General features: G+C 69.6%; 107 protein-coding genes and 3 tRNA genes (1 of these 110 cut by a window edge). 64 read left to right on the top strand and 46 right to left on the bottom strand.

Translation table 11 applies throughout. The features are described 5' to 3' along the window. Positions 1–474, top strand: partial view of a hypothetical protein gene (locus tag WBG79_RS26280; protein ID WP_337360213.1) — the end only. 564 nt of this gene lie to the left of the window's left edge; the window shows 474 of its 1,038 coding nt (coding positions 565–1,038); the start codon falls outside the window, past its left edge; it ends in the stop codon at positions 472–474. 72 nt (positions 475–546) lie between these two features. Here WBG79_RS26280 and WBG79_RS26275 read toward each other — a convergent pair whose 3' ends face one another. The 6 genes from WBG79_RS26275 to WBG79_RS26250 form a co-directional block, all read right to left on the bottom strand. Then, on the bottom strand, positions 547–1,152 hold the full coding sequence (locus tag WBG79_RS26275; RefSeq protein ID WP_337360212.1) for an NUDIX domain-containing protein: 606 nt from the start codon (positions 1,150–1,152) through the stop codon (positions 547–549). Between the two features lie 70 nt (positions 1,153–1,222). After that, positions 1,223–1,540 (bottom strand): 2Fe-2S iron-sulfur cluster-binding protein, encoded by a 318-nt coding sequence (locus WBG79_RS26270; RefSeq protein WP_337360352.1) that lies wholly within the window; start codon positions 1,538–1,540, stop codon positions 1,223–1,225. 151 nt (positions 1,541–1,691) lie between these two features. After that, the gene (locus tag WBG79_RS26265) at positions 1,692–2,210 is read right to left on the bottom strand and encodes a DUF934 domain-containing protein (protein WP_337360211.1); all 519 of its coding nucleotides are present in this window, start codon (positions 2,208–2,210) and stop codon (positions 1,692–1,694) included. A 10-nt stretch (positions 2,211–2,220) separates the two neighbouring features. Then, positions 2,221–2,967, bottom strand: coding sequence for a phosphoadenylyl-sulfate reductase (locus WBG79_RS26260; protein ID WP_337360210.1), 747 nt, complete (start codon positions 2,965–2,967; stop codon positions 2,221–2,223). Next, positions 2,954–4,612 (bottom strand): nitrite/sulfite reductase, encoded by a 1,659-nt coding sequence (locus WBG79_RS26255; RefSeq protein ID WP_337360209.1) that lies wholly within the window; start codon positions 4,610–4,612, stop codon positions 2,954–2,956. The genes WBG79_RS26260 and WBG79_RS26255 overlap by 14 nt, the downstream gene beginning before the upstream one ends. A gap of 24 nt (positions 4,613–4,636) precedes the next feature. Further along, complete coding sequence (locus WBG79_RS26250; RefSeq protein WP_337360208.1) at positions 4,637–4,936, bottom strand: DUF2849 domain-containing protein; 300 nt, start codon at positions 4,934–4,936, stop codon at positions 4,637–4,639. A 246-nt stretch (positions 4,937–5,182) separates the two neighbouring features. On the opposite strand from WBG79_RS26250, the gene WBG79_RS26245 reads away from it, so the two are divergent. Beyond that, a complete protein-coding gene (locus WBG79_RS26245; RefSeq protein WP_337360207.1) occupies positions 5,183–5,437 on the top strand; it encodes a hypothetical protein in 255 nt (84 codons plus the stop codon). Positions 5,438–5,566: 129 nt separating this feature from the next. Here WBG79_RS26245 and WBG79_RS26240 read toward each other — a convergent pair whose 3' ends face one another. From WBG79_RS26240 to WBG79_RS26220, 5 genes are all read right to left on the bottom strand, one after another. Continuing rightward, on the bottom strand, positions 5,567–5,758 hold the full coding sequence (locus WBG79_RS26240; RefSeq protein WP_337360206.1) for a hypothetical protein: 192 nt from the start codon (positions 5,756–5,758) through the stop codon (positions 5,567–5,569). 281 nt (positions 5,759–6,039) lie between these two features. Further along, positions 6,040–6,621 (bottom strand): acyltransferase, encoded by a 582-nt coding sequence (locus tag WBG79_RS26235; RefSeq protein WP_337360205.1) that lies wholly within the window; start codon positions 6,619–6,621, stop codon positions 6,040–6,042. Beyond that, on the bottom strand, positions 6,609–7,568 hold the full coding sequence (locus WBG79_RS26230) for a hypothetical protein (protein ID WP_337360204.1): 960 nt from the start codon (positions 7,566–7,568) through the stop codon (positions 6,609–6,611). The genes WBG79_RS26235 and WBG79_RS26230 overlap by 13 nt, the downstream gene beginning before the upstream one ends. An 11-nt stretch (positions 7,569–7,579) precedes the next feature. After that, positions 7,580–8,695, bottom strand: a complete 1,116-nt coding sequence (locus WBG79_RS26225) for a DegT/DnrJ/EryC1/StrS family aminotransferase (protein ID WP_337360203.1) — start codon at positions 8,693–8,695, stop codon at positions 7,580–7,582. Positions 8,696–8,854: 159 nt separating this feature from the next. After that, the gene (locus WBG79_RS26220; protein ID WP_443147525.1) at positions 8,855–10,762 is read right to left on the bottom strand and encodes a bifunctional 2',3'-cyclic-nucleotide 2'-phosphodiesterase/3'-nucleotidase; all 1,908 of its coding nucleotides are present in this window, start codon (positions 10,760–10,762) and stop codon (positions 8,855–8,857) included. Positions 10,763–11,082: 320 nt separating this feature from the next. On the opposite strand from WBG79_RS26220, the gene WBG79_RS26215 reads away from it, so the two are divergent. Continuing rightward, positions 11,083–11,307, top strand: coding sequence for a hypothetical protein (locus tag WBG79_RS26215; RefSeq protein ID WP_337360201.1), 225 nt, complete (start codon positions 11,083–11,085; stop codon positions 11,305–11,307). A 304-nt stretch (positions 11,308–11,611) separates the two neighbouring features. Then, positions 11,612–12,112 carry a hypothetical protein gene (locus tag WBG79_RS26210; protein WP_337360200.1) on the top strand — a complete coding sequence of 167 codons (501 nt, stop codon included), beginning with the start codon at positions 11,612–11,614 and terminating at the stop codon, positions 12,110–12,112. Positions 12,113–12,340: 228 nt separating this feature from the next. On the opposite strand, the gene WBG79_RS26205 is transcribed toward WBG79_RS26210, so the two are convergent. The 6 genes from WBG79_RS26205 to WBG79_RS26180 all read right to left on the bottom strand — a co-directional run bounded on the left by WBG79_RS26205 (position 12,341) and on the right by WBG79_RS26180 (position 18,088). Then, the gene (locus tag WBG79_RS26205; protein WP_337360199.1) at positions 12,341–13,390 is read right to left on the bottom strand and encodes a tyrosine-type recombinase/integrase; all 1,050 of its coding nucleotides are present in this window, start codon (positions 13,388–13,390) and stop codon (positions 12,341–12,343) included. A gap of 378 nt (positions 13,391–13,768) precedes the next feature. Continuing rightward, positions 13,769–14,104, bottom strand: coding sequence for a DUF2190 family protein (locus WBG79_RS26200; protein WP_337360198.1), 336 nt, complete (start codon positions 14,102–14,104; stop codon positions 13,769–13,771). Between the two features lie 2 nt (positions 14,105–14,106). Continuing rightward, positions 14,107–14,331: a phage head-tail joining protein gene (locus WBG79_RS26195; protein ID WP_337360197.1), complete on the bottom strand. Its 225-nt coding sequence runs from the start codon at positions 14,329–14,331 to the stop codon at positions 14,107–14,109. Positions 14,332–14,334: 3 nt separating this feature from the next. Continuing rightward, positions 14,335–16,107, bottom strand: a complete 1,773-nt coding sequence (locus WBG79_RS26190; RefSeq protein ID WP_337360196.1) for a prohead protease/major capsid protein fusion protein — start codon at positions 16,105–16,107, stop codon at positions 14,335–14,337. Further along, entirely contained in the window at positions 16,104–17,507 is a 1,404-nt protein-coding gene (locus WBG79_RS26185; RefSeq protein WP_337360195.1) for a phage portal protein, read from the bottom strand. The genes WBG79_RS26190 and WBG79_RS26185 overlap by 4 nt, the downstream gene beginning before the upstream one ends. Further along, positions 17,507–18,088, bottom strand: coding sequence for a hypothetical protein (locus WBG79_RS26180; protein WP_337360194.1), 582 nt, complete (start codon positions 18,086–18,088; stop codon positions 17,507–17,509). Before WBG79_RS26180 ends, WBG79_RS26185 begins: the two co-directional genes overlap by 1 nt. A gap of 376 nt (positions 18,089–18,464) precedes the next feature. Here WBG79_RS26180 and WBG79_RS26175 point away from each other — a divergent pair, with 376 nt between their 5' ends. Continuing rightward, positions 18,465–18,779 (top strand): hypothetical protein, encoded by a 315-nt coding sequence (locus WBG79_RS26175; protein WP_337360193.1) that lies wholly within the window; start codon positions 18,465–18,467, stop codon positions 18,777–18,779. Here WBG79_RS26175 and WBG79_RS26170 read toward each other — a convergent pair whose 3' ends face one another. From WBG79_RS26170 to WBG79_RS26140, 7 genes are all read right to left on the bottom strand, one after another. After that, positions 18,780–20,618: a phage terminase large subunit family protein gene (locus WBG79_RS26170; RefSeq protein ID WP_337360192.1), complete on the bottom strand. Its 1,839-nt coding sequence runs from the start codon at positions 20,616–20,618 to the stop codon at positions 18,780–18,782. It abuts the gene before it with no gap. Then, complete coding sequence (locus WBG79_RS26165; RefSeq protein WP_337360191.1) at positions 20,605–21,096, bottom strand: hypothetical protein; 492 nt, start codon at positions 21,094–21,096, stop codon at positions 20,605–20,607. Before WBG79_RS26165 ends, WBG79_RS26170 begins: the two co-directional genes overlap by 14 nt. Beyond that, the gene (locus WBG79_RS26160) at positions 21,086–21,607 is read right to left on the bottom strand and encodes a hypothetical protein (protein ID WP_337360190.1); all 522 of its coding nucleotides are present in this window, start codon (positions 21,605–21,607) and stop codon (positions 21,086–21,088) included. Before WBG79_RS26160 ends, WBG79_RS26165 begins: the two co-directional genes overlap by 11 nt. Before the next feature lie 67 nt (positions 21,608–21,674). Further along, the gene (locus WBG79_RS26155; RefSeq protein WP_337360189.1) at positions 21,675–22,172 is read right to left on the bottom strand and encodes a hypothetical protein; all 498 of its coding nucleotides are present in this window, start codon (positions 22,170–22,172) and stop codon (positions 21,675–21,677) included. After that, positions 22,160–23,257 carry a hypothetical protein gene (locus WBG79_RS26150; protein WP_337360188.1) on the bottom strand — a complete coding sequence of 366 codons (1,098 nt, stop codon included), beginning with the start codon at positions 23,255–23,257 and terminating at the stop codon, positions 22,160–22,162. Before WBG79_RS26150 ends, WBG79_RS26155 begins: the two co-directional genes overlap by 13 nt. Beyond that, positions 23,247–24,155 (bottom strand): DUF7146 domain-containing protein, encoded by a 909-nt coding sequence (locus tag WBG79_RS26145; protein WP_337360187.1) that lies wholly within the window; start codon positions 24,153–24,155, stop codon positions 23,247–23,249. The genes WBG79_RS26150 and WBG79_RS26145 overlap by 11 nt, the downstream gene beginning before the upstream one ends. A 204-nt stretch (positions 24,156–24,359) precedes the next feature. Beyond that, positions 24,360–24,434, bottom strand: a tRNA-Thr gene (locus tag WBG79_RS26140). 797 nt (positions 24,435–25,231) lie between these two features. On the opposite strand from WBG79_RS26140, the gene murA reads away from it, so the two are divergent. The 3 genes from murA (at position 25,232) to WBG79_RS26125 (ending at position 27,491) form a co-directional block, all read left to right on the top strand. Continuing rightward, complete coding sequence (gene murA / locus WBG79_RS26135) at positions 25,232–26,536, top strand: UDP-N-acetylglucosamine 1-carboxyvinyltransferase (protein ID WP_337360186.1); 1,305 nt, start codon at positions 25,232–25,234, stop codon at positions 26,534–26,536. A 109-nt stretch (positions 26,537–26,645) separates the two neighbouring features. Beyond that, positions 26,646–26,906 carry a hypothetical protein gene (locus WBG79_RS26130; protein ID WP_337360185.1) on the top strand — a complete coding sequence of 87 codons (261 nt, stop codon included), beginning with the start codon at positions 26,646–26,648 and terminating at the stop codon, positions 26,904–26,906. Between the two features lie 159 nt (positions 26,907–27,065). Further along, on the top strand, positions 27,066–27,491 hold the full coding sequence (locus WBG79_RS26125) for a DUF2948 family protein (protein WP_337360184.1): 426 nt from the start codon (positions 27,066–27,068) through the stop codon (positions 27,489–27,491). A gap of 2 nt (positions 27,492–27,493) precedes the next feature. Here the strand turns inward: WBG79_RS26125 and WBG79_RS26120 are convergent, their stop codons facing one another. Then, a complete protein-coding gene (locus WBG79_RS26120) occupies positions 27,494–27,733 on the bottom strand; it encodes a hypothetical protein (protein ID WP_337360183.1) in 240 nt (79 codons plus the stop codon). Between the two features lie 187 nt (positions 27,734–27,920). Here WBG79_RS26120 and hisD (WBG79_RS26115) point away from each other — a divergent pair, with 187 nt between their 5' ends. From hisD (WBG79_RS26115) to WBG79_RS26095, 5 genes are all read left to right on the top strand, one after another. Next, complete coding sequence (hisD, locus tag WBG79_RS26115) at positions 27,921–29,210, top strand: histidinol dehydrogenase (RefSeq protein WP_337360182.1); 1,290 nt, start codon at positions 27,921–27,923, stop codon at positions 29,208–29,210. A 33-nt stretch (positions 29,211–29,243) separates the two neighbouring features. Beyond that, positions 29,244–29,732 carry a UPF0262 family protein gene (locus WBG79_RS26110; protein ID WP_337360181.1) on the top strand — a complete coding sequence of 163 codons (489 nt, stop codon included), beginning with the start codon at positions 29,244–29,246 and terminating at the stop codon, positions 29,730–29,732. A gap of 5 nt (positions 29,733–29,737) precedes the next feature. Beyond that, a complete protein-coding gene (locus WBG79_RS26105) occupies positions 29,738–30,184 on the top strand; it encodes an arsenate-mycothiol transferase ArsC (protein WP_443147518.1) in 447 nt (148 codons plus the stop codon). Between the two features lie 136 nt (positions 30,185–30,320). Continuing rightward, complete coding sequence (gene infA / locus WBG79_RS26100) at positions 30,321–30,539, top strand: translation initiation factor IF-1 (RefSeq protein WP_337360180.1); 219 nt, start codon at positions 30,321–30,323, stop codon at positions 30,537–30,539. A 79-nt stretch (positions 30,540–30,618) separates the two neighbouring features. Continuing rightward, entirely contained in the window at positions 30,619–31,257 is a 639-nt protein-coding gene (locus tag WBG79_RS26095; RefSeq protein WP_337360179.1) for a Maf-like protein, read from the top strand. Between the two features lie 13 nt (positions 31,258–31,270). Here WBG79_RS26095 and WBG79_RS26090 read toward each other — a convergent pair whose 3' ends face one another. Then, the gene (locus tag WBG79_RS26090; RefSeq protein ID WP_337360178.1) at positions 31,271–31,915 is read right to left on the bottom strand and encodes a hypothetical protein; all 645 of its coding nucleotides are present in this window, start codon (positions 31,913–31,915) and stop codon (positions 31,271–31,273) included. 143 nt (positions 31,916–32,058) lie between these two features. Here WBG79_RS26090 and yacG point away from each other — a divergent pair, with 143 nt between their 5' ends. From yacG to WBG79_RS26065, 5 genes are all read left to right on the top strand, one after another. Further along, positions 32,059–32,253, top strand: a complete 195-nt coding sequence (yacG, locus tag WBG79_RS26085) for a DNA gyrase inhibitor YacG (RefSeq protein ID WP_443147517.1) — start codon at positions 32,059–32,061, stop codon at positions 32,251–32,253. Between the two features lie 215 nt (positions 32,254–32,468). Continuing rightward, positions 32,469–32,544 (top strand) — tRNA-Phe (locus tag WBG79_RS26080). Positions 32,545–32,682: 138 nt separating this feature from the next. After that, entirely contained in the window at positions 32,683–33,534 is an 852-nt protein-coding gene (locus WBG79_RS26075) for an SDR family oxidoreductase (protein ID WP_337360176.1), read from the top strand. Beyond that, entirely contained in the window at positions 33,534–35,267 is a 1,734-nt protein-coding gene (locus WBG79_RS26070) for an adenylate/guanylate cyclase domain-containing protein (RefSeq protein ID WP_337360175.1), read from the top strand. The genes WBG79_RS26075 and WBG79_RS26070 overlap by 1 nt, the downstream gene beginning before the upstream one ends. 379 nt (positions 35,268–35,646) lie before the next feature. After that, complete coding sequence (locus tag WBG79_RS26065; protein ID WP_337360174.1) at positions 35,647–36,549, top strand: ABC transporter substrate-binding protein; 903 nt, start codon at positions 35,647–35,649, stop codon at positions 36,547–36,549. Between the two features lie 168 nt (positions 36,550–36,717). On the opposite strand, the gene WBG79_RS26060 is transcribed toward WBG79_RS26065, so the two are convergent. Next, complete coding sequence (locus tag WBG79_RS26060) at positions 36,718–37,809, bottom strand: hypothetical protein (RefSeq protein ID WP_337360173.1); 1,092 nt, start codon at positions 37,807–37,809, stop codon at positions 36,718–36,720. Positions 37,810–37,974: 165 nt separating this feature from the next. Here WBG79_RS26060 and WBG79_RS26055 point away from each other — a divergent pair, with 165 nt between their 5' ends. The 12 genes from WBG79_RS26055 to WBG79_RS26000 all read left to right on the top strand — a co-directional run bounded on the left by WBG79_RS26055 (position 37,975) and on the right by WBG79_RS26000 (position 50,268). Continuing rightward, positions 37,975–39,216 carry an ABC transporter substrate-binding protein gene (locus WBG79_RS26055; RefSeq protein WP_337360172.1) on the top strand — a complete coding sequence of 414 codons (1,242 nt, stop codon included), beginning with the start codon at positions 37,975–37,977 and terminating at the stop codon, positions 39,214–39,216. A gap of 112 nt (positions 39,217–39,328) precedes the next feature. Next, complete coding sequence (locus WBG79_RS26050) at positions 39,329–40,351, top strand: carbohydrate ABC transporter permease (protein WP_337360171.1); 1,023 nt, start codon at positions 39,329–39,331, stop codon at positions 40,349–40,351. Positions 40,352–40,393: 42 nt separating this feature from the next. Further along, positions 40,394–41,242 carry a carbohydrate ABC transporter permease gene (locus tag WBG79_RS26045; RefSeq protein ID WP_337360170.1) on the top strand — a complete coding sequence of 283 codons (849 nt, stop codon included), beginning with the start codon at positions 40,394–40,396 and terminating at the stop codon, positions 41,240–41,242. Between the two features lie 3 nt (positions 41,243–41,245). Beyond that, positions 41,246–42,307 (top strand): ABC transporter ATP-binding protein, encoded by a 1,062-nt coding sequence (locus tag WBG79_RS26040; protein WP_337360169.1) that lies wholly within the window; start codon positions 41,246–41,248, stop codon positions 42,305–42,307. 39 nt (positions 42,308–42,346) lie between these two features. Further along, positions 42,347–43,657 carry a histidinol dehydrogenase gene (hisD, locus tag WBG79_RS26035; protein WP_337360168.1) on the top strand — a complete coding sequence of 437 codons (1,311 nt, stop codon included), beginning with the start codon at positions 42,347–42,349 and terminating at the stop codon, positions 43,655–43,657. Beyond that, the gene (locus tag WBG79_RS26030) at positions 43,654–44,685 is read left to right on the top strand and encodes an ester cyclase (RefSeq protein ID WP_337360167.1); all 1,032 of its coding nucleotides are present in this window, start codon (positions 43,654–43,656) and stop codon (positions 44,683–44,685) included. Before hisD (WBG79_RS26035) ends, WBG79_RS26030 begins: the two co-directional genes overlap by 4 nt. After that, positions 44,682–45,449 (top strand): SDR family NAD(P)-dependent oxidoreductase, encoded by a 768-nt coding sequence (locus WBG79_RS26025; protein WP_337360166.1) that lies wholly within the window; start codon positions 44,682–44,684, stop codon positions 45,447–45,449. The genes WBG79_RS26030 and WBG79_RS26025 overlap by 4 nt, the downstream gene beginning before the upstream one ends. After that, positions 45,446–46,477 carry a LacI family DNA-binding transcriptional regulator gene (locus WBG79_RS26020; RefSeq protein ID WP_337360165.1) on the top strand — a complete coding sequence of 344 codons (1,032 nt, stop codon included), beginning with the start codon at positions 45,446–45,448 and terminating at the stop codon, positions 46,475–46,477. The genes WBG79_RS26025 and WBG79_RS26020 overlap by 4 nt, the downstream gene beginning before the upstream one ends. Then, positions 46,474–47,466, top strand: coding sequence for a nuclear transport factor 2 family protein (locus WBG79_RS26015; RefSeq protein ID WP_337360164.1), 993 nt, complete (start codon positions 46,474–46,476; stop codon positions 47,464–47,466). Before WBG79_RS26020 ends, WBG79_RS26015 begins: the two co-directional genes overlap by 4 nt. Continuing rightward, positions 47,463–48,428, top strand: a complete 966-nt coding sequence (locus WBG79_RS26010) for a cupin domain-containing protein (RefSeq protein ID WP_337360163.1) — start codon at positions 47,463–47,465, stop codon at positions 48,426–48,428. Before WBG79_RS26015 ends, WBG79_RS26010 begins: the two co-directional genes overlap by 4 nt. A gap of 29 nt (positions 48,429–48,457) precedes the next feature. After that, complete coding sequence (locus tag WBG79_RS26005; protein ID WP_337360162.1) at positions 48,458–49,579, top strand: cobalamin-independent methionine synthase II family protein; 1,122 nt, start codon at positions 48,458–48,460, stop codon at positions 49,577–49,579. Then, positions 49,576–50,268, top strand: a complete 693-nt coding sequence (locus WBG79_RS26000) for an alpha/beta fold hydrolase (protein ID WP_337360161.1) — start codon at positions 49,576–49,578, stop codon at positions 50,266–50,268. Before WBG79_RS26005 ends, WBG79_RS26000 begins: the two co-directional genes overlap by 4 nt. 229 nt (positions 50,269–50,497) lie before the next feature. Here WBG79_RS26000 and WBG79_RS25995 read toward each other — a convergent pair whose 3' ends face one another. After that, positions 50,498–50,980 carry a hypothetical protein gene (locus tag WBG79_RS25995; RefSeq protein WP_337360160.1) on the bottom strand — a complete coding sequence of 161 codons (483 nt, stop codon included), beginning with the start codon at positions 50,978–50,980 and terminating at the stop codon, positions 50,498–50,500. 121 nt (positions 50,981–51,101) lie between these two features. Between WBG79_RS25995 and WBG79_RS25990 the strand changes: the two genes are divergently transcribed. After that, on the top strand, positions 51,102–51,797 hold the full coding sequence (locus WBG79_RS25990; RefSeq protein WP_337360159.1) for a Crp/Fnr family transcriptional regulator: 696 nt from the start codon (positions 51,102–51,104) through the stop codon (positions 51,795–51,797). A 55-nt stretch (positions 51,798–51,852) separates the two neighbouring features. On the opposite strand, the gene WBG79_RS25985 is transcribed toward WBG79_RS25990, so the two are convergent. Then, on the bottom strand, positions 51,853–52,272 hold the full coding sequence (locus WBG79_RS25985; RefSeq protein WP_337360158.1) for a hypothetical protein: 420 nt from the start codon (positions 52,270–52,272) through the stop codon (positions 51,853–51,855). Positions 52,273–52,645: 373 nt separating this feature from the next. On the opposite strand from WBG79_RS25985, the gene WBG79_RS25980 reads away from it, so the two are divergent. The 7 genes from WBG79_RS25980 to WBG79_RS25950 are packed head-to-tail and all read left to right on the top strand — an operon-like array spanning position 52,646 to position 59,236. Continuing rightward, the gene (locus tag WBG79_RS25980; protein WP_337360157.1) at positions 52,646–53,239 is read left to right on the top strand and encodes a hypothetical protein; all 594 of its coding nucleotides are present in this window, start codon (positions 52,646–52,648) and stop codon (positions 53,237–53,239) included. A gap of 3 nt (positions 53,240–53,242) precedes the next feature. Further along, a complete protein-coding gene (locus WBG79_RS25975) occupies positions 53,243–54,964 on the top strand; it encodes a cbb3-type cytochrome c oxidase subunit I (RefSeq protein WP_337360156.1) in 1,722 nt (573 codons plus the stop codon). A gap of 35 nt (positions 54,965–54,999) precedes the next feature. Further along, the gene (gene cyoE / locus WBG79_RS25970) at positions 55,000–55,866 is read left to right on the top strand and encodes a heme o synthase (protein WP_337360155.1); all 867 of its coding nucleotides are present in this window, start codon (positions 55,000–55,002) and stop codon (positions 55,864–55,866) included. Position 55,867: 1 nt separating this feature from the next. Next, positions 55,868–56,734 carry an SCO family protein gene (locus WBG79_RS25965; protein WP_337360154.1) on the top strand — a complete coding sequence of 289 codons (867 nt, stop codon included), beginning with the start codon at positions 55,868–55,870 and terminating at the stop codon, positions 56,732–56,734. After that, positions 56,734–58,299, top strand: a complete 1,566-nt coding sequence (locus tag WBG79_RS25960) for a cytochrome b N-terminal domain-containing protein (RefSeq protein WP_337360153.1) — start codon at positions 56,734–56,736, stop codon at positions 58,297–58,299. The genes WBG79_RS25965 and WBG79_RS25960 overlap by 1 nt, the downstream gene beginning before the upstream one ends. After that, positions 58,296–58,808, top strand: a complete 513-nt coding sequence (locus tag WBG79_RS25955; protein WP_337360152.1) for a carboxypeptidase-like regulatory domain-containing protein — start codon at positions 58,296–58,298, stop codon at positions 58,806–58,808. Before WBG79_RS25960 ends, WBG79_RS25955 begins: the two co-directional genes overlap by 4 nt. Before the next feature lie 23 nt (positions 58,809–58,831). Continuing rightward, positions 58,832–59,236, top strand: a complete 405-nt coding sequence (locus WBG79_RS25950; RefSeq protein ID WP_337360151.1) for a bacteriohemerythrin — start codon at positions 58,832–58,834, stop codon at positions 59,234–59,236. Between the two features lie 165 nt (positions 59,237–59,401). On the opposite strand, the gene WBG79_RS25945 is transcribed toward WBG79_RS25950, so the two are convergent. The 5 genes from WBG79_RS25945 to WBG79_RS25925 all read right to left on the bottom strand — a co-directional run bounded on the left by WBG79_RS25945 (position 59,402) and on the right by WBG79_RS25925 (position 62,688). After that, on the bottom strand, positions 59,402–59,584 hold the full coding sequence (locus tag WBG79_RS25945; protein WP_337360150.1) for a CsbD family protein: 183 nt from the start codon (positions 59,582–59,584) through the stop codon (positions 59,402–59,404). Positions 59,585–59,731: 147 nt separating this feature from the next. Further along, complete coding sequence (locus WBG79_RS25940) at positions 59,732–59,896, bottom strand: DUF3309 family protein (RefSeq protein ID WP_337360149.1); 165 nt, start codon at positions 59,894–59,896, stop codon at positions 59,732–59,734. Between the two features lie 473 nt (positions 59,897–60,369). Then, positions 60,370–61,065, bottom strand: coding sequence for a VIT1/CCC1 transporter family protein (locus WBG79_RS25935; RefSeq protein ID WP_337360148.1), 696 nt, complete (start codon positions 61,063–61,065; stop codon positions 60,370–60,372). A 248-nt stretch (positions 61,066–61,313) separates the two neighbouring features. Further along, complete coding sequence (locus WBG79_RS25930) at positions 61,314–62,444, bottom strand: fatty acid desaturase (RefSeq protein WP_337360147.1); 1,131 nt, start codon at positions 62,442–62,444, stop codon at positions 61,314–61,316. Then, the gene (locus WBG79_RS25925) at positions 62,431–62,688 is read right to left on the bottom strand and encodes a hypothetical protein (protein WP_337360146.1); all 258 of its coding nucleotides are present in this window, start codon (positions 62,686–62,688) and stop codon (positions 62,431–62,433) included. Before WBG79_RS25925 ends, WBG79_RS25930 begins: the two co-directional genes overlap by 14 nt. A 743-nt stretch (positions 62,689–63,431) precedes the next feature. Here WBG79_RS25925 and WBG79_RS25920 point away from each other — a divergent pair. Continuing rightward, positions 63,432–64,619, top strand: coding sequence for an alpha/beta fold hydrolase (locus WBG79_RS25920; protein WP_337360145.1), 1,188 nt, complete (start codon positions 63,432–63,434; stop codon positions 64,617–64,619). 112 nt (positions 64,620–64,731) lie between these two features. Here the strand turns inward: WBG79_RS25920 and WBG79_RS25915 are convergent, their stop codons facing one another. From WBG79_RS25915 to WBG79_RS25885, 7 genes are all read right to left on the bottom strand, one after another. Next, positions 64,732–65,274: a hypothetical protein gene (locus WBG79_RS25915; protein WP_337360144.1), complete on the bottom strand. Its 543-nt coding sequence runs from the start codon at positions 65,272–65,274 to the stop codon at positions 64,732–64,734. A 26-nt stretch (positions 65,275–65,300) separates the two neighbouring features. Further along, complete coding sequence (locus WBG79_RS25910) at positions 65,301–66,233, bottom strand: nucleoside hydrolase (protein WP_337360143.1); 933 nt, start codon at positions 66,231–66,233, stop codon at positions 65,301–65,303. A gap of 24 nt (positions 66,234–66,257) precedes the next feature. Next, positions 66,258–67,034, bottom strand: coding sequence for an ATP-binding cassette domain-containing protein (locus tag WBG79_RS25905; RefSeq protein ID WP_337360142.1), 777 nt, complete (start codon positions 67,032–67,034; stop codon positions 66,258–66,260). A 79-nt stretch (positions 67,035–67,113) separates the two neighbouring features. Beyond that, positions 67,114–68,055: a sugar ABC transporter substrate-binding protein gene (locus WBG79_RS25900; protein ID WP_337360141.1), complete on the bottom strand. Its 942-nt coding sequence runs from the start codon at positions 68,053–68,055 to the stop codon at positions 67,114–67,116. Positions 68,056–68,079: 24 nt separating this feature from the next. After that, positions 68,080–69,021, bottom strand: a complete 942-nt coding sequence (locus WBG79_RS25895; protein ID WP_337360140.1) for an ABC transporter permease — start codon at positions 69,019–69,021, stop codon at positions 68,080–68,082. After that, complete coding sequence (locus WBG79_RS25890) at positions 69,014–70,555, bottom strand: xylulokinase (protein ID WP_337360139.1); 1,542 nt, start codon at positions 70,553–70,555, stop codon at positions 69,014–69,016. The genes WBG79_RS25895 and WBG79_RS25890 overlap by 8 nt, the downstream gene beginning before the upstream one ends. Further along, the gene (locus WBG79_RS25885) at positions 70,552–70,686 is read right to left on the bottom strand and encodes a hypothetical protein (protein WP_337360138.1); all 135 of its coding nucleotides are present in this window, start codon (positions 70,684–70,686) and stop codon (positions 70,552–70,554) included. The genes WBG79_RS25890 and WBG79_RS25885 overlap by 4 nt, the downstream gene beginning before the upstream one ends. Positions 70,687–70,894: 208 nt before the next feature. Here WBG79_RS25885 and WBG79_RS25880 point away from each other — a divergent pair, with 208 nt between their 5' ends. The 4 genes from WBG79_RS25880 (at position 70,895) to WBG79_RS25865 (ending at position 77,288) form a co-directional block, all read left to right on the top strand. Beyond that, positions 70,895–72,352: a DUF1254 domain-containing protein gene (locus tag WBG79_RS25880; protein ID WP_337360137.1), complete on the top strand. Its 1,458-nt coding sequence runs from the start codon at positions 70,895–70,897 to the stop codon at positions 72,350–72,352. 547 nt (positions 72,353–72,899) lie between these two features. Next, a complete protein-coding gene (locus WBG79_RS25875) occupies positions 72,900–75,224 on the top strand; it encodes a copper-transporting P-type ATPase (RefSeq protein ID WP_443147524.1) in 2,325 nt (774 codons plus the stop codon). A 273-nt stretch (positions 75,225–75,497) separates the two neighbouring features. Beyond that, the gene (locus WBG79_RS25870; protein ID WP_337360136.1) at positions 75,498–76,028 is read left to right on the top strand and encodes a peroxiredoxin; all 531 of its coding nucleotides are present in this window, start codon (positions 75,498–75,500) and stop codon (positions 76,026–76,028) included. Positions 76,029–76,136: 108 nt separating this feature from the next. Then, positions 76,137–77,288: an epoxide hydrolase family protein gene (locus WBG79_RS25865; protein ID WP_337360135.1), complete on the top strand. Its 1,152-nt coding sequence runs from the start codon at positions 76,137–76,139 to the stop codon at positions 77,286–77,288. Positions 77,289–77,339: 51 nt separating this feature from the next. Here the strand turns inward: WBG79_RS25865 and WBG79_RS25860 are convergent, their stop codons facing one another. Beyond that, complete coding sequence (locus tag WBG79_RS25860) at positions 77,340–78,059, bottom strand: GntR family transcriptional regulator (protein ID WP_337360134.1); 720 nt, start codon at positions 78,057–78,059, stop codon at positions 77,340–77,342. 121 nt (positions 78,060–78,180) lie between these two features. Then, positions 78,181–79,614: an aldehyde dehydrogenase gene (aldA, locus tag WBG79_RS25855; protein ID WP_337360133.1), complete on the bottom strand. Its 1,434-nt coding sequence runs from the start codon at positions 79,612–79,614 to the stop codon at positions 78,181–78,183. Positions 79,615–79,851: 237 nt separating this feature from the next. Between aldA and WBG79_RS25850 the strand changes: the two genes are divergently transcribed. The 16 genes from WBG79_RS25850 to WBG79_RS25775 all read left to right on the top strand — a co-directional run bounded on the left by WBG79_RS25850 (position 79,852) and on the right by WBG79_RS25775 (position 97,490). After that, positions 79,852–80,325 carry a c-type cytochrome gene (locus WBG79_RS25850; protein ID WP_337360132.1) on the top strand — a complete coding sequence of 158 codons (474 nt, stop codon included), beginning with the start codon at positions 79,852–79,854 and terminating at the stop codon, positions 80,323–80,325. A 62-nt stretch (positions 80,326–80,387) separates the two neighbouring features. Then, positions 80,388–82,130, top strand: a complete 1,743-nt coding sequence (locus WBG79_RS25845; RefSeq protein WP_337360131.1) for a PQQ-dependent dehydrogenase, methanol/ethanol family — start codon at positions 80,388–80,390, stop codon at positions 82,128–82,130. A 70-nt stretch (positions 82,131–82,200) separates the two neighbouring features. Continuing rightward, positions 82,201–83,043: a transporter substrate-binding domain-containing protein gene (locus tag WBG79_RS25840; protein WP_337360130.1), complete on the top strand. Its 843-nt coding sequence runs from the start codon at positions 82,201–82,203 to the stop codon at positions 83,041–83,043. Beyond that, positions 83,043–84,365: an ABC transporter substrate-binding protein gene (locus WBG79_RS25835; protein WP_337360129.1), complete on the top strand. Its 1,323-nt coding sequence runs from the start codon at positions 83,043–83,045 to the stop codon at positions 84,363–84,365. The genes WBG79_RS25840 and WBG79_RS25835 overlap by 1 nt, the downstream gene beginning before the upstream one ends. Before the next feature lies 1 nt (position 84,366). Further along, complete coding sequence (locus WBG79_RS25830) at positions 84,367–85,386, top strand: beta-propeller fold lactonase family protein (protein ID WP_337360128.1); 1,020 nt, start codon at positions 84,367–84,369, stop codon at positions 85,384–85,386. After that, complete coding sequence (locus WBG79_RS25825) at positions 85,373–86,434, top strand: hypothetical protein (RefSeq protein WP_337360127.1); 1,062 nt, start codon at positions 85,373–85,375, stop codon at positions 86,432–86,434. Before WBG79_RS25830 ends, WBG79_RS25825 begins: the two co-directional genes overlap by 14 nt. After that, positions 86,431–87,234, top strand: a complete 804-nt coding sequence (locus WBG79_RS25820; RefSeq protein ID WP_337360126.1) for an ABC transporter ATP-binding protein — start codon at positions 86,431–86,433, stop codon at positions 87,232–87,234. The genes WBG79_RS25825 and WBG79_RS25820 overlap by 4 nt, the downstream gene beginning before the upstream one ends. Beyond that, positions 87,231–88,121, top strand: a complete 891-nt coding sequence (locus WBG79_RS25815) for an ABC transporter permease (RefSeq protein WP_337360125.1) — start codon at positions 87,231–87,233, stop codon at positions 88,119–88,121. The genes WBG79_RS25820 and WBG79_RS25815 overlap by 4 nt, the downstream gene beginning before the upstream one ends. Positions 88,122–88,226: 105 nt before the next feature. After that, positions 88,227–89,816: a class I adenylate-forming enzyme family protein gene (locus tag WBG79_RS25810; RefSeq protein ID WP_337360124.1), complete on the top strand. Its 1,590-nt coding sequence runs from the start codon at positions 88,227–88,229 to the stop codon at positions 89,814–89,816. Beyond that, positions 89,813–91,576, top strand: a complete 1,764-nt coding sequence (locus WBG79_RS25805) for a thiamine pyrophosphate-binding protein (RefSeq protein WP_337360123.1) — start codon at positions 89,813–89,815, stop codon at positions 91,574–91,576. The genes WBG79_RS25810 and WBG79_RS25805 overlap by 4 nt, the downstream gene beginning before the upstream one ends. Continuing rightward, positions 91,573–92,817: an acyl-CoA dehydrogenase family protein gene (locus WBG79_RS25800; protein WP_337360122.1), complete on the top strand. Its 1,245-nt coding sequence runs from the start codon at positions 91,573–91,575 to the stop codon at positions 92,815–92,817. Before WBG79_RS25805 ends, WBG79_RS25800 begins: the two co-directional genes overlap by 4 nt. Beyond that, positions 92,814–93,827, top strand: coding sequence for a phosphotransferase family protein (locus tag WBG79_RS25795; protein ID WP_337360121.1), 1,014 nt, complete (start codon positions 92,814–92,816; stop codon positions 93,825–93,827). Before WBG79_RS25800 ends, WBG79_RS25795 begins: the two co-directional genes overlap by 4 nt. Beyond that, the gene (locus WBG79_RS25790) at positions 93,824–94,153 is read left to right on the top strand and encodes a hypothetical protein (RefSeq protein ID WP_337360120.1); all 330 of its coding nucleotides are present in this window, start codon (positions 93,824–93,826) and stop codon (positions 94,151–94,153) included. The genes WBG79_RS25795 and WBG79_RS25790 overlap by 4 nt, the downstream gene beginning before the upstream one ends. Further along, entirely contained in the window at positions 94,150–94,929 is a 780-nt protein-coding gene (locus WBG79_RS25785) for an SDR family NAD(P)-dependent oxidoreductase (protein WP_337360119.1), read from the top strand. The genes WBG79_RS25790 and WBG79_RS25785 overlap by 4 nt, the downstream gene beginning before the upstream one ends. 184 nt (positions 94,930–95,113) lie before the next feature. After that, entirely contained in the window at positions 95,114–95,752 is a 639-nt protein-coding gene (locus WBG79_RS25780; RefSeq protein ID WP_337360118.1) for a response regulator transcription factor, read from the top strand. A 10-nt stretch (positions 95,753–95,762) separates the two neighbouring features. Then, positions 95,763–97,490 (top strand): sensor histidine kinase, encoded by a 1,728-nt coding sequence (locus WBG79_RS25775; protein ID WP_337360117.1) that lies wholly within the window; start codon positions 95,763–95,765, stop codon positions 97,488–97,490. A gap of 46 nt (positions 97,491–97,536) precedes the next feature. Here the strand turns inward: WBG79_RS25775 and WBG79_RS25770 are convergent, their stop codons facing one another. Beyond that, positions 97,537–97,728, bottom strand: coding sequence for a hypothetical protein (locus tag WBG79_RS25770; RefSeq protein ID WP_337360116.1), 192 nt, complete (start codon positions 97,726–97,728; stop codon positions 97,537–97,539). A gap of 72 nt (positions 97,729–97,800) precedes the next feature. Here WBG79_RS25770 and WBG79_RS25765 point away from each other — a divergent pair, with 72 nt between their 5' ends. Both WBG79_RS25765 and WBG79_RS25760 read left to right on the top strand, forming a co-directional pair. Further along, entirely contained in the window at positions 97,801–101,340 is a 3,540-nt protein-coding gene (locus WBG79_RS25765; RefSeq protein ID WP_337360115.1) for a beta strand repeat-containing protein, read from the top strand. A gap of 531 nt (positions 101,341–101,871) precedes the next feature. After that, positions 101,872–103,050 (top strand): MFS transporter, encoded by a 1,179-nt coding sequence (locus WBG79_RS25760; RefSeq protein ID WP_337360114.1) that lies wholly within the window; start codon positions 101,872–101,874, stop codon positions 103,048–103,050. A gap of 20 nt (positions 103,051–103,070) precedes the next feature. On the opposite strand, the gene WBG79_RS25755 is transcribed toward WBG79_RS25760, so the two are convergent. Next, positions 103,071–104,039, bottom strand: coding sequence for a threonine dehydratase (locus WBG79_RS25755; RefSeq protein ID WP_337360113.1), 969 nt, complete (start codon positions 104,037–104,039; stop codon positions 103,071–103,073). Positions 104,040–104,146: 107 nt separating this feature from the next. Then, the gene (locus WBG79_RS25750; RefSeq protein ID WP_337360112.1) at positions 104,147–108,376 is read right to left on the bottom strand and encodes an ATP-binding protein; all 4,230 of its coding nucleotides are present in this window, start codon (positions 108,374–108,376) and stop codon (positions 104,147–104,149) included. 285 nt (positions 108,377–108,661) lie between these two features. Between WBG79_RS25750 and WBG79_RS25745 the strand changes: the two genes are divergently transcribed. The 3 genes from WBG79_RS25745 (at position 108,662) to WBG79_RS25735 (ending at position 110,109) form a co-directional block, all read left to right on the top strand. After that, the gene (locus WBG79_RS25745; protein ID WP_337360111.1) at positions 108,662–109,042 is read left to right on the top strand and encodes a phasin family protein; all 381 of its coding nucleotides are present in this window, start codon (positions 108,662–108,664) and stop codon (positions 109,040–109,042) included. Positions 109,043–109,256: 214 nt separating this feature from the next. Further along, entirely contained in the window at positions 109,257–109,805 is a 549-nt protein-coding gene (locus WBG79_RS25740) for a phasin (RefSeq protein ID WP_337360110.1), read from the top strand. Positions 109,806–110,032: 227 nt separating this feature from the next. Next, positions 110,033–110,109 (top strand) — tRNA-His (locus WBG79_RS25735). The last annotated feature ends 1,282 nt before the right edge of the window (positions 110,110–111,391 follow it).

Genomic DNA, 111,391 nt, shown 5'->3' with positions numbered 1-111,391 from the left:
CGGCCGCAGGGTGACGTAGCGGCCCGAGACCGGGCGGACGGCGACGTCGTGGTGCGGGGGCGCGACGGACGCGTCGTCGTCATCCCGGGCGGGCGGTCCGGTTCGGCGGAGCCCTACGGCGGCGACGAAGGTGACCCGGGGTATCGGGTCGGACGGCCCTACGAGCCGCGGTCGGACCGCGACTATGTCGACCGCCGCCGCGGCCCCGCGGCCGAGGAGGACGCGTATCTCCCCTATCCGTCGCGGCGCTGGAGCGAGCGCTTCGTTTACACCTACCCCTACTACCGGCCGGGCACGCCGGTGCTGCGCCCCTACGCGGCGCAGCCCTACGCCTACTACCGGCAGGCGCCCCGGGTGGGGGGCAACTGCCACTACCATGCCTATCCGGCCGAAGGGGCCGGCCCGTTCCACCGGGAGATCCGCTGCCACTGGCACGAGGAACCCGACGATCCGAGCCTTCGCTACGCCCGCTGAAGCGTCTCACCCGGCCCGATCTTCCCAGATCGGGCCGGTCTCGTTTTCGGGCGACGGCCGGGCCTGGCGGAGTCAGCCGGCGAAGAGTTCGGGGCGCTTCAGGCGGAGGGACTGGACCAGAGTCACAGTCTTGAGGTCCCGGATCTCGTGGCGGTCGACGCGCGCCGCGAGATCGGCGAGGGGCAGGACCATGACCTCGATGTCCTCGCCCTCGTGGTCGGCGCCGCCGCCCTCGTCCTGGCGGGCCTCGTCGAGGGCGATCTCGGCCAGGAAGAGGTGGACGCGCTCGGTGGAGAGGCCGGGGGTCGCGTAGGCGATCGCCACGAGATCGAGCGCGCCGAGCGCGAGGCCGGCTTCCTCGCGTGCCTCGCGGCGGGCGGTCTCCTCGGGCCCCTCGCCGTCGACGTCCATCAGGCCCGCGATGGTCTCCAGCGGGTAGGCGTCGTCCTCGCCCTTGAAGGCGATGGGGACGCGGAGCTGGCGCACCAGCACCGCCTCCCGGCGGGCCGGGTCGTAGGGAAGGACCGTGACGGCGCGGCCGTGGTCCTCGATCTCGCGGGCGATGTGCTTGGTCTCGCCCGCGCGGGTGACGACCTCGAAGTCGACCATGTCGAACTTCGTGAAGCCCCGGTAGAGCGGGCGCGAACCCAGGATGCGGAAGGTGAAGGGCTTGGGCACGGCCTCGGCTCCGGGATCGGTGAGGGGCCGTCCTTGTGTCAGAGAGGCCCCGGCCGCGCAAGCCGGCCGCTCAGGGCTCCGAGCCAGGCGCGAGCGTCACGGCGAGCCCGTCGAGCTCCGGGCGGAGCAGGATCTGGCAGGACAGGCGGCTGTTGGGCTCGCTCTCGTAGATGAGGTCGAGCTGCTCGACCTCCTCGTCGGAGGGCGGGACGAGCTGGTCGGTCCAGGCCGGGTCGACATAGACGTGGCAGGACCCGCAGGCGCAGGCGCCGCCGCACTCGGCCTTGATGCCGACGCCCCAGTCGCGGATGACCTCCATGACACGCCAGCCGTCCAGGCCCTCCAGGACGTGCTCGACCCCCGCGTGGTCGACGACCTTCAGGCGGATGGCCGCCTGGTCCGTGTCATCGCGGGTCTCGGGATTGCGGTCGACGATCTGGTCCATGGCTTCCGCTTTCGACTGCGGCGCGAGGTCCGGCATCCTGTCCGGCCGCGCCGGGCACGGTGCGTCAGGCGCGGCTGACATTCATTGCTGTAGATCAAGCCGCCGACGAGGTCGCGGGGCGGCGGAGCCAAGGGCGGCCCGCCGTCGAAGGCCGGGCGGCGCCGTCCGCGGCGGGTTGGTAGAAGAAGGGCACCAGCGGCAGCCGGCCCTCCGCGAGTGCCCGGCGGGTCGGCTCGTGGGTGACCACCAGGGCGTCGATGCCGACCCGGCCCATGAAGGGCACGAGGTCGATCAGCACGTCCCCGACGGCGCGGATCTCGCCGCGATAGCCGTGGCGTTCGCGCAGGAGCCGGGCCAACGAGAAGGCGCGTCCGTCACCGAACTTCGGGAACTTGACGGTCACAAGCGCGGCCCGGTCGAGGTGCCCCTCGAGGTCGTCCAGGGAGTCGCTCGGTTCCAGCGCGAGGCCGAAGGGGGCATTCGTGGCCGAGACTTCGGCGATGAAGCGCGCCTTCGGCAGGAGGACGCCGCCCTCCGGGGGCACGGGCTCGCCGTCGGCGAGGAGGCGCCAGGTGTCCGCTTCGAAGCGGCCGTTGCGATAGACGTCGGTCATGGTCCTGTCCTCAGATGCCGCTGCCGTCGGCTTCCAGGCCGAGGTGGATGCCGCACTCGATCTTCTCCTGGCCGCGCCAGCGTCCGGCCCGGTCGTCCTCGCCCTCGACGACGCGGGTCGTGCAGGGCATGCAGCCGATGGACCGGTAGCCTTGCTCGACCAGCGGGTGGGGGGGCAGGTCGTGCCGGGCCGCATAGGCGGCGAGGTCGGCGGGCATCCAGCCGGCGAGCGGGTTCACCTTGATGCGGGTGCCCTCGGCCTCGAAGACAGGGATCGTGGCCCGGGTCGCGGCCTGGAACCGCTTGCGACCGGAGATCCAGGCGTCGAAGCCGGAGAGGCCGGCGGCCAGGGGCTCCACCTTGCGGATGCGGCAGCAGAGGTTCGCGTCGCGCAGCCAGAGCGCGCCGTCGCGGTCGTGCTCGGCGACGCGGGCGGCGTCGGGCGCGAGCGTGCGCACGTCCGTGAGGCCCAGCCGTTCGGTCAGGCGGTCGCGGTAGCGCAGGGTCTCGCCGAAGAGCCGGTCGGTGTCGACGAAGACCACCGGAGTGGCCCGGTCCACCTGGGCGACCAGGTGGAGCAGGACGGCCGCTTCGGCGCCGAAGGAGGAGACCAGGGCGAGGCGCCCGGGGAAGAGGTCGTGGATCGCCACGTCCAGGAGGGCGGTCGTGGGGAGCGCCCCGTAGAGCGCCTCCAGGACGGCCACGTCCCGGAGCGGGGCGGCGCCGATCGGGTCGGCGGCGCGCTCAGGCCTGCCCATAGAGGGCCTCCTTGAAGGGCTTGAGGCCTAGGCGCCTGTAGGCGGCGAGGAAGGTCTCCTCGGGGCCGGTCCGCTCGGCCAGATAGGTGTCGACGATGGTCTCGACGGCGCCGACCACCTCGTGGGTCGAGAAGCCGCGGCCGGTGATGTCGCCGAGGGACGCGGTCTCGTCGGCCGAGCCGCCGATGGTGATCTGGTAGAATTCCTCGCCCTTCTTGTCGACGCCGAGGATGCCGATGTGGCCGACGTGGTGGTGGCCACAGGCGTTGATGCAGCCCGAGATCTTGATGGCGAGCGGGCCGATCTCGGCCTGGCGGGCGGCAGAGCCGAAGCGCTCGGAGATCGCCTGCGCGACCGGGATCGACCGGGCGTTGGCGAGCGCGCAGTAGTCGAGCCCCGGGCAGGCGATGATGTCGGTGACGAGGCCCGCGTTCGGGGTGGCGAGCCCGGCGGCGAGCAGCTTCGCGTGCAGCGCCGGAAGATCGTCGCGCTTCACATGCGCGAGGATCAGGTTCTGCATGTGGCTCACGCGGATCTCACCGAACCCGTAGGCGTCGGCGAGGTCGGCGACGAGGTCCATCTGGTCGGAGGTGGCGTCGCCCGGGATGCCGCCGACGGGCTTCAGCGAGATCGTCACCGAGGCGTAGCCGGGCACCCGGTGGGGGTGCGTGTTGGCGTCCGCCCAGGCGGCGAAGACCGGGTCGGCCGCGCGGGCCGACCGCTCCGCGGCACTCTCGGCCGGCAGATCGGCGAAGGCCGGCGGGGCGAAATAGGCGGCGATGCGCTCGATGTCTCCATGCGGCAGCTTCAGCACGCCGTCGCGGATGCGCTCGAACTCCTCCTCGACCTGAGCGCGGACCGTGTCGAGCCCCGCCTCGTGCATGAGGATCTTGATGCGCGCCTTGTACTTGTTGTCGCGCCGGCCGTAGAGGTTGTAGACGCGCAGGATAGCCTCGCAATAGGCGAGCAGGTCCTCCTCGGGGAGGAAGTCGCGCAGGTGCCAGGCCGTGAAGGGCGTGCGGCCGAGGCCGCCCCCGACGAACACCTCGAAGCCGAGTTCGCCGGCGGCGTTGCGGACGATCTGCAGGCCGATGTCGTGGACCCGGATGGCGGCGCGGTCGTGCCGCGCGCCCGAGATGGCGACCTTGAACTTGCGCGGCAGGAACGAGAATTCGGGGTGCAGGCTCGACCACTGCCGAAGGATCTCGGCGTAGGGCCGCGGGTCGGCGATCTCGTCGGCGGCGGCACCGGCGAAGTGATCGGCCGTCACGTTGCGGATGCAGTTGCCGGAGGTCTGGATGGCGTGCATCTCGACCGCGGCGAGCTCGGTCAGGATGTCGGGCACGTCCTTCAGGGCCGGCCAGTTGAACTGCAGGTTCTGGCGCGTGGTGAAGTGGCCGTAGCCCTTGTCGTAGACCCGGCCGATGCGGGCCAGGGTGCGGAGCTGGCGGGCGTTGAGGGTGCCGTAGGGAATTGCGATGCGCAGCATGTAGGCGTGCAGCTGCAGGTAGACGCCGTTCATGAGGCGCAGGGGGCGGAACTGCTCCTCGGTCAGCTCGCCGGCGAGGCGGCGGCGGACCTGGTCGCGGAACTGCTCGACGCGGGCCTGGACGAACTGCTGGTCGAACTCGTCGTAGCGGTACATGGGTGTCGTCTCGCGGAAGGGGCGTCAGGCGGGGCGGCGCTCGGAGGGAAAGTCGGAGGGGACCGTGGGCCCCTTGGCCCGGATCCGCTCGCGCAACGACTTCGGAACGATGCCGGCGCCGCCGACGTCGACGTCGGTGGCGTAGGGGTCGACCACGATGCGGGCCGCGACGGCGGCCGCGGCGGCGGCCAGGGCGGCCTCGAGCGTGACCTTGTCGGCGACGACCGCGGCGGCGGACACGTCGGTCGACCAGGCGCGGTCGGCGGTCAGCCAGACGACCCGGCCGTCTGCGAGGCGGTTGGCGGTGATGACGGCATCGGGCACGGGCGGCCTCGCGATCGGCAATGGACGGATCCGGGGACGGTCCTCCCCCGGTGTGCCAGGAGATATAGGCCCGAGCGTCGCCAGCCGCGCCGTCTCAGGTTCCAAAGTCCGGAGGCGAGGCGGAATAGAAATCCGCCCGGCGGGCGCCTCGGGAAAAGCGGGCCGCGAGGGGCGGGCGGTGGGGCGGAACCATCGGTGTGCCCACCGGTTCCCCCGCCATCAGGCAACCCGAGCGGAGGAACCGAGATGGCCAATGCCAGCAAGCACGGGATGGGAGTCAAGGGCGGCGTCGAGCACGTCGGGCCGACGCCGGCCGACGAGGCCTTCGACATCGACGACCTGGCGGACGAGATCCACGGCCGCAACAAGCTGCAGGGCAACGACCAGGGCAACGTCCACAACGAGCGTGTCCGGATGGCGGGAGAGACCGCCAAGACCGAGGGCGTGGTCGAGAGCTTCGAGAAGATGGACAAGGAGACGCGTTCGGGCGGCGGGGCGTGAGGCACCGCGTCCGCGGCGAGCCGCGCCGCAGCCAGAGGCGGGACGCCGGCACGGGACCGGCGTCCCCTGTCGTTCGGGCGCCCGGGGTGGCCGAACGCCTCTCCCCACCGGAACCGGCCGACAGGAGGATCACTCGGCGGGGATATGGCGCTGGTAGCGCGCCGCCGTCGCCCGGAGATCCTCGAGGAGGCCTGCCGACCGCGGTGCGCCGATCCCGGACTCCCGCAGGAGGCGCCTCGTCTCCTCGACGAGGATCTCCCCTGCCACCGCCGCCGAAGCAAGGACGGCCACCGACAAGGCAACGCCTTCGATGAAGTCCATCTGAAATACTCCCCTGCGAAGAATACGAGGGGATGATGATCTTCTTCGACCTCGGGGAAAAGCCGGAATCCGCAGGTCACTAGGCTGGCATACTTGATGCCGGCTGGTCGCCGTCCAAGTCTCGGCCAAAAACCGTCACGGCGGACGAGCGTTGCCCGCCGCCGGCTCCCGCGGCGGGAGGGCGGGGCCGTCGGGCGACCCGGATCACAGCTTCGTGATGATCCCGGCCCGGGTCAAGCGCCCTGCCGGCCCGCGGCCTTGAACCGTGACCGGGTGCGCGCTCACTCCCGCTCTCGGGCGAGGTAGGCGGCCTCGAGGGCGATCGGCTTGCGCTGCCGGTCCCGCAGGCGGCGCACGGGCACGCCCGCATAGAGGGTCCAGGGGTCGAGCACGGAGGCCACGAGCGACAGGGCGCCCACCCCGGTTCCCTCGGCCAGCACGGCCCCGGGCAGCAGGACCGAGCCGGCCCCCACGATGGCGTGCCGGCCTATCCGCACAGGCGCCGTGCGGGCGGCACGGAATTCCTCGGGGACCGTCGGGTTCGTCAGGCCCAGGCCCTCGAAGTCGTCCGAGGAGGAGAAGACCCGCACCCCGTGAGAGACGGCCGAGAAGTCCTCCATGACGATGCGGGCCCGCCCGGTCAGGCTCGTGTGTGCGCCCACATGGACGTTTCGGCCGATCTCGACGCCCTCGCGCGCGGACAGGACCACGAAGGGGTCGATGCGGGTATGGTCCCCGATCGATATGGTCTCCGGCCGCACCAGTACGGCGAGGCGGTGGATCAGCGCGTCCTTGCCGACATGCGCCAGCCCGAGCTCCCGGACTTCGTCGGCCGACAGGAACGCGGCGTTCAGTCCGGGCATGGACCATACTCCGTCGGGGCAAGGTTCCTGCGGAAGTCGCGCACGACCGACTGCAGGAGGCGGTTCAGGGGATTGTCGAGCCGGCGCGCCAGGAAGTCGTCGATCCGGCCGGGCAGGAGGAATTCCGAACGGACGAATTCCGCCTCGCGCAGGTAGTGCAGCACGCGCAAGGACGATGGTTCGATCCCGTGGCGGGCGATATGGATGTCGTCGTTGGCCGCGTTGTATTCGGCCGGCAGCAGGGTCGCGTGCATCAGGTGGCGCGAGGCGAGCACCGGGACGGCGATCTGGCACCACATGTCGCTCTTCAGCAGCGTCTTGAGGCGGCCATGGAGATCGAACGCCGACCGCCGGAAGACGTCCAGGGCCGGCCGGTTCAAGGCGACGAAGCCGAGGTTCAGGTAGACCGGGGCGAGCGGCCCGCCATCGTCGTCGTTGCAGGAATAGGGATGCAGCCGGGCCGGCAGCGGCGCGCCGCAGAGGTCGAACAGCTTCGGCCAGAAGTCGGGGGACCGGCCCGGGGGCAGGATGTCGGAGACGATCGGCGGCCAGTAGTGGGCCATATGGCCGGCGAGAGCGGGGCGCGTCGTGGCGAGCGGGGCCAGCGCCTGGTGGACCGGGCCGAGCAGCACCGTGTCGGCGTCGCTCAGCACGACGATGTCGGCGTCCGCCTCCGGCACGTAGCGCCAGTTCGCGGTGCCCCAATAGCCGTCGCGCTCGAAGACCGTGTCGGGGACGCGCGTCCAGTCGATCGGGCGGCCCTCGGCCCAGGGGTTGCGGCGACGCACGTCCTCGAGGTCGCAGCCGTCGCCGACGACGACCAGGATCCGTGCCGTGCGGTAGGGCCCGCCGAGCCGCCGCAGGGCGAAGTCGAAGAGCCGGACCTGGGCGAAGAAGCCGGGAGTCGGGGAAATCGGGATCCGGAACTCGATCGTCGGGTCGGGCATGAGGGTGTGGGTCAGGGGAGGCTCCGGGCGAGGATGGCCGTGGTGGTGCGGACGATGTCGCGGGATAGGTCCGCGGAGGTCTGTGACCGGACCGGCAGGACGCACATGCGGTCCGCGAGGTCTTCGGCGACAGGGCAGGGGGTTGCACCGTCCGCCTCGACGAGGCGCGAGAGGCTCGGGCGGTAATAGCGCCGGATCTCCACGCCGCCGTCCGCGGCCGCCGCGACGAAACGCTCGGCGGTCGCCGCGTCAGGAAGGAGGACCGGAAAGAACTGCCAAGGGGAGGACGCGGGATCCGTTGGATGGACGAGCGGCAGGCCGGCGAGGGCCTCGACGTAAAGGGACGCGAAGGCCTGCCGACGGGCCAGGATGTCCTTGCGGCGCGCAAACTGGGCCACGCCGACAGCGGCCTGGAGTTCGCTCATCTTGCCGTTGAAGCCCCAGCCCTCGTAGCCGAGCGGCGTGGACTCGGACTTGCCGAAGTTGAGCGCCGAACGGAGGGCGGCCTCGTGGCTCCGCGGACCGAAGACGAGCCCGCCCTCGCCGATCCCGAGCGGCTTCGTGGCGTGCAGCGAGAAGACCTCGAAGGCGCCGGGGTGCCGCTCCGCGGCCCGGCGCGGCGTGCCGAAGCCCGCGGCGTTGTCGATGACCACCGTCGCGCCCCTGTCCCGGCAGAGCCGGAAGGCTTCGGAGACGTCGCGCTCGAGGCCGAACGGCGCGACGAGCATGACCGCGTCGGCGCCGGTCCCGTCCAGCGCAGAGCGCAGCCGTTCCGCCCCGAGCGCCCAGGTGTCCGGCTCGACGTCGACCACGATCGCCTGCAGTCCCGCGGCCCTGACCGCCCCGAGCGAAGCCGGGAACGTGAAGGCCGGCACGAGGACGGGGCCGGCGACCCGCGCGGCCAGGAGGGCGGCGGACAGGCCGGCGGTCGCGTTGGCGGCTGAAACGCAGCATTCGCCGGGGACGCCGAGGGCATCGAGGACGTCGTCCTCGAAGGCCCGCACGATCGGGCCGAAGTTGGTGAACCAGGAGGCCGCATGGGCGCGCTCGAGGAGCGGCAGGTAGGCGGACGGCGGCGGCAGGTCCGGGACCACCGAAAGATGTCTGAAGGACCTCGGGGCGGGCATGGACGTCGCACTCCCTCGACCGGGTGGTCCCCGGGGGGCGTCCCGATTCTGCCGGTCGGGGCCGCCTCGCCGGGGCCCTCCTAGCATGTCGTCGGGGAAGACGACACGGGCGGCCCGGCGGAATTCCACCGCCGGCGGGGTCGGACGGACGAGACCGGGTCAGAAGGCGATCCGGTACCGGGCGAAGCCGTTCTGGCCGTCGCCGGCCTCCGTGATGGTTACGCCCTTCACGGAGGCCGCGTAGGCGCGGCCCTTGGGGCCGGTCTCGAACACGACCGAGGCGCCGGGCACGGGGACGAAGGACCAGTTGGCGTCGGCGCTCGGGTTGATGGTGCCGACCGAGACGATGTAGCGGACGAGGACGTCGCGGTTGGTGTCCGGGCCGACGAAGATCACCGCCTTCTCGGTCACGCCGGGGAAGTTGCCGCCGCCGCCGGCGCGGTAGTTGTTGGTGGCCACGACGAAGCGGGCGTCCGGGTCGATCGGCCGGCCCGCATGGGCGAGGTCGACGATGCGGTGGGCGTCCGGCGCGACGAGCTTGCCGTCCTTGTCGTAGCGAGCCGGCTGTGTGAGGTCGATCCGGTAGGTGACGCCGTCGATCACGTCGAAGTTGTAGCTCGGGAAGGTCGGGTCGACGAGCGGCTGGTCGGCCTTGCCGGGCTCGATGCGGTTGAACTGGCCGGCCGAGCGCTCGAGCCATTCCCTCACGGTCGCCCCGGTCACCTCCACCGCGCGCACGGTGTTCGGATAGAGATAGAGGTCGGCCACGTTCTTGATGGCGATCGGCCCGGCGGGCACGTCGGTGTAGTAGTCGGGGCCGCCGCGGCCGCCGGCCTTGAAGGGGGCGGCGGCGGAAAGGACCGGCAGGCCCTCCCACTTCGAGCCCTTCAGCATCTCGGTGACGTACCAGGTCTGTGCGATCGAGACGATCTGCACGGAGGGGTCGTCGGCGACGAGGGCGAAATAGGAGTGGAGCGGCGCGGCCGAGGTCCCGACGGGGCGGCGGACATACGCGAGGGTCGCCTCGTGGTCGGCCTTGACGCTTTCCGAGACCGCCGGCTGGGACTCGACCAGGGCCTGGATCTTGCCGTCGGCGCGCCGGTAGATCGGACGGGCCTCGCTGGTGTGGGAGAGGATGCGCCAGGTGCCGCCGTCCTCTTCCAGGAGGAGGTCGACGAGGCCGAGATGGGAGCCCCAAAAGCCGGCCATCACGGCGGGCTTGCCCTGCAGCGTGCCTTTGGCGACGTCCGCGCCGGGGACGTCCTTGAAGTCGGGGCCGGGGAAGACGAGGTGCTGGTGGCCGGAGAGGACGACGTCGATGCCGGGCACCCCGGCGAGGTGCAGGGCGGCATTCTCCATGCCGTCCGACGCCGGTGACCCGTCGATGCCGGAATGGCAGAGCGCCACCACGAGGTCGGCGCCCGCCTCCCTCATGACCGGGACATGGGCGCGCGCGGCGGCGACGATGTCTCGCGTCTGTACGTTTCCGGAGAGGTTCTTGGCATCCCAGACCATGATCTGGGGCGGCACGAAGCCGATGAAGCCGAGCCTGATCCTGCGCTCCGCACCGGCCCCGTCCCGGAGGGTCCGCTCGACGATGCGCCAGGGCGGCACGAAGGTGCGGTCCTTCGCCGGGTCGGCGGCGAGCGTCGTGCCATTCACCAGGTTGGCCGAGACGAACGGAAAGGCCGCGCCCGCCAGGGCGTTCGACAGGAACTCCAGGCCGTAGTTGAACTCGTGGTTCCCGAGCGTGGAGGCCTCGTAGCCGAGGGTGTTCATGGCCCGGATGACGGGATGGACGTCGCCGCGCTTCAGGCCGCGCTCGTAGGCGACGAAGTCGCCGAGCGGGTTGCCCTGAATGATGTCGCCGTTGTCGACGAGCACGGAATTGGTGGCCTCGGCGCGGATCGCCCTGATGATCGAGGCGGTGCGGGCGAGCCCGAAGGTGTCGTTCGGGCGGTCGGCGTAATAGTCATAGGGCTCCACGTTCACGTGGATGTCGGTCGTCTCCATGATGCGCAGGTGGGCCTGCCCGGCGGCGGCGCGCGCCGCGAAGGGGTGCATCATGACGAGGGCTGCCGATCCGGCGGCCAGGAACGAGCGGCGGTCGATCAGGGGGCGTCTTGACACGGGGCAGGCCTCCGGCACGCGGCATGCGGGCCCTGGCCCGCGACAGGGTGGCGATTGTCGCCGCCGCGCGTCCGGGTGGCAAACGAATTCAAGCGGCCTTCGGCTGGGCCGGCGCCGGTTCGGGCCGGTGGCCGTCCCTGCCGCAGAACTTCGCTTACACGAGGCTTACGGGGCGGCTCAGGTTCGCGCATGGGCCGGGATCCTATGGTGCCCCTCACGCCGGCGGGTCCCGCGGGCGAACGAGGGAGACAGCACTCATGAAGATCATGGTCGCGATCGCCGCCGCCGCCCTGGTGGCCACCAGCTTCACCGCCTCGCCGAGCTTTGCGGGCAAGGGCCAGGGCCTGGAGGCCGCCAAGGAACAGCTCGTCCTGCGCGGCGGCAAGGGCGGCGGCGGTGGCAAGACGGGCGGCAAGGGCCGCGGCGGCGCCGACGACACGGGCACCGACGACCATGGCGTGCACGGGCCGGGACATCCGTGAGCGCCTCTGGGAGCGGGCTGCGGCGCCGAAGTCGATAGCACGGACCACCGAGGCGGATGCCGGGGGCGAGGGTCACTCCCTCCCGGCGTCCCTGACCCCGGGGCGCGCGGAACCCGCCGGACCGGCAACAACGGAAAGGCGGGACCCGGGTCTCGATCCGGAAGCCTGGGGTCGCCGTACATGGAGAACTAGTTCTGCAGCGGGTTTCTCAGAGACAGAGATACGGCTTGAAGAGATCCCGGACGCCGCTAAGCTACTGCTTGCCTTAACCGCCAGGGTGGTAGCAATGTCAAGAACACTCACCATGAGTTCTGCGGCAATAGTAACTCTCTTTGCTTTCGATTTGAGTGCAGCGGCGGAAACTCCAGAATACATGATGGCAGTCTGTCGCAGCAGGGCTCATGACGAATTGCGCGTCCGTATGCCTGACATCGAAACGAAATATGAAGGTCAGCGGGTCGACGGAACACATGCTGTAAACGGAATTATTTCGAATAATTCCGGAACCAAAACATTTCAATGTTCGTTCAATAAAAACGGTAAGAAGATAGTTAAATTTCTTGTCAACCAGGATAAACCTGCTGCAAATAATACTGCAATGCCCTCGAAAGATGAGCAGGCCTGCTTGCAGGCTGTCTCACTCAAGACAAACAACGGCGATGTTGTCTTGATTAGTACGGAGACATCTGAGGCGAACACCGTCGTCTTGGTTGGAGTGGGTCCTGCGAAGGCCCCATGGCGATGCCTTGTCTCCAGGGGGATCGTCGGTGAGGTCACGTCTCTGACCAATGAAGGTAAACTCTGAGGCGGATCTTAAGCCCCCCGTCAGTCGAGCTCGGTCAACGGAAGCCCGGCTAGCACCCAAGCTTCCGACTTCGCGCGAGCGACCTGCCGTGCTGTCCGGCTCTTCACGGCAAACGGCACCCCATCCCGAGAAGACGCCGTCTTGTAAGGACTTACAAGAGATTAGATGGTGCTGCCAGAGAGGATTGAACTCTCGACCTCTCCCTTACCAAGGTGTCAGACGGCATTCTTAACTCCCTGTTCCGATGCGCTTTTCGGCTTCAATATTATCACGGTTCCCGAAATTGTCCCAGGGGAGGGCCTCGATCGAGGGCGCGTGGTGCTCGGAATTGGTGTGCGCGTAGCGCATCACCATCGCCTCGGACTTCCAGCCGCCGAGCGCCATCAGGGCGGTCAGGTCCCGGTTGCGCTGGTAGTGCCACGTCGCCCAGGTGTGCCGCAGATCATGCGGCCGAAGGTTCTTGATCCCGGCTCGACGGCACGCCGCCGTGAAGCCGGTCTTGATCTGCCCGCCGCCTTGCCCGTCCTCGGTCTTCTCGGCGAACGGCTGACCCCGATTGTTGAGGAAGACCCGGTCGGTCCATTCGAAGCGGGGGAGGTTCGCAAGCTCGGCGACGACGCGCGGGTGGAGCGGGACGCCCCGGCTCTCGCCGTTCTTGGTGTCCAGGAACTCGACATGCCGACGCGAAAGGTCGACGTGCCGCCAGTCGAGATAGAGGGCTTCGCTGACCCGTGCGCCCGTGTAGAGCAGGAAGACGACGATCGGCCGTAGATGCGGGGCACAGGCCGCGATGAGCCTCTCGGCCCCGTCCGGCGTGAGCCAGCGGATCACACCCTTCGGCTGGCGGGGTCTCTTGATCGGCCGGTAGTCCGCCATCCCGCGCTCGGCCGCGTTCTTTAGGATCGCGGACATCGGCGTGTAGACCTGTCGGTTGACCGTCGCCGGGGCAGCGCCCGGGTAGAGCTTCCGGGCTGCCTTGTCGATCGCGGCCTGATCGATCCGAGCGAGCTTGGTGCCAGTGAAATGGTCGAGGAGAGGCGCGAGGAACCGCCTCTCCCCACCGTGTTCGAGGTAGCTCACGACGGCGTCGGTGAACGTCGCAACGGAACGACGACCGTAGATGGTCTCGTCGAGGATCTCTTTCTCGCGCTGGATCCGGATCGCGTCTGCGGCTTCGCGGTCAGCAGTTCCCGTGCTCTCATCAATGCTTTTGCCTCTGACGGAGCCACGGAGGTACCAGTACGGCGACTTCTTTCGACGGACGAGGCGGAGGGACATGCGGCTGCCTCCAAGAGCGAATTGATATCGACTTCGGTGAACACATAGGTCCGTCCGATCTTCCGATAATACGGATGCTCACGAAGGAAATCTTTCAATTTCCTCGGCGTGACATGAAGAAGCACGGCAGCTTCTTCGAGCGAGTATGTCTTCGGCGGCATAAGGCTTCTCGCATGACGGGCCAATTCTCCATTTCAGATCTCCAGCGTTCGACTTGCGTCAGGCCCGCATGGCCTCTCAAGGGTGGTCGGCCGCGCGTACGCGACCGACCGTGCTGATCCCATCACCCAATCGGGTCCCGCCGCCCCCTGTGACTGCTCGTTGGGGGCAGGGCGACGGGTTCAGGCCTCCCGACGGCCTTGGAGTATCGCCCCCGGATTACGAGACGGTGCCGTTGAGGCGGACGCGGACGGTCGCGTCCGGACCGGCGGCAGCCCGGACGGCCGCGCCGATCAGCGTGTTGCTCGTGGACGTCGTCGTGACGTACCCATTGGCGGCGTCCCAGTAGACCTTGGTCCTGACGGCGGGGGTGTCGCCCGACTTCTTGGGGAGGTCGTAGACGCCGGTGAGGCCGATCTCGACGTCGGCAGCCTCGGCCGCCGTGGTGGCCGCGACGCCGAAGATGGAGCCGACGAGGACGCCGTCGCCGGACGAGACGCCGCCGGTCGGGGCGGCAACGGCCACGAACGTGCCGCTCTGGATGTAGTTCTTCATGGTCAGAACCCTTTCGAGGTCGCAATCGTGATGGTGTGGACGCGTCCGGAGAGCCCGGCGATCTGGCGCTCGATGTCCGCGATCGCCGCCGCAAGCTCCGCATCGGACCGATAGGTGACGCGTCGCCGGGACCCGTTCCCGGCGTCGAACTCGACCGTCGCGACCCCGGAGGCGCGGGCCTTCCGGAGCGCGGCTAGCTGGGCCTCAAGGGTCACGCGGTCGGTCATGGATTAGGCCCCCGGGTTCCGGTACCAGCCGCGCCAGTCGAGGAAGGCGCAGCCGAAGTCGAGGCGGATCCGGGTCTCGACGCCGTCGATGTCGAAGCCCGAGCGGGTCTCGATCTGCGGTCCGCTCTCGCCTTCGAGGTTGGCGTACACGAGGCCGTCGATCTCGGCCGGATCGGCGACGATGTACCAGTCGTTACCCGAGACCCGGGGTTCGACGACGAGCGTGAGCTTGCCGGAGAACGGGTTCACGTCGTCGGTCGTCGCCGGGGCGATGCTGGCGAGGAACTTCTCGGCCGTGGTTTCAAGCTCAGCGCCGACGACGAGGTACTTCGGCGTCACCGAGATGAGTTGCCCGCTCGCGTCTTTCTGCGACCGCATGGCGAGGCGCGCGGCCGAGACGGGCGTCTCGCCGATCGCGCCGCCGGAGGCCGCGAGGTTGCCGTGGTCGGCGTGGAAGAGCCGCTTGCTGTCGCTCATGACAGGACCGAGGCCGGAGCCCGAGACGAGGAGGGCCGCGAGTTGATTGGCCTCGAACTGCGCCGCCGCGATCCCGAGCTTGCGGGGGACGTCCGCGAAGGCCCCGAGGTCGTCGTTGACGATCGCCTGACGGGTGACCCCGAAGACCCGGCCGAAGGTCCCGAGGCGGATGGCCTCGCCGCTCTCCTCGATCGTGCCGCGCTTGAACTCGCCGTGCTCGTTGACCTTTTCGAGGGTCGAGAACTGCGACATCTGAAGCTGCTTGCGCTCGCGGAAGTCCAGCAGCGTCATCATGCGGGCCACGGTCTTGAGGCCGGAGGGCGCGGCCGCATACGCGGCTCGGACGCCCCGGCCGACCGTGTCGCCGAGGATGAGCGCGAAGTCGGAGGTCGAGTGCAGGGCGCGGGTGATGACCGTCGCCGCCGAGAGGCCGGTGGTGCTCATCCCGGACCGCTTGAGGGTCTCGATCGCGAGGTCGCGAAAGTTCATCCCGACGAACTGCCGGGCGGGTTCGCTGACCTGATGGTTCGGGGCGACCCGGGCGAAGACGGCTTCGCCCGCCGCCCGGATGAACGCTTCCGGATTGTCGAGGCTCTGCCGGTTGTGGTCGGTGGTCCGGATCTCCGCGACCGGCCTGGACCGGGTCCGCATGGCCTCGAACGCGGCGTCGCGAGCCGCCTCGGCGGTCGCGCCCGCGTCGATCTGGGCATCGGCCCATGCGCGGGACAAACCCGCGACCTCGGCGATGCTCCGGATCTCGGCGTTGACGGCCGCGCGGGTCTCCGGGGCCGTCTGTTCGATGACGTCTTCTTCCATAGTCTGGCTCCTGGTCCGCGCCGTCTGATCGGCCGCGATGGAAACGAAGGACGCCTCGACGAGCGTCCAGTTGGCCGCGACCCGCTCTCTGCGGTCGCCGGTCGTCCTCTCGGTCCAGCGCCCGACGTGGTAGCCGACGCTGATCCCGAAGCTCATGCCGTCCCCGAGGTCGGCGGCGATCCTCTGGGCCTTCGGACTGTTGCGGGAGAGGTGCGCCATCCCGACGATGCGGTCGCCCTCCCGGCGGATGCCGGTCACGTAGCCGAGGACGTCGTCGACGGATCCGCGCGAATGGCTGTCGAGGAGCGGGATCCGTTCGGGCCAGCGTGCGCCGCCGAGGTCGAGGATCTCGACGAACGGTCCGCGCGGATCCATCCGCTCGACGGGCGCGCCGGAGGAGAGGATGACCTCGACGGTCATCGCATCCGGATCGAAGGTCGAGGCCGCGCCCGGGGCACGGCGGGTCAGGAGCGCGTGGGTCACGAGGCTGTTTCCTCTTTCGGCGCAGGGGCCGACCCGAGACGGAGCCCAAGCGCGTCGGCGCGGGCCTGATCGGCGGCGATCTCCTCGTCCAGATCCTCGACGGCGAGGCCGCGCGCCTCGACGGCGGCGCGGCGGCTCATGAGGCCGTTCTGGATGGCGAGGACTTCGGCCTGGGCGTCTTTCATGGGGTCGACCCATTCCTGTCGCGGCGTGATCCAGCGAGCGCCGACATACGCCTCAGGGTCGCGTTCGAAGCCGATAGCCGAGAGACGACCGGCGAGGATCTCGGTCGCGAGCACGCGCCGCCAGAGTGGGCGGAGCATCTGGAAGACGATGACGTTGTGCTGGATCGCCTCGACCCGACGGCGGAACTCGACGATCGAGGCCCGGAGCGAGGAGTAGTTCGCGTCGGAGTAGTCACCCGTCAGGACCGAGGCCGGGACGCCGAGACCGGCAGCGATCTCGCGGGCCGTGATCTTGAGGAAGTCGATCGCCTCCTGTCCGATCTTGGCGGGATCCGAGAACCGGATGTCTTCGCCGGGCCGCAGGATCTTGATCGTCCCCGGCTCCATGCCGCCATCGAGGACCCCGGCCGCGACCTCGCCGTCGAACGGGACCTGCCCGTCGGGCGAGACGATGAACCCGGCGAGCATGGCGGCGAGCTTCTGCCGAACGACCTGGGCGTCGTGCGCCTCGTCAAGTTCGCGAAGGCGGAGGAGGATCGGCGCGAACCACGAGACGCCCCGGATCTGGCCGGGGACGTCGATGCGGAGGAGATGGACCATGTCCTCGGCCGGGACCCGGACGTGATCGATCCGAAGACCGAAGCCGGGACGGTCACGGAGGACGTGGTAGGCGACCCGGCGACCCGTCGCGTCGAGTTCGACGCCCTGGACGATCCGAGCGCCGCCGTCGAGTTCGCGGGTCACGGTCGCGTCGACCTGCTCGGCATCGAGAACCCGGACGGTTGCGCCGTGATCGGTGAGGCCGACGACCGCGAACGCCTCCCCGTCGACGATCATGCGGCGGACCATGAGGGCCTGGATGCCGTAGCCGTCGACGAGCCCGTCCGCGTCCGCGCGATCGGTCCAGGCGTCCCAGGCGCGCGCCGCAGCGGCGCGCCATGACGCGTCCGGGTGCGTCGACGTCGGCCGGATCCCGGTCCCGATGAGCGACGAGACCCACGCTTCGACCCCGGCGGCGGCCATCGCATTGTTGGCGACGAGATATCGCGCCCGGCTCGCCATGGTCCCACGGGCGGCGAGCGCGGCGGTGTTCTGGTTCGGCATCGTGCCGCCGCCACGCCAGCGACGACCGCCCGCGCCGCCGTCATACGAGCGGCGCGCGGGCACAAGGCCGACGCGAGCGAGAAGGCGATCGAGACCGAACGGGAAGGCCATCAGGCAGCCTCCTCGGCGGTCTCAGCGAGGGCGCGATCGGCGTGGACGAGAGCCCAGGTCAGGTTGAGGACGTGACCGGCACGGGCGAAGAGCGCGGCGGGCTCGATCTGGTCGCCCGCGTTCTCGACCCCGAAGGTCAGGAGGGCGTGCATTCCGCTCTGGACGAGCCAGGGGTCGACGAAGACGAAGATCGGCCGGGTCATATCCCGGTGCCGCAGGGGCGCGGGCGCGGTCGACCAGTCGCAGACGAGCCGATGGGCATTCGCCTGGAAGACCCTCCGCTCGTGCTCCGCGTCGAGGATGCCGCCTTGCGCGAGCGCCAGATCACGGACGTAGGCGACGTCGGAGAAGACGAAGTCGGCGATCGCCTTCGCGGTCCAGCGCGGATCTCCGGTCAGCGGCGCAAGGCGCGCCAGGAGTGCGATCGAAAGGACGTCCGGATAGGTGAAGTCCCACCCGTGCCGTCCACGGCCCGGGGGCAGTGCGATGAGGCGAGGCTCCGCGCTCCGGATCAGGTCCGAGACGTTGCGGGTCGAGATTTCGGCAGCGGCGGCAACCTGGGCGGTCGAATAGGTCTTCATCGCGACGTCGGGCTCCGTGGCTCCGATTATTTAGCGCGATCGGCGTGTAAATTTCAATATGTCCGTGAAATCGGAGCAATAGCGCGGGCCGATCCGCAACTATGATAGACAACATTGCGGACGGAACCGCATTATATCTGCGTCGTGAGTGCGGATGCGTCCGCAATTACGCTGTGTCACTTACGGACGGAGCCGCAACTCGTCTGCTGCTTCATCTGGAGACAGAGGTCGGGGCCGCCACGGCCGCGAAGGGCAAGGCGCTCGGCCCCGACGCCCTCAAGGCCGACGGAACTGTCGTGGATAAGCTTCGCGGACAGCTTCACTATGGATCGCGGAAAAACTACACGTTGGATGCTAACCGAGGTTGGAGGTCTCGATGACGGAGACATCGTACGAGCGCGATAAGCGACTTGCAGGATTGTCGGAGGATGAGAAACACAGGATTTGGGATAGGTGTCTCAAGGCGCGAGGTGTTTACGCCGTGATAGAAAAACTGTCGTCAACAGGAATTGGAGACGATGCTAAAGTAAAATATATTATCTTTGACGCAAATAAAGAGCCTGATCCACCACGAAAATACGTTGAAACATGGCTTGGGAAGCAAGAAAGCAAGAAAAAGAAATACGATTGGGGCATCTTTGTACTGATCGTTCTTACACTGATTGCAACAGTGCTATCACTTGTGAAGTGATCACCAATCCAGCCACGACGATCGGATGACCCGGGGAGCCATGGCCGTCTTCGGCTCCGCGACGGCGCGCGGGAGCGCCGCCGCGATCCGGGCGGCAGCGTCGTCGAGCGAGAACCCGGAGGCGTAGAGCCCGTGCAAGGCCGCGATCGCGTAGACGCGGGCGTCGAGCGGCTCGTTCCGCACATTTCGGTCTGCGAGCCAGACGACCCGGGCGACCCGGCCGCGCCATTCCCGGATCGGGCGTTCGGCGAGGATCCCGGCGTGCCACCACTCCTCACGATCACCCGGGATATGGATCGCTCCGGGACCGTGCGGATCCGCGCTGCGGAGCCTTCCGAATAGCTGATGCTTCAATCCGTCGACCCCGACCACATGGACGGCCGCGAGCGCCCCACGGCGGGCCTTGGGCGGGCGTCTAGGCCATGGCGGTATTCCGTCCCCGCCTCGCCCCTTCACGGCCCACACGCGGCGCTGTAGCCGCTCGGCGCTGAACCGGGAGACCTCGGCCGACCGGTGCCCGCCGTGGTCGATCGCGACCGCCGCAACCGGGAGATCCGGGACCGCTCTCGGGTGCCGGAAGCGCCGGAGGAGGAGCCGATCGAGCGCGTGCCAAACTTCCGGGCGGGTCGTGTCGCCCGCGAGGACCGCGTAGTCGAGCGACCAGCTTTCCTCACCCCGCCCCCAGCCGATGAACTCGCATTCGAGGCGATCATCCTGCACGTCCACCCCTGCCGTGATGACGGCCGCTCTCTCGGGGAGGAGTTCGATCCACGGCGGATCCGCGTCGACCGCGCGCCGGAGGAGGGCGTCGACCGTGAGCGGACCGGTCTCGGCGTCGAGCCAGGGGAGGCCGAGGCCCGTGTTCGTGAAGACCTGCAACCGGGTCGGATCCTTCCCGGCCGCGATTTGATCGGCGGCAAGCTCGGCCCAGGTCTTGAACGGCGAGAGGACGCCGGGGACGTGGAAGCTCGCCGTCCGGCCGTCGCCGGGGGCGGTCGCGCGCCATTCGCCGAGGGCGAGAAGGCGCGGCTTCTCCCGCTCCTCGATCACGCCGCCGCAGTGCGGGCAGACCATGTGCGCGGCCTCCGGTCGGCCCTCGGGCCAACGGACCATGTCCCAGGACCACGCCGTGGTCTCGTCGCAGGAGGGGCACGGGATGTAGAACCGGCGCTGGTCGCCCTCCTCGAACGCTGCCTGGATCCGGGATGCGCCGTCGACCGTCGGGGTCGAGGTCAGGAGGATCTTGCGCCGCCCCCGGAAGGTGACGGTCCGGGCGACCGCGAGGTCGATCGCGTCGCCCTCGCCGCCGACGTCCGCCGGGTAGGCGTCGACCTCGTCCAAGAGGACGAACCGGGCCGGGAGCGAGCGGAGGTTGACTGGCGAGTTCGCGCCGCAGATGACGAGCGCGCCGCCCGGGAAGGTCTTGAGGCTGTCCGTGTTGCCCGCGTTCCGGCCCCGGCGCTTGGCGACCCGTTCGCGGAGGTCCGGGGTCGCCTCGATCATCGGATCGATGCGCGTCCGGGTTGCCCGCTTTGCCGCGCTGTCGGTCGGCTGCACGAACAACGTGGTCCCCGGCGTGAGGTGGATGATGCTGCCGATAAAGTTGAGCGCCGCCTCGGTCTTCGCGGTCTGAGCCGCAGCCATGACGACGACCCGCTCGAACGGCGATCCGACCGAGAGGGCGTCCATGACGCCGACCATGTACGGGGTCCGGGCGTTGCGCCACGGACCGGGCTCACCCGCCGTTCCGGGGAGGATACGGTATCGCTCGGCCCACTCGGCGACCGACATCTGTGGATCGGGCGCGAGGCCGAGGCGCCACACATCATCTATCCTCATCGTCCCAGCCACTCGAAGCAAAAACGCTTTCGAAACCTACTATCGCTAGTAGCTCATCATTTTCCTGAGCGTCCCAGTTCCCATCGTTTAGCGTTCTTCCTAAGACACCTATGTTAAATACAATACTGTGCCCCTTTTCGGCATGACAAACTATGAAGTCAAATGCTTCGTTGTCAACCCATATAAAAAAATTCACATCATTTTCTTCGAAAATGGCCACAACACTACCGAAACTAAGCGGTCTTTCTACTATTCTTCCTCTATAAACCATGTCGTCTACGCGTTCTGGATCGCCTACTCTAAAACAAACTTCTGTCGTGGTTGGAAACGGGCTCCCGCCTATGCTGATGCCGCCATCCTGAACTACGTTGGTCTTGAAGCTGATTTCCTTTGAAACTCCTTCTGATTTGTACGGCAGTCGATAGATAAATTGATAAGCGGATGAAACTAATTTGATGTTGTATGCGTCATCGAACATAACGACCTCGCCTATTTTCGTTGCAACAGTATTCTAGTGGCGTGCGGGCAAGCTCGTCGAGGTGATCGCGGACGAGCCGGTCGAGGACCGCGAAGGTCCGGGCCGGATCCGATCCGGTCTCGGCCGAGACGGCGACGGCCGCTCGGTTCGCCCATCCCGTCCACGCGTCTCGCTCGAACCGGGCACGGCCGAAGACCTGGCGCTCGACCTCCTCGCGGGAGATGAGCTCTCCCTCGCGGCGCTTGAGTTCGAGATCGAGGAGCTTCGCCTCGCGAAACATCTTCGCCATACGGACCTGGCTGGCGGTCCCGCCCAGGTCGGCGGGCGCGCCGGGCTTCGCCGCCGCCCGCCGATGGCCGTCGAGGTTCTCCCGGACCCACCGCTCGCCCTTGTCCGGGTCGACCCGGCCGTCGGGCTCGATCGGGAGCCCCTCGGCGACAAGTTGCGTCATCCGGGTCGGGGAGACCCCGATCCGCTTTCCGAAATCGCGCTTGGTGAGGGTTCCAGGCATTCGAGATCCGAGAGACTAGCGAAATCGGGGGCTGCGGCCGCACTGCGGTCAGCGCCCCGGGAAGTACCTACTGCACCGCTCCGAGGGTCGGCCCGATGGTGTCGACCACGCTCCTCCGCGCCGAGCCACGGCCACGGGCGCACGCCATCCAGAAGGTCCAGACCGCGTGATCCGGATCGATCTCTCGCGCGGAAATTCCGACCTCGTGCACATCGATGATCGCCATCACCTGGGCGACGGTCGGCACGACGCTCCGATCCGCGAGGCCGCCGAGCGCGGAGAGGAGCGCGTCGGGCGCATACGGATCGACCTCGGCCCGAAAGGCGAGGGCGCTCGCGTACGCGTCGGCCGTTGACGCAAGGGCCTCCGGGGGGAGCGAGGCGAACCGACCGAGCCAGAGCAGGACGATGATGCGGATCGTCGCTCGGGACGGCCAGTCCTTGACCATCGTCTCGCGGATGCGCTCGGCCAGTTCTATGACCTCTGGCTGCAGGAGGACGACGACGTGCCCGTCGCTGACGATCTCCTCGAACGGGCAGAGGGGCTGGGGGGTCAGTTCATCCATTTGTGGCCTCCGAAGGTGTTGTTCCGGGGTTGATCTGGACCGCGAGGGATCGGATCGGGGGCCGGATCGGGACGGATCGGGACGCTCTTTCCCTCGCGGATCTCGATCGCGTTCCCCGTCGAGGAACGGTTGGTCGTGAACGGGGACTTCAAAGGGTATTGTTCGCGACGTACCGTTCCACGGGGCTCATGCCGGTCCTTGCGCTCCGGCTTCGGGCTGCCGAAGAGGCGCTCGTACGCCTCGGCGACCTCGCGGTCCCGGACGTCCTTCGGCCGCTTGTACCACTTGCTTTGCGAGACCCCGGACGCCCGGACGGCCTCGCGCCGGGCCTCGCCCTGGCGCAGGAACTCGTCACGCGGGATCGCGCCGTTGCGCTCGCGGCGGGCCTCCCTCTGCTCGGCCTTCTGCCGATCGGCGACCTCGGCGGGGGTGAGGTCGTAGCAGCGGATCGCCTTGATCTTGAGCCGCTTCCGGTCGTCGTACGTCAGGTTGAGGTGCCTTCCAATCGACGTCGCGGTCCACTGGTAGGGCTTTGTCATGATCCGATCGACCTGGGCGACGCGGCGACGCGGGTCCATGTCGGGGATCATCGCCTCGGACATCGCCATGAGTTCCCGCCGGTCAAGCGGCCGGACGCGCCGGATGAGCGAGAGGATGATGAAGAGGTCGGTCGTCCCCGCGTCGTCGTTCGGCAGGACGAGGTCCGATCCCCAGCGATCGCGGAGGAGACGGAGGGCCTCGGCGAGTTGGATCGAGACGGTCGGCGGGGCCTTCCTGCGGCGCGCGTGGCGCTCGGCGATCTCGCGGAGGGCGTCGGCCTTCTCGGCGTCCGTGGTCGGCGTCGTGAACCCGATGAGCCGCCGGAGCGTCTCATCCCGTCGCCGATCGTCCTCGGGGATGACCTCGTCGAGGGCAGCCGCGAACGCCTCGAACTCCTCGCGGCGGCGGGCCTCGTCCTCGTCCTTCTGCCTCTGCCGACGGCGCTCCTCGTCCTTGCGGAGGTTCTCCTCGATGATCGGGGCGAAGTGCTCGTCGTACGGGATGCCGTTGACGAGGATCTCAAGCGGGGGGAGGTCAGCGCGCATAGGCGACCTCCTGATCCCGATCGTTGAGGTCGCCGCCGGGCTGGCGGATCGTGAATGTCTCCCGACCGGCATCCGACCAGCGGCGGGCGCTCTCCGCCGCCGCCGCGTGTCCGGCCGGATCGTCGTCGACGGCGAGCCAGAGGCTCTCGATCGCGGGAAGGACCGGGAAGGAGCGGAGCCCGTTCGCGGAGATCGTCGCCCAGACCGGGCCGGGTCCGAACTCGGGCGTATTCCGGAGGCTGAGGACCGTCTCGATCCCTTCGCCCAGGCCGAGGGAATAGGTTACGTCAGCGTCGGGCGTGAGCTTGATCGCGCCGCCGCCGATCGGGCCGAGGGCCTTCCTGTCCGCCTTGCGGCCGTCGGGGGTCAGGAACGTCCGGTGGATGGCCTTCGGGGCATCGGTCTCGATGTCGCGGACGAGCGCGACCATGTAGCCGCGACGGTGGTAGCGGATCGCCTCCCCGGCCGCACCGGGCGGGAGCCGGACGCCACGGCGGGCGAGGTAGGTCTCGACCCGCGTCCCGACGATGCTGCCCGCCTCGCCCCAGATCCGGAGCGCGGTTGCGGTCCGCTCCTCATCGGACGGGTCGGACCTGGGGATAAAATTGGCCCCGAGGTCGACCGGTGCCGATCCCAATTTGGGATTGGCGACCCCGAGCATCGCCTTGACGTGGTCCCGGCAGACGAGCGGGTCGTCGCCCGCGAAGGAATGGACGACGAAGCCCCCGGGGGCATTCGGGTCGATCAGGATCGAGAGGGACCGGTCCGCAGGATGGTGGCCGGGTCCGGGCGCGAGGACGCGCCGCCCCTGGACCTCGCCGCCGAGACGATCGGCGACCGCGCGAGGATCGAGGACAGTTGCGGACGGACCCGTGGTGCGGTACTTTTCGGTCCGCAAGAGTTTCGTCGACTGCTTGCCGCATTTGCCGCCGTTCCGGGTACCAGCCGGAGCGGCGGTTTGCTTTTGTGGATCTGGCGGTCCGCTGGGGAGTTCCCGGAAATTCCCCGCATTGTGGCGTGATTTTGGGTCATTTCCGGTCGCATTCGGCGCTTTCGCACCAAACCGGCGTTCCGAAAATCCCTTATTTTTCAAGAAGGTAGATGGTGCTGCCAGAGAGGATTGAACTCTCGACCTCTCCCTTACCAAGGGAGTGCTCTACCACTGAGCTACGGCAGCGGGTCGCGGCGGGGGCGGGCGGCCTGGGCGGCCCGTCCGGCGGACCGGGGGTATCTGCCACAGGGCGGCGGGCCATGCAAGCCTCGTGGTCGAGGGAAATGCCGGGCCGGCTGTCCGGGGGCCCCTTTTCGGGCATAGACTCGGCCGGATTCGGAGGGGATCGGCGGTCATGGGGCGGAAAGGCGGCGGCGGGGCGGAGGCGGAGCGTGCAGCCCGGGAACGGCGGCTCGCCGAAGCGCTCAGGGCGAATCTGCGCCGGCGCAAGGAAGCTCTCGAGGGCGATCCCGGGGCGGGTGGCGGCGCCGGGCCGGCCGGGCCGGGCGAGGTTTCCGGCGCCGCCGTCGGCGGCACGGGGCCGGCCGGGCCGGGCGGGGCGGATCGCGGCCCCGGCTCCCCGGAGGCTGATGGAAGCCGCGGGTCGGCCGCGAGGGACTGATTTCCGCAGCCGGACAGGGCGGATCGCAAAGCCCGAACGGACGGGGCGGATCGAAGCGCGGGCCTGACGCGTCAGGCCGAACCCGCTGGAAGAGCGTTGCGGCGGTCGGTCGGAGTCCGCCGCGCGGGCGCGGGTCGGCGACGAGGCAAGACCCGGCCGGCCTCGATCGTCCTTCGGCGAGGCGGCGGGCAAGTGCCGGACCGGCACGGCCCGGGCCCGGCGGCGGTGGACGAGGCGGGCGCAGGACCCAGGGGCGCGGAACCAAGGCCACACCCTCCGGCGACGCTTGTCCGGTCCGGGGCGGCGGGCTATGGCTTCGGGCGAGGGTAGGGGTGAGCGGGCCTGAGGGAAGACCTGATCCATGGACAAGATCCGCATCGTCGGCGGCAACGCGCTTTCCGGCACGATCCCGATCTCGGGGGCGAAGAACGCGGCGTTGCCGCTCATGATCGCGGGTCTCCTGACCCCCGACCGGCTGACGCTCGAGAACGTGCCGCGCCTGCGCGACGTGGCGCTCCTGCAGCGGATCTTGACCAACCACGGCGTCGACTACTCGCTCGACGGCAAGCGCCCGGGGCAGGACCCGCTCGCCGGGCAGACCATCCACTTCCAGGCCCGCGACATCGTCGACACCACCGCTCCCTATGAACTCGTCAGCCAGATGCGGGCGAGCTTCTGGGTGATCGGGCCGCTGCTCGCCCGCATGGGCGAGGCGCGCGTGTCGCTGCCGGGCGGCTGCGCGATCGGCACGCGGCCGGTGGACTTCTTCATCTCGGGCCTCAAGGCGCTCGGGGCGGACATCGACATCGACCGCGGCTACGTGGTGGCGCGGGCGCCCGGCGGGCGGCTCCTCGGCGGGCGCGTGACGTTCCCCAAAGTGTCGGTCGGCGCGACCCATACGGTCATGATGGCCGCCACGCTGGCGAAGGGCGAAACCGTCATCGAGAACGCCGCGCGCGAGCCGGAGGTGGTCGACCTGGCCGCCTGTCTGGTCGCCATGGGGGCGGAGATCGAGGGGGCCGGCACGGAGACGATCCGCATCCAGGGCAAGCGCGACCTGCACGGCGCCTGGCACAGCGTCCTGCCGGACCGGATCGAGACGGGCACCTACGCGATGGCCGTCGCCATGACGGGCGGCAGCCTGGACTTGGTCAACACCGCGCCGGAGCTCCTGTCGAGCGCGCTGGGGGTGCTCGCGGACGCGGGCGTCTCGATCGAGCCGCTCAAGACCGGCATCCGGGTCCGGCGCGACGGCGGCGGCATCCGGCCCGTCGACGTCACCACCGAGCCGTTCCCCGGCTTCCCGACGGACCTGCAGGCGCAGTTCATGGCGCTGATGACGCGGGCCGAGGGCACGACGCGAATCACCGAGACCATCTTCGAGAACCGCTTCATGCACGTCGCCGAGCTCGTCCGGCTCGGGGCGCGGATCCATCTCGACGGCCAGGTCGCGACCGTGGAGGGCGTCGACCGCCTGATCGGCGCGCCCGTCATGGCGACGGACCTGCGCGCGTCGGTCTCGCTCGTCATCGCCGGGCTCGCAGCGGAGGGCGATACGACGGTGTCCCGCGTCTACCACCTCGATCGGGGCTTCGAGCGGCTGGAGGAGAAGCTTTCGCGCTGCGGCGCCGCCATCGAGCGGCTGAGCGGCGAGGGGTCCCGCTAGAAATTTATTCGGGCTTGAAATCGATTGGAAACGTGATGCTGCTAGACCCTTGTCAGGACGCGATTTCCGGACTGTAGTGTCAGGGGGGCGTCAGGTTCGGAGGATATTCATGATTCGTGGTTTCGTGCTCGCCGCGGCCGCCGCCGCCGCCCTCTCGCTCGGCTCGGCCGGCTCGGCCGCCGCCGGCACCGTCGGCCTCGACGAAGTGCAGGGCCTGTCGAAGGATTTCGGCCATACCTACCAGGCAGGCGCCAAGATCTACGTGGCCCCGGCCTACCGGGTCTATCGCCCGCGTGTGGTCGTGCGGCCGTACTACTACCCGGTCGTCCCGGTCTACAAGGTCAAGCGTCCGAAGGTCTACGTCTACTGATCGTGCCTTAACGGCTCCCTCGCAACGGCCCGGACCTCTGTTCCGGGCCGTTTCGTTTTCCTACCCTTTGCGTCCGCTACGCCGTGGAGATGTTGCGCCGGGACGTCGGCTTTCCTATCTCAGCCGCACGAAACTGCGCTGCGGATCGGGGTAGGCGTGATGAAGACTCTCAAGCTGATGGCGCTCGACGCGGAGGACCTGAAAGTCGTCTCCGCCTGCATCCAGGACGCTGTCCTCAAGGTCGGCGACCTTCGCTGGCAGGCGCGCGATAAGCGCTTCGTGGTCGCCATGAACCGGCTCGCCTGGGAGGAGCAGCCCGAAACGGGCACGTGCCAGCGCCGGCGGGCCTGCCTGCATTTCGACCGCGTGCTGTCGGTCAAGAGTTCCGGCGTGCCGAAGGACCGCCCGGGGGAGGTGCTGTGCCTGCTGGCGGTGACCTTCTCGGAGACCGATGCGCCGGCCGGCATGGTGGACCTGGTCTTTGCCGGCGGCGGCGCGATCCGGCTGACCGTGGAGTGCCTGGAGGCGCAGCTCGCCGACCTCGGGGCGGCTTGGGCGGCCCGGCTGCCCGCCCACGAGGTCTGACCTCAGTCGCTCGCCTCCGGCTTGCCGGCCAGGCCACAGTAGCCATGGGCGTCGAGGATGTCGCCGCCCTTCATGTGCGAATAGGAGAAGACCCGCCAGGCCATGCAGGCCGAGCCGATGCAATGATGGAAGAGGTGCTCCTTGTCGAAGCCGTCCGTCAGCATGTTGTGGATGCGGTTGTCGCCCTCGATCCGGACGAAGGGGCACCATTTCCTCTGGGCTTCCCGCTCGGTCACGCGCATCGACTGCCTCCCTGTCCGGTTCCGGGCCGCTCCGATCCTCGTCCTTCTTCCCTTGCGTCGGCGTTAAGGGCGGCATCCGTCGAAACCCGGACCGGGTCGCGCCAGGGCTGGCGGGCCGCATGGACTCCCGCGCGGCGTTTCCGCTAGAGGTGGAGCCCCTTCGCGATCCCTCCCCCGGAGCAGACCCTTGGCCATCCGCCTGTCGACCCGCGACGCCGATTTCGAGAGCCGGTTCTCCGCCTTCCTCGCCACCAAGCGCGAGGTCTCCGAGGAGGTGGACGAAGCGGTCCGCCGCATCATCGAGGACGTGCGGAGCCGCGGCGACGCGGCGCTCGTGGACGCGTCGCGCCGGTTCGACCGGGTCGAGATCGCCGGCCGCATCCGGATCACGGCGGATGAGGTCGACGCGGCGGCGGCGACGGTGGACGCGGACACGCTGGCGGCGCTGACCCTCGCGCGCGACCGGATCCGGGCGCATCACGAGCGGCAGATGCCGCGCGACGACCACTATGTGGATCCGCTCGGGGTCGAGCTCGGGTCGCGCTGGACGGCGATCGAGGCGGTCGGGCTCTACGTGCCGGGGGGCACCGCCAGCTATCCGTCGAGCGTGCTGATGAACGCCGTGCCGGCGGCGGTGGCGGGCGTGGACCGCATCGTCATGGTCGTGCCGACGCCCGACGACCGGCTGAACCCGCTGGTGCTCGCTGCGGCGAAGCTCGGCGGGGTGCACGAGATCTACCGGGTCGGCGGCGCGCAGGCGGTGGCGGCGCTCGCCTACGGGACGGAGACGATCCGGCCGGTGGCCAAGATCGTCGGGCCAGGCAACGCCTACGTGGCGGCGGCGAAGCGGCGGGTGTTCGGGACGGTCGGCATCGACATGATCGCCGGGCCCTCCGAGGTGCTGGTGGTCGCCGATGCGGCGAACGACCCGGACTGGCTGGCCGCGGACCTGCTCGCCCAGGCCGAACACGACACCGCGGCGCAGTCGATCCTGGTGACGGACTCGGCCGAGCTCGCCGCGGCCGTCGAAGCGGCCGTGGAGCGGCAGCTGAAGCTCCTGCCGCGCGGGGAGACCGCGGGGGCGAGTTGGCGGGACTACGGGGCGGTCATCCTGGTGGAGACCCTCGACCAGGCGGTGCCGCTCGCCGACCGGATCGCGGCGGAGCACCTCGAGATCGCGACCGACGATCCGGAGGCGCTCATGCGGCGGATCCGCAACGCCGGGGCCGTGTTCCTCGGCCGGCACACGCCGGAGGTGATCGGCGACTATGTGGGCGGCTCCAACCACGTGCTGCCGACCGCAAGGTCGGCGCGCTTCTCCTCCGGGCTCGGGGTCCTCGACTTCGTCAAGCGCACCTCGATCCTGAAGCTCGGTCCCGAATCGCTCCGGGCGCTCGGGCCGGCCGCCATCACGCTCGCGCGCGCCGAGGGACTGGACGCGCACGGGCGGTCGGTCGCCATCCGCCTCAATCTGTGACAGGCTTCGCGGGGACTCGGGGGGATGGTGGCCATGGAGGAGGGTGAGACGAGACCGGGCGCCCGCCTCGTCGAGGTGGTGCTCGACGAGAATTCGATCGCGCGCTCGACGCCGGACGTCGAGCACGAGCGGGCCGTCGCGATCTACGACCTGATCGAGGAGAACGTGTTCGCGCCGCACGGACACGACGGAGGGCCGTACCGGCTGAGGCTCAGCCTGGTCGAGAGCAAGATGATGCTGGAGATCTCGGACACGGCCTCCGACGGCCGCTTCACCCACATCCTCTCGCTGACGCCCTTCCGCAAGATCGTCAAGGACTACTTCCTCGTCTGCGAGAGCTACTACGCGGCCATCCGCACGGCGAGCCCGGGGCAAATCGAGGCCATCGACATGGGGCGCCGGGGACTCCACAACGAGGGCTCGCGCGTCCTGATGGAACGCCTCGCCGACAAGGTGGCGATGGATTTCGACACCGCCCGGCGGCTGTTCACGCTCGTCTGCGCGCTGCACTGGAAAGGCTGACCCCGGTGGAGCGCCCGCGCCCCAGCGCCGTGCTTTTCGCCTGTTCGCTCAATGCGGTCCGCTCGCCGATGGCGGAGGCCATCGCCAAGCACCTGTTCAACCGGCGCATCTACTTCCAGTCGGCGGGGGTGCGTCAGGGGGAGCTCGACCCGTTCGCCGTCAAGGTGCTGGACGAGATCGGCATCGACATCTCCCGGCATAAGCCGAAGACCTTCGACGACCTGGAGGACTCCAACTTCGACCTCGTCATCACGCTGGCGCCGGAGGCCCACCACAAGGCGCTCGACATGACCCGCACGATGGCGATGGACGTGGAATACTGGCCGACGGCCGATCCCCAGCTCGCCTCCGGCTCGCGCGAGCAGATCCTGGACGCCTACAGGGCGGTGCGCGACGGGCTCACGAAGCGGATCAAGGAGCGGCTCGGCTGGAACCCGAAGGCGCACGACTGAGGCCGGGCGGCCGGTGCGCGGCCTCTTCCGCGGCGGGCGGGAGCGCCCGACGGCGCCGCCAATCCAGAGGTTTCCTTTTCGCCGCCGATCCGTTAGGTTCCGCGAACCTTTTCGAACCCCTTCACCCGGACATCCGATGACCAAGGAAGAGATCCTGGAATTTCCCGGCATCGTGATCGAGCTCCTGCCCAACGCGACGTTCCGCGTGAAGCTCGAGAACGACCACGAAATTATCGCGCACACCGCCGGACGCATGCGCAAGAACCGGATCCGCGTTCTCGCCGGCGACAAGGTGCTGGTCGAGATGACGCCTTACGACCTCACCAAGGGTCGGATCACCTACCGCTTCAAGTGACCGCCGGGTCCCTTGCGGACGCGCCCGGACAAGGGCGTTTCCGCGACGGTCCCGGCCGAGGTCCCGACCGGATCCGCCCATGCCCGACACCCGCCCGAAGCTCGTCCTCGCCTCCGCGTCTCCCCGCCGGCTCGGCCTCCTGCAGCAGGTCGGCGTCGAACCCGACGCGCTGAAGCCGGCGGACCTGGACGAGACTCCGAAAAAGGGCGAGCAGCCGCGCAGCCTCGCCACCCGCCTCGCCGCCGAGAAGGCGGCGGCCATCCACGAATGGTGCAGGACGTCCGAGTGGGCGGGCGCCGCCGTGCTGGCGGCCGACACGGTGGTCAGCGTCGGGCGGCGCATCCTGCCCAAGGCGGAGGGAATCGACGAGGCCTACGCGTGCCTCCGCCTGCTGTCGGGCCGGTCGCATCGGGTGTGGACCGGCGTTACGGTGGTGTCGGGCAAGGGCAGCGTGCGCTCGCGCCTCGTCGATGCGCGCGTGCGTTTCAAGCGGCTCTCGGGCGACGAGATCGACGCCTACGTGGCCTCCGGCGAATGGCGCGGCAAGGCGGGGGCCTATGCGATCCAGGGCATCGCGGGCGGCTTCGTCGTCAAGATCGTCGGCTCCTACACGGCGATCGTCGGGCTTCCGCTCACCGAGACGCTCGGGCTCCTGGAGGGCGCCGGCTATCCGGTCCGGGCCGGCTGGAGTTCGCCGCTGCTCACCCCCGGGATCTGAGACGGGGGCCGGGTCAGCCCGCCTTGTCGCAATAGGTGAGCCGGGCGATCTTCAGGGTGTGCTTCAGTTGCGGCAGCATCTGGTTGACGTCGAGCATCACGAAGGTGCCGGTCTCGCCGGGGAGCACGACCGTCTTCGCCTCGTAGCCCAGTTCGTTGAGCGTCGGCCCGTAGTGGCGGATCTCCATGCTGCGCAGGACCCGGTCGGGGAACGGGTTGCGGATCGCCCAGACGAAGTTGGTCAGCATCAGGAAATAGGGGCCGCTCGCCTGCCGGACCGCGAGGATATCCTGGTCCGACAGGTCCTTTTCCCGGCAGGTCTCGTAGGCGGCGAGCGTCGTGCCGAGCCGCTCGCGCAAGGCCACCTCGCAGAGATCCCGGCAGGTCTTCACCGCGTCGCGAACCACCGGATCGAGCGGCGTCCGGTCGGCGAGGCGCTCGGGGACGCATTGGCTGAAGCACTCCGCCTCGGCGGCGGCCGCGCGGTTGGGCGCCGGCCAGGCGAGCAGGAGAAGGGCGGCCAGGGCCAGCAAAGCGGCGGCGTGCCAGGGTGCCGGCGCGGGCAGGGTCGCGGCCACGGCCCGGCTGCGCAGATGGCGCGGATGGACCGGGGGCTGCCGGCAAGGGCGCACGGCCGGCCGGATTCGTCTCGCCTGCATGCTGGTCCTCCCGCCGCCCTTCTTTCCGGCCCGGCTGGGGCGGCCGTCGACGGCCGGGCGGTCGTTGCATCCTACGCCCGGATCGCCATCTTGGACCTGAGACACGACGCCCGGCGAAAAGCCGGCTCCCTTCCGGAGAGATGATGACCGACCCCGTCGTCCCGAAAACCCGCAAGGCGCGCCCCTGCCCGATCTGCTCGCGCATGTCGCTCGCCGCCACCTATCCGTTCTGCTCTGACCGCTGCCGCAAGGTCGACCTGCACCGCTGGCTGAGCGGCGCCTACGCGATCCCGGCGGTGGAGAGCGACGATCCGGACGAGGAGGATACGCGGTCCTGACGCGTCGAGCCCGGCGCCCGCCGTCGGCGTTCGCCATCGGCGTCGACCGCCTCGCCCGTGCCCGAAACGACGCTCCCGCGGAGCCGAATCGCGAGGTGCGGGAGCCCCTTGGGCCCGGTCCTGCACCTCCTTCGAAATCCGCCGCGGAGGTGCTGGACAGACCCGCCCCGACCCACTATAACCCCCCGCACTCCCGCCGGGCCTCCCGGCGCGGCGCCCAGGTAGCTCAGCTGGTAGAGCAGCGGATTGAAAATCCGCGTGTCGGCGGTTCGACTCCGTCCCTGGGCACCACAATCTCATTCGTACTCTTCCATTGCTGTAAAAGAATACTGATTCAAGCAGGAACTTAACCTTCCTGGGTGTCCAGACCCGTCCGTGGAAGTTCGCCAGCCGACCCCTTGTGGCCACTGACCTGCGCGACCTGGCCGGGTGCTGGACGCGACCGAGGCGGCGTGCCTTGATGCGTTCCCGGCGATCCGCACGCATCGGGAGGCATGGGTGGGACGGTATCTCGTAACGGGGGCGACCGGCGGCATGGGCGTTGTGCTTTGCCGCCAGCTGGCGAGCGCAGGCCACGACTTGGTAATGGTCGGCCGGCGACCGGCCGTGATGGAGGCCCTGATCGCCGATCTAAAGTCCTGCGGTCAGGGCAGCCACTCCGCCTTGGAGGTCGACATGGCGGACCGAGGGTCGGTCGCAAGGTTCGCGGCTGCATTGGCCGGATCCGACATTGCCCTCGACGGCGCTGTCATCATGCCGCCGCAGCCGGCCCGAACGGCCGATCCAATGCCTGCCCCCGAAGCCTGGGATGCGCTGTTCGACGGCAGCTTCCTCGGCCCGCTTGGGGTGCTCAAGGCCGCGATCGGAAAGATGAGCCCCCGGCCTGCTGCCGGCGTGCGGGCCAAAGTGGTCATCGTCTCGGGCATCTCGTCTGTCCAGGTGCTCAGCCACTATGCGACCGCCAACGTCTTGCGGACGGCGTGGCTCGCCCAGGCGAAGACCCTTGCGTTCGCGCTCGGTCCGCAGGGCATACACGTCAACACCGTCTCGTTCGGGGGAACCTTGACGCCGCATTACCTGAGCCTGCTCCAAGGCCGCGCGGATGCCGCCGGCGTGGCGCTGGACGAGCTCCTCGCGCAAGACACAGAGAACGTGCCGCTCCGAAAGTACGGGTCGGCCGAGGAGGCGGCGCGCACGATCGCCATGCTTCTTTCCGAGGTCTCAGACCACATGACCGGACTCAACCTGCTGCAGGACGGCGGTTTCACGCGGGCCTACTGATGGTGGCGTGGAGGGATGACTTGCGCTCGCTCTTCACCAAGTACCTGATCGCCCTGTTCCTCGCTGTTGCGGTGCCCCTGACGGCCAACGGGATCGTCGAAGCGTGGTTCGCTTATCAAGACCAGCGGGCCCGGCTTGACGCCCTCCTGGGGGTCGAGGCCCGTGGAGCCGCAAACCGTATCGGCAACTTCGTGCAAGGGATCTCGGATCAGCTCGGCTGGCTGGTCCAGCTGCCCTGGACCGAAGAAATCGACGAGCGCAGGCAAATCGACGCTCTGCGGCTCCTTCGCCAGGTGCCCGCCGTCGTCAACCTGATGCTGGTCGACGGACTCGGGCGAGAGCGGGTCTATGTTTCGCGCGTCGGACTCAACCGAACGGAGGGCCGTACGGACCACCGCCGCGATGCAGCCGTGGAAGGCGCGCGCAGCCGTCGCCTTTGGTACGGCCAAGTGACCTACAACCGTGGATCCGAACCCTACATGACGGTTGCGATGGCGGGTAACCGGCCTTCCGTTGGCATCGCGGTCGCGGACGTGAACCTGAAGCTGATTTGGGACGTCATATCCGTCATCCGGGTCGGCAACACCGGCTACGCTTTCGTGCTCGATGAGCTCGGCCGCCTGATCGCCCATCCCGACCTCGGCCTCGTGCTCAAGGGAGACGACGAGGACAGCCACAGGCCTTTCCGGGCGATCCGGGAAGCGCTCGGCACAGCCAGTTTCGCGACGGCGGTCGATGCGCAAGGGCTCGCGGTCGCGGCCGCATCGGCGTCTGTCGCTGGACCGGGCTGGACGGTTGTCGTCGTGCAGCCCTTGGCAGAAGCCTACGGTCCCATCTACGCCGCGATCTGGCGCACCGCGGTCCTGCTCATCTCCGGTCTGGCGCTTGCCGCGCTGCTTGCGTGGTGGCTCGCCAACCGCCTTTCCGGCCCTATCCGCTTGCTTGAAAAGGGCACTAAGCGGATCGGCGCAGGCGAGTTCGGCCACAGGGTCGAGATCGACTCGGGTGATGAACTCCAGCGGTTGGCGGAGAGCTTCAATGCCATGGCGGAAGGTCTCGCGCTCTCGCTGGAACGACAGGAGCGCATAGACCGGCTGAAGCGGTTTCTGGCGCCGCAAGTGGCTGAACTCGTCGACCGAAGCGGCGACGGATCCTTGCTGGAGGCGCGGCGCACGCTGGTTGTGGCGCTCTTCTGCGACCTGCGCGGTTTCACCGCCTTCTCAGCCAAGGCGCCGCCCGAGGAGGTGATGAAGGTGCTTTCGGATTACTACGAGGCGCTCGGCCGCGTCATAGCAGCCCACGAAGCAACTCTGGCGAGCTTCACGGGCGACGGCGTCATGGTTCTCGTCAACGCCCCCGTCTCGGCGGACGATCCCGGCAGACGGGCCCTCGATCTCGCAGCCGACATGCAGACGAACGTCCAGGCGCTCGTCGCGCTATGGCGGATGCAGGGGCATCGCATCGGCTTCGGTGTGGGCCTCGCCATGGGTGAGGCAACCGTGGGACGTGTCGGCAACGAGAGCCGGTCCGACTACACGGCGATTGGCAGCGTGGTCAACCTCGCGTCCCGGCTCTGCTCAGCGGCGGCGGATGGAGAGATCCTCGTCGACCGAACCCTCGCCGACGTCGAGGCCTGGCGCGACCGGATCGTCGACAAGGGCTCGTTCACGATCAAGGGGTTCGACGATCCGATTGCCGTCTTCGCCTTGACGACGGGCCAAGCCGCGTCCTGATGCGACGTGTTCGGTCAGGCCTGGATGGTGGGTCGCCGGCAGGACCGGTCCGCTTGGCACCGGATCGTCGTTCCCCGGGATGTCGGGCAGGCCAGAATGCGACGGCCGACAATCCCTGTGCACGTATTCAATGGGGTGCATCGTTCCCATGTCTCAGTCCTGGGACTATGCTCGGGCGCGACCCTGTCCGGATCAGGCGGAACTTGCAGGTGCGGCGATGGATGATCGTCTGATCGGGCCACCGGGCAACAAGCGGAGTGTCCCGCGGGGCTCAAGGCCGCGCCGTTACGGCACACCGAGCCGGCGCGGAGCCATTCTGGGCATGGTTGCGGCTGTCTTGGGGTCTGGCTCTCGCTCCCCGGCGGGGCAGACGCCCGGAATGCCCGTCATCGTACTCTTTCGCAGTACGCCTGCTGGGCCGTTCACCGCCCTGACCGAGGCCTTTCGTGCCGGCATCGCAGACGAGGGACTTGTTGAAAACGAGACGGTCAGGATCGATTATCGCTGGGGAAACAACAATCCGGATCTCCTGCCGGGGATTGCCCGCGAGCTGGTCGATTCGGCAGTGTCGGTCATCGTCGGCAACAGCGTCGCGGTGGAGGCCGCACGGGCTGCCACGTCTACGATCCCGATCGTTTTCGTCGCTGCCGACGATCCGGTGAAGTCCGGCCTCGTCGACAATCTCGCCCGGCCGAGCGGCAACCTGACCGGACTGACCTTCTTCGGAGGTGGCGAGCTTGCTGCCAAACGGACAGAGTTACTGCTAGAGATTGTGCCGCAAGCGCATCTGGTCGGCTTGCTGCTGGATCCCAATTATCCGGCGGTCGAATCCGCCCGGCGCGAGCTCGAAGCTGCCGTCAACAAGCTGGGACGGCGGTTCGTCGTTGCGGAATCCGCGACCAGCGACGCTTTCGAGGCCGCGTTTGCAAAGATCAGTGAAGCCGGGGCCGAGGCGCTCGTCGTTGCGGGCAGCCCCTTCCAGACGAGTCAGCGAAAGAAGATAGTCGAGCTTTCAGCTGCGCGCAGGTTGCCCGCCATCTACGATCAATCCTCATACGTCGCCGACGGCGGGCTCGTCAGCTACGCGACAAGCTTTACGGCGGCGTATCGTCAGGCCGGCGCGTATGCCGCGCGTCTCGCCAAAGGTGCCAAGCCGGCGGACCTGCCCGTCCTGCGCCCAACGATCTTCGAGCTGGCAGTGAATCTCGGAACCGCGAAGGCTCTCGGCATCACCATTCCGAATTCGATCCTGCTCCAGGCCGACGAGGTTATCGAGCCCTGAGGGCAAACCGGCCGGCCACTGGGCTGGCCAACATGCAGGCATTCGGCCCTCGTCATCGGCACGCTGGTTGCCTTTGGACCCTGGCCGTGGAGGCATCGAGCATGAAAGTACAAGTCCGGGGCGGGGCCTGACGCCGGGCAATGCCAGCACACGCGAAAACGCGACCTCTCAGACCCGACTTGCCCGAGTGCGCCGGCTCAGCAGCTCGGCCATGCGGCCCATGGCGTCGAACCCCATTTGGGCCAAGAGGTCCAGCATGTCGAGCGGCACCCAATTCTCGCGGATCAACCCTTCATCGTGCAGGTAGAAGTCCATCACCCGCATAAACACGGGCTTGTTGGTCGGTGGCAGGCCGCAGAAGCCCCCGCCCGCGTGGAAGGCGTAGACGGAGGGCCAGCCGCCCGTCACCGAGTAAGGGCCGTCGCCGATCCGGATATAGTGGCCGGCACCGTGGCGGCGGCGCTCGGCGGTCACGTCCTCGAAGCTTCCTTGCGGCCGGTGGAAGGCGATCCGGAACGGGAGCTGATGGCCTGCGACGAAGCCGTCGAGCCCCCGGGTCGTGCCGATGCCGGCGGGGCCGTACCACATCATCTTCGGATGCCAGTGCTCGCGCTGGGGCATCGCCATCAGGTTGTCGAAGGACAGCCGGCTGCGGTCGTCGAACTCCGCCAGGGTCCGGTGCATCGCGAGGGTCTGGGCGATGCTGGCGGCCGAGGCGCCGGGATCGCTCGGCTCCAGCCGGACGCCGTCCGCGGTGATCGGCCCGGACCAGGCCTCGGGCGAGCCGAGCGGCTCGGCGAGCGGCCACACGCCCGCTTGCCGCATCAGGTCCAGCACGTCCCACAGCAGGTTCGCCTGCAAGATCGTGCCGTCCGGCGTGACCTCGTAGACCTCGCCATAGCGCAGGTAGACGGGGGTTCCGGTCGCCGGGATCCCCAGCCAGTCGCCCCGCATGGTGCCGCAGTAGTGGCCGACCGCGGCGAGGTACATCCGTCCTTCGTAGCTGCCCCCGACGAAAACCACGTCCCGCCGTTCAAGGTCGGGCAACGCGTGCTTCAGGGGCAGGTAGGCCAGCGCGAGCGCCGCCTCGGTGCCGGCGAGCCGATTGATCGGGTGGGCGACGCGCCATTCCGAGGCGGGGGCCGCCATGGCCGCCAGGACGTCCGCCGTGGCGTCCGCGGGGGAGCCGGCGAGCCGGAGAAGCCGGTCGCGGAAGCGGCTGCGCAGGGTGCCGGACGGGGAAGGCGGGTGCTCGGACATGGCGGTCGATCTCCAACTGAGGCCCAGGAGGTCATGCGGCACGAATAATTTGCAATCGTATTCAAACCGGTCTTGCAAACGAATGCAACGGGGCATAGGCTGTCTTCGACCGCCGGAAATCCGGGCCGCAGAAGCCCGGGCCGGGCCAATGGGACGGAGCGCCACATGCACAAGGTTCTGAAAGCCGCCATACCGGTCGCAGCATTCCTCGCCTCGGCGTCCATCGCCTCCGCCGACTGCGGCGCGACCAGCGGGCGGGTGAACATCGTCGGTAACGAATTCCCGGCCATCAAGACGGTGGCAGCCAACGCCGCGAAGTGCGCGACCGGCAGCCTGACCGTCTCGTCGAACCTGACGGCCAACCACCAGAAGATCAACCTGCCCGGGATGCAGGGAAACCCTGCCGAATACACGTCGGCGATCATCGCCACGTCGTCGATCGTCGCCCTGATGAACGACAACGTCATCCGACCGCTCGATGCGCTGGTCGCCGCGCACGGCGCGGATATCCCGAAGAACCAGCTCATCACGATCAACGGCAAGGTGATGGCGGTGGCCTTCATGGCCAACTCGCAGCATCTGGTCTACCGCAAGGACGTCCTGGAGAAGATCGGCGTCCAGCCGCCGAAGACCTACGAGGAGCTCCTCGCCGCCGCAAAGATCATCCGTGAAAAGGGCCTGATGAAGAATCCAGTCGGCGGCGCCTACCAGGCCGGCTGGAATCTGGCCCAGGAATTCGTCAACATGTACATCGGCTACGGCGGCGAGTTCTTCAAACCGGGCTCGGCGGAGCCGGCAATCAACAACCCGCAAGGCGTCGCCGCGCTCGAGATGATGAAGGCGCTCAGCGCTTACATGAACCCGGACTTCCTCACGCACGACTCCAATGCCACCAGCGCAGAATGGAAGGCCGGGAACGTCGCCCTGATGAGCATGTGGGGCTCCCGCACCGGCGTCCTGACCGTCAAGGAGGGCAACGATCCGGTCGTCGCGGCCAACACGGCCGTGGGCGCGCCCCTCACGGTCGGCGGCGGCAAGATCCCGGCGACCACCCTGTGGTGGGACGGCTGGACGGTCGCCAAGAACATCTCCGAGGACGACGCCAAGGCGACGTTCCTGGCCATGAAGAACGGCATTTCGCCCAGCATCCTGAACGACGAGACGATGGGTCAGGCGGTCTGGATGATCAAGGGCTACAAGCCCGCCCCGGTCAACGAGGGCGTCATGCAGACCATGGCGATGGGTGCCAAGCCCTACCCCATGCTGCCCTACATGGGCCTCCTCCACACCGCCATCGGCGACGGCCTCGCGCCGTTCCTGGCCGGCAAGAAGGACGCGGCGACGACGCTCGCGGACATCCAGGCCGCCTACGTCACCGCCGCGAAGGAAAAAGGGTTCCTGAAGTGAACCCGTCCCGCGTCCGCTAGACCCGGCTCCGGCAACCACCGTCAACCGTCGACAGGGGGACGGCGCCGCCGTGCGCCGTCGCCGACCGGCTTCGCGTCGCGAGGAACGACCGATGAGGCACAAGACCTTCCTGGCGTTCTTTCTTCCCACCGCCACGGCGATGTTTCTCTTCATCGCCCTGCCCATCGTGTCGGTGCTGGTCCAGTCGGTCCACGCGCCCCACGAGCAGGTGATCCGGGAAGTCGAGAACTGCACGCCTTTCGGCTGCACCAAGTCGACGACCGTGGACCAGGACGCCACCGCGGCCCTGCGCGCCGATCAGCCCCTCGGGCGCTTCGTCGGCCTCGGCATCTACGGCGACAGGTCCCACCTGGCCTTCTCCGAACTGGCCGCCGCCTGGGCCGGCTCGGCGCGGCTCGGCGACTTCTTCGACCGCATCCTGCACCTGCCCTTCTACCGGGCACTCGCCTTCACGCTCACCTACATGGCGACGGTCACCCCCCTGTCGATCGCGCTCGGCTTCTTCGTGGCCCTGGCGGTCAACGCCATACCGCGCCTCTTCCGCGGGCCCGTGATCTTCGTCTCGCTCCTGCCGATGATCGTCACGCCCCTGGTCGGCGCCCTGATCCTGTTCTGGATGGTCGACTCGCGCGGCATCATCGGCGCCGCCGTGCAGTGGGCCGCCGGCGACCCGAACCTCTCCCTGAAGGCCTCGACGACGCTGACCTGGATCATGCTGATCGTCTACGGCATCTGGTCGACGGCGCCCTTCGCCTTCGTGGTCTACTACGCCGGCCTGCAGACCGTGCCGCAGGACACGCTGGAGAGCGCGATGATCGACGGCGCCAGCCGCTGGGAGCGCGTCCGCTACATCGTGATCCCGCACCTCCTGCCGCTGACGACCTTCATGGCGCTCATCAAGATCATGGACAACTTCCGTGTCTTCGAACCGATCGTCAGCTTCAACGCGGGCGCTCATGCCCAGTCGCTGTCCTACTTCATCTATTCCGATCTCGGAGGGGAGACCCGGCTCCTGTCGTCGGCCGCCGCCACCTCGGTGCTGACGATCGGCGGCGTGCTCGTGCTGCTGTCGCCCGTCCTGGTGAGGACCTGGCGTTCGTTCGGAAGGGCCTAGGAGGCACCGATGGCTCGTTCGGCACGCCGAGGTTCGACGCTCATGACCGCGCTGACGCTCGCGGCCCTGGCGCTGTGGCTCGTCATCGCCATGTTCCCTTTCGTCTGGACGGCCTGGGGCAGCTTCAAGATCGAGAACGACTTCTTCTCCAAGGCCGACTGGACCCAGGCCCTGACGGGTCCGCTGACGCGGGCGACCTACGGCAGCGCCTTCACGGGCGCGGGCTACTACGGCGCCTGGATCCGGGAGGAGTTCTGGCGGGCGGCGCTCAACACCGGCATCGTGGTCGTCTGCGTCGTCGCGATCTCGCTCACCCTCGGAACACTCGGCGGCTATGCGCTCAGCCGGTCGACCTACCGGTACGCGTTCTGGCTCCTCATCGTCGCGCTCGTGTTCCGCGCGATGCCGCCGATCACGCTGGTGTCGGGCTACCTGCTGCCCTTCTACCAGTGGAACCTCTGGGGCCACCTGCCGACGGCCATCATCGTCCTGGTCGCCATCAACCAGCCCTTCACGCTCTGGATGTTGACGGCCTTCTTCCGGAACATCCCGAGGGACCTGGACGAGAGCGCCCGCGTCGACGGCTGTACCCCGTTCCAGGCCTTCCGGCACGTGATCATCCCGGTGATGTGGCCGGGGGTCATCACCACGGGGCTCTTCTCCTTTCTGCTCGCCTACAACGACTTCGTCGTCACGGCCATGCTCCTCTCCAAGGACAACCAGACCATGATCCCGAAGATCGCAAGCTTCCTCGGCACGACCCAGACGGAGGGCAACATCATGTTCGCCGTTTCGTCGGTGGTGTCCGTCACCGCACCGCTCTTCGTCCTGGTGATGGTCTTCCAGCGTCAGATCGTCTCCGGCCTGACGGCGGGTGCGGTGAAAGGGTAAGCCATGGCCGAGATCCGCCTGAAGGGCCTTTCGAAGCGCTGGGGCGCGGTCACCGGCGTCAAGGCCATGACCCTCACCATCGCGGACGGCGAGTTCCTCGTTCTGCTGGGGCCGTCCGGCTGCGGCAAGACGACGACCATGCGCATGATCGCCGGCCTCGAGGACGTCAGCGACGGGGAGATCTGGATCGGAGACCGGCTCGTCAACGAGATCGATCCCAAGGATCGAGACATCGCGATGGTGTTCCAGTCCTACGGCCTCTACCCGACGATGACCGTCTACGAAAACATCCGCTTCCCGCTCAAGGTCAGGAAGGTCCCACCGGCGGATCATCACGACCGGGTCATGCGCGCCGCCGAGACCGTCGAGCTCTCGGACCTTCTGGACCGGAAGCCGGCGGCGCTTTCCGGCGGCCAGCGCCAGCGCGTCGCGCTCGCCCGGGCTATCGTCCGCAAGCCCAAGGTCTTCCTGATGGACGAGCCGCTGTCGAATCTGGACGCCAAGCTCCGGGTCTCGACGCGCGCGCAGATCAAGAACCTGCATCACGAGCTCAAGACGACGACCATCTACGTGACCCACGACCAGATCGAGGCCATGACGCTCGCCGACCGCGTCGTGGTCATGAGCAAGGGCGAGGTCCAGCAGGTCGGTACGCCGCTCCAGATCTACGACCGGCCCGCCAACACTTTCGTGGCCGCCTTCATCGGCAACCCGGCCATGAATCTGGTCCCCGGCCGGCTCGAGGCCGGCACCTTCACGGCCCCTGGCGTCCGCATCCCCGGCTTCGGGCGGGTGCCGGACGGCCCGGTCACGCTGGGCTTCCGCGCCGAGGACGTGGTGGTGGCCCCGAGCGGGGAGGTCGAGGCGCCCGTCTACACCATGGAACTGCTCGGCGACGCCTCGATGGCGACGCTCCACGTCGGCTCGGGCTACGTCGCCGTCAAGGCCGCCAAGGACTTCAAGGCGGCCATCGGGGACCGGCTCGCCGTGCGGGTTCCCGCCCGCATCTGCCACCTGTTCGACCCCGAGACGGGTGCGCGCATCGATCATGCCGCGGGCGCCTGACCGCACACACGAGATACCAGACTCGAGGAATTCTTCGCGATGACGATCCAGCACCTGAAGCGCGGCAAGCCGGAGGCCGAGCGGGCCGAGGATGAAGCCCGCGTGCGCGGCACCGTCGAGGCCATCCTGAAGGACATCGAACTTCGCGGAGACGCCGCGGTCCGGGAGCTGTCGCAGAAGTTCGACGGCTATGCACCGGCGTCCTTCCGGCTGACGCCGTCCGAGATCGAAGCCGCGGTGTCCAAGGTCTCGATGCGCGACATGGAGGACATCCGCTTCGCCCAGGCCCAGATCCGGCGCTTCGCGGAAGCGCAGCGGGCGAGCATGACCGACATCGAGATCGAGACGATGCCGGGCGTCGTGCTCGGCCATCGCAACATCCCGGTCCAGTCGGTCGGTTGCTACGTGCCGGGCGGCAAGTTCCCGATGGTCGCCTCCGCCCACATGTCGGTGCTGACCGCCTCGGTCGCCGGCGTGCCGCGCATCGCCGCCTCGGCGCCGCCCGTGAAGGGCGAACCCCATCCGGCCATCGTCGCGGCGATGCATCTCGGCGGCGCGCACGAGATCTACGTGCTGGGCGGCATCCAGGCGGTCGGCGCCATGGCGCTCGGGACCGAGAGCCTGCGCCCCGTCGACATGCTGGTCGGCCCCGGCAACGCCTTTGTGGCGGAGGCCAAGCGCCAGCTGTTCGGGCGTGTCGGCATCGACCTCTTCGCCGGCCCGACCGAGACGATGGTGATCGCCGACGAGACGGTCGACGCGGAGCTGTGCGCGACCGATCTCCTCGGTCAGGCCGAGCATGGCTACAACTCGCCAGCGTGCCTGATCACCAATTCGCGCCGCCTCGCCGAGGGCACGCTCGCCGAGATCGCCCGGCTGCTCGCGATCCTGCCGACGGCCGACACCGCCTCGGTGAGCTGGCGCGACTACGGCGAGGTCGTCCTCTGCGACACCCACGAGGAGATGCTGCAGGTCGCCAACGCGATGGCGTACGAGCACGTCCAGGTCATGACCGACCGCGACGACTGGTACCTCGCCCACATGCACAGCTACGGCGCCCTGTTCCTGGGCCCGCGCACCAACGTCGCCAACGGCGACAAGGTCATCGGCACCAACCACACCCTGCCGACCCGCCGGGCCGGCCGCTACACGGGCGGCCTGTGGGTCGGCAAGTTCCTGAAGACCCACAGCTACCAGCGGGTGACGACCGACGCCGCCGCAGCGCTGATCGGGGAATACGGCTCGCGCCTCTGCATGCTGGAAGGCTTCGTCGGACACGCCGAGCAGTGCAACGTCCGGGTTCGCCGCTACGGGCGCCGGAACGTCGCCTACGGGACGGCGGCCGAATGACCGTCCGCACCCCCAAAGACGCGATCCGCCCGTTCCGCAAGGCCGCCGCGACCTACGAGCCGGCGTCCTTCGGCGCGGCGGCGCGCGCGCTGGTCGCCGAGGATGCGGTCGTGCGTCTCGGGCATCCCCTCGGCGAGGGCCGGGGTCCCGGCGCCCTCGTCGACGCCTATGGGGCGCTCGCGGCGGCGATGCCGGATCTCGAGCGGCGGGACATGATCCTGCTTGCGGGCGTCTCCCCCGCGGGCGAGGCCTGGGTCGCGACGTGCGGCAATGTCTTCGGCACCTTCCTGAGCCCGTTCCTGGGCATTCCACCGACCGGCCACCTCGCCCACATGCGCTACCACGAGTTCTTCCGCTTCTCGGGCGGCAAGGTCGTCGAGATCCAGGCCGTCTGGGACATTCCCGAGCTCATGATGCAGGCGGGCGCCTGGCCGATGGCGCCGCAGCTCGGCCGCTTCCTGTGCACACCCGGGCCGATGACCTGCGACGGGCTGGTACCGGAGGGCGACGGGGCGGCCGCGCTCGCCCTGGTTCAGGCCATGCTGGAGGCCCTGTGCCGTCACCCGTCCGAGGGCGGGCCGGAGGTCATGGACCTGCCGCGCTTCTGGCATCCGCGCTTCAACTGGTACGGCCCCTGCGGCATCGGCACCGGCCGCGGCATCGCCGGCTTCCGCCACTGGCACCAGATCCCGTTCCTCCGGGCGATGCCCGACCGCAGCCTCGACCAGGGCGGGCTCGTCAGCCACTGGATCGCCGAGGGCGACTACGTCTGCGAGACCGGCTGGCCCAACATGCGGATGACCATCAGCCGCGACGGCTGGCTCGGGATCCCGCCGCTCGGGCGCGAAATCACGCTGCGCAGCCTCGACTTCTGGCGCGTCGAGGGCGGGCTGATCCGGGAGAACTGGGTCCTGATCGACCTCCTCGACATGTACCGGCAGATCGGCGTCGACGTCCTCGGCCGCATGGCCGAGTTCAACAAGGCACGCCCCGCCGGCTCCGTCGTGCTCCCGGAGGCCCTGGCATGACCGTTTTTCCCCGGACGCCCTCGTTCCGACTGGACGGCCGGCGCGCCCTCGCCACCGGCGCCTCGTCGGGCATCGGCCTCGGCGCGGCCGCGGCCCTCGCCGAGGCGGGGGCCGAGGTCACGCTCGTGGCGCGGCGCGCCGCCGAACTGGAGGCCGTGGCGGCGGCGATCGCGGCGGCGGGGGGGCGGGCCCGCTGGCACGCGCTGGACGTCACCGACCTCGGCGCCGTCGCGGCCTTCGTGGCCGCCGAGGGGCCATTCGACGTCCTCGTCAATTCTGCCGGCCTTGCCCGCCATGCCCCCGCGCTGGAGACGACCCCGGAGGACTACGACGCCGCCATGGCGCTCAACCTGCGCGCGGCCTACTTCCTGACGCGGGAGGTCGCCCGCGGACTGATCGCAGCCAATCGCAAGGGCAGCCTCGTCAACGTGTCGTCCCAGATGGGGCTCGTCGGCGGGCCGGACCGCGCCGTCTACTGCGCCACCAAGCACGCGCTCGAGGGCATGACCAAGGCGATGGCGCTCGAGTGGGCGCCGCACGGCATCCGCGTCAACACGCTGTGCCCGACTTTCATCCGCACCCCCCTCGCCGAGAAGACCCTCGCCAACCCGGAACGCCGCGCCTGGATCCTGTCCAAGATCAAGCTCGGACGGCTCGGCGAGGTCGAGGACCTGATGGGCCCGATCGTCTTCCTCGCCTCGGACGCCTCGGCTCTCGTCACCGGAACGCATCTCGTCGTCGATGGGGGATGGACCGCCGAATGAGCACCGAGAAGGTCTTCGAGAAGGTCACCTCCGCGGATGTCGCGCGGCTCGCCGGCGTCTCCCAGTCGGCGGTCTCGCGGGTGTTCACGCCGGGCGCGTCGGCGTCGAAGCGGACGGTCGAAAAGGTCCGGGCCGCGGCGGCGGCGCTCGGCTATCGGCCGAACGTTCTGGCGCGCGCCATGATCACGGGCCGGAGCCGCATCATCGGCCTCGTCGTCGCCTACCTGGACAATCAGTTCTATCCCCTGGCGATCGAGCGCCTGTCCCGCGCCTTGCAGGAGCGCGGCTACCACATCCTGATCTTCATGGCCGGCAATTCGACCGACAAGATCGGCGAGGTCGTCGACGAACTTCTCGACTACCAGGTCGACGGCATCGTGACGGCCTCGGTGGCGATCTCCAACGACCTGGCGGCGCGCTGCTCGACGGCCGGGATCCCGGTCGTCATGTTCAACCGCGGCCAGGACGATCCGCGCTTTTCGGAGGTGACATCCGACAACGTCACGGGCGGGCGCGACGCCACGAACTTCCTGGTCGCGGGGGGGCACCGGAAGATCGCCCACATCATGGGCTGGCAGGATTCCTCCACCGGCCGCGACCGTGCCGAAGGGTTCCGGCAAGCCATGGCGGCGGCGGGTCTGGAGCCCTTCGCGATGATCGACGGGGAATATTCGCGCGAACGGGCAGCCGCGGTGGCCCGGGACCTCTGCGCGGGTCCCGATCGCCCGGACGCGATCTTCGTCGGCAACGACCACATGGCCTTCGGGGTGATGGACGAACTGCGCTACGGCCTCGGCCTGCGGGTGCCGGAGGACGTCTCGGTGATCGGCTACGACGACGTCCCGATCGCCGCCTGGCCGTCCTACCGGATGACGACCATCCGCCAGCCGGTCGACGACATGGTCGGCGCGACCGTCGACGCCATCCTGGACCAGATCGAAGGCGAGAGCGCGCCGCGCCGCATCCGGATCGCCAGCCCCCTGGTGGTCCGTTCCTCGGCCCGCATTCCGGCAGGACCCCACCCATGAACCCCTTGTCCAACCGCTGGCGTGATCTCCCCGACTACATCCTCGGCGTCACCCGGGAGATCTGGGAGGACCGCGGCATCGAGACCCTGAACCGCACCTATGCGGCGGACATCCCGGTTCGCACGCCGATGGGCGTCTCGCGCGGAAACCAGGGCGTGATCGCCTCCACGATGGCGACCCTCCACGAATTCCCGGACCGCCGGCTCTATGGCGAGGACGTCATCTGGAGCGGCGGCGGCACGGACGATTTCCTGTCGTCCCACCGCATCATCTCCACCGGGACCCATTCCGCCGACGGTTGGTTCGGGGCGGCGACCGGGCGGCGGTTCCAGGTGCGCGTCATCGCGGATTGCGCGGTCCGGCAGGACGTCATCGTCGACGAGTGGCTCGTGCGCGACAACGGCGGCATCGTGCGCCAGCTCGGCGGCGACCCGCGCACCTTCGCCCGCGACCTCGTCGCCCGCGAGGGCGGCCCGGCCAAGGCCGGCCGCCCCTTCGGCCCGGACATGGACGTCGCCGGGCCCTATGCGGGTACGGGCAACGAGGATCCCTGGGGCCGGCGCTACGCGGAGACGCTGACCCGCCTCATGCAGGCCGACTTCGCCCATGGGCTGCGGGCCTACGACCGCGCCGCGCTCGCCGAGCACGCCGGCGGGCGCAGCCTCCTCGGCGCCGAAGCCGTCGCCGACAGCTGGCTCGCGCTGCGGGCGTCGTTTCCGTCCGCGCGGTTCGAGATCCACCACCGGATCGGCATGGAGGGCGGCCTCATGCCGCCCCGCGCCGCCCTGCGCTGGTCGCTCGACGGCGTCCACGACGGCTGGGGCGCCTTCGGCCGGCCGACCGGCGCCCGCGTCCACGTGATGGGCATGGCCCATGCGGAATACGGGCCCTACGGCCCCGACGGCGCGAGCATCCGGCGCGAGTGCGCGCTCTGGGACGAGGTCGCGATCTGGAAGCAAATCCTCCTGCACACGGGTGAAGCATCATGACACCGCAAGAGATGGAAGCCCGCATCGTCCGCTACGGCGACCTCAGGCCCTGCAAGACGGCCTTCATCGATGCGCACACGCCGGGCTCGAACCAGAAGGAGAACTTCACCATCATCGGCGGCGGTGTCTCGGAGAGCCCCGACCAGCACGTCCACATCCGCGAGACGCCGGGCTTCAACATCGGCGCGGCCGGCCAGCCGCCGAAGTGCCGCAACTCGCTGCATTCGCACCGGACCGCCGAGGTCTTCTTCGTCCTCAAGGGCCGCTGGCGCTTCTTCTGGGGCCGGTGGGGCACCGCGGGCGAGGTCGTGCTGGAGGAGGGCGACATCATCAACATTCCCACCGGCATCTTCCGGGGCTTCGAGAACATCGGCACCGACTACGGGATGATCATGGCCATCCTGGGAGGCGACGACGCCGGCGGCGGCGTCATCTGGGCCCCGCAGGTGATCGAGGACGCCAAGGACCACGGCCTGGTGCTCGGCCGGAACGGCAAGCTCTACGACGCCAAGAAGGGCCAGACGCTCCCGGACGGCGTGCCGCCGATGCCGCTCCTGACCGACGAGGAGCTGAAGGCCTTTCCCGAACCGACCACCGCCGAGGTCGTGCCCCACCACGTCGCCCGCTACTGGGACCTGATGGCCCTGTCGGACCGCCAGCCCTGCCGGGTGATCGGCGAGACCGGCAAGCTGCGCGACCGGCCCGGCTTCGAGGTCGAGTTCCTGTCGCGCAATTCCATCCCGGAAGAACCGTATCGGATCGACCGGCACGAGATCCTGATGCCCATGCGGGGCCACTGGCGGCTCAGCTGGGAGGGCGGCACGACGGTGCTCAATCCGGGCGACACCGCGGCCGTCCCGCCGGGCCTGGCCCACGGCCTCGCCCCGTCCATGACCGGCGAGGCCTCGCTCTACCGCGTCAGGAACACGGACGACCCGGCGGGCAGGACCTGGCGGGGCTGAGGCCCGGCCATCAGGCGGAGGAACGGATAATGGCCCTCTCTGCGACCCATGTCGGCTCGCTTCCCCGATCCCAGCCGGTCGTCGATTTCCTGTTCGCGCGCGAACGCGGGGAGGACTATGACGGCGCGGCCTTCGACGCCTGCATGGATGCGGCGGTGCTCGACCTCGTCCGGCGGCAGAAAGAGGCCGGAATCGACATCGTCTCCGACGGCGAGACGTCGAAGATCTCCTACGCGACCTACGTCAAGGACCGCTACACCGGCTTCGCCGGCGACAGCCCGCGCAACGCGCCGGCCGACCTGAAGCTCTATCCGAGCTTCCTGGAGCGGCTCGCGCGGGCGGGCGGCACGCCCACCTATTCCCGCCCGCAATGTGTCGGCCCGGTCGTCTCGAAGGGCCAGGGGGAGCTCGCCAAGGACATCGCCCGCCTCAAGGCGGCCATGGCCGAACACGGCGTCGAACGCGGCTTCATGAACGCCGCCTCGCCCGGCGTCGTCTCGCTGTTCCTGCAGAACGCCTACTACGCGACGCGCGAAGACTACCTGGAGGCCCTCGCCGAGGCGCTGCGGGAGGAATACCGCACGATCCTGGATGCCGGGCTGGATCTCCAGCTCGACTGTCCGGACCTGGCGCTCTCGCGTCACATGCTGTTCTGCCATCTCTCGGACGACGATTTTCTCGGCGTCGCCGCCCGCCACGTGGAGGCGCTCGAGCATGCGCTCTCCGGCCTGCCGCGTGACCGAATCCGCCTGCACATCTGCTGGGGCAACTACGAGGGGCCGCATGTGTGCGACATCGACATGGCCAAGGTCTTCCCGCTGCTGATGCGGGTCCCGGCGCGCTTCATCCTGTTCGAGGCCGCCAATCCCCGCCACGGCCATGAATGGGTCGTCTTCCGCGACCGCGCGAAGGAGATCCCGGACGACAAGATCCTGGTGCCGGGCGTGGTCGACACGACCACCAACTTCGTCGAGCACCCCGACCTGGTCGCCCAGCGGCTGGAGCGGTTCACCCGCATCGTCGGCAGGGAGCGCGTGATCGCAGGGTCCGACTGCGGCTTCGGCACCTTCGCGGGGTTCGGGGCCGTGGACCCGGAGATCGCCTGGGCCAAGCTCGCCAGCCTGAAGGAGGGCGCGCGCCGCGCCTCATGACTCCGCTCGTGCTGATCCCCGGCATGATGTGCGACGGGCGGCTCTGGCGGGGGATCGACGCACGCCTGCCGCGCCGGACCATCGTGCACGCGCCCGTTACGGAGGCCGAGCGGGTCGAGGATCTGGCCGCGCTCGTGCTGGCCGCCGCGCCGCCGCGCTTCGCGCTCGCGGGCCTCAGCATGGGCGGTATCGTGGCCATGGAGATCGTCCGGCAGGCACCGGAGCGCGTCGAGGGGCTGGCGCTGCTCGACACCAACCCGCGCGCCGAGGCCCCCGAGATGGCGGCCCGCCGGCAGCCGCAGATCGACCGGGCGCTTGCGGGCGGGCTCGCCGCTGTGATGCGCGACGAGCTCAAACCGAACTACCTGGCGCCGGGGCCCGGCAAGACGCCGATCCTCGACCTCTGCCTCGAGATGGCGCTCGGGCTCGGCCCGGCGGTGTTCGCCCGCCAGTCGCGCGCGCTCAGGGACCGGCCGGACCAGCAGGCGACGCTCGCCGCCTTCCGTGGCCCCGCGCTCGTCCTGATGGGCGAGCAGGACCGACTCTGCCCGCTGGAGCGCCACGCCCTCATGCACCGCCTGATGCCGCAGTCGCGGCTCGCCGTGATCCCCGGTGCCGGTCACCTGCCGACGCTCGAGCAGCCGGACGCCACGTTGGACGAGCTCGCCCTCTGGCTGGAGGCATGCTGAGCGGCCGTTCCACCGCCCAGGGCGCCTCCGGCCGGACGGTCGCCTTCGTTCGATCTTGTCGAGCGGCTGCGGGACCGCTGTCGTGTACTTCGAGATGACGGGGCTGTCGGGCTGCGTGTTTGCCCCCAAGCTTGTCCCCCGCGCCGCGCGACCATCCACGAGGCGTCCCCGCCGGCTTGGGTCGGCGGCCCGTTCGCCGCCGACTGCCGAGGCATTCCGGGGGCGGGGGTCAGTCCGCGAGCGGCGTCCAGTCCGGGTGATCGAAGGCGGTCGCATAGGCGTCGAGCGCCTCGACCACGGCGATCACGCCGTCCGTCTGGCCGCTCTCGGCCTTCAAGGTGTCGATCCCCTCGATCATGCGCTCCAGGACCAGGTGAAGCTGCTGGTCGGCCGCTTCGGGCAGCTTGCAATTGGCGAGCACGAAGTCGACCTGCTCCTGCAGGCGGCCCGCGAGGGCCCTGAAGTCGGCCGGGGTCGCCCGGCCCTGGTGGACGCCCGGAAGCGTCTCCTCGACCGCGGCCCGGATCCGGTTCATGCCGGCACGCAGTGAGTCGTCGGTGGCCCATTTGCGTCCCTGGTCGAGTTCGATCGAGAGGCTCGCGGTGGCGCCGGGCTGATGCTGGTGGGGCGTCAGGGCGAGCGCGGCGCTCCCGGCCCCGATCAGGATCGCGACCGCCAGAGCCGTCCTGCGCAGAGTGCGGATCGTGTTCATCGTCCTTCTCCTTGGCTTGCGGCCCGCGAAAGGGGACCGCATCTCGGGGGCGATCATGTCAGGGACGAGGGCGGGCCTCTGCGACTAGAGTCGCACTGACGAAAAGAGGGGTGGCCAGGTCATGGCGACAGCGGCGGCGTTTCTGGGCAGCATTCCCTACTTCACCGATTTGCCTGGCGACCTGCGCGCGGCGGTGGCGGGCGAGGTCCAGGATCGCCGCGTTCGGCAGGGCGAAACGATCCTGGTTGAAGGCGAGCCTTGCGCGGGCCTGCATCTCGTCGTCGCCGGCCGGGTCAAGATCTACAAGGTCTCTCCGGACGGCCGCGAGCAGGTGCTTCGCATCCTCGGAACCGGACAGACCTTCAACGACGTGCCCGTGTTCGACGGCGGTCCGTCTCCGGGCAATGCCGCGGCGCTGGAGGACGGCATCGTCGGCCTGATCCCCAAGGCTACCATGCTGCGGCTCGTCCATGACCATCCCGCGGTGGCGCAGGCGGTGATCGTGAACCTCGCGGCACGCCTGCGTGCCATGACGCTGCTCGTCGAGGACGTCTCCTTGCGCGGAGTGACGGCCCGTGTGGCGAGCCTGCTCCTGAAGTGCAGCCGGGGCGAGTCGGCCCTGGCCGAGGACGCCGGGATCGGGTGCGGCCGGCTGACCCAGCAGGACGTGGCCGCCATGACCGGATCGGTGCGGGAGGTGGTGCAGCGGTCGCTGAAGATCCTGGAGCGGGACGGCGCCATCGCGATGGCCCGCGGCTCCGTCCGGGTTCTCGCCCCCGCGATCCTGGAGACCTGGGCGGGCGGCGGCTCGCCTTGAAACCGATCCGGTCATGGCCGCGGCCGGGACCCCGCCGGGGGCGTCGCCCCCGTGATCACCGGCCGGCGACGTAGTGCAGGAGGGGGAGCATCTGCTCGTCCCACTGGGTCATGCCGGCGGCCTTCGCGAGCACCGTCTCGTTCTTCAGGAGCAGCCATTGAGGCGCCCCGAGGGGCTCGAAGTAGGGCCGGAGTCCGGCGAGATCGGCCGGCCAGGCCTGTGGCGACCGCAGCTCGGCCAGCCGCTCCACCACGAACTCGCGGAACGCGACGCGCCGCATCGTTCCGCCGGCCATCAGGTCCGACCGCCGCTCCTTGTCCCAGGTCCGGCAGGGGGGGCAGTCGCGCGCGCCGACATAGACGAGCGCATAGGCCTCGTCGGGCGCTGCGCGGCGCGGCGGGGTCCGGGCAAAGATCGCGGTCGCCGCATTGGCGATCACGAGAGCGATCAGTCCGACGAGCAACGTCCGCCGCATGACGACGATCTCCCTGGTTCGGAACGGCTCGCGCCGGTGGCTCGGCGAGCTTCGCCCGACGCCCTCGACTGTCCTTGACAATCGTCAAGGCAGACGGGTTGCCCGGGGGAGACCTTGAACAACCCTCACCGGGGAAATCGAAGATCAGCCTGGGAGATCAGTGAAATGGCCGCGAGTGATCAATCCCCGGCGCCAGCCGGGGCAGGCGAACCTGTGCCGTTCATGCAGCGGGTTTTGGACAATCCGTTCCTGCTTCTGTTTCTGGGCGTCGTGATACCCACCGTCCTCTACTTGATCTGGGGTGTCATGGAAGTCGCATCCGTACCCATCGCAAGGTGATCAAAGATAGGCTCTCTGGGCAGGGAGAAGAGATATGGCCGTCACACCTCCGGAAAGACGAATCTGGTGGAACGAACCGATCGAGAAGGTCGAACTCATCTGGATCGTGATCGCGTTTTTCTGGGGCCTGTTCATGTTCGGCTTCATGATCGCGTGGCACTTCATCGGCCAGCAGAATCTCAGCACCGAGACCTATCGCGTCGATCCGTCCAACTACGAGCGCAAGGTCGAGGCCTTCGCGAAGGAGTACCAGGTCCGCGACCTGGAGGGCGTGCCGGTCGTGCGGCCGCCGGCCGGCAAGGACGTCTACCTGCTCGGCAGGCTCTGGCAATGGTGGCCGGTGCTCGAGCTCCAGAAGGGGCAGAGCTACCGCATCCACCTGTCGTCGATCGACTGGCAGCACGGGTTCTCCCTGCAGCCGACCAACATCAACATCCAGGTCCATCCCGGATACGAGCACATCCTGACGCTCACGCCGACCGAGAGCGGGGAATTCGGGATCATCTGCAACGAGTTCTGCGGCATCGGCCACCACACGATGACCGGAAAGATCTTCGTCCGGGCCGGCACCGCGGAGGCGCCGTCGTCGACGCGCGTCGCCGAGGGCACTGAGGAAGGGGGGCGGTAAATCATGGCCGACATCACCGTCGGGGTGCCCGAAGTCCGCGTCGCGGAATTCCGCACCTGCCAGTTCACGGGTCTCAAGGTCGACGTCGCCGCACAGGCGCTGATCAAGGCGAATGCGGTCGCGGCCGTCGTGTTCCTCGCCCTCGGCGGCCTGATGGGCCTCCTGGTGGCGCTGACGCGCTGGCCGGCCGTGCACCTCCTGCCGGCCGAGTGGTTCTACCTCGTGCTGACCGGGCACGGGGCGAACGTGCTCCTGTTCTGGATCATCTTCTTCGAGGTCGCGGTCCTCTACTTCGCCTCGGCGGTCCTGCTCAACTCCAGGCTGGCGGCGCCGAAGCTCGCCTGGGCCGCGTTCGGGCTGATGGTCGTGGGCGCCCTGATGGCGAACTACGCCGTCCTGCGCGGCGACTCCACCGTGATGTTCACCTCCTACCCGCCCATGCAGGCGACGCCGTGGTTCTACCTGTCGCTGATCCTGTTCGCCGTCGGGGCGCTCGTCGCGGTCGGCATCTTCTTCGCGACCCTGGTGGTCGCCAAGGAGGAGGGGACCTACCAGGGGTCCATCCCGCTCGTCACCTTCGGGGCGCTCACGGCCGCCATCATCGCGGTCTTCACGCTCGCCTCGGGCGCCATCATCCTGATCCCGACCCTGCTGTGGTCCGCCGGCCTGGTCTCGACCATCGACCCGCTGCTCTACAAGGTGGTCTGGTGGGGCATGGGCCATTCGTCCCAGCAGATCAACGTCTCGGCGCACGTCTCGCTGTGGTACCTGATCGCCGCGCTCCTGGTCGGCGCCAAGCCGCTCTCCGAGAAGGTGAGCCGCACAGCCTTCCTGATGTACATCCTGTTCCTGCAGCTCGCCTCCGCCCACCACCTGCTCGCCGAGCCGGGCCTGGACGCCAGCTGGAAGATCGTCAACACCAGCTACATGATGTACCTGGCCGTGCTCGGCTCGATGGTCCACGGCCTGACCGTGCCGGGCGCGATCGAGGCGGCGCAGCGCCGCAACGGCTACACCAAGGGCGCCTTCGAGTGGCTGCGCAAGGCGCCCTGGGGACATCCGGCCTTCGCCGGCATGTTCCTGTCGCTCGTGATGTTCGGCTTCATCGGCGGCATCTCGGGCGTCGTGCTCGGCACCGAGCAGCTCAACGTCCTGATGCACAACACGATCTACGTGCCCGGGCACTTCCACGGCACCGTCGTGGCAGGCACCACCCTGGCCTTCATGGCGGCGACCTACCTTGTCCTGCCGCTCGTCTTCCAGCGCGAGATCATGTTCCCGAAGCTGGCGCAGCTGCAGCCCTACCTGTTCGGCGTCGGCGCGGGAGGCATCTCGCTCTTCATGATGGGCGCCGGCACCCTGGGCGTCCCCCGGCGCCACTGGGACATCACCTTCTCGGACGCGACGATCGGGTTCCAGCACTCGGCCGGCGCCTTCCTGATGATGGGCCTCAACGGGATCAGCGCGATACTGGCGGCGGCCGGCGGCATCCTGTTCATCGTAGTGGTCGTGGGCACGGCCTTCTTCGGCGAGCGGATCAAGCCCGGGCACAAGCTGACCTTCCCGCTGCACTCCGGCGGTGCCGCGGCGGCCAGCCACTACGGCAGCGAAGCGACCGCGAAGCTGCCGGGGACGATCATCCTCGTGACGATCTTCTTCGTCTCCTTCGTCCTCTACTACTTCATCAACTGGAAATATCTCTCCGAGCTGTGGCTCTTCCGGTGATCCGAACCCGCGCGACCGACAGGGAGGGGACGTTCATGCAGGACGCATTGCGGATGGCGGTCTCGCTTCTGAAGCTGCGTATCGGGGTGGCGGTGGCGGCAAGCGCCCTCGCCGGGATGGCGGCGGCCCGCGGGCCGACGCTGACTCCCGCCCAGATGGCCGGGGTGACCCTCGCGGTCATCGGGGCCTCGGGTGCGGCGGGGGCGTTCAACCACTACTACGAACGCGATCTCGACCGCTCCATGCGGCGGACCCGCGGGCGCCCCTTCGCCAGCGGACGGCTGGCGCCGAGCGTCTGGTGGCCGGTCGGGTTCCTCGCCCTGCTGGCTGCCTCGGTCGGCCTCGCCTGGGGAACCGGCGGGGCGCTGTCGGCCTTCTACGTCTTCCTCGGCGCCTTCACGTACGGCATCGTCTACACGGTCTGGCTGAAACGGCGCACCACCTGGAACATCGTGATCGGCGGCCTCGCGGGATCCTTCGCGGTGCTCGCCGGTGCGGCCGCGGTCGACCCGGCGCCGCAGGCGGTGCCGATCGTCCTGGCGATCGTGTTGTTCCTGTGGACCCCGCCCCATTTCTGGAGCCTCGCGGCCGCCAAGCGCGACGACTACGCGGCCGCGGGCGTGCCGATGCTGCCGGTCACGGTGCCGGAACGGGCCTGGACCATGGCCGTGCTGACCCATGCGGTCGTGCTGGCCGTGCTGTCGCTGGTGCCCGTAGCCTACGGGATGGGACTCGCCTACGCGCTGCCGGCCGCGGCGGGCGGTGCGCTCCTCGTCACCCGCAGCGTGGCGCTCTACCGCGCGCCCAGCAAGGCGACCGCCATGGCGAACTTCTTCGCATCCCTGGCGCAACTGACGCTGCTGGTCGTCGGGGTCCTGCTCGAACGTGTGCTCGGGTCGTGACATGCGGCTGATCGGCACCATCGCGGCGGCGGCACTCGCGGGCCTGGTCACGGCCGCGCCGGTCCCGGGCCGGGCGGCAGGGCCGGCCGCCTCCGACCCGGTCGCCTCGCCGTCGCGCAGCATCGACCCGGAAAGCGCCCTCGCGAAGAGCCGAGCCGCGGTCGGGCACGAACTCGGACCGCACCGGCTCACCGACATGTACGGGCGGTCGTTCGACCTCGGGGAGCTGCGCGGCCGGCCGCTGGTGGTCAGCCTCGTCTACACGAGCTGCAGTTCGGTCTGCCCGCTCGCCACCCAGCAGCTGATCCGGGTCGTCGGCGAGGCCCAGGCGGTGCTGGGGCGCGACCGCTTCACCGTGCTGACGGTCGGCTTCGACGCCCGCCAGGACACGCCCGGTCGGCTCGCCCAGTTCGCCGCCCGCCAGGGCGCGCTCCTGCCCAACTGGCGCTTCGCCTCGGCGGACGCCGAGACCCTGGCCAAGCTCCTGGACGACCTCGGCTTCACCTATGCGGCGGTGGCGGGCGGGTTCGACCACGTCTCGCAGGTCAGCATCGTCGACCCGGCCGGGCGAATCCATCGCCAGGTCTACGGCGACGACTACCCGACGCAGATGTTCATGGAGCCGCTGAAGGACGTGGTGTTCGGCAGCGCCGCGCCGCTCTCGGTCGCGGGCCTGGTCGACCGCGTCCGCTTCCTCTGCACCACCTTCGACCCGGCGCTCGGCCGCTACCGGACCCGGACCGAGGTCATGGTCGCCGGGATGGCCCTCGGCGCCCTGTCGCTCGTCGGGTTCGGCCTCGTGGTTCTGCGCGAATGGCGGCGGGCGCGGCCCGCGCCGGCCCGGTCCCAGGGAAGGAAGACGGCGTGATGGAAGCCCTGCGGACGCCGCTGCGGATCGGTTTCGAATGGGCCGAGAGCGCGCTCGACCGCGTCTTCGGCCCGGACCTCAACCCGCTCGCGCAGCTCGGCACGCTCGGCTTCTTCCTGTTCTGGGTCGTGGCCGGAACCGGCATGTACCTTTTCGCCTTCTTCGATACCGGCATCGAGAACGCCTATGGGTCGGTCGAGTGGTACACCACCGTCCACTGGTGGCACGCCGGGCTCGCCCGCAGCGTCCACCGCTATGCGTCCGACCTCATGGTCGTCGTGCTGGCGCTGCATCTCCTGCGCGAGTTCTCGCTCGACCGCTATCGCGGCAAACGCTGGTTCTCGTGGTTCACGGGCGTGCCCCTGATCTGGTTCCTCTATGCCTCGGGCATCACGGGCTACTGGCTCGTCTGGGACCGGCTCGCCCAGTACGTCGCCATCGCGACCACCGAGCTGCTCGACAGGCTGCCGATCTTCGGCGAGCCGATCGCGCGCAACTTCCTGACCGACGGCAGTCTCACCAGCCGCTTCTTCACCCTGCTGATCTTCCTCCACATCGCCGTCCCGCTCATCATGCTCCTGGTGATGTGGATCCACATCCAGCGGATCTCCCGGCCGCGCGTCAATCCGGCCATGCCGCTCGGCAGCGCGCTGGGGATCGCGCTCCTGGTCGTGTCGCTGGCCGATCCTGCCGTCAGCCAGGGCCCCGCGGACCTCATGAAGGTACCCTCGCCGGTCGGCCTCGACTGGTTCTACCTGCCGCTCTATCCCCTGATCGACGTCTCGCGCGGCGCCGTGTGGGTGTTGCTCGCGGCGGCGACGGTCGTGCTCGCCGCCTTGCCCTGGCTGCCGCCCCTGCGCCGGCCCGTCGCCGTGGTGGATCTGGCGCACTGCAACGGCTGCAACCGCTGCGTCGAGGACTGCCCCTACGAGGCGCTCCGCCTGGTGCCGCGCACGGACGACCTGCCGTTCGCCCGGCAGGTCGAGGTCGACGCGTCGAAATGCGTGAGCTGCGGCATCTGCATGGGCGCCTGTCCGTCGTCGACCCCGTTCCGGCGCAGCGAGGACCTCGCCACCGGCATCGACCTGCCGGACCTGCCGCTCGTTACGGTCCGCGCCCGCGTGCTCGAGATCGCCGGACGCCTGCGCGCCGCGGGCGACGGCCCCCGGATCCTGGTGATCGCCTGCGAGCACGGGGCGGCGGCGGGGCGGGTCGAGCCGACCCTGACGCTGCCCTGCGTCGCGATGGCGCCCCCGTCTCTCATCGACTTCGCCCTGAGCCGCGGCCTCGCGGACGGCGTGCTCATCGCCGGCTGCGCCGAACGCAGCTGCTACAACCGCTCCGGCGTGGCGTGGACGCGCGAGCGGATCGCCCAGGAGCGCGACCCCTATCTGCGGGCGCGCGTACCGCGCGAGCGGATCGCCACCGTCTGGGCCTCCCCGTCGGAGCACGACCGGATGCGGCGCGCGGTCGAGGCCTTCGCGGCGGGCCTCGCGCGGTTGCCGGACCGTGACGGTCCGGTCGCCGCCGAAACCCCGGCCTTCAGCCCCGAGGAGGCGCCATGAGGTTCGCCGTGAGCGTCCCGCGCTTCGCCGCCATGGTGGCGGTGCTGATCGGCGCCGTGGCGCCGACGGCCGTTCTCGACGCATGGCCGGCCTATCGCCAGATCGGGCCCGACGAGGCGGTCGTGAAGCTGTCCTTCACCCACGGCGCCGACCGCTCGGCCGATTGCCACCGCAATTCGCCCGAGGACCTGGCGAAGCTGCCGCCCAACATGCGCCGGCCGATGGCGTGTCCGCGCGGGCGGCGGGCCGTCCTGACGGAGCTCGAGATCGACGGCCGGGTCATCCACGCCGAAACCGTGGCGCCGACCGGGCTGGCGGGCGACGGGCCGTCCCAGCTCTACCGGCGCTTCCGCGTGCCGGCCGGGCCGCACCGGCTCGCCGTGCGGCTGCGCGACAGCGCAAGGGCCGAGGGGTTCGATCACGAGGCGAAGCGGGACGTGACGCTCGCGCCCGGTCAGAACTTCACCATTGACTTCCGCCCCGACGCGGGCGGCTTCGTGTTGCGCTGAAACGCCTGGAGGGAGTTCACGCGATGCTCGTCCCCTGGAACGACCGATACGCGACCGGCATCGACGAGGTCGACTTCGAACACCGCGAACTGGTCGAGTTGGTCAACCGCATCCACGACACCTATGTGGAGAGCAACGGGGGCGCGCCGGCGATCGCGGCCCTGTTCGGCGACCTGAACCGGGCCATCGCGGCGCATTTCGCCCTGGAGGAGCACCACATGCGCGCCGCCGGATACCGCGCGCTGCCGGCCCACAAGGCCGACCACGAACGGCTCCTCGACGACCTGCGCGACATGATGGACGCCCATGAGGCCGCCGGTACCCGGGTCGACGCGGCGGAGCTCGGGCGCGCGCTAGACGCCTGGTTCTCGGTCCATTTCGGGACCCACGACGCGAAGCTGTTCAAGGCCATCGGCCATCACCCCTGAGCGCGCACCGGGGGCGGGGGGGGGCCTCGCCGGGCGCGCCGGCGAGGATCGTTTTTGGCACCGAGAGTGCAGCCCTGCGCTACGCCGTTGCGCGCGCGTCCTGGAGGACGAGACCGCCGAGGGCGCCTTCGCGATGGTGCTGCACCAGCGTCGAGGACGCTCGGCTCACTCCTTCAGGGCGTCCCGGATCGTATCCTTCACGCCACCGATCGCATTCTGAATCTTGCCTTCGGTCCGCTCCGCGCCGCCTTCTGCCTCGAGCTTCTTGTCGCCGATCAACTTGCCGGCGGCCTGCTTCACGCCACCGACCGCCTGCTTGATCGAGCCTTCGATCCGGTCCTTGTCCATGCTAGGTCCTCCCGTTGAGTGGACGTCGTTTCCCCTGTCCCGCCTTCCCGACCGATGAAGATATCCGGTCGGCAGCGGCAGGGCTTCCGCAGCAAAGGTCTTTCTGGAGCTGGCCGCGACTGGGCCGTCATCGAGCGGGGCCCGCGACTAGAGCCGGCCGGTCACCACCAGAATGAGCACGACGATCAGGATGACGCCCAGGACGCCGATTCCCCCGTGCCCGAAGCCGTACCCGTAACCACCGAACCGACCGCTGAATCCTCCCAGGAGAAAGATGATCAGAAGAATGAGGAGGATTGTTCCAAGTGACATGGCTGGGTCCTTTCCTGTGAGAACGATGCACACCCGTGGTGCCGCATCCGAAGACGAACGAAGACGAACCGGCGGTCGGCGGAGCGATCGCGTTCACGGCGAGATCGGTGCGACGGAGACGGCGACATCGCGAGAGTGTCTGTCCCGCGCCATCGCGGGCGACGATCTTGATCGAGCATGGCGCGGCCCCCGCCCGCCGGGCCGATCCAATAATCCGAAGCCAGTATGCGGCCGGAGCGGGCGAGCCGCGATCAGGAGCGCGGCGCCGCGGCCAAGCACTCAGGATAAGATAAAGCTTCCTTGAACAGCAAAGCTTACGCATTGATCGATATCAATTCGCTCTGATTTTATCTCAAAACGACAGGAATGTCAGATTCTGCACGGATAAACTGGCGCACCCGCGGATCTGGCTGACGGGCGGACGGCCATGCACGGCCGCCGCCGACCGGTGACGCAGACCGGCCCGCTGACGATCAGACGACGGTTCCGAACACCGCGCCGATCCCGGCCGTCAGCGCCATCGCAAGCGCGCCCCAGAAGGTGACCCGAAGGGTTGCCCTGAACACATTCGCTCCGCCCGCCCGGGCCCCGATGGCGCCGAGGAGGGCCAGGAAGAGGAGCGAGGCCACGGATACGCCGGCCACCAGCGCCGACCGCGGCATCAGCATCACCATGGCCAGCGGCATGGCCGCGCCCACGGCGAAGGTCGCCGCCGAGGTCAGCGCCGCCTGGATCGGGCGCGCTGTCGTGACCTCCGAGATGCCCAGCTCGTCGCGCGCATGGGCGCCGAGCGCGTCCTTCGCCATCAACTGTTCGGCCACCTGGCGGGCCAGATCGGCCGAGACGCCCCGCTCGACGTAGATGCGGGCCAGTTCCTCGCGCTCGAACTCGGGCTGGCTCGCGAGTTCGGCGCGCTCGCGGGCGAGGTCGGCCTGTTCCGTGTCGGATTGCGAGCTGACCGATACATACTCGCCGGCCGCCATCGACATGGCGCCCGCGACGAGGCCCGCGACCCCGGCGACCAGGACCTCGGACGTCCCCGCCGAGGCGGCGGCCACGCCCACGATCAGGCTGGCGGTCGAGACGATCCCGTCGTTGGCGCCCAGCACGGCGGCGCGAAGCCAGCCGATCCGGGAGACGAGGTGCGACTCGGTGTGAAGTCGGCTCATGTCACCCCCCTGTCGCCGGACGGCCCCTGCATCTCGCATTGCGGGCATCCGTCCTTCTCAAGCGGCAACATCAACTAACATTACACGTTGCCGCCTCGTCTGGCGCCCCTTTCGGCGGCCCTACGTGTTGGGACGGACCGGCCGAGAGCGGGTCACCTCGGCTCTGCCGGCGAGCCTGGCCTTCAGGCGCCGCCCGGAGCGCTTGCGCCGCCCCGGGCTCGACGACGTCGACTCCTTGTGCCGGATCGTCAGGCGGCGGTCTTCGACCGAGCGGAGAGCGCGGCTCCGCCGGCTATCGGCAGGGCGTCCATTCCCGTCCCGTCCCGGCCGGCCGGCCGCCGTGCCTTGAGGTCGCGGAAGGAAATCAGGCGCCGCTCCGATTCGTCCCACAGGACCAACCGCAGGCATCGGACGCTGTGGCCGATCGTGAGGCGATTGACATCGCTCAGTTCGGGATGGTCGCGCAGCACGTCCGGAAGCCGATAGTAGGGAATGCCGCTCGACAGATGATGGACGTGATGCAGGCCGATGTTGGCGCTGAACCAGCGCAGCACCGGCGGGAGATCGAGGTGCGAGCTCCCCTGGAGGGCCGCGTCCGGCGCACTCCAGTCCGTTGCCGACGCCCAGTAGGTCTCCTCGAACTGGTGCTGGACGTAGAAGAGCCAGACCCCGACCGTCGCAGCCAGGACGGCGATCGGGAGCTGGACGGCGAGGAAGGTGGCCGGTCCGAGGATCGTCATCCCTACGGCGGCGACGGCGACGATCCCGAGGTTGGTCGCCATGGCACTGACCCAAGGCGTGGCTCCGTGCCGGGTGAGGCCGCGCGGGAAACGGTGCTGGATCAGGAAGAGGTAGGCGGGTCCGATCCCGAACATCACCAAGGGATGCCGATAGATCCGGTACTGCAGCCGACCCCAGCGGCCTCGGTCCAGGTACTCCCGGACCGACAGCGTGTCGATGTCGCCGATCCCTCGGGCGTCGAGGTTCCCCACGCTCGCGTGATGAACCGCATGGCTTCGCCGCCAATAGTCGTAAGGCGTCTGGGTGAGCACCCCGAGCAGCCGTCCCGTCCAGTCATTGGCCTGGCGTCCGGGCAGGAACGAGCCGTGCCCGCAATCATGCTGGATCATGAAGAGGCGGACCAGCAGGCCGGCGCCGAGGGGCAGCAGCAGGGCGTAGAGCAAGGGCCAGCCGTTCGACACCGCGACCGCCATCAGGATCCAGACGAACGCGTAAGGGACGAGGGTGATCAGGAGCTCGAAAACCGCCCGGTGGCGGTCGGCCTTCCGGTAGGGCTTGAGACGCCGCGTCCAGTCGCTCCCCGACGGCGACGGAGCCGCGGGTTCGGCCGTCACAAGGATGGGTTCACGCTGCGACATTCGACGTCCATCCCTTCCCGAGCGCTTTCGCGGGGCTCTTGATCCCCGTCTTTTCATGTGCCTTGGGCGGCACGGCCGGGCGGACCGCCCGTCGGCGGATCTCCTCCTCGCCGATCAGGACCAGAGCGTCGCGCCCCTGTTCCTTCTGCTTCGGCGTACCGGAAGCGTAGAGGCGGGTCGCGTTCATGCGCACTGTCTCGATGGCCCCGGAGCCCAGTCCGGGGATCATGTCGCAAATGTTCATTCGGTCTCCTGTTGACGATGCGGATCGGCGGCGTGCCCTCGCCGGCAACGACTGAAACGAGCCGGTGTTCGACGTCGCGACGCTGTTGTCTGTTCGGGTTGTTCTGGAAGATGTAACTCGGCCCGGGCTGCCGGGTTCGGCGCACGGCAGGACCGTTCAGGTGTGGGCAACTGCTCCAAAAGGGGACGATCCTTCAGAAGGCGGACGAACTGGCATAGGACCGCCGGCAACGTCGGACGGCCTTTGGGTGGTGCCGGTCGTCAAGCCGCCTGCAGAGCGCAGGCCGGCATCCCGCTCGACTTCGAATCCCACTTGGGATCCTATCAGATCTTCCGGCCCTCGGAGATGGCCCGCAGTCCCGCTTATCCGATGGTCGAGATGGGGGTGAACGCGTCCAGGCCACCGTCGCCGGGCCGGATGAAGACGAGGCCCCGGGTACGATCGAACCACTCAATTGTTTCGGCAATCATCTTCGTGTTCTCGCGAAGTTTGAGCGGTTCGTAGACGACTCGCTGCGTGTCCAGTCCTTGATCTTCGTGGAGAATGGTCCGCTGAATGCGATATTTCTCCTGACCACGAGGGTCACTTTACGACAATCTTTCCCGACTAGATGGGGCGGCGTAATGCTTTTCCAATGCCGGACTGTCGATTCACCAGAAGGGCGTTGAAGACTCCGCCTGGCCGCGCCTTTTCGTCACGAGGCCCGTCAGCCCCAACCGGCACGGAGCCGCCGGTGATGTCCGGTGGGCACCCGCTTCCATTGGGAGGGGAACATCGGACCCCTGCAGGCGTTCCTGTTGCGCTGCAACATTCGCCGGGATCTGCCCGATGGTCAGCTTGTCAGCCGGATAGTCAGAATAATCATGCATGGATATCCACGAAACGTTTTCGCCAAGTCCAGTTCGGCCAAAGTTGGCCATCGGGACCATCGTTCTACCCGTTTTGCTTCGTATGCGGCGGCCGGTCTGATTGCATTGGCGGCTTCCGCAGGACTCAACAAGTGGCTGGCCGTCAGAGCGGAGCGCCGCAATCCAGCAAGAGGGCAATTCATCTCGGTCAACGGGGTGCGCCTCCACTACGTCGACCAGGGGCAAGGCGACGTGCTTGTCCTGCTGCACGGGAACGGCAGCATGATCGAAGATTTCGAATCCAGTGGCTTGATCAGAGAAGCCTCGAAGCGGTTTCGCGTCATCGCATTCGACAGGCCGGGCTTCGGTCACAGCGACCGCCCGAAGACCACCAACTGGACGCCGGACGCCCAAGCTGCCCTCTTCAAGGCCGCATTGACGCAACTAGGCATTACGCAATCGATCGTCGTGGGTCATTCCTGGGGGTGCTCTGTCGCGATAGCCATGGGACTGAGACATCCCGAACAGGTCAAAGCCCTCGTCCTGGCGTCGGGCTACTACTACCCCAGTGCCAGACTCGATGTCGTGCCGATGTCGTTTCCTGCGGTCCCCGTGATCGGCGATCTCATCAGATGGACGTTGGCGCCGATGCTGAGCAGGCTCCTGTGGCCTGTGCTCCTCCGAAAAATGTTCGGGCCCGCAACCGTGCCGGCAAAGTTCAGCTCGTTCCCTGAAGAGATGGCATTCAGGCCGTCCCAGATCGGAGCCAGTGCTGCCGAGACCGCCATGATGATTCCAAACGCCACCAAGTCATGCAGCCACTATCCCGAGCTCGAGATGCCGGTCGTCATCATCGCCGGCGGGCAGGATCGGCTCATCGACGCCGATGACCAGTCTGCCCGGCTTCACGGCGACGTGGCGAATAGCACGTTCCATCGCGTTGCAGGGTCGGGTCACATGGTCCACCAGACTGCTACCCTGCGTTTGATGGCGGCGATCGACGAGGCCGAAGGGCTCACAAAGAACGACCGGGTTCACGGAACACACGAACAGGTGCCCCAGCGGAGTCGGCCGGCCGCCTGACCGCCGTCCGATCGCGCCGGCCTCGCTGCTCGAGCGGTGCGGCCGGGGCGCCCTGACTACCCAGGGCAGCCGGGCGGGCCCGGCGACCTCCCCGGACTGGGCAGCGAGCCCGTCAATCCCGGCCGGCAGGCTTGCAGAAATCCGCGCAGCCCGCCTCCCAGAACGGACGCCCTGGCACCGGCTGCGGCACCGAGGTCCGCTCGCGCCGCCCCGGGAGATCGGGCGGGGTCGGCTCGATCCAGTCCCACCAGCCGTGGGCGCATTCCGAACGCCAGGCCATCTGGTCGGCCAGGGACGTGCCGGCCTCGGCGAGCGCGTCGTCCAGGTCGGACAGGGCCGCGCGCAGCGCCGTGTCGGCCGCGTCGGCCTTGCCGGGCGACGCGAGCACGTGGTCGATGCAGGCGGCCGTGAAGGCCTCCATGGGCCGCGCGAGATGAGGCCAGGCCGTGCGGTCGAGGTGCCATGCGGCCGTCCACTCGCGGACCACGGCCTCGACGGCCTCGGCACGCGGGAGCCGGGCGACCTTGGCGGCGGTCGTCACCATGTGGCGGAGCAATTCCGCCCTGGCGTGGAGCCTGCGGGCCGCGCGGGCGGCCTCCCGCATGGCCGCGATCGCGGCGTCGGCTTCGGCGGCGAGTGCGTCGGGCAGGGACATGGGGAGACCTCGACGGGTTCGGGGAATCACGGCAGGACCGAGACGGCGGCGATCATGCGATCGAACAGGGGGCCGGCCTCGATCCGGTCGATCACGTGGGCGTTCGCGGGCCGCTTCAGCCGGCCGTGCCAATCGACCGTGCTGCGGCCGCGCAGGGGACCCGAACCGGTCTCGATCTCCACATGACAGTCGCGGCCGGTGAAGAGCTCCGGCCAGAGCAGGAAACCGATCACGCAGGGGTCGTGCATCGGGTGACCTTCCGTGCCGAGGCCGCCCGGGCGCGGCCGGGTCAGCATGCCGTGGACGGCGCGCCCGGTCGCGGTGCCCAGGGCGCGGAAGGCCTCGATCTGGTCGTGCCGCGCCATGGCGCCGAGCGTGGCGTTGAGGCCCAGCATGGTGATCGGACGGCCGCAGCCGAACACCACCGCGGCGGCATGCGGGTCGACGTAGACATTGAATTCGGCGGCGGGCGTGATGTTGCCGAGGCCGAGCGCGCCGCCCATGAGGACGATCCGCTCGATGCGGGGGAGGATGTCGGGGGCGATCCGGAGCGCGAGGGCGATGTTGGTCAGCGGCCCGAGGGGGCACAGCGTCACCGGCTCGGGCGCGGCGCGCAGGATCCGCACGATCGCCTTCACGGCATGGCCGGGCGCGGCGGCCCGGCGCGGCGGCGGCAGTCCGGCGCCGGCGAGGCCGTCCGGTCCGGAGACGAACTCGGCCGTCTCGAGCGGCAGCACGAGCGGGGCCTCGGCGCCGCGGTGGACGGGCACCTCGGGGCGGCCGGCCAGGTCGGCGATCCGGAGCGCGTTGGCGGTGGTGAGGTCGACGGGGACGTTGCCGGCCACCGTGGTGACGGCGAGAAGGTCGAAGCGGTCGGGCAGCGCCATCGCGAGGAGCAGCGCCACGGCGTCGTCCTGGCCGGGATCGGTGTCGACGAGAACGGGCATGCGGCGGGCCACGCTGTGCCTCCGGGCATCGGGGTGTCAGGCGGCCTTGGCGTTGCCGCTCATGATCATGTGGGTCAGGTCGTCGGCCGTCAGGCCGTCGATCGGCCGGTCCACGTATTTTCGGCCGGCGCCGAGGATGACGACCCGGTCGGCAAGCGCGACCACGTCCCGCATGTTGTGGCTGATCAGCACGATGGTGCGGCCGTCCGCCTTCAGGCGCCGCACCAGGTCGAGGACGAGCGCGGTCTCCTTGACCCCGAGGGCTGCGGTCGGCTCGTCCATGATGATCACCTCGGCGTTCCAGCGCAGGGCGCGGGAGATCGCCACGGCCTGGCGCTGGCCGCCGGAGAGCCGCTCGACCGGGCGGTTCATGTCGGTGACCGATACGGAGAGCTGCGCCAGGTACCGCCGCGCCTCCTCGGCCATGCGCTTCTTGTCGAGCACGCGCAGGAACGGCAGCAGGAAGGGCCGGGTCAGCTCCGACCCCATGAAGACGTTCTGGGCGATCGAGAGCCGCGGCGCCAGGGCGAGGTCCTGGTAGATCGTGGCGACGCCGCGGCCGAGCGCGTCGTGGGGCGAGGCGAAGCGGACGGGCTCGCCCTTGACGCGCATCTCGCCGGCGGTGGGCTCCTCGGCGCCCGAGACCACCTTGATGAGGCTCGACTTGCCCGCGCCGTTGTCGCCGCACACCGCGACGACCTCGCCGGCATGGATGTCCAGGTCGACGTCGCGCACGGCGACGACCGCCCCGTAGCTCTTGCCGATGCCACGGAGGGACAGGATGGGGGGCGAGGCGTCGCGGGCGGCCGTCATCGGGTCGAGGCTTCCGGGCCCGAGGGCCCGTTCGGTCCCGCGTTCGGCCGGCCCGGGGGGCCTGCCGGGGCGCGCGGCGTCACTTCAGGAAGTCCTTGACGTTGTTCTTGTCGACCAGGACGGCGTCGGTGAACAGGTAGGGGCCGGACGTGATGGCGTCCTTCGGCTTCTTCTCGACCACGATCGCCTGCACGGCGTCGACGGCCTTTCGGCCCATGTCCTCGAACGGGATGGCGACGGTGGCGACGAAGGTGGACTCCGGGTCCGCGATGCGGGCGTAGCTCTCCTTGCCGCCGTCCACGGAGACGAGCGGGATCTGGCCCTTCTTGACGCCCTGCGCCCTGAGCAGGTCGTCGATGATGTAGGCCTGGCCGTCGAACGAGGCCCAGATGCCGTTGATCTTGCCCTGGTTCTGCAGGAGCAGCGCCTGCATGCCGGCGCGGACGTCGTCGCGCCAGCTCTGGGTGCGCGCCATCGAGAACTTGCCCAGCTCCTTCACGGCCTGGTTCTCGGAAAGGACCACGTCTAGGATCTTGCCGCGGATCCGGGAGGCGACGTTGAGGTCGAAGCGGGCCGTGACGATGTTGCCCTGGTAGCCGAGCTGGCCGAGCAGGTAGAGCGCGGCCTCGGCGCCGACCTTGTACTCGTTCGTCTGGATGTCGAAGAGGGCGTGCGGGCTGGCGCCCGACTGCACGGTCACGACCGGGATGCCCTTGTCCTTGGCGGCCTTGAACTGGGCATCGGCCTCGACCGGCTTGCCCATGGCGATGATGATCGCGTCGACCTTCTTGGTGATCAGCGTCTCGAACTGCTCGGCGTGCTTCGGCAGCGAGCCCTCGGAATTCAGCAGCGTGACCGTCCAGCCCCTCGCCTTCGCGGCCTCCGCGGCCGCGTTCGCCACGCGCGCGTGGGTCTCGGACGAGAACTGAAAGCCGACGATGCCGACCTCGAAGGCGTCCGCCGTGCGGGCGAGCGCCAGGACCGCCACGGCGGCCGTTGCGAACTTGCGTAACCAGGTCATCCCCATCCCCTTGTGCTTCGAACGTCAGACCTTGAACGCCGCCTTCTTCATCACGCTCGCCGAGAAGGCGACCGAGCCGATGATGATGGCGCCGAGTACGATATCCTGGACGTAGTAGGGCGCTCCGAGCAACACGAGTCCGTTGCCGAGGACCTTGAGGACCAGCGCGGCGTAGACCGTGCCGGCGATGTTCGGCTTGCCCGGGTCGAACATGGTCATCCCCAGCAAGACCGCCGCGATGGCGTAGAGCAGGTAGTCGCCGGCCATGTTGGGGGCCGCCGAGGAGAGGTTGGCGGCGAGCAGCACCGCCATCACGGAGGCGCAGACGCCCGCGAGCAGCAGCCCGATGCGCTTCATCCGGCCCGTTTCGATGCCGGCGAGGCGCGCGGCCTCGTCGGCCTCGCCGGTCGCTACCATGTGGGCGCCGGTGCGGGTCCAGCGGACCAGGAAGCCGGCCGAGAGGGTGACGAGGGCCATCCAGAGGACCAGGTTCGGGACGCCGAGGGTGGTCCCCCGGGCGAGGCCGGTGAAGCCGGTCGGCCAGCGGCCCACGAAGGCGACGCCCTGGGTGATCATGAAGGCGCAGCCCTTGGCGATCGCGGCGGTGCCGAGGGTCATGATCAGCGACGGGATCCTGAGGCGCGTGACGCCGAAGCCGTTGAGGGTCCCGAAGCCCGCCCCGACCGCGAGCGCCGCCGCCACGGCCGCGTAGGGCGGATACTGCTGCTGGACGACCCAGCCGCAGACCACCGCCGCGAGGCTCGCCACCTCGGCGACCGACAGGTCGAGCTCCGCCACCGTGAAGGCGAGCGCGAAGCCGAGGGCCAGGATGGCGAGGAAGCTCGTGTCCTTCAGGACGTTGATCAGGTTGACGGGCGTCGCGAAGTTCGGCGCGAACAGCACGAAGACCAGGATCAGCCCCAGTCCGGCGATGGCGGTGCCGTAGCGGCCGACGACCTCACGCATGGGCTCGCGCCTCCGGGCCGCTCGTGGCGGGAGCCGGCATGCCCGGCAGGGCGCCCGAGCCGCGTGCGAGCGCGGCGAGGTCCGCCGAGATCGGCGCCAGCGCGGCCTCGGCGCGCCGGAAGATCGTGTAGAGCCCGTCATAGGCGGCGCGGCGCGCGGGATCGGGCTCGAAGCGCCGCGCCGGGCGGACGAGCCGCTCCTGCGCTTCGGCCAGCGAGCCGAAGCGGCCCGTGCCCATCCAGGCGACGAGCGCGGCGCCGAGCACGCCGGGCTCGCGCGCCTCGCCGACCACGACGGGCCGGCCGCAGACGTCGGCCTTGATCCGGCACCAGACCGGATTGGCGGCGGCGCCGCCGCCGAAGCGGATCTCGACGGCGGGCCGGCCGAGCGCCGCCTCGGCGCGCTCGAGGACGAGCCGGTTCGCGAACGCCACCCCCTCGAGCACCGCATAGGCGAGATCGGCGGGGCCGTGCCGGCGGTTGAGGCCCACGAAGGCGCCGCGCAGGGCGGGGTTCCAATAGGGGACGCGCTCGCCCTGCAGGTAGGGGAGGAAGACGAGCGGCTGCGGATCGCGGTCGCCGTCGAGCAGAGCCGCCGTCGCCGGGCCGACCGGATCCCCGGTGCGGCCGAGGAGGGACAGGAGCCAGGACACGGTATCGGCCCCGTTCTGGCTCGGGCCGCCGACCTGCCATACCCCGCCCCAGTCGACGGTGAGCAGGCCGTCGGCCTCGACGGGCTCGGAGCCGACCATGCCGAGCACCTCGGTAGTGCCGGAGATGTTGTAGGCGTAGCCGTCGCGAAGCGCCCCGAGGCCGGCCGCCGCGGCCCAGGTGTCGTTCGAGCAGCAGACGACCGGCACCCCGGCGATGCGGTCGAGCGGTTCCGGCAGGCCGGGCAGCACGATGCCGACCGGCTCGTGGGGCTCGCGCTGCGGCGGGAGCAGGGCGGCGCCCAGGCCCGCCCTCGCGAAGGCGTCCCGGCCATCGACGACCTGCGCGCAGGCGGCGAGGCGGGCCATCGAGACGGGATCGCCGGCCCGGCGGCCGGTGAGGCGGAGGTTCAGGTAGTCCTTGGGCTCCAGCACGCAGGCGAGCGCCCGGGCGGTCTCCGGCTCCTCCTCGCCGAGCCAGGCGAGACGGGCGAGCGGGTGGAAGGCGTTGACGCGCGGCGCCTCGGGATGGTCGCCGAGCCTCTCCCGCAGCCGTGCCGCGGCGGCCTCCGCGCGGGTGTCCTTCCAGGTCATGGCCGGCCGCAGGGAGCGGTCGTCTTGGCCGAGATACACCTGCGTGCGCGTGACACCGCAGATCGCGATCCCCCGGATCTTGCCGAAGAGGTCCGGGCGATCCTCGGCGAGGCGGGTCGCCGCCGCCAGGAAGGTGCTCCACCAGGCGGCCGGGTCGATCTCGGACCGGTCCAGGGTTTCGACCGGCACCGGACCGGGGACGACGCTCTCCGCAAGCGCGGCGCCGTCCTGGTCGACGAGCACGGCACGGAAGCTGGTTCCACCCAGGTCGCACGCGAGGACGACGGTCACACGGCCTCCGTGGGGGTGCGACGGCCGGCGGTCCCGCGAGGCGTGCCGGCGGCGAATCGGGCGCGCGCGACGGCGCGCAGGCCGGCGTCCCGCCGCGCCAGGTCGTGGGCCGTGTCCTGGTGGCGGACCATGAGCGCTCCCTTGGTGTCGCGGCCATGATCGATAGAATTCCGACAAGGATCAAGCCGCGCGGACGGGGCGTCCAGAAGAACGGCGCCGTGCCCGGAAAACCCTTCATCGACGTCCGGCGCCCCTAGGGCTAGCACGAGCTTGGCCCTTACGGAATTTCGTGAAATATCACCCTGCGGCAGGTTTGCCCTGCAAGTTCGGGAGGCAGTCATGCCGGATTGGAAGGCCATCCTGGGCACATCGCTGGTGATTGGTGGTCTGGGCATCCAGGGACCCCTTTCGGCCAGTGCCGCCCCCCTAAGCGAGGCGGAGGCCCGGCAGATCGCGATCGAGGGCTACGTCTACCTCTATCCGCTCATCTCCATGGACGTGACCCGGCGCGTGCTCACGAACGTCGCCCCCGGCGCCGGCATCGGAGCGCCGGCCAACACCTTCGCGCACATCCCGGCCTTCCCCACGGCGGAGATGCGCCAGGTGGTCAGGCCGAACTTCGACACGCTCTACTCGAGCGCCTGGCTCGACCTCACGCGCGAGCCGGTCGTCCTGCAGGTGCCCGACACGGGCGGCCGCTACTACCTGATGCCCATGCTCGACATGTGGACGGACGTGTTCGCCTCGCCCGGCTGGCGCACGACCGGGACGGCTGCGGGCACCTTTCTGATCGCCCCGGCGGGCTGGCGCCCGGACCTTCGCGAGCGCTTCGACGAGTTCAAGCTGCCGGCTGACACCCAGCGCCTCGACGCGCCGACGCCGCATGTCTGGATCATCGGCCGCACCAAGACGGACGGGCCACCGGACTACGCTGCGGTCCACAAGGTCCAGGCGGGCTACCGGCTCACCCCGCTGAGCCAGTGGGGCAAGGAGGCGAAACCGGCCGAGTTCAAGCCGGACCCGACCGTCGACATGAAGACGCCGCCCAAGGACCAGGTCGACACCATGACGGGCGAGGCCTACTTCGCCTATGGGGCCGAGATCCTGAAGGTGGTGCCGCCGCACCTGACCGACCAGGCACAGGTGGCGCGGCTGAAGCGCATCGGATTCGAGGCGGGCAAGAGCTTCGATCCGGCGAAGCTCGACCCGCAGGTGCGTGCCGCCCTCGCCGCGGCGCCGGCGGCCGCTCAAAGGCTGATGAAGTGGAAGACCGCGACCCTGGCCAGCGTGGTCAATGGCTGGTCGATGAACGTGGACACGATGGGCGTCTACGGGAACTACTACCTGAAGCGCGCGATCGTGGCGCAGATCGGCCTCGGGGCGAACCAGCCGCAGGACGCGATCTACCCATTCAACCTGGGCGACAGCAAGGGCCAGCCGCTCGACGGCCGCTTCGGCTACACGCTCCACTTCGACAAGGGCGAGATGCCGCCGGCCGATGCGTTCTGGTCCGTCACGCTCTATGACGAGGACGGCTTCCAGGCGGCGAACCCGATCAACCGCTTCGCGGTCTCGAGCTGGATGCCCTTCGTCTACAACCCCGACGGTTCGCTCGACCTGCACATCCAGAACGCGAGCCCCGGCAAGGACCGGGAGGCGAACTGGCTGCCCGCGCCGAAGACACCCTTCACGCTCACGATGCGCCTCTACGCGCCTCAGGGCGACGCGCTGACCGGCAAATGGGCGCCGCCGCCCGTGATCCGGACCGAGAAGCTCCCCGGCATCGTGTCGGAGTAGCCGGCGCCCCACCGCCGATCGTCGACCCTGTCGGGCGGACGTTTGCCCGGCCGCGGCGGGCGCCGACAGGGCGTGCCACTCGGCAGGAACGTCGGTTCCGAGCCCGATGGCCCGGGTGGGCGTCGGATCGATCCCAGCCGCCATCCGGAACGGCTTGTCCAAGACTTCCTGAATAGCTCATGCGCGTTTCGGCCGTCGTCGCCTCCTGCCTCTCGACATCGTCAGAGACGATCCGAACCAGATCCCAGCCGGAAATCTTGACCGGTGCGACGGCCTCCCCGGAGCGCATTACGTTGCGTCCTCGGGATTTCGTCGATCTGGGATGCCTTCCGAGGATTTATTGGGGCGTTGACGGCCGACGTCGATAGATTGACAGTCATAGGTCCATCTTCCCTGCAGGTCGGGGCCGGCTGCGCCGGCTCGGACAGGTATTCGGAGGAAGACCGTGGCGACGACCGATCATTCAGCCCACCCGGGCGCAAGCGGCTCGCGACAGGACGGACGCCCCGTATCGGCACGCCACCCGGGGCTTCCGGCTGCCACGTCGCTGCCTGCCGATGAGCCGCGTGGCTCCGATGGCCCCGACCCGACCGGCCCGGCGGCAGACCATCACGGCCACGGCGAGCACGGCCACCCACACGTGCACCAAAGCCCGGACCACCTGCGGCCCGACTCCGCTTCTCACCATCACGAGGGCGCGGCCCGGGCCGCCCACCTTGCGTCGGCGCCCGTCCCGGAAGGGACGATCTACACCTGTCCGATGCATCCGCAGGTCCGTCAGGTCGGTCCCGGTCACTGCCCGATCTGCGGCATGGCGCTGGAGCCGCTGGTCGCCACCGAGGCGACCGGGCCCTCGCCCGAACTCGTCGACATGACCCGGCGCTTCCGGATCGGCCTCGCGCTTACCCTGCCGGTCTTCGCCCTGGAGATGGGCGGGCACCTGCTGGGCTTGCGCCACGTCCTGAGCCAGGCGACCTCGAACTGGCTCCAGTTCGCGCTCGGAACCCCGGTCGTGCTCTGGGCGGGCATGCCCTTCTTCGTCCGCGGCTGGCAGTCGCTCGTGACGCGCAAGCTCAACATGTTCACGCTCATCGCCATGGGCATCGGCGTCGCCTGGATCTACAGCGTCATCGCGACCGTGATGCCGCAGGTCTTCCCGGCCGGCTTCCGGGCGGCGGACGGGTCGGTCGCGGTCTATTTCGAGGCCGCGACGGTGATCACCGTGCTGGTCCTGCTCGGCCAGGTTCTCGAGCTGCGTGCCCGCGAGTCGACCGGCGGCGCGATCCGCGCGCTGCTCGACCTCGCGCCGAAGACGGCCAGGCGGATCGCGCCGGACGGCAGCGAGGCCGAGGTGGCCCTGGAGCTCGTGGCGGTCGGCGACCGGCTGCGCGTGCGGCCCGGCGAGAAGGTGCCGGTCGACGGGATCGTCGCGGAGGGGCGGAGCGCCGTGGACGAGTCCATGGTCACGGGCGAGTCCATGCCGGTCACGAAGTCGGTCGGCGACAGCGTCGTCGGCGGGACGATGAACCGGTCGGGGGCGCTCGTCATCACCGCCGACAAGGTCGGCCGCGACACCATGCTGGCGCGCATCGTCCAACTGGTCGCGGAGGCGCAGCGCAGCCGTGCGCCGATCCAGCGGCTGGCGGACGACGTCTCGGGCTACTTCGTCCCCGCGGTGATCGCGATCGCGCTCCTGGCGTGGGTGGCCTGGGCCATCTGGGGGCCGGAACCGCGCTACGCCTATGGCCTGGTCGCGGCCGTTTCCGTGCTGATCATCGCCTGCCCCTGCGCGCTCGGTCTCGCCACGCCTATGTCCATCATGGTCGGCGTCGGGCGCGGCGCGGAACACGGCGTGCTCATCAAGAATGCCGAGGCCCTGGAGCGGATGGAGAAGATCGACACGCTGGTGGTCGACAAGACCGGAACGCTCACCGAGGGCAAGCCGGCTGTGATCGAGATCGTGACCGCGGACGGCTTCGCCGAGGCCGAGGTGCTCCGCCTCGCCGCCGCGGTGGAGCGGGCGAGCGAGCATCCGATCGCGCTCGCCATCGTGGCCGCCGCAGACGTGGGCGGCCTCCGGCCGGCTGCGGTGACCGATTTCGACAGCCCGACCGGAAAGGGAGCCCTCGGCACCGTGGAGGGGCGGCGGATCGTGCTCGGCAACGCCGCCTTCCTGCAGGAGCACGGGATCGACACGGGACCGCTCGCGGCCCGCGCCGACCGGCTCCGCGCCGACGGCGCGACCGCGATCTTCGCTGGCGTCGACGGCCGGCCAGCGGCCGTCCTGGCCATCGCGGATCCCATCAAGCCGACCACCCCCGCCGCGCTCGACGCGTTGAAGGAGGCCGGCATCCGGGTCGTGATGTTGACCGGCGACAACTGGACCACCGCCCGCGCCATCGCGGCGCGGCTCGGCATCCCGGAGGTCCAGGCCGAGATCCTGCCCGAGGGCAAGAGCGCGGTCGTGGAGGCCTACCGCCGGGAGGGCCGGACGGTCGCCATGGCGGGCGACGGCGTCAACGACGCCCCGGCGCTCACGGCGGCCGACGTCGGCATCGCCATGGGATCGGGGACCGACGTCGCCATCGAGAGCGCCGGTGTCACGCTCCTGAAGGGCGACCTCACCGGCATCGTCCGGGCGCGCCTGCTGTCGCAGGCCACCATGCGCAACATCCGCCAGAATCTGTTCTTCGCCTTCGTGTACAACGCCCTCGGCGTCCCGGTCGCCGCCGGCGTCCTCTATCCGAGCTTCGGCCTGCTGCTCTCGCCCGTGATCGCGGCCGCCGCCATGGCGCTGTCGTCGGTCAGCGTGGTGGGCAATGCGGCGCGGCTGAAGACAGTCCGGATCGACAAGGGAGCGAGACGGCCATGATGGACTGGGACATGGGTTGGCACGGCGGCTGGATGGGCCTGGGCAGCATCTTGATCCTTGTCCTGGTCGTCCTCGGCATCGCGGGACTGATCAAGTACCTGCAGAGCTGAAGGCGTCGGGACATTCGCCCGGCCGTGGATCGGGGGCTTGGCCCGCGGCCCCTCGCCTGTGAGGATGGTCCCGACGAAGCCGGGCGTGCCGCTCCCGGGACCGCGTCCGCGGCCCCCAAGGCCGGGCGTGACCGGCGCGCCGCCAAGGAGGAGGACCGCAGCAATGCCGCCCATTCATCGTGTGCCGCGGGTGACGTTCCATACGCGCGTCAGGAATCCCGCCCTCGACGGGCCGAACCCCTTCGAGTGGCGCGACCTGACGTCCGACGAGCTGTTCGGTGGCAAGAGCATCGTTCTGTTCGGGGTGCCGGGCGCCTTCACGCCCGCCTGCTCGGATACCCACCTGCCGGGCTACGAGCGGCATCACGACGACTTCACCGCGCTCGGCGTGGACCGGGTCGTGTGCCTCTCGGTGAACGACGCCTTCGTCATGTACCAGTGGGCGAAGAGCCGCGACATCGAGAAGGTGTTCATGCTGCCGGACGGCAACGCGGACTTCACGCGCCAGATGGGCATGCTCGTCCAGCGGACCAGCCATGGGATGGGGCTGCGCAGCTGGCGCTACTCCATGCATGTGGTGGACGGCGAGATCCGCCAGATGTTCGTCGAGCCCGGCTTTCGGGACGATCCGCCCGGAGTCGGTGTCCAGGTTTCGGATGCCCGGACCATGCTGGACTATCTCGGGAGCCGGTGACCTCCGCCCCCGCAGCCAAGCCGGGGGCGCCCTCGTCGGAGGAACCGGAACGGGATCGAGCGGTCCCGCCGGCCCATGCGCCCGTGACCAACAGGGAAGGCCCGCACGATGTCCACGCCCGTCCCCTTCACGCTCTCCGTCCCCGACAGCGCCCTCGCCGACCTGCGCGCCCGGCTCGCGCTGACCCGCTTCCCGGACCAGGTCTTCGAGCCGTGGGAGATGGGGTCCGATCTCGGCTTCATGCAGCGGCTGACGGCCTATTGGCGGGACGGGTTCGACTGGCGCGCGGCCGAAGCGCGGCTGAACGCGCTGCCGCAATTCCGCGTCCGGCTCGACGGGTTCGACCAGCACTTCATCCGGGTCGAGGGGCAGGGGCCGTCGCCCGTCCCGCTCCTGCTCGTGCACGGCTGGCCGGGGTCGGTTCTCGAATTTCTCGACATCATCCCGCGCCTGACCGATCCCGGTCGCTTCGGCGGCGATCCGGCCGATGCGGTCACGGTGATCGCTCCGTCGCTGCCGGGCTACACGCTGTCATTCCAGCCAGGACAGGCTCGTTTCGGCGTCGAGGAGATGGCGGGAACGCTGGCCCGCCTCATGACGGAGGTGCTGGGATACGATCGCTTCGCCGCGCAGGGCGGAGACTGGGGCTCGTTCGTTACGTCCCGGATCGCCTACGAGCACCCCGACCGCATGATCGGCCTGCACCTCAACATGGTGCCGATCCGGCGGGATCCTACCCTGGCCGAGACGGCCACGGCCGAGGAGCGGGCTTATGCCGAGGCGCTCACCGTGTTCCTGAAGGAGGAGACGGGCTACCAGTGGATCCAGGGCACGCGGCCCCTGACGCTCGCCTATGGGCTCACGGACTCGCCCGCGGGCCTGGCGGCCTGGATCATCGAGAAGTTCCAGCGCTGGGCCGACTGCGGCGGCGACCCCCTGTCGGTCTTCAGCATGGACCAGCTCCTGGCGAACGTCTCGCTCTACTGGTTCACGGGCTCCATCGGGTCCTCGTTCCATCCCTACCATGCCCGCATGCATCGGCCCTGGCCCATCCCGGACGGCGGTCCGATCACCGTGCCGACCGGCTATGCGGCCTTTCCGACCGAAATCGTGCGGCCGCCCCGCTCGCTCGCCGCGCGGACCTATCGCGACATCCGGCGTTGGACCGTCATGGAGCGCGGCGGCCACTTCGCCGCCATGGAACAGCCGGAGGCGCTTGCGCGCGAGATCCTGGCCTTCCTTCGTCCCTTGCGTGCCTGAAAGGCAGGCGCGGGGCCGGTCGCGGTCGGCGCTGCCCGCCGGCGACAGGCCTCAGAGCGCGACGGGGGCCCGGGGCGCTGGCTCGGGGTCCGGCGGCGCCACGGCCGGCAACACCCGCAGGAAGGCGGCCTCCGCGCCCAGGATATGAGCCTTGACCATGGCGCAGGCCTCGTCGGCCTTGCCGGCCGCCAGGGCGTCCAGGATGTCCCGATGCTGCTTCCAAACGATCGGGCCGCGCTCGGCGTAGTTCAGGACCGCGACCATGACCCTTCGGAGATAGTACCAATGCGGTTCCGCGGCGCCGACGATGAGCGGGTTGCCGGACATTTCATAGATGAAGGAGTGGAACTCGACGTCCATCGCCACGGCGTCGCGGTGGCTGCCCTTTGCGAGCGCGCGCTCGCCGGCGGCCAGGATCCGCTCGCCGTCGGAGAGCAGCTGCCGGGCGAAGTCCGGCGATCGGGCCGCCCTTTCGGCCGTCAGCCGGGCGGCCAGAAGATCCAGGCTGAGTCGGATCTGGTAGTGATGCACGGTCGCATCGGCGTCGAGCGGAGCCACGTAGAGGCCTCGCGCGCCCTTCTCGAGCACGAGGCCCTCGTTCTTGAGCAGCGCCATGGCCTGCTGGACCGGCTGGCGGGAAACGCCGAGACGCGCAGCCAGATCCTCCTGGACCAGGTGCGTGCCGGGACGCAGGCTGCCATCGCATATGCTGTCGCGAATGGCCGTGTAGACCTGTTCGGCCCGGCTGGGAGCGGTTGCAATCGGCTTCATCGGCTACTGAACCCTTTCGGCGGCTGCGCCCCTTTCCTGCCTCATGTGGGACCGACGGCACCCTCCGGCGCGTGGGAGTCCGGCAACGGCACCCTCCGATGCCGGACTCGCGAAGACCGACTCAGGTCTGGATATAGGCGAGGTGGGTCTGAGTGTACTCCAGGACGCCGTGCTTGCCATCGGCACCCCCGATCCCCGAGCGCCCTCTGCCCGCATGGAAGCCCTGCATAGCCTCGAAGTTCTCGCGGTTGACGTAGGTCTCCCCGAAATGGAGCTCGTTGCAGGCCTTGAGCGCACATCGTATGTCGTTGGTGTAGATCGACGACGTCAGGCCATAAACGGTGTCGTTCGCCATGGCAATCGCCTCGTCGAGGTCCGAAACGGTCACCACGGGCAGGACCGGACCGAAGATCTCCTTCTGGACGATGTCCATGTCCTGACGGCAGTTGACCAGGACGGTGGGCTCGTAGTGATTGCCGGCGCCGAGGTCGGCCACCTTGCCGCCGAGGATCGCCTGCGCTCCCTGGGCGATCGCGCCCGAGACGAGATGGTCGATCTTCTGCAGGCCGGACTTGTTGATGATCGGCCCCATGTCGAGCTTGTCGTCGGCGAGCGGGTCGCCGTAGCGGGTCGACTTCATTTCGGCGGTCAGCTTGGCCACGAAGGCGTCCGCGACCTTGCGATCCACGTAGACGCGCTCCGGGGCGTTGCAGACCTGGCCGGTGTTGAGCACCCGCGATTGCTTGATGGCACGGGCGGCGAGGTCGAGATCCGCGTCCGCCAGCACGATCGCCGGCGCCTTGCCGCCGAGTTCGAGATTGACCTTGGTGATGTTGCGGGCGGCGTCCGCCATGATCTTGGAGCCGGTATCGACGCTTCCCGTGAAGCTCACCATCCGGACGTCCTCGTGCAGGGTCAGCGCCCGGCCGGTGGTCGCGCCACGCCCATACACGATGTTGAAGACGCCTTCGGGCAGCTCGGTCTCCTGGACCAGCGACGCGAAGAGGGCGGCGTTGTTGGGGGTCTCCTCGCTCGGCTTGATGACGATGGTGTTGCCGGTGATGAGGGCGGGCGCCATCTTGCGCGCGATCAGGAAGAACGGAAAATTCCAGGGCAGGATGCCCGCGACGACGCCGAGCGCCTGGCGGAACAGAAAGATGTTCTCCCCGGGACGGTCACTCTGGATGACCTCGCCTTCGATCCGGCGGGCCCATTCGGCCATGTAGTCGATGTAGTCGGCGGTGAAGTGGGCCTCCACCTCGGCCAGGCCTAGGATCTTGCCCTGCTCCTCGGAGATCACGCGCGCGATCTTTGCCGCGTTGGCCCGGATCTTCGCGGAGATCTGGCGAAGGTACTTGGCGCGCTGGATCGCGGGCAGCTTCTCCCAAGCCGGCTGGGCTCGCTTCGCCGCGGCCACCGCCTGCGCGACCGCGTCGGCCGACGAGTCCGGGATCTCGGAGATCACCGTGTCGCGGGCGGGGTTGAGGACCGGGATCACGTCGCCGCCCGTTGTCGGCCGGAAACGGCCGCCGATGAAATTCTGATGCATGCCCATGGGCTTCCTCCGTTGGCTCGCGTGGCCTTGCAAGGCCTTCTGCCCCGGACCGGCACCAGAGTCGGTCTCTTGCGGTCAGGGGCATCACCCCCATAACACGCCTTGCGCTGCATTGGAATTCTGAATTCAGTCGCCAGAGTTCAAAATTCGGAATTCAGATTGTTGACGACGGGTGGTCTCTTGGGTATGTGTAATTGCGAAGCGGGCCCGCCAGAGGTCCCGCACGAGGAAGCGCCAATGTTCCGATCAAGCTGGCCCGTGGCCCGTCTCGGGGCCCTGAGTCTCGCCGCTTCGCTCTGGATCCCCAGCGGGCTCCCGACGGCGCTGGCGCAATCGGCCGAGCCCGGCCCGCCGTCGACATCCGCGGCCGCGCCCGCCCCGTCCGCGGCTCCGGCTCCCGCCCAGGCCCCGAAGTCCGGCGACCCGGCACTTGCGGCCGTCGTGGAGGCCGGGCGGCAGCTCTACCTGGACAATTGCCGCCAATGCCACGGCACCCGGGGCACGGCGGGCGTCCCGCTCGCCAAGAATCCGAGGCTCGCGGGCGACCCGGGCCACCTGATCTGGGCCATCCTGACCGGGCCGGGATACATGCCCGAATTCGCTCCCGTGCTGTCCGACGAGCAGATCGCCGCGATCTCCACGTACATCATGAACAGCTGGGGCAACGAATACGGTCCCGTCACCGCTCAAAACGTGCAGGGCATGCGCTGAGCAGAGCGCGCGAAGCGCCCAACCCTCTCGTCGGAATGCGCTTGTTTGCGAGGAGGAGAAAGATGACTCTACGATTCCTGCTGGCCACCGCTCCGGTGGCGCTTCTGGCTTGCGCGACGGGTGCCGCGGCCCAGGTCGGCTCCTACGAGCCGGTGACGGCCGCGAGGCTCGCCAATCCCGAACCGGGGAACTGGCTCAGCATTCGCCGCACCTACGACGGGCAGTCCCACAGCCCGCTGAAGCAGATCAACGCCGAGAACGTCGCCAAGCTGAAGCCGGTGTGGAGCGCCCCGACCGGCCCGCGCCAGAAGCTCACGTCTTTCGCCGCGCTGCCGGCGGATCCGGCCAACCAGGCGCCTCCGCTCGTGAACAACGGCGTGATGATCGTCTCGGCCGCCGACAACCAGGTCATCGCGTTCGACGTGAAGACCGGCAAGGAGATCTGGCGCTACCGCTGGACGCTTCCGGAGAAGCTCGTCCCGGTTCACCCCACCAACCGCGGCGCCGCCTTGTGGGGTGACAAGGTCTTCTTCGCCACGCTCGACGCGAAGCTCGTCGCCCTCGACGCCAAGACGGGCAACAAGCTGTGGGACCGCCAGATCGCCAACTGGGAGGAGGGCTACTACATGACCCTCGCGCCCCTGGTGGTGAACGGCAAGGTCATGGTCGGCGTCTCGGGCGGCGAGTTCGGCATCCGCGGCTTCGTGGAGGCCTCCGACGCCGACACGGGCAAGTCCCTGTGGAAGACCTACACCATCCCGTCGCCGGACCAGCCGGGCGGCAAGACCTGGCCGGGCGACACCTGGAAGCGCGGCGGCGGCCCGATCTGGATCACCGGAAACTACGACGCACAGAACAACACCACCTATTGGGGCGTCGGCAACGCAGCGCCCTGGGTCGGTGCCCTGCGCCCAGGCGACAATCTCTACACCGCCTCGACGATCGGGATCGACCCGGACACCGGCGCCATCAAGACGCATTTCCAGTACCACCACAACGACACCTGGGACTGGGACGAGACCACCCCTCCGACCCTGATCGACCTCGACAACGGCGGCCAGAAGCAGCAGCTCGCGGTCAAGTTCGCCCGCAACGGCTGGGTCTACAAACTCGACCGGCAAGGCGGCAAGCTGACCTTCGTGGAGGGCAAGCCCTACGTCTTCCAGAACGTGTTCAAGGGCCTGGACCCGAAGACCGGCCGGCCGGAGTACAATCCGGAACGGGTGGCCGGGGTCGGCAAGCGCGCCGACTTCTGCCCGTCGGCCTGGGGCGGGCGCGACTGGTCCGGGGAAGCCTACGATCCGGCGCTCGGCTACGTCTTCATCCCCGTCAACGAGAACCACTGCGGCTCCATGGAGGGCGCGGAGGTCGAGTACGAGCCCGGCGTGCTCTATCTCGGGTCGGGCCTGGAGATGAAGCCGACCGAGGCGGCCAAGGACCATATCGGGGCCGTGCAGGCCTGGGACGTGAAGACGCTGACCAAGGTCTGGCAGGTGAACTTCAAGTCGCCGAATTGGGGACCGATGCTCACCACCGCCGGCGGGCTCGTCTTCTCGGGCGGCACCAACGACGCGGAGTTCCGCGCCTTCGACGCCAAGACCGGCAAGGTGCTGTGGAGCCAACGGCTGGACGGCGGTATCGTCTCGCCCCCGATCAGCTTCGAGCGGGACGGCAAGCAGTACATCGCCGTGACCACGGGCTGGGGCGTCGATGCCGGCCGCTTCCAGGGATTCATCGACGCCGCCTGGGGCACCAAGACCGAGGTGCCGCTCGGCGGGACCGTGTGGGTCTTCGCCGTGCCCTGAACCGGGTGAGGCATCGCGTGCGGCCCCAGGGCCGCACGTTCCCTTCGAAGCCCGTGCGGAGGTCTACGCCATGGCCTTGCTGACCCGGACGGCGGCTCTCCAGGCCGCGCTCTCCGTCTCTGTCGCGCTCGCCCTGCAGGTGCTGCCGGCCGCGGCCGGCTGGGAACTCCGCGTCTGCGCGGATCCCGACAACCTGCCCTACTCGAACCGGGCCGGCGAGGGCTTCGACAATCGCATCGCCGAGATCCTGGCCCGGGACCTCGGGGCTCGCCTCGTCACCGTATGGCTTCCCGACCTGCGCGGCCGGACCCGGCAGCGCTTCGTGCAAGGGGGCGAGTGCGACATGGTCATGGGCGTGATCGACGGGCAGGCCGGGTTCCTGACCAGCTACGCCTACTACCGCACCGGCTATGTATTCCTGCATCGCCAGGACGCCCCTTTCGAGATCTCGTCGCTCGACGACCCCGTCCTGAAGCGCCTGCGCATCGGACTGCCCGGCGGCACGGCCAAGCTGGTGCCCCCGGCCGTCGCCCTGGCCAACCGGGGGATCGTCGAGAACCAGGTCCACTTCATCGACCGCCGGGAGCCGGGCCGGGCGTTTCCTCCCGTGCTCGAAGCCCTGAGCGAGGGCTCCATCGACATCGCCGTCGTCTGGGGCCCGGTCGCCGGAGACTTCGTACGGCAACGCCCCGGCTTCGCGCTGACCCCCGTCACGCCCGAGATCGACGTGCCGTTCATCCCGATGGTGGCCTCCCTGGCGATCGGCTTCCGCCCGGAGGACGAAGGGCTGCGCGAGGACGTGGATGCGGCCCTGGCGCGCAACTGGGACCGGTTGCGCGAGGTCCTGACCGGAGCGGGCGTGCCACTCGTCGACATGCCGGCTCCGGCCGAAAGCCTCGGCAGGAGGGATTGATGCCCGCCGTCCCGTTCACCCGACGCAGCGTCCTGGCGGGGGGTCTCGCCGCCCTCGCGGCGCCGCGACCGTTGCGGGCGACGGAGGCCCGGTCGGTCCGGATCGGCGCCGTCCTGCCGATCGGCGGCGGGGCCATCCCGGCCGGCCGGATCAACCTCCGGCAGGTCGGGGAGGTGGCGCGCACGGGCCTCGTCCTCGCCGAGGAGGACGCCTCCCTGAACGCGGGCCTCCTGGGCTGGTCCGCGGTCGTCAGGACGGCGAACGCCCCGACCGCCGAGACGGTGGAGCGGGCCGCCCGCCGCCTGGTGGAGCGCGAGGGCGTGTCCGTCCTGGTCGGCGGCTACACCCGTGCCGAGGCCGAAGTCCTCTCGCGGGTCGCGGAGGAGACCGGAGCGCTCTACCTGAACGTCGGGGCGACCAGCGACGCCTTGCGGCAAGCCGCCTGCCGTGCGGGCACGTTCCACGTCGAGGCCAGCGCGGCGATGTATCTCGACGCGATCTTCGGGTGGTACGTCCGGGCGGGCTTTCGGCGCTGGCACCTCGTCCGCGACGAGGATCCGGAGAATGTCGCCCGCCACGACCGGGCCCTTGCGGCGCTCAAGAGCCGGCACTGGGCCGTCGAGGTCACGGGGACCGGCGTTCTCGCGCAGGACGACTCCCGCCGGGGTCCGGCCGTGCTCGCCGAGATCGGTCGGGCGCGGCCCCAGGTGGTGCTGCTTCTGACGGACTGGCGCAGCCAGCTCGATTTCCTGTCGCGCTTCCAGGCGGCGGAACTGGGCGCCGCGGTGGTCGGCTTCCCGGAGCCCGCCACGCAGACGCGCGACTACTATCTGGCCGCCAACCGGGCCGCACCCGTCGCCGGGAGCGGCCGCCGGGCCGCGCTCTGGGAAGCGACGCTCGACGCCTACGGGGCCCGCGAACTCAACGCCCGCTTCGCGGCCCGGTGGGGGCGCCCCATGGATCCGCCGGCCTGGACCGCCTACCAGGCGGTCAAGATCGCGGTGGAGGCCGCGATCGCGACCGGCTCGACGGAGGGGCGCGACCTCGCCGCCCACCTCGCCGGCGACGCGACGGTGTTCGACGTCAGCAAGGGGATCGGCGTGAGCTTCAGGCCCTGGGACCATCAGCTGCGGCAGTCGCTCTACCTCGTGAAGATCAACGAGCAGGCCTCGGATTCGCTGGCCCTGGAGGCGCTCGCGGCCCGGGCCTCGCTCGAGGGCGAGCTGCCGGCGATCTACATGCCGGGCACCGATCCCGTCCAGCGGCTCGACCAGATCGGGGACGTCGCCGCATCCGCCCGATGCGGGCCGAAGGGAGGATGACATGGGTCGCGCCACGCCGTTCGCAGCTTCGCTCGGCTTCATCCTGACCCTCGCGGCCGCCGCCGCGGCAGAGCCCTATCGGCTCTACGTGTCGAACGAGCACGATGCGAGCATCACCATCATCGACCCGGTCAAGGGGATCGCGACGGGCGTGATCCCGATCTCCAGCCGTCCCGGCGAGGTGAGGCCACGCGGGCTCGCGATCAGTCCGAACGGCGAGACGATCTATGCCGCGGTCAGCGATTTCCTGCCTCGGACGGAGAGCCCGGAAGACGCGATCGTGGCCATCGACGTGGCGTCCAACACGATCGTGCGGCGGTACCACGCGGGCGGCAATCCCGAGCGGGTGGCGATCAGCCCCGACGGCAAGCAGATCTGGGCGGCCCTGGAAGCCAGGGCCCAGGTGGTGGGCATCGACGTCGACAGCGGCGAGGAACTCGGGCGTTTCCAGACGGGCGTCGAATCGGAGGGCGTGGCGGTGAGCCCGGACGGGCGCTTCGTCTACGTCACGGCCGAGACCAGCCACACGGTGACGGTCGTCGACGCGCAGGCGCTCAAGGTCGTCACCCACCTGCTGGTCGGCAACAGGCCGCGCGACGTGGTGTTCGCGCCGGACGGCAAACGCGCCTACGTCTCCGCCGAGATCGGCGGCACCATCACGGTGATCGACACCGCCCGCCACAAGGTGGTCCAGACCATCAACCTCGGCCTCGACTCCCGGCCCGTGGAACTGGACCTCAGTCCGGACGGGGCCAGGCTCTACGTCGCCGGGGGCGGGACCAATGCGGTCTACGTGGTCGACACGGCGACCGGCAAGGTCGTGAAGGTTGTCAAGGAGCGCATGGGCCGCCGGCCTTGGGGTATCGCGGTCAGCCCCGACGGGAGCCGCATTTTCACCGCGAACGGGCTTTCGGACAGCGTCGGGCTGGTCGGTGCGGGCTGCCTCTGCGTGGAGGGCGAGGTGGCGGCGGGGCGCGGGGCGCATTCGGTGAAAGTGGGGGTCGTCCATGCCGCGCGCTGAGACCTGCGTCGCCCTCGCGCTGACGGCCCTGCTCGTCGCGCCCGCCTCGGGGCAGGAGACCTCGGCGCGCAGTCCCTTCCGGGACCAATCGGTGGCGCTCGCACAGGCCGCCGCGCTGGAGCGGATCGAGGCGGCCGGCCGCGGGCTCGCCGTCACCGCCGCCGTGCGGGCCGGGGCCGGCGGGCCCCCGGGGCCCCAGGACCTGGAGGGAGAGGACGAGATCAAGGCATCGCTGGCCGTCGCGGTGCAACAGGTCCGGGCGAGCCTCGCCGCCGCGGATCCGGAGACCGCCGCCGCGCTGGGCGACGCGGTGTCGGCCGTGCTGGCGGAGGACGAGGCCGACGGCCGCGCCGATCCGCGCCGTGCCGGGCTGGCGGCGCTGGCGCAACGCGGTCGCGCCGCCCTGGTCCCGCCCGAACTCGGCGACGATCCGGGGTTCCGGGCGGCTCTCGTCGCGGCGTTGCTCCTCGACGAGGGCGGCGTCGCGGACGCCTACGAGGAGGCGGTCGGCGGCGAGCGTGCCGCCTATGCGGTCGGCTTCGCGGCGCTCGACCGGGTGAGGGTGCACCTGTCGGCCCTTCAGCCCAGGCTCGGGGGCGACGAAGCGGCCGCCCTCGCGGCCGCCGTCTCCGCGCTGGCGGACCTCTTCCCCACCCCGACCGCCCCCTCGGCCCTGTCGCCCGATCCGGAAGACGCGGAGGCCCTTGCGCAACAGCTCGTCGCAAGCCTCGAGACGGCCGTCGGCGCGGACCTCTACCCCGGGCGCGATTTCGCCGACGCCGCGGCGGTGATCCGGGATCTCGCCGGGGACGGATGCGCGGCGGTCGCGGGCGGCGCCGGGGCGGCGGGCCTGGAGCGGCTCGCGATCGCCCGATCCTATTACCTCCGGACCATCTCGGCGCCGCTGAAGGTCGTGGCGCCGGAGCTCGCCAAGCGGATCCGGGCCGGCCTCTACCCGGTCCGGGACGGGGAGGGCGACGCCATGGCGGCGGCCTGCCCGGATCTTCTCGACGCACTCGCGGCCGGCCGATCGGTGCTGGCGCCATGACCCGCCCGGACACCATCGTCGAGTGCCTCGGCCTCGGCCGGTCCTACGGCGACCGGGTCGCGGTGGACTCGATCGCCTTCTCGATGGCGGAGGGCGAGTTCTTCGCTCTCCTGGGCCCCAACGGCGCGGGCAAGTCCACCCTTCTCAACATGCTGACGACCCTCGTCGCGCCGAGCCGCGGGGAGGCGCGCGTGGCCGGGGCCGACATCCGGCGGGAGGCCGATCGCGTCCGCGCCGCCCTCGGGATCGTGTTCCAGGATTCGTCGCTGGACGACCGACTGACCGCGGCTCAGAACCTGCGGATCCACGCCGCGCTGCACGGCATGGGGCGGGCGGGCCCGGAGGCTGTCGCGGCGGGCCTCGCCTGGGCCGGGCTCGAGGCGGTGGCGGACCAGCGGGTCGGCCGTCTTTCGGGCGGGATGCGGCGGCGGCTCGAACTCGCGCGCGCCCTGATGCATCGTCCCCGCCTGCTCATCCTGGACGAGCCCACGCTCGGTCTCGACGTGCAGGCTCGCCGGGACCTCTGGAGCCGCATCGCGACCCTTCGGGACCGGGGCCTGTCGGTCCTGATGACCACGCATTTCATCCAGGAGGCCGAAGCCTGCAGCCGGGTCGGCGTGATCGACGGCGGGCGCCTCGTCGCTCTCGGGACGCCCCTGGAGCTGCGTGCCCGCCATGGCGGCACCGGGCTCGAGGACGTCTTCGTCACGCTGACGGGGCAGAAGCCGCGCGATGGCGATGCCGGTGGGCGGGAGCGGCCGGCCGTCGCGCGCAAACGAGCCGGAGCCTGGATCCGATGACCGCCTTCTCCGACAGCTCGCCGGTGCGCCGCGCCCTCGAACTCGACATCGTCCAGGTCATGTGGTGGCGGGAGCTGGTGCGCTACGGCCGCGATCGCTCGCAGATGTTCGGCGGCCTGTCGCGCACCCTGCTCTGGCTCGTGGTGCTCGGGTTCGGGCTCGGGGCGACGTTGCGGGAGATCGAGGGCTATTCCTACGCGCAGTACATCCTGCCCGGGGTCGTCATCCTCAACGTCCTGTTCGCCTCGCTGCAGTCGGCGATGGCGCTCGTCTGGGATCGCCAGACGGGGCTCATGCGGGAGGTGCTGACGTCGCCTGCGCCGATGCTGTCCGTCGTGCTCGGCAAGGTCGCGGGCGGCGCGACCGTCGCGGTCATCCAGGGATCGATCCCCCTGGCCTTCGCGCCTCTGCTCGGGTTCGACCTTTCCCTCGCCAAGGTCCTCATGGCCTGGGCGGTGATGGCCTCGACCGGCGTCACCATCACGGCGGTCGGCATCGTGATCGCCTGCCGGTCGAGCGCCTTCGAGAGCTTCGGGAGCGTCTCGAACGGGGTGATCCAGCCGCTCTACTTCCTGTCCGGGGCCATATTCCCGCTGAAGGGTATCGTCGGGGGCGCGGGCTTTCTCGACATCCCCGCATCGCTCCGGGCCGAACTGCGGCGCTACGGCGTCTATGCCATCGGGGGCGGGTGGGTCGTGGAGCTGCCGGACTGGCTGAAGCTCCTGGTCCACCTCAATCCGGTCAGCTACCCGCTGGATCTCCTGCGGCTCGTGCTTCTCGGCTTCGGCCAACTCCCCCTCGCGGCCAGCCTGTGTGCGGTGACGATCTTGCCGGCTATCATGCTCGCGGTCGCGGCCCGCTCCATGGCGGGCCTGCGCCAACCCTGACGACGGCCACGGGCGCGCTTGACTCGAAGTCGCCGCGTCAGTATGAATTCTGAATTCAGTATTCAAGGCGCCGGATCAAGGCCTGCGCCAGCATCGGAGGGCAAGATGCGTCAGGGGCTGCCGAGCGTCGGCGAGATGATCCGGGGTCACGCCCGGCTGCGGCCGGACGCCTTGGGGGTGCGCGATCTCGAGCGATCGATGACGTTCAGCGCGTGGGACCGGCGCGCCTGCCGGCTCGCGAACGCCCTGACGGGGCTCGGCCTCACGCAGGGCAGCCGGGTCGCCGTGCTCGCCTACAACTGCGTCGAATGGGCGGAGATCTATGTGGCGGTGGCCAAGACCGGCCTGATCGCCGTTCCGATCAACTTCCGCCTCAGTGCCCCCGAGGTCGCCTATTGCGTGCAGGACTCGGGATCGGCGGCCGTGATCGCCCAGCACGGGCTGCACGGCCTGATCGAGGAGGTCCGCGCGGACTTAGCAGTTCCGGACGGCAACCTGATCGTCTTCGGGACGGATCGGGCCGTTCCGGGCTGGCGCGGCTACGAGGACCTGCTGGCCGCGGCGAGCGACCGCGAGCCGGGAACCCGGGTCGCCCCCGGCGATCCCTGGACGCTGATGTACACCTCGGGCACCACCGGCAAGCCGAAGGGTGTGGTCAGGACGCACGAGAGCGGGGCGTTGCTGTCGCTGGTGACCGAGGTGGAACTCGGCATCGGCCGGGGCGACGACGCCTTGCTGGTCATGCCCATGTGCCACGCGAACTCAGTCAATTTTTTCGGCGCCTTCAGCTATTGCGGGGGCGTGACCTCGATCTACTCGCGGGCGAGCTTCGACCCGGAGCATTGCCTGCGCACGCTCGGCCAGTCCGGCGCCACGTTCACCTCCCTGGTGCCTACTCACTACATCATGATGCTCGGCCTGCCGGAGGCCGTCCGGACCCGGTACGAGCTCGGCCGGATGGCCAAGCTCATGATCTCCTCGGCCCCGGCGCGCGCCGACACCAAGCGGGCCGTGATGGAGATGTTTCCGAACTCCGGCCTGTTCGAGCTCTACGGCTCCAGCGAGGCCGGCTGGGTCACCATGCTGCATCCCGACGAGCAGTTCACGCATCTGGGCACCGTCGGGCGCGAATGCGTCGGGACCGCTCCCATCCGCCTCCTCGACGAGCAGGGCGTGGAGGTCGCCGACGGCCAGCCTGGCGAGCTCTACTCCTGCACGCCCTACACCTTCTCCCACTATTGGAACCAGCCCGAGAAGACCGCCGAGGCCTTCCGCGGCGACTACTGCACGGTCGGCGACATGGGCGTGCGGGACGGCGAGGGCTACATCCGCCTGATCGACCGCAAGAAGAACATGATCATCTCGGGCGGCGAGAACATCTACCCGTCCGAGGTCGAGGCCGTCCTCGGCGCCTGCCCGAAGGTCAAGGACGTGGCCATCGTGGGCCTCCCGGACGACCGCTGGGGCGAGCGCGTCCACGGGGTCGTGGTCCTGCACGAGGGCGTGCAGGCGAGCGAGGCCGAACTGATCGAGTGGTGCCGCGACCGCATCGCCGGCTACAAGAAGCCCCGCTCGATTTCCTTCTTCGCCGACGAGCAGATGCCGCGGACCGCCACCGGGAAGGTGCAGCACCGCCTGCTCAGAGACCAGCTCACGTCCACCGCAGAAAACCAGGAAAAGGGAGGTCGCGCATGACCGTCGGACAGGAGACCCGCGGGACGTCCGCACCGAGCCAGGATCTCAACAGCGATCCGCTCTCCTGCGCGGCCTGGATCGCCCGCTTCCTGCAGGCGCGCGGCGTGGACCGCGTCTTCGGGCTCCAGGGTGGCCACATCCAGCCGATCTGGGACCATGTGGCCCGGCTGGGCATCCGCATCGTCGACTGCCGGCACGAGGGAGCGGCCGTCCACATGGCCCATGCCCATGCCGAACTGACCGGTACCGTCGGGGTCGTCATGGTCACGGCGGGGCCGGGCGTCACCAACACCGTGACGTCCGCCGCCAATGCCTCGCTGGCGCGCGCGCCGGTGCTCATCATCGGCGGCTGCACGTCCCGTCCGCAGGCCAATATGGGGCCGCTCCAGGACATCCCGCATGTCTCGATCCTGGCCCCCGTCTGCCGCTATGCCAGGACCGCGCGGGTGCCCGAGCAGGTCATCCGCGAGATGGACGAGGCCGTCGCGCGGGCCATGGGGGATCTCGGCGAGCCCGGGCCCGCCTATATCGAGGTTCCGACCGACGTTCTGCGCACTCACGTGCCCGCGGCGCTGGTCCTCGACGAATGGATGGCGCCGAAGCCGCCCCGGATCCTCCCGCCCGACCCGACGGCGGTCGCGGCTGCCGCCGACGCGATCCTCGCGGCCCGCCGTCCGCTGGTCGTGACCGGCCGCGGCGCGCGCGGCGCGGGGCCGGCGCTGCTGCGGCTCCTCGACGCCTCGGGGGCCGTCTACCTCGACACGCAGGAAAGCCGAGGCCTGGTCCCGACCGACCATCCGTCGTTCGTCGGCGCCATGCGGGGCGCCGTCATGGGGGAGGCCGACCTCGTGGTGGTGGTCGGGCGCAAGCTCGACTATCAGCTCGGCTACGGGTCCCCGGCGGTGTTCCCGCAGGCGCGCTTCATCCGCGTCGCCGACAATGCCGGCGAGCTGATCGACAATCGGCGTGGCGCCCCGGAGTTGCTCGCCACCCCGACGCTGGCGCTGGAGGCCATCGTCGAGGCGATGGGCAACCGCGCTCCGGCGGTCGACCGCGCCTGGACCGAAGGCACGCGCCGGCGGCATTCGGAGCGGTCGTCTCCCAAGGGCGGCAACGCGGTGCCGTCGCGCGGCGCGGACGGCAAGATCCACCCGGCGGCCATCTTCGACGCCATCCGTGAGGTGGCCGATCCCGACTACGTCGCCATCGCGGACGGCGGCGATCTGCTGAGTTTCGCCCGCGTCGGGCTGGAGGCGACGACCTATCTGGATGCCGGGGCGTTCGGGTGCCTCGGCGTGGGCGTGCCCTTCGCGGTCGCGGCGGCGCTGGCCTTCCCGGATCGGCAGGTGATCTCGATCAACGGCGACGGCGCCTACGGCCTCAACGCCATGGAGATCGACACGGCGGTCCGGCACGGCGCCAAGGCGGTGTTCATCGTGTCCAACAACGCCGCCTGGAACATCGAGCGCTACGACCAGCAGGAGAACTACGGCGGCCGGGTGGTCGGCACCACGCTGCGCCATTCCGACTACGCCGGCATGGCCCGTTCGCTCGGCCTGCACGGGGAGAGGGTCGAGGACCCCTCGGACCTCGCCGGCGCGCTCCGGCGGGCCCTCGACAACGCCCCCGCGGTCATCGACGTCGTGACTTCCCAGTCCGTGGTGTCGTCCGACGCCCGCAAGGGTCTCGGCTTCGTGCCCGACTTCCAGCCACTGACCGCCTGGGACGACGCCGAGCGCCGGCGCAGGGGGCTCGCATGACCGCTCGCGACCACGCCGAACCCGCGGGGAGCCTCGGCTTCACCCTGCCGCCGGAGATCGAGGACATCCGGCGCCGCGTCCGCGCCTTCGTGGACGAGCACGTGCTCCCGGTCGAGGCCGACCGGGGGAACTGGGACGAACACGACAACATCCGCGACTCGGCGCTCGGACCGCTCCGCGCCAGGGCGAAGGCCGCGGGCCTCTGGGCCCCGCAGGCGCCCCGCGCCATGGGCGGCATGGGCCTGCCGGTCGTCGGCCGGGCGGTGATGTACGAGGAGGCGAACCGCTCGATCTTCGGACCCGCGGTGTTCAACTGCGCCGCCCCGGACGACGGCAACATCGACCTCCTGTCCCGCGTCGCCACGCCGGACCAGCGGCAACGCTGGCTTCAGCCGATCGTGGACGGCCGCATCCGGTCCTCGTTCGTCATGACCGAACCGTCGCCGGGCGGCGGCTCCGATCCGGGCATGATCCGGACCTCGGCCGAGCGCCGCGGCGACGTCTGGCGCGTCACCGGCCGCAAGTGGTTCATCACGGGGGCCGCGGACGCGACGCACTTCATCCTGATCGCGCGCACCGACCCGAATCCGGAGGAGAAGCGCCGCCACCTGACGGCCTTCCTGTTCCACAAGGACCAGCCTGGGTGGCACATCGTCCGGCGCATCGGCATCATGGGACCCGAAGAGCACGGCGGCCATTGCGAGCTCGCCTTCGACGGGCTGGAGATCCCGGATTCCGATCGGCTCCTCGGCGTCGGCGACGGCCTGAAGGTCACCCAGGTGAGGCTCGGCACGGCCCGCCTCACGCACTGCATGCGCTGGCTCGGGCTGGCGAAGCGGGCCATGGGCGTCGCCCAGGACTACGTGCAGGAGCGCGAGGGCTTCGGCATCCGCCTCAGCGACCGGGAGTCGGTCCGCCTGATGCTCGGGCGCATGGCCCACGACATCCAGATCGGCCGCCTTCTGGTGATGCACGCCGCCTGGAAGCTCGATCAGGGCGACTTCGCGCGCAAGGAGGTCTCGATGGCCAAGATCCACGTGGCCGACACCCTCCATAACGCCGTCGACGGGGCGATCCAGCTCTGCGGCGCGAAGGGCTATTCGCGCGATACAATCCTGGAGTGGATCTATCGCTACGCGCGTCAGGCCCGGCTGGTGGACGGCGCCTCCGAGGTGCACAGGATGGTGCTGGCCGACGCCTATGCGCGCGATCGGGACGACTTCTGGCGGTGGGGCCGATGAGAACGCTGGTGGACAACGCCGCTCTCGACGCCTGGCTCGCGCGGGTCCTGCCGGCCCGCGAGGCTCGGGTCGAAAAGGCCGAGAAGCTTTCGGGCGGCGCGATCCAGGAGAGCTGGGGCCTCGCCGTGCGCGCGGACGGCAGCGTCCGCCAGCTGGTCCTTCGCCGCGACTCGGAAGGGACGATCGCGGCGAGCCGGTCCCGCAAGGACGAGCACAGGCTGCTCGAGGCGGCCTGGGCCGCCGGCGTGGCGGTCCCCCGCCCGATCGCCTTCTGCGAGGACGAGACCGTGGCGGGCGGTCCCTTCGCGCTGGTGCAGCGGGTCTCCGGCGTCGGCTACGGGCCGAAGGTCGTGCGCGACGCGACGCTCGGCGGCGATCGGGCGGCCCTCGGGCGCGAGCTCGGCCGGCAGCTCGCGCGCATCCACGCGATCACGCCCGATGCCGCGCTCGCGGCCGTCCTCGGGCCGCGGCCCGCGGATCCCGCGCTCGCGCAAGTGGCGCATCTGCGCGAGAGCCTCGATGCGCTCGGGGCGAACCGGCCGGGTCTCGAATGGGCGCTGCGCTGGGCGGAGCGCCACGCTCCCGCGCCCGACGCGGTGGTGGTGACCCACCAGGATTTCCGGACTGGCAACTTCATGGTCGACGACACCGGCCTGACCGCGATCCTGGACTGGGAATTCGCGGGCTGGTCGGACCCGATGGCCGATCTCGGCTGGTTCTGCGCGGAATGCTGGCGCTTCTCCCGTCCGGACCTGGAGGCGGGCGGGCTTTGCGACCGGACCCCCTTCTACGAAGGCTACGAGCGCGAAAGCGGGCGGCGGATCGACCAGGGCCGCGTGCGGTGGTGGGAGATCCTCGCCCATGTCCGCTGGGCGGTGATCGCCCTGCAGCAGGCGGGGCGGCGCGCCAGCGGGACCGAGGCGTTGAGCCTCGCGCTGACGGGCCGGGTCGCCGACGGCCTGGAACTGATGGCCCTGCGCATGACCCCACCCGGAAAGGTCTCGGCATGAACCCGGACAGCATGGCTCTCCTGACCATGGCCTCGACGGTGCTGCGGGGCGTCGCTCCGCAACTCAACGGGGACGAGCGCTACGCGGTGCTTCTCGCCGCCAATGCCGTCGACACCGCCCGGCGCGACGCGGTGGCCGGCGATCGAAGCGACGCCGCGGGGTTCGCGCCGCCGCCGGATCCGGCCGCCATCCGGTCGGGCCTCCACGATGACGACGCGGCGCTCTACCGACGCCTGATGGCGCGCTCGGTGGTGCTCGCCTGGATCGCCAATCCGTCCTCGGTCACGGATGCGGAGCGTGCCGCCCATCTCGGGGGCCTGGCATGACCCCCGAACTCGCCGCCAAGTTCTCGCTCGCCGGGCGGGCCGCCATCGTGACGGGCGCCTCGGGCGCGCTCGGCGCGCGCTTCGCGGCGGTTCTCGCCGGGGCCGGGGCCTCGGTCGCGCTGGCGGCGCGGCGCACGGGCCAGATGACCGCGCTGCGCGACGAGATCCTGGCGCGGGGCGGCCGGGCGGTCGTCGTCGGGATGGACGTGACCGACACGAATTCCGTCGTCGCGGGCCTCGCCGAAGCGGAGGCGGCGTTCGGCCCGATCGACATCGTCGTCAACAACAGCGGCGTCGCCGAACCGGGCGCCGCGCTCGACCAGTCGGACGAGGACTGGGCGCGGGTCTTCTCCGTCAATCTCGACGGCGCCCGGCGCCTGTCGGTCGCCGCGGTCCGGCGGCTGGTCGCGGCGAAGAAGCCGGGGTCGATCGTCAACGTGGCGTCGATCCTCGGCCTCAGGCAGGGGGCCGGGGTGACCGCCTACGCGACCTCGAAGGCGGCGCTGATCCAGATGACGCGCCAGCATGCGCTGGAATGGGCGCGCCACGGCGTCAGAGTCAACGCGCTCGCCCCCGGCTACATCGAGACGGACATCAATCGCGACTTCTTCGCCACCGAGGCCGGACAGGCGCAGATCCGGCGGATCACCCAGCGCCGCCTCGGCCGGCCGGAGGAGCTCGACGGCGCCCTCCTGCTCCTGGCGTCCGATGCCGGGTCCTTCATGACCGGGACGGCCCTGGTGGTCGACGGGGGGCATCTCGTCTCGCCGCTGTGAAGCCGCGAGCCCCGGGGCCGCAGGCGCACGACGGACCCGTGATCCCGCCCCGACCCGGTCCGATCCTAACCATGTCGGCAGACAATCCGCCGGCGGGCTTGGACAAGGGGCCGGGCGATCTATCATATGCGCTCCCGGACGCGGCGGGACATCGGGCCCGTCGCGCGGACCACTGGAGCCGACCGTGCTTGCGAAAGTGTCGATCGTCGACGACCACAAGCTCGTGCTCGACGGGCTGCGCCACCTGATCGAGAGCGATCCGAGCTGGACGGTCGTCGGCACGCATGCGAGCGCCAGAGCCTGCCTGGCGGCGCCGGCGGACACGATCGGCGACATCGTCATCGTCGACTACAACATGCCCGAGATGAACGGCGTGGAGCTCAGCGCCCAGCTGGCGCAACGGCATCCGGCCGCCAAGGTGGTGCTCATCTCGGCCCATATGGACGACGACGAGGTCGGGCGTGCGCTCGGCGCCAGTATCGCCGGGATCGTCTTCAAGGACGACGCGACCGAGACGCTGTTCGACTGCCTGCGCGCGGTCGCGGACGGCGGAACGTTCGCCACTCCCAACGGCATTGCGGCGGCGCGTGATCGGCTGCAGGAGCGCGAGCGGCTCGCCGCGACGGTCAAGGCGGTGCTGACGCCGCGCGAGATCGAAATCGCCAGGCTGGCGGCGGACGGGATGAGCAACAAGGAGATCGGCCAGGAACTCGGGATCGCCCCGGGCACTGTGAAGATCCACGTCCACAGCGTCTACACGAAGCTCGGCCTCGCCTCCCGGGTCGAGCTCGCCAACCTGGTCCGGGTCGCCCTGCGCGCCTGAGGAGGGTCACATGAGGCCAACGGGGAACCTGTCCGCCCCGCCGGGCTCGCGGACCGGCCTGGGGTCGCTGGTCCGCTCGCGCGTCGACCGCATCATCGCCCTGGCGCGCATCGTCCTGGCGGTCGGCAGCATATACATCTGCTGGTTGGACCAGACCCACCCCACCGACTTTACCGACAAGGCCTTCGTGATCCTGGCCGTCTACCTCGCCTACGCGGTCGTGGTAGCGGTCCGGGCCCACATGGTCGCCTCGGCGAGCCGCTCCGGCGCGCTCCTGAGGCACGCCATCGACCTCGCGACCTTTCTCGTCCTCGTGGCGGGGGAGGGGTCGTCCAGTCCCTTCTTCATGTTCGTGCCCTTCACGCTCCTGGCCGCGACCCTGCACTGGCGCGCGAAAGGCTCGATCTGGACGGGGGGCATCTGCCTGACGATCCTGCTCGTGACCGCGATCTTCGACCAGGCGCGCGTGCTCGATCTCGACATCCAGGCAACGCGCGACGCCTCGCGCGTCGTGTTCACTCTCGTCGCCTCCACGCTCCTGATCTGGATCGGCGCCCAGCAGGACAGGACGAGCCGCGAGCTGATCCGCGTCTCCGACCGCATTCCCCGGCTGCAGGCCTACGACCGGTGGCCGACCGCCCAGGCGCTGGGCTATGCCGCCCATGTGCTCGACGTCGACCGGCTCGTGTTCGTCTTTTCGGAGCGGGACGAACCGTGGATCCACATCGCCGACTGGACGCGCGGGGAACACCGATACCGGTGTGTCGAGCCGGACGCTTACGAGGGGCTCGTCGACGAGGCCCTGGCCGGGCGGAGCTTCACCTTCGGTCCGCGGGGCGCGCGGCTGATCTCCCGGGACGGGCGGGCCGTCAAGCCCTTCGACGGGCCGGCCATCAATCCCCGCTTCGGCGCGGACTACGCCATCGGATCGGCCCTCGCCCTGGCGATCGGCGGCGAGGACGTGGAGGGGCACCTCTTCCTGGTCGGCCTCGAGGAGGCGCCGTTCGACCGCTCGGTCATCGGCGACATCGTGGTGTCTCGCATCGAGGCGGTCTTCGCAGAATTCAACCTGATCCGGAAGCTCCGCCGGAAGGCCGAAGAAAGCGCGCGTCTGCGCGTCTCCCGGGACGTCCATGACGGCGTCCTGCAGACGCTGACGAGCTGCGCCTTGCAGATCGACGACATCCTGCGCACGCTGAAGTCGGATCCCGAGAGGAGCGAGGTCCGGTTGCGCCGGATGCTGGATCTCATCCGCGTGGAGCAGAAGGACATCCGCGCGACCCTGCAGATCGGCGCCACAGCCCCCGGCGGGCCGCCGGAGGACCAAGACCGCATCGGTCTCGCGGACTTCGTGGCGCCGACGCTCGAAAAGCTCCGCCGCCGGTGGAGCCTGGCGCTCGACCTCGTCGTCGATCCGGCCGACTTGCGGGTTCCCCCGAGGCTCGGAACCGAGATCAGCTACCTGATCTCGGAAGCGGCCGGCAACGCGGCCCGGCACGCCGGCGCGCGCAAGGTCTGGATCGCGGTCGACGGCGGTCCCCAGGCGATCGCGATCCGCGTCCGCAACGTGATCGCGGACCCGGCCGCCGCGCCGGCGAGCTGGGTTCCGGGCACCATCCGAGACCGGGTGGCGACTCTCGGCGGGACCATGATCGTGGAGAAGGCCGACCGGGAGACGAGCATCGCGCTAGAAATTCCGTTCAACACGGATCAACTGCGCGTGTCCGATCCGGGCTAACCATATGATCTCGTGCGACGCATCGGCAGGACGTCTATACCCGCAGTTATATTGCGGCGCCGAAGAGGTTGTGCAATGGTTTAAATTGACCTAACGCCTGCATCAGATACACCGGCTCGGTTTCAAAGGCACACACCGCATGGCTTATTATTACAATAGCTTTGGCCAACAGATCGTTCAGGGCACCGTCTATATCGATCGCTTTTTTGCGTTCACGAAGGACGACAACTTCGATCATGTGCGCGCCGATGCGGTGATTCCGACGTTCTCGTGGACGAGCGGGCTGCAGAAGGCGGACGGATCCTATTACGTGATCCAGGGCTTGAACGTCCAGATCTCGACCGACACCTTTTTCTCCAACGGTGCGACCGACGTTCTCTACGGGTCGAACCTCAACGACGCGATCTTCTACAACAACGGCACCTTCGCGGACGGTGTGGGCGGCATCAACGGCATCCAGCAGTTCGACCTCGCAGCGGGCGACGACATCGCCGACTTCAGCGCGCACGGGGTGGGCGGCACAAGCTATTCGAAGCAGATCCTGGTGCGCGGCGGCGACGGCAACGACTTCGTGATCGGCGGGTCGAACAGCGACGACCTGCGCGGCGATGCCGGCAACGACACGCTGGCGGGCAACGCCGGCGGCGACGACATCACGGGCGGCGACGGCGACGACCTGATCTACGGCGACGACTTCGGGGCGAACCTGGTCGGCGGGCAGGACTACCTGCGCGGCGGCAACGGCAACGACACGATGTACGGCGGCGCCAAGGGCGACCGGCTCGAGGGCGGCATCGGCGACGACGTCCTGTACGGGCAGTGGGGCGACGACGGTCTCTTCGGCGGGGCCGGCAACGACGTCCTGTACGGCGACGACGTCGGCGGCACGGGCGGCGACAAGCTGAACGGCGAGGACGGCGACGACAAGCTGTTCGGCTATGGCGGCATCGACCAGCTGAACGGCGGAAACGGCGCCGACACGTTGGACGGCGGCGACGGCAACGACCTCTTCGACGGCGGTGCGGGCAACGACATCCTCATCGGTGGGGGCGGCAACGACGTCCTGAACGGCGGCGCGGACAGCGACACGGTCGTCTTCTCGGGCAACCGGGCCGACTACGTCGTGTCGATGAACCCGGACGGCACCCTGCAACTGACCGACATGCGCGCCGGGTCGCCCGACGGCTCCGACAAGATCGTCAACATCGAGTTCCTGCAGTTCGCCGACACCCTGGTGTCGATCAACCAGCTGGACAATCCGCCGGTCATCACCTCGAACGGCGGCGGCGCCACCGCGGCGGTCTCGATCAACGAGAACACGGCCGACGTCACCACGGTGACGGCCACGGACCCCGATGTCGGGCAGCCGATCACGTTCCGCATCGGCGGCGGAGCCGACGCGAGCCTCTTCACCATCGACCCGACGACCGGCGCGCTCCGCTTCGTCGCGGCGCCCGACTACGAGAACGCGATCGACGCGGACGGCAACGGCGTCTACGACGTGATCGTGCAGGCCTATGACGGCGTGATCGCCACGTCGCAGCGGATCGCCGTCACGGTCAACGACGTGGCGGACGGCGCGGCGCCGACCATCACGTCGAACGGGGGCGGGGCGACCGCCGTGGTGGACGTGCTGGAGAACACGACCGCGGTCACGACGGTGACGGCGAGCGATGCGGACAGCGCCACGATCACCTACCGGATCGCCGGCGGGGCGGACGCGGCGCTCTTCACCGTGGATCCGGCCACCGGCAAGCTCGCCTTCGTCAACGCCCCGGACTTCGAGACGCCCCGGGACGCGGGCGGGGACAACATCTACGACGTCATCGTGGAGGCCTCGGACGGGCTCAACACCGACTGGCAGAAGGTCGCGGTCCGGGTCGGCAACGTCAACGACAACCCGACGACGCTGAATGCGCCGAACTCGGTCATCGTCGACGAGAACACGACGGCGGTCGCGACCCTGACGGCGACGGACGCGGACGCCACGGTGCCGGGCTTCGGGTCGACCTTCTCGATCGTGGGCGGCGCCGATTCGGCCCGCTTCACCGTCGATCCGGCGACGGGAGCGCTGCGCTTCATCAACGCCCCGAACTTCGAATCGCCCACCGACTCCAACCTCGACAATATCTACGAGGTGATCGTCCAGGCGAGCGACGGGATCTCCATCGACCAGAAGACCGTCACGGTCACGGTCGCCAACGTCAACGAGGCGCCGACGGTGACCTCGAACGGCGGCGGGGCGACCGCCACCGTGACCATGGCTGAGAACGGCAAGGCCGTGACCACCGTGCAGGGCGCCGATCCGGACGGCCCGGCGACCCTCGGCTACGTGATCGCGGGCGGCGCCGACGCGGCGCTCTTCACGATCGACGCGGCCACGGGCGCGCTCAGCTTCATCTCCGCGCCGGACTTCGAGAACCCCGAGGACGCCAACCGCGACAATCGCTACGAAGTGATCGTCGGCACCAGCGACGGAACGCTGGTCGGCACCCAGGCCCTGAGCATCGCCATCACGGACGTCAACGAGGTCGGAAAGGTCATCACCGGGACGAGCCTCAACGACACGGTCTCGCCGACCGCGTCCTCGGCGTCGCTGCGCTCGACGGCCCTGAACGACACCATCTACGGGCTCGACGGCAACGACATCATCGACGGCGGCGCCGGCGTCGACCGGATGGAAGGCGGCAACGGCAACGACACCTACACGGTCGACACCTTCTCGAACGACGGGCGGTCGTGGAACGACGACCTCGTGGTCGAAGTGGCGGGCGGCGGCATCGACCGCGTCAACGCCTCGGTCAGCTACGTGCTGGCGGCCGAGGTCGAGAACCTGACCCTGACCGGGACCGCGTCGATCGACGGCACCGGCAACGGGCTGGACAACCAGCTCCAGGGCAATTCCGGCAACAACGTGCTGGCGGGCGCCGGCGGCAACGACCAAGTGCTCGGTAACGACGGCAGCGACACGCTGTTCGGCGACGACGGCAACGACACGCTGGTCGGCGGCAATGGCCTCGACACGCTGAACGGCGGCGCCGGCGCGGACCGCCTGGATGGCGGCACCGGGGCGGACAGCATGACCGGCGGCGACGGCGACGATCTCTACATCGTCGACTCGGTCGACGACGTGGCGGTCGAGGCGGCCGGCGGCGGCAACGACACCGTCAGCAGCACGGTGACCTACACGCTCGGGGCGGAAATCGAGACCCTGACGCTGGCCGGCACGCTGGCGATCAACGGCACGGGCAACGCGTCGGCCAACACGATCAACGGCAACAACGCCGCCAACATCCTGTCCGGCCTGGACGGCAACGACACCATCAACGCCGCTGGCGGCGACGACGTGGTGTATGGCGGGATCGGCACCGACTCGATCGACGGCGGCGCCGGCAACGACATCCTGTGGGGTGGGGAGTTCAGCGACACCGTCAAGGGCGGGGCCGGTCTGGACACGATCTCGGGCGGCACCGGCAAGGACACCCTGACGGGCAACACCGAGGCGGACACCTTCGTGTTCGCCTTCGGGGACACCACGCTCAACACCAACCTGGACCGCATCACCGATTTTGTCGGCTCGACCGGCGACCGGATCGACCTCGACTTCGTCGCGGGTTCGCTCGCCTCCACCGCCTACGCGGAGGCCAGCGTGGCGAGCGCCACCTTCGACGATGCCCTGGCGCTCGCGCGCACCATGATGAACACCACCACCAAGGTGGTCTTCATCGCCGGCACGACGGACGGCTGGCTCTTCTGGGACGGCGCCGGCAACGACGGCCTGCCGGACCAGGCGGTCCAGATGACGGGCGTGACCTCGACGTCGCTGTTCGACAACACCTTCATCCTCTGAGCCCGGCACCCGGTCTGCGGGGCGCCGGGCTTGCCCGGCGGCCGTGACGGTGTCGGTCCTGCCATCCGACACAGCCTCTCCGGTCTGTTCGGTGCCCGTCCCGTCAACGGGCAATCCCGGACAAGGCGCGGCACGCGCCGCAGATCCGGTGCCCGGCGCGGGCCAGGGTCCCCGGCGCTGCGGCAGGTGAGGGCGCTGGATCCCGGCGCTTCGCTCCGGCCGGGAACGCGGGGGAGGGGGTGTGCCTGGATGCCGGAGGCCGGTACCGCGTCCATTCCGGCGATGTTGCGTTCGATCCGGCTGCCGGCTCTCCGCTTCGCTCCGGCCGGGGATGCGGGGGCGGGCTGGCGTTCCGAAGAGTTCTGGATCCGCTCAGCCTCCGTCCCCTAGATCGCTGGACTTGTGCGCGCCGCGGATCGGTGGCGGATGGCCGGTCCGGGTTTGGTTCCACGCCCCCGGCGCAGGGGTCGCGCCCGTCCCATGCGGGCGAGGCGGTGCCGGAACGGGCCGGGATCCTGTAAGCAGGCCGTCATGACCACGTCTTCCGCACCGGCCGTCCCGGCCGACCTCTTCGCGCGCGCCAAACCCGCCCGGGTCGGCTGCGCCCTTCTGTTCATGATCCAGGGCCTCGTCTCGGGCGGCTGGGTGCCGCACATCCCGCTTGCCAAGGCGGAGATCGGGGTCGGGACCGGCGTCTTCGGATGGATTCTGCTCGCGGCGGCGGGCGGGGCGGTGGCGGCCATGCCGGTCGCCGGGGCGCTGATCAACAGGTTCGGCAGCGCCGCGGTCAACCGTGTCGCGGGCGTGTTCTTCTGCCTCTCCTTCCTATTGCCGATCCTCGCCGCCACGCCGATCACCCTGGCGATCGGGCTCGCCCTGTTCGGCGCCGGCATCGGCGTCTTCGACGTGGCCATGAACGCCCACGGCATCGCGGTGGAGCGGGAGGCACGCCGGGCCATCATGTCGTCCTTCCACGGCTGGTACAGCGTCGGGGCGGCCGCCGGGGCCGGGCTCGGCTCGGTGGCGGTGGCGCTGGTGGGGGAGACCGCCCACGCGCTCGCGACCGCGGCGGGCACGCTCGGGCTCCTCGCCTATGCGGCGCCGCGGCTCCTGCCGGCGGCGGCGGACCGCGGCCTCTCCGGCAGCCATTTCGGCTGGCCGACGCGGGCGACCGTCGGTCTCGGTGCCCTGTGCTTCCTGGCGCTGATGATCGAGGGGGCGATGCTCGACTGGACGGCGATCCACCTGTCGACCAATCTCGGGGCCTCGGTGGCGCTGGCCGGGTGGGGCTTCGCGGCCTTCCAGACCGGGATGGCGGTGACGCGGTTCCTGGGCGACGGGCTCAGGATGCGCTTCGGCTCGGTGCGGCTGGTCGGCGTCTCGGCGAGCGGCCTTTCGATCTCGCTCGCCGCCGCCATCGCGCTGCCCTGGCCGGCGGTCGCCGTCCTGGCCTTCGGGGTCGCGGGGCTCGCCATCGGAAACCTGGCGCCGGTGCTGTTCGCCGGCGGTGCGCGGCTGGAGCCGGACGCGCCGGGCCGGGGCATCGCGGCCGTGACCACGATGGGCTACACCGGCTTCCTGGTCGGACCGCCGACCATCGGCATGCTGGCCGAGGCAACGGGGCTCCGGCTGGCGCTCGGAGTGACCGTGCTCGGCGCCGTCGTGATCGCGCTCGGCGCCAAGGCCGCGAAGGCCTCGGATTCCTTCTGAGCCAGACGTGGTGCGGCGGATCAGGCCGGAACCGGCGTGCCGCCCTCCAGCACGGTTCGGTACCAGGGCGTGTCCACGTTGCCGCCGGACAGCACGAAGGCCGCCGGCCGGCCCGCGAGGGAGGTCCGCTCCTTGAGCAGGGCGGCGAGCGCGGCGGCGCCGGCGCCCTCGGCGACGTTGTGGGTCGCGCGGAAGAGGAGCCGCATGGCCTCCGCGACCTCCTCGTCCGACACGGTGACGATCCGGGCGACCTCCGTCCGGATGATCGCCAGGGCTTCCTCGGAGGGCACGCGGACCGCCATGCCGTCCGCGAAGGTGGCGGCCGAATTCGTGGGCACGACGCGGCCGGCCTCGACGGAGAGCTTGTAGGCGGGGGCGTTCTCGGACACGACGCCGACTAGTTCGGCCCGGACGCCCAGCGCGGCGCGCGCCGCCGCCAGCCCGCAGATGCCCGAGCCGAGGCCGATCGGGGCGTAGACGACCCCCAGGTCGGGGACCGCCTCGAAGAGCTCCAGTCCGTAGCTCGCGACCCCGCGGACGAGATCGGCGTGGAAGCTCGGCACCATTTCGAAGCCGCGCTCGGCCGCGATCTCGGCGGCCCGGACCCGCGCCTCGTCGAAGTCCCGGCCGTGCTCGACGAGATCGGCACCGAGGGCGCGCATGGCCGCGTTCTTCTCCACCGAATTGCCGTGCGGCACCACGATCGTGCAGGAGAGGCCCGTGCCGCGCGTCGCGAAGGCGAGCGACTGGCCGTGGTTGCCGCGGGTGGCGGAGACGATGCCGCGCACATGTGGGCGCTCGCGGCGGAGCCGGTCGACGTAGACGAGCCCGCCCCGCGCCTTGAAGGCGCCGGTCATCAGGTGGTTCTCGTGCTTCGCCCAGACGGCTGTTCCCGCCGCCTCGGCCAGCAGCGGCCAGGCGAGCTGAGGCGTCGGGGCGAGGCGCCGGTAGACGACGGAGCGAGCGGCTTCCAGGTCTTCGCGGGTCATGGTCGGAGCGCTCTCCAGGATTGCGGCGTCGGGTCGACGGATCGGCCCTGGCCGTGTCGGACCCGCGGGGCGATGCCCTCCGGTCGCCCCTTTGCGAAAGGCGGGGTTCAGCCGGCGAGGACGCGGGTGACCGGGAAGGTGATGGAGACGAGCGTGCCCTGGTTGACGGCGGAGTCGATGCGGAAGGTGGCCCGGTTGGCTTCGACGAGGGCCTTCGTGAGGGGCAGGCCGAGGCCGGTGCCGCCGCCGCGCACGCGGGTGGTGTGGAGCTGGCGGAAGGGCTCGAGCGCCGTCTGGATCTCCTTGTCGGTCATGCCGTAGCCGGTGTCGCGGACGCGGACGACCACCTCGCCGGAGTCCTCCAGCGACGTCGAGACGATCACCTGGCCGCCGGCCGGCGTGAACTTCACCGCGTTGGAGAGCAGGTTCAGCACGATCTGGCGGACGGAGCGCGGGTCGGCGACGACCGGGGGTACGCTCGCGGGGAGGCTGGTGCGGATGATGATCCGCTCCCGGTTCGCCTGCGGCTGCATGATGGCGACGCATTCGCCGAGCACGTCCGCCAGCGAGACGGCCTCGAACTTCAGCTCCATCTTGCCCGCCTCGACCTTGGAGAGGTCGAGCAGGTCGTTGATGAGGCTCATGATGTGGGTGCCGGACGTGTGGACGTCCTTGAGGTAGTCCTTGTAGCGCTCGTTGCCGATGGTGCCGAAGCGCTCGTCGAGCATCAGCTCCGAGAAACCGATGATGGCGTTGAGCGGCGTGCGGATCTCGTGGCTGATCTTGGCGAGGAACTCGCTCTTGTGCACGCTCGCGGCCTCGGCACGGCGACGGGCGGCGGTCAGTTCCTCCTCGGACTTCTTCCACTGGGTGATGTCGCGCAGAACCGCGCAGAATTTCGAGGACGGCCCCGAGGAGATGCGGCCGATGGTCATGAAGAGCGGGATCAGCCCCTCGGGACGGACCTGGCCGATGACCTCGCGGCCGTCGTTCAGGACGCTCGCCACGCCGTTGCGGGCGAGGCCCTCCAGGTAGTCCTGCGCCGAACGGCGGCTCTCGGGGGCCAGCAGGTCGACGAGGGGGCGATTGCCCATCTCGGCCCGCTCGGTGCCGAAGAGGGCCTCGGCGGCGCGGTTGGCGGACACGACCCGGCCGTCGCCGTCGATCATCAGGACGCCGTCGGTGGCCGTGTCGATGATGGCCTCGAGCTCGTTCGCCCGCTCGCGTGCCTCGCGCAGGGCCTCCAGGGCGGCGCGACCCGACGGGGTCTCGACGGCGGCCTCCACGGCCGGGCGGGGCACGCGGGTCAGGGTCATGAGCAACGCGGTGCCGGGACCCCAGGGGATGCTGGCGAGACGGGCATTCACCGGGATGACCTCGCCCTCCCGGCCGATGGCGGCGAGGGGCCGGACTTCGCCGTTGGCGTCCTCGCGGAAGAAGCGGCGGGCGACGTGCTCGCCGGCGAAGATGGCCTCCAGACCGCCCGCGCCTTCGAGATCCTCCGGCGACTTGTAGCCGAGGAGGTCGAGGAAGGCCGGGTTGACGTGGGCCAGCGCCTCGGCCTTGAGCACGGCGGCGCCGAGGGGAATGCGGTCGAGCACGCGGGTGGCGGCGGCGATGTCGCCGGGCGGGGGCGCGAAGGCGGAGGGGACCAGGTCCAGGCCCGGCGCGGCCGGCGCCTCTGCGACGACCGGGGCCGGCGCGGCCGGGGCCTCGTCGGGGGCGGCAGGCGGCAGGATCGCCGGCGGCGCCTCGGCGACGGGCTCGGCCTCCGCCGGCGCGGGCTCGAGGATCCGGGCGGCCTCGTCCGTCACGCCGGCCGTGGCGACGGCCTCGGGCTCGGCCACGGCCGCCGGTGCGGCGCCGAGGTCGGCCGGCGGAGCCTCGAGCAAGGCAGTCTCGCCCGGGAATTCCGTGGCGTCGCCGGCCTGCGCGGCCGCGGCAGGGGTCTCGGGCTCGGCTGGCGGAGACGGGATGCGCGCCTCGGGCCCGCCCTCCGGGGCATGGGGAGCGGGCGCCGCCGGCCCGGGCTTCTCGACGCCCGAGCGGTTGTCGTCCTCCCCTTCCAGACGCGCGCCGAGGGCGGCCGCGATCTGTCGGAAGGCGATCCGCTCGGGAGCGGAGAGGCGGCTCGGCTCGGCGGAGGAGCGCACGGCGGTCGGCAAGGTCACGATGCGCGAGCCGCGATTGGCCGGCACCGTCACCACGCGGCTCTCCGTCCTCCCGGGGGGCGGCGCCTCGGCCGCGGGAGCCTGCCGCTCCGGTGGCGGGGCGGCATCGTCGATGGACGGGGTCGGCTCGGGCGCAGGTTGCGCCGCGGCGCTCTCCGGGGCGGCGGCTGCCTGGGGTGCCCATACCTCGGCGGCCGCCTGGGGGGCGGTGACGATCTCGGGCTCGGCCAGGGCCAGCGGTTCCGGCAAGGCCTCGTCCGTCTCGCCCGCGAAGGCGTCTTCGGGCGGAGCAGGGGCCTCGCGGATCTCGTCGGCCGTCAGCTCCTCAAGGGCGGGCAGCACTGCCGCCGGTTCGGCGTCGGACGCCGCGGCCGATGCAGTCGCGGCTCCGGTTTCCGGTTCCTCCGAAGCTGCTTGGAGGGTCGGCTCCTCGGCCGGGGGCGTTTCGGCCGCGGTACGGTCGGGGGAGGGCAGGGGAGCGGCGGCCTCGGCTTCCGGCTCGGCCGCGGGCTCCTCCGGCGCCTGCCGGGGGCGGTCCTGCAGGCGGAGGCCGGTGCCGGCCGGGTCGGGGACGGCCTCGCTGGTCCGGCACACGCCGAAACCGCGATAGCCTTCGAACGCGCGGTGCCGATCGAAGGCCGGGAGGGCGGCGAGGTCGACGGGCACGCGCAGGGGCTCGCCCTGTACGGGCCACAGCACGGTCAGTCCGCTCCAGGTGTCGCGCCGCTCGAGGGCCGCGCGGATGCGGCCGGCCGGATCCAGTCCGAGCGTCGCGTCTGCGGCACTCCAGGCCAGCCCGACCAGATCGGCCGCGCGGGGCCCCACGGCAGTGGCCAGGTCCTCCGACAGGAAGGTGAAGCGCTCGGCGGCGTCCATCTGCCAGACGAAGCGGCGCGGGCGGGCTTCCGGGCTGAAGACGAAGTCGTCCCGTGCCGGCCCGGCGAGGGGTTCGCCCTCTCCGTCCGCCTCGGCGGCGCCTTCGACCGGGGCGAGCCGCTCTGGCACGGCCTCGGACTTGACGGTCTCCGGAGGGACGTCGGCCGAGGAAGGCCCGGCCTCGACCGCCTCGACAGGCGGCGGAGATACCGGCTCCTCGGCAATCGGCTGTTCCTGGCCGGGCGCCTGGGCATCGGCGGTCTGCTCGTCGTGGATCTGCCCGTCCTGCACCTCCACGACCTGGACCTTATCGTCCTCGGTCGTGGCGTGCCGCGCCGCCGCGGCGGCGGGAGGCGCCTCGACGGAGGCCGCCTCGGCGACGAAGCCGAGCGCGGTGCCGAGGTCCTCCGGAGTCGCGCCGGGAAAGGGCGGCGCGGGCGTGATGGCGACGGCGGGGATATCCGGAGCCGCGGGGACCTCCGGCTCGGGGGCACCGGCATCCGCCAGCGCCGGCGCGGCCCCGGGGCGCCCCTGGATCGGGGTCCCGATCAGGTCCGACAGCGGCGCGAGGCCCATGAAGACAGGGTCGAGCACGTCGCTGGACGCGCCGGCGGGCGGCGCGGCCGGGACAGCGGCCCGAACCGGCTCGCCGTGCCGGCGAGCGATGAAGAGAACGCGGAGGTCGGGCCGTCCGCCGACCACCACCAGGGCGGCATCGGCGGCGAAGGGCAGGGTTTCCACCGCCTTGCGGGCCACGGTGAGCCCGTCCGCCTCGATGACGAAGCGTTCGATCTCGTCCTGCGATCCGTCGAGGAGCGCGTAGTCGCCATAGGCGGCGATGACGTCGCCCGCCGCGTCGAAGGCCGCGAGAAGGCGGTCGGGGGCTTCGAGGAGCGCGAGGCTGCCGGCGAGGCCGGGTTCACCCGCACTGCCGCGCGCCTGCAGGGTCGGCAGCCGCAGGAGGACGGCAGGGCCGTCGCCGACCTGGCCGAGCGCGTGGAGTTCGACCCTGTGCAGGGTGGTCTTCAGGCCGGTCGGGACACGGACGAGTTCCACCGCGACGGTGCCCGCCGGGCTGCGCTCGGCGAAGCGGACCGCCTGGCGAAGGATCGTGTCCGGTACCACGGCGGCCCTCTCCGAGCCGGCAGCCCCGAGCGCCGCCGCGGCCGCGTTGGCGAGCAGGGGCGTGCCGTCCGCCGCCAGCACGAGCGCAGGGCGAGCATCGTCCAGGGCCTGCCCGACCGGATCGAGTGCGAGTAGGCTGACGAGAATCTCGAGGTCGATGCGCATGAAGCCTCGCGACCGGCTTTGGGCGGCGTCACCCGACGCAGGCCCCCGACGGGCAGGGGTGGTCCGGCGCAGGACGTCGACGGGCCACGGTCGTGCCCGTTAACGGCTCGTTAATATAAAGGAATCCTTACCGGGGTCCACCACCCCGGGACCGGCCCGGGCGGGAGTCGGGCGTCAGGGTTAATCCGCCCCCGGCTGCCCGGATGGCGCTCTTGAAGAGCGGGGCGTAGGCGACGATCATGGCGTCCAGCGTCCGGACGCCCGGACGACGACCGGAGGAGACGAATGGCCGACGACCCCAAGAAGCTGGAGATCCCCGAGAACCTTCGCGACTTCACCCAGAAGAGCGTGGACCAGGCCAAGAAGGCGTTCGACGACTACATGTCGGCGACCCAATCCGCGCTGGAGAAGCTCGATCGCTCGGCCTCGGGAGCGCAGTCCGGCGCGTCGGACCTCAACCGCAAGATTTTGGAGCTCGCCGAGGAGAACGTCGACTCGGTCTTCGCGCATGCGCAGCGGCTCGCCAAGGCGCGCGACTTCCAGGAGCTCGTGCGGCTGCAGACGGAGTTCCTGAAGGCCCAGATGGCCAACCTCGGCGAACAGGCGCGCGTGATCAGCGACGCCACCGCCAAGACCGCGAGCAGCATCGTCAAGTCGGACGGGTGAGCGCGCCGGGACGGGGCCGCCGCGCCTGCGGCTCTGCCGTCCGATCCCTAGTCGGAACTACGTACGCCATTGTGCATCGCGGAACTATGTTGCACTGCAACAAAGACCGTACTATATGAGTGTCACGACGATCGGAACGCCCGCTTGAGACCTTGCTGTCCTCGCGTTCGACGGGCCGGCGCGATCGCGGAAGCGTTCATAAGGAGAGAATGCAATGAGCGAGACCGAAATCGAGGTTAAGCCCGCCAAGAAGTCCGCCAAGCCGGCTGTCGCCGAGAAGGTCGGGGCTTTCGAGATGCCCAAGTTCGAGCTGCCGAAGTTCGACGTGCCGAAGTTCGAGATGCCGAAGCTCGACTTCGCCAAGATGCCCCAGATCGAAGTCCCGCCGGTGTTCCGCGAGATGGCCGAGAAGGGCGTCGAGCAGGCCAAGCAGAACTACGAGAAGCTCAAGGTCGCGGCCGAAGAGGCGACCGACATGATCGAGGACACCTACGAGACCGCCCGTTCGGGCTTGGTCGAGTACAATCTCAAGGCCCTCGACGCCATGAAGGCCAACACCGACGCGGTCTTCGGCTTCGCCAAGGACCTCGCCTCGGTGAAGACCTTCGCGGAAGCGGTCGAGCTGCAGACGGCCTTCGTCCGCAAGCAGTTCGAGTCCGTCACCGCCCAGGCGAAGGACCTGCAGGCCGTGGCCCAGAAGGTCGCGACCGAGACCTCGCAGCCGGTCAAGGACGTCTTCTCGAAGACCTTCAAGGCGGCCTGAGGCCGGCCGCCCGCCGGGCGGCCACCCTGCCGAACGATTTCGAGGCCCGGGCCCTGGTCCGGGCCTTTCCGTGTCGGCCTCGGGGCATCGCCCCTGGAGACGGGGCATCGGCTCCCGGAAATCGATCCGGGCACGGCCGCGGCGGGGGCGGGACATTCAACCGTTTCGGATCGGTGCGAGCCCCTTGCCATCCTGCCCGTTTGCGCCTATCAGGATCGCGCCCTTGGGCGGCTGTAGCTCAGTTGGTTAGAGCGTCGGATTGTGGCTCCGAAGGTCCCCCGTTCGAGCCGGGGCAGCCGTACCATTCACTTCCCGAACCGCGTGGTCTTGCACGCGGTTGTGTTCATGCCATCGGTTGGCGGTCCAGGCTGTACCGGTGCGGCACCAGCGTCCTCAAGCAGTAATGCCGCTTCTGCGCGGCTGCCGATCGGGCAGGCCTCGTGGCATGCACTTCGACACTGTCGCGGTCCTACTCGTCGATGGCATCTTCTGGGTCTCGCGCGGCTGTGCGAGCCCGCGACTCGTTTCGTAGCCGAGCGTCAGGGATCCGGGGGAGGAGCGCGCGCTCGAAGGACCCCGAGCTCGCGGACTCGACGCGCTTCATGCCGCTACGCAGGCTCCGATCGGCCTGCGCGCGCATCAAGGCGGTCCAGAACGGCTCTCCCTCCGACGGCGCCCGGTCACCCTGGCGAAGGGCCGAATGCCACGCGCGGATCGTAGGGTGTTGCCGACGCGGCGATCACCACGGTGGCCGACATGGGTTGGCCCACCTGCGCGACCATCACGTCGGCCGCATCGATCGATAAGCCGGGGCTGCGCACCCGGTTCCGGGCAGTCAGGACGGCAGAGGCGGTTCGTCACGCTCGTCGCTGTGCCGGAAGGCCCGATGGCCTCCCGGAGATCGTCGAGCACCCGCTCCGAGGCACCCTGTCCGTCGGCCGTTTGGATTAATGCGGCGAGCGCAGGCCTTATCTCGACACTGGTCATGGCGGAGTCTCCGACTCGAGGCGGGTTGGCGTGGTAACCACCAGCCTGCCATGACCACCTTCCTCACTGGAATTCCCAGTCCTTTCCCTGCGGTACCCATCCGGATCCTCGGCAATCCAAGGTCGGCACCGGCGCAAGCGTCTCGCGGGTCCGTTCCAGGTCATCGCCGAGGAGCACCACCGGATCCTTCCCAGGGCCCTGGCCATAGCCCCCGCCCTCGCCGCCACGTCGCGCCCTTTCAGCCGCTCCGCCGCGTTGCCAGGCAGGGCGATTTGGGCTCGTGGCCGCTCTTCTCGATGGGATCCAGGAGACCATTCGACTGTCTTCGTCTCGGGCAGCCAGACCCTATCCGGAACTCGGCAAGGACCGCTTACTCCATCAACTCCTGATGATGAGGCAGGACGCCCTTCTGACCTTGCCGCAGCCATGCGGCGGCCGGCTGGTCGGACGGTGAGGGACGGGCGAAACGCAAGAAGCCGCCCGGGGGGGCGGCTTCTGGACCTGCTCTGGTGGAGCAAGTTGAGGTGGTTGCGGGGGCCAGATTTGAACTGACGACCTTCAGGTTATGAGCCTGACGAGCTACCGGGCTGCTCCACCCC

This window comes from Prosthecomicrobium sp. N25 (genome assembly GCF_037203705.1).
Lineage (GTDB): Bacteria > Pseudomonadota > Alphaproteobacteria > Rhizobiales > Ancalomicrobiaceae > Prosthecodimorpha.
This window is presented reverse-complemented; position numbering and strand designations above follow the sequence as displayed.

Coding starts and splice junctions, on each gene's coding strand:
- WBG79_RS26265 (WP_337360211.1), bottom strand. CDS start 2,210: ATGACCGACGTCTATCGCAACGGCCGCTTCGAAGCGGACACCTGGCGC.
- WBG79_RS26260 (WP_337360210.1), bottom strand. CDS start 2,967: ATGGGCAGGCCTGAGCGCGCCGCCGACCCGATCGGCGCCGCCCCGCTC.
- WBG79_RS26255 (WP_337360209.1), bottom strand. CDS start 4,612: ATGTACCGCTACGACGAGTTCGACCAGCAGTTCGTCCAGGCCCGCGTC.
- WBG79_RS26245 (WP_337360207.1), top strand. CDS start 5,183: ATGGCCAATGCCAGCAAGCACGGGATGGGAGTCAAGGGCGGCGTCGAG.
- WBG79_RS26240 (WP_337360206.1), bottom strand. CDS start 5,758: ATGGACTTCATCGAAGGCGTTGCCTTGTCGGTGGCCGTCCTTGCTTCG.
- WBG79_RS26235 (WP_337360205.1), bottom strand. CDS start 6,621: ATGCCCGGACTGAACGCCGCGTTCCTGTCGGCCGACGAAGTCCGGGAG.
- WBG79_RS26230 (WP_337360204.1), bottom strand. CDS start 7,568: ATGCCCGACCCGACGATCGAGTTCCGGATCCCGATTTCCCCGACTCCC.
- WBG79_RS26225 (WP_337360203.1), bottom strand. CDS start 8,695: ATGCCCGCCCCGAGGTCCTTCAGACATCTTTCGGTGGTCCCGGACCTG.
- WBG79_RS26220 (WP_443147525.1), bottom strand. CDS start 10,762: ATGATGCACCCCTTCGCGGCGCGCGCCGCCGCCGGGCAGGCCCACCTG.
- WBG79_RS26215 (WP_337360201.1), top strand. CDS start 11,083: ATGAAGATCATGGTCGCGATCGCCGCCGCCGCCCTGGTGGCCACCAGC.
- WBG79_RS26210 (WP_337360200.1), top strand. CDS start 11,612: ATGAGTTCTGCGGCAATAGTAACTCTCTTTGCTTTCGATTTGAGTGCA.
- WBG79_RS26205 (WP_337360199.1), bottom strand. CDS start 13,390: ATGTCCCTCCGCCTCGTCCGTCGAAAGAAGTCGCCGTACTGGTACCTC.
- WBG79_RS26200 (WP_337360198.1), bottom strand. CDS start 14,104: ATGAAGAACTACATCCAGAGCGGCACGTTCGTGGCCGTTGCCGCCCCG.
- WBG79_RS26195 (WP_337360197.1), bottom strand. CDS start 14,331: ATGACCGACCGCGTGACCCTTGAGGCCCAGCTAGCCGCGCTCCGGAAG.
- WBG79_RS26185 (WP_337360195.1), bottom strand. CDS start 17,507: ATGGCCTTCCCGTTCGGTCTCGATCGCCTTCTCGCTCGCGTCGGCCTT.
- WBG79_RS26180 (WP_337360194.1), bottom strand. CDS start 18,088: ATGAAGACCTATTCGACCGCCCAGGTTGCCGCCGCTGCCGAAATCTCG.
- WBG79_RS26175 (WP_337360193.1), top strand. CDS start 18,465: ATGACGGAGACATCGTACGAGCGCGATAAGCGACTTGCAGGATTGTCG.
- WBG79_RS26170 (WP_337360192.1), bottom strand. CDS start 20,618: ATGAGGATAGATGATGTGTGGCGCCTCGGCCTCGCGCCCGATCCACAG.
- WBG79_RS26165 (WP_337360191.1), bottom strand. CDS start 21,096: ATGTTCGATGACGCATACAACATCAAATTAGTTTCATCCGCTTATCAA.
- WBG79_RS26160 (WP_337360190.1), bottom strand. CDS start 21,607: ATGCCTGGAACCCTCACCAAGCGCGATTTCGGAAAGCGGATCGGGGTC.
- WBG79_RS26155 (WP_337360189.1), bottom strand. CDS start 22,172: ATGGATGAACTGACCCCCCAGCCCCTCTGCCCGTTCGAGGAGATCGTC.
- WBG79_RS26150 (WP_337360188.1), bottom strand. CDS start 23,257: ATGCGCGCTGACCTCCCCCCGCTTGAGATCCTCGTCAACGGCATCCCG.
- murA (WP_337360186.1), top strand. CDS start 25,232: ATGGACAAGATCCGCATCGTCGGCGGCAACGCGCTTTCCGGCACGATC.
- WBG79_RS26130 (WP_337360185.1), top strand. CDS start 26,646: ATGATTCGTGGTTTCGTGCTCGCCGCGGCCGCCGCCGCCGCCCTCTCG.
- WBG79_RS26125 (WP_337360184.1), top strand. CDS start 27,066: ATGAAGACTCTCAAGCTGATGGCGCTCGACGCGGAGGACCTGAAAGTC.
- WBG79_RS26120 (WP_337360183.1), bottom strand. CDS start 27,733: ATGCGCGTGACCGAGCGGGAAGCCCAGAGGAAATGGTGCCCCTTCGTC.
- WBG79_RS26110 (WP_337360181.1), top strand. CDS start 29,244: ATGGAGGAGGGTGAGACGAGACCGGGCGCCCGCCTCGTCGAGGTGGTG.
- infA (WP_337360180.1), top strand. CDS start 30,321: ATGACCAAGGAAGAGATCCTGGAATTTCCCGGCATCGTGATCGAGCTC.
- WBG79_RS26095 (WP_337360179.1), top strand. CDS start 30,619: ATGCCCGACACCCGCCCGAAGCTCGTCCTCGCCTCCGCGTCTCCCCGC.
- WBG79_RS26090 (WP_337360178.1), bottom strand. CDS start 31,915: ATGCAGGCGAGACGAATCCGGCCGGCCGTGCGCCCTTGCCGGCAGCCC.
- yacG (WP_443147517.1), top strand. CDS start 32,059: ATGACCGACCCCGTCGTCCCGAAAACCCGCAAGGCGCGCCCCTGCCCG.
- WBG79_RS26070 (WP_337360175.1), top strand. CDS start 33,534: ATGGTGGCGTGGAGGGATGACTTGCGCTCGCTCTTCACCAAGTACCTG.
- WBG79_RS26065 (WP_337360174.1), top strand. CDS start 35,647: ATGCCCGTCATCGTACTCTTTCGCAGTACGCCTGCTGGGCCGTTCACC.
- WBG79_RS26060 (WP_337360173.1), bottom strand. CDS start 37,809: ATGTCCGAGCACCCGCCTTCCCCGTCCGGCACCCTGCGCAGCCGCTTC.
- WBG79_RS26055 (WP_337360172.1), top strand. CDS start 37,975: ATGCACAAGGTTCTGAAAGCCGCCATACCGGTCGCAGCATTCCTCGCC.
- WBG79_RS26050 (WP_337360171.1), top strand. CDS start 39,329: ATGAGGCACAAGACCTTCCTGGCGTTCTTTCTTCCCACCGCCACGGCG.
- WBG79_RS26045 (WP_337360170.1), top strand. CDS start 40,394: ATGACCGCGCTGACGCTCGCGGCCCTGGCGCTGTGGCTCGTCATCGCC.
- WBG79_RS26040 (WP_337360169.1), top strand. CDS start 41,246: ATGGCCGAGATCCGCCTGAAGGGCCTTTCGAAGCGCTGGGGCGCGGTC.
- hisD (WP_337360168.1), top strand. CDS start 42,347: ATGACGATCCAGCACCTGAAGCGCGGCAAGCCGGAGGCCGAGCGGGCC.
- WBG79_RS26030 (WP_337360167.1), top strand. CDS start 43,654: ATGACCGTCCGCACCCCCAAAGACGCGATCCGCCCGTTCCGCAAGGCC.
- WBG79_RS26025 (WP_337360166.1), top strand. CDS start 44,682: ATGACCGTTTTTCCCCGGACGCCCTCGTTCCGACTGGACGGCCGGCGC.
- WBG79_RS26020 (WP_337360165.1), top strand. CDS start 45,446: ATGAGCACCGAGAAGGTCTTCGAGAAGGTCACCTCCGCGGATGTCGCG.
- WBG79_RS26015 (WP_337360164.1), top strand. CDS start 46,474: ATGAACCCCTTGTCCAACCGCTGGCGTGATCTCCCCGACTACATCCTC.
- WBG79_RS26010 (WP_337360163.1), top strand. CDS start 47,463: ATGACACCGCAAGAGATGGAAGCCCGCATCGTCCGCTACGGCGACCTC.
- WBG79_RS26005 (WP_337360162.1), top strand. CDS start 48,458: ATGGCCCTCTCTGCGACCCATGTCGGCTCGCTTCCCCGATCCCAGCCG.
- WBG79_RS26000 (WP_337360161.1), top strand. CDS start 49,576: ATGACTCCGCTCGTGCTGATCCCCGGCATGATGTGCGACGGGCGGCTC.
- WBG79_RS25995 (WP_337360160.1), bottom strand. CDS start 50,980: ATGAACACGATCCGCACTCTGCGCAGGACGGCTCTGGCGGTCGCGATC.
- WBG79_RS25990 (WP_337360159.1), top strand. CDS start 51,102: ATGGCGACAGCGGCGGCGTTTCTGGGCAGCATTCCCTACTTCACCGAT.
- WBG79_RS25985 (WP_337360158.1), bottom strand. CDS start 52,272: ATGCGGCGGACGTTGCTCGTCGGACTGATCGCTCTCGTGATCGCCAAT.
- WBG79_RS25980 (WP_337360157.1), top strand. CDS start 52,646: ATGGCCGTCACACCTCCGGAAAGACGAATCTGGTGGAACGAACCGATC.
- WBG79_RS25975 (WP_337360156.1), top strand. CDS start 53,243: ATGGCCGACATCACCGTCGGGGTGCCCGAAGTCCGCGTCGCGGAATTC.
- cyoE (WP_337360155.1), top strand. CDS start 55,000: ATGCAGGACGCATTGCGGATGGCGGTCTCGCTTCTGAAGCTGCGTATC.
- WBG79_RS25965 (WP_337360154.1), top strand. CDS start 55,868: ATGCGGCTGATCGGCACCATCGCGGCGGCGGCACTCGCGGGCCTGGTC.
- WBG79_RS25960 (WP_337360153.1), top strand. CDS start 56,734: ATGGAAGCCCTGCGGACGCCGCTGCGGATCGGTTTCGAATGGGCCGAG.
- WBG79_RS25955 (WP_337360152.1), top strand. CDS start 58,296: ATGAGGTTCGCCGTGAGCGTCCCGCGCTTCGCCGCCATGGTGGCGGTG.
- WBG79_RS25950 (WP_337360151.1), top strand. CDS start 58,832: ATGCTCGTCCCCTGGAACGACCGATACGCGACCGGCATCGACGAGGTC.
- WBG79_RS25945 (WP_337360150.1), bottom strand. CDS start 59,584: ATGGACAAGGACCGGATCGAAGGCTCGATCAAGCAGGCGGTCGGTGGC.
- WBG79_RS25940 (WP_337360149.1), bottom strand. CDS start 59,896: ATGTCACTTGGAACAATCCTCCTCATTCTTCTGATCATCTTTCTCCTG.
- WBG79_RS25935 (WP_337360148.1), bottom strand. CDS start 61,065: ATGAGCCGACTTCACACCGAGTCGCACCTCGTCTCCCGGATCGGCTGG.
- WBG79_RS25930 (WP_337360147.1), bottom strand. CDS start 62,444: ATGTCGCAGCGTGAACCCATCCTTGTGACGGCCGAACCCGCGGCTCCG.
- WBG79_RS25925 (WP_337360146.1), bottom strand. CDS start 62,688: ATGAACATTTGCGACATGATCCCCGGACTGGGCTCCGGGGCCATCGAG.
- WBG79_RS25915 (WP_337360144.1), bottom strand. CDS start 65,274: ATGTCCCTGCCCGACGCACTCGCCGCCGAAGCCGACGCCGCGATCGCG.
- WBG79_RS25905 (WP_337360142.1), bottom strand. CDS start 67,034: ATGACGGCCGCCCGCGACGCCTCGCCCCCCATCCTGTCCCTCCGTGGC.
- WBG79_RS25900 (WP_337360141.1), bottom strand. CDS start 68,055: ATGACCTGGTTACGCAAGTTCGCAACGGCCGCCGTGGCGGTCCTGGCG.
- WBG79_RS25895 (WP_337360140.1), bottom strand. CDS start 69,021: ATGCGTGAGGTCGTCGGCCGCTACGGCACCGCCATCGCCGGACTGGGG.
- WBG79_RS25885 (WP_337360138.1), bottom strand. CDS start 70,686: ATGGTCCGCCACCAGGACACGGCCCACGACCTGGCGCGGCGGGACGCC.
- WBG79_RS25880 (WP_337360137.1), top strand. CDS start 70,895: ATGCCGGATTGGAAGGCCATCCTGGGCACATCGCTGGTGATTGGTGGT.
- WBG79_RS25870 (WP_337360136.1), top strand. CDS start 75,498: ATGCCGCCCATTCATCGTGTGCCGCGGGTGACGTTCCATACGCGCGTC.
- WBG79_RS25865 (WP_337360135.1), top strand. CDS start 76,137: ATGTCCACGCCCGTCCCCTTCACGCTCTCCGTCCCCGACAGCGCCCTC.
- WBG79_RS25860 (WP_337360134.1), bottom strand. CDS start 78,059: ATGAAGCCGATTGCAACCGCTCCCAGCCGGGCCGAACAGGTCTACACG.
- aldA (WP_337360133.1), bottom strand. CDS start 79,614: ATGGGCATGCATCAGAATTTCATCGGCGGCCGTTTCCGGCCGACAACG.
- WBG79_RS25850 (WP_337360132.1), top strand. CDS start 79,852: ATGTTCCGATCAAGCTGGCCCGTGGCCCGTCTCGGGGCCCTGAGTCTC.
- WBG79_RS25845 (WP_337360131.1), top strand. CDS start 80,388: ATGACTCTACGATTCCTGCTGGCCACCGCTCCGGTGGCGCTTCTGGCT.
- WBG79_RS25840 (WP_337360130.1), top strand. CDS start 82,201: ATGGCCTTGCTGACCCGGACGGCGGCTCTCCAGGCCGCGCTCTCCGTC.
- WBG79_RS25835 (WP_337360129.1), top strand. CDS start 83,043: ATGCCCGCCGTCCCGTTCACCCGACGCAGCGTCCTGGCGGGGGGTCTC.
- WBG79_RS25830 (WP_337360128.1), top strand. CDS start 84,367: ATGGGTCGCGCCACGCCGTTCGCAGCTTCGCTCGGCTTCATCCTGACC.
- WBG79_RS25825 (WP_337360127.1), top strand. CDS start 85,373: ATGCCGCGCGCTGAGACCTGCGTCGCCCTCGCGCTGACGGCCCTGCTC.
- WBG79_RS25820 (WP_337360126.1), top strand. CDS start 86,431: ATGACCCGCCCGGACACCATCGTCGAGTGCCTCGGCCTCGGCCGGTCC.
- WBG79_RS25815 (WP_337360125.1), top strand. CDS start 87,231: ATGACCGCCTTCTCCGACAGCTCGCCGGTGCGCCGCGCCCTCGAACTC.
- WBG79_RS25810 (WP_337360124.1), top strand. CDS start 88,227: ATGCGTCAGGGGCTGCCGAGCGTCGGCGAGATGATCCGGGGTCACGCC.
- WBG79_RS25805 (WP_337360123.1), top strand. CDS start 89,813: ATGACCGTCGGACAGGAGACCCGCGGGACGTCCGCACCGAGCCAGGAT.
- WBG79_RS25800 (WP_337360122.1), top strand. CDS start 91,573: ATGACCGCTCGCGACCACGCCGAACCCGCGGGGAGCCTCGGCTTCACC.
- WBG79_RS25795 (WP_337360121.1), top strand. CDS start 92,814: ATGAGAACGCTGGTGGACAACGCCGCTCTCGACGCCTGGCTCGCGCGG.
- WBG79_RS25790 (WP_337360120.1), top strand. CDS start 93,824: ATGAACCCGGACAGCATGGCTCTCCTGACCATGGCCTCGACGGTGCTG.
- WBG79_RS25785 (WP_337360119.1), top strand. CDS start 94,150: ATGACCCCCGAACTCGCCGCCAAGTTCTCGCTCGCCGGGCGGGCCGCC.
- WBG79_RS25775 (WP_337360117.1), top strand. CDS start 95,763: ATGAGGCCAACGGGGAACCTGTCCGCCCCGCCGGGCTCGCGGACCGGC.
- WBG79_RS25770 (WP_337360116.1), bottom strand. CDS start 97,728: ATGATCGAAGTTGTCGTCCTTCGTGAACGCAAAAAAGCGATCGATATA.
- WBG79_RS25760 (WP_337360114.1), top strand. CDS start 101,872: ATGACCACGTCTTCCGCACCGGCCGTCCCGGCCGACCTCTTCGCGCGC.
- WBG79_RS25755 (WP_337360113.1), bottom strand. CDS start 104,039: ATGACCCGCGAAGACCTGGAAGCCGCTCGCTCCGTCGTCTACCGGCGC.
- WBG79_RS25750 (WP_337360112.1), bottom strand. CDS start 108,376: ATGCGCATCGACCTCGAGATTCTCGTCAGCCTACTCGCACTCGATCCG.
- WBG79_RS25745 (WP_337360111.1), top strand. CDS start 108,662: ATGGCCGACGACCCCAAGAAGCTGGAGATCCCCGAGAACCTTCGCGAC.
- WBG79_RS25740 (WP_337360110.1), top strand. CDS start 109,257: ATGAGCGAGACCGAAATCGAGGTTAAGCCCGCCAAGAAGTCCGCCAAG.